Annotated in this window: 114 protein-coding genes, 4 tRNA genes and 2 pseudogenes (1 of these 120 running past the window's edge); 31 read left to right on the plus strand and 89 right to left on the minus strand. The window is 68.6% G+C overall.

What is annotated here, in order from left to right:
* Positions 1-105: 105 nt before the first annotated feature.
* From rpmJ to ACFVWD_RS00890, 29 genes are all read right to left on the minus strand, one after another.
* Complete coding sequence (rpmJ, locus tag ACFVWD_RS00750) at positions 106-219, minus strand: 50S ribosomal protein L36 (protein WP_003998809.1); 114 nt, start codon at positions 217-219, stop codon at positions 106-108.
* 70 nt (positions 220-289) lie between these two features.
* On the minus strand, positions 290-511 hold the full coding sequence (gene infA, locus ACFVWD_RS00755; protein WP_003948620.1) for a translation initiation factor IF-1: 222 nt from the start codon (positions 509-511) through the stop codon (positions 290-292).
* A 434-nt stretch (positions 512-945) separates the two neighbouring features.
* Complete coding sequence (locus ACFVWD_RS00760) at positions 946-1,119, minus strand: hypothetical protein (RefSeq protein WP_389593083.1); 174 nt, start codon at positions 1,117-1,119, stop codon at positions 946-948.
* A gap of 89 nt (positions 1,120-1,208) precedes the next feature.
* The gene (gene map / locus ACFVWD_RS00765; RefSeq protein ID WP_389593085.1) at positions 1,209-2,045 is read right to left on the minus strand and encodes a type I methionyl aminopeptidase; all 837 of its coding nucleotides are present in this window, start codon (positions 2,043-2,045) and stop codon (positions 1,209-1,211) included.
* 360 nt (positions 2,046-2,405) lie between these two features.
* On the minus strand, positions 2,406-3,056 hold the full coding sequence (locus tag ACFVWD_RS00770) for an adenylate kinase (protein WP_389593087.1): 651 nt from the start codon (positions 3,054-3,056) through the stop codon (positions 2,406-2,408).
* The gene (gene secY, locus ACFVWD_RS00775; protein ID WP_067367088.1) at positions 3,056-4,369 is read right to left on the minus strand and encodes a preprotein translocase subunit SecY; all 1,314 of its coding nucleotides are present in this window, start codon (positions 4,367-4,369) and stop codon (positions 3,056-3,058) included. The genes ACFVWD_RS00770 and secY overlap by 1 nt, the downstream gene beginning before the upstream one ends.
* 227 nt (positions 4,370-4,596) lie before the next feature.
* The gene (gene rplO / locus ACFVWD_RS00780; RefSeq protein ID WP_060901489.1) at positions 4,597-5,052 is read right to left on the minus strand and encodes a 50S ribosomal protein L15; all 456 of its coding nucleotides are present in this window, start codon (positions 5,050-5,052) and stop codon (positions 4,597-4,599) included.
* Between the two features lie 2 nt (positions 5,053-5,054).
* Positions 5,055-5,237 carry a 50S ribosomal protein L30 gene (rpmD, locus tag ACFVWD_RS00785; RefSeq protein WP_060901490.1) on the minus strand — a complete coding sequence of 61 codons (183 nt, stop codon included), beginning with the start codon at positions 5,235-5,237 and terminating at the stop codon, positions 5,055-5,057.
* A gap of 2 nt (positions 5,238-5,239) precedes the next feature.
* Positions 5,240-5,842 (minus strand): 30S ribosomal protein S5, encoded by a 603-nt coding sequence (gene rpsE, locus ACFVWD_RS00790; RefSeq protein ID WP_055513610.1) that lies wholly within the window; start codon positions 5,840-5,842, stop codon positions 5,240-5,242.
* Positions 5,843-5,883: 41 nt separating this feature from the next.
* Positions 5,884-6,267, minus strand: coding sequence for a 50S ribosomal protein L18 (rplR, locus tag ACFVWD_RS00795; protein ID WP_168510320.1), 384 nt, complete (start codon positions 6,265-6,267; stop codon positions 5,884-5,886).
* A 3-nt stretch (positions 6,268-6,270) separates the two neighbouring features.
* Positions 6,271-6,810 (minus strand): 50S ribosomal protein L6, encoded by a 540-nt coding sequence (gene rplF, locus ACFVWD_RS00800; RefSeq protein ID WP_067367096.1) that lies wholly within the window; start codon positions 6,808-6,810, stop codon positions 6,271-6,273.
* A gap of 24 nt (positions 6,811-6,834) precedes the next feature.
* Positions 6,835-7,233 (minus strand): 30S ribosomal protein S8, encoded by a 399-nt coding sequence (gene rpsH, locus ACFVWD_RS00805; RefSeq protein WP_055614920.1) that lies wholly within the window; start codon positions 7,231-7,233, stop codon positions 6,835-6,837.
* Positions 7,234-7,443: 210 nt separating this feature from the next.
* Positions 7,444-7,629, minus strand: a complete 186-nt coding sequence (locus ACFVWD_RS00810; RefSeq protein ID WP_003948630.1) for a type Z 30S ribosomal protein S14 — start codon at positions 7,627-7,629, stop codon at positions 7,444-7,446.
* A 5-nt stretch (positions 7,630-7,634) separates the two neighbouring features.
* Positions 7,635-8,192, minus strand: coding sequence for a 50S ribosomal protein L5 (rplE, locus tag ACFVWD_RS00815; RefSeq protein WP_075028517.1), 558 nt, complete (start codon positions 8,190-8,192; stop codon positions 7,635-7,637).
* On the minus strand, positions 8,192-8,515 hold the full coding sequence (gene rplX, locus ACFVWD_RS00820; RefSeq protein WP_067367101.1) for a 50S ribosomal protein L24: 324 nt from the start codon (positions 8,513-8,515) through the stop codon (positions 8,192-8,194). The genes rplE and rplX overlap by 1 nt, the downstream gene beginning before the upstream one ends.
* Positions 8,516-8,517: 2 nt before the next feature.
* Entirely contained in the window at positions 8,518-8,886 is a 369-nt protein-coding gene (gene rplN, locus ACFVWD_RS00825) for a 50S ribosomal protein L14 (protein WP_003998823.1), read from the minus strand.
* Between the two features lie 200 nt (positions 8,887-9,086).
* Complete coding sequence (gene rpsQ / locus ACFVWD_RS00830; protein WP_099921127.1) at positions 9,087-9,374, minus strand: 30S ribosomal protein S17; 288 nt, start codon at positions 9,372-9,374, stop codon at positions 9,087-9,089.
* A complete protein-coding gene (rpmC, locus tag ACFVWD_RS00835; protein WP_003998824.1) occupies positions 9,374-9,598 on the minus strand; it encodes a 50S ribosomal protein L29 in 225 nt (74 codons plus the stop codon). Before rpmC ends, rpsQ begins: the two co-directional genes overlap by 1 nt.
* A complete protein-coding gene (gene rplP / locus ACFVWD_RS00840) occupies positions 9,598-10,017 on the minus strand; it encodes a 50S ribosomal protein L16 (RefSeq protein WP_010986348.1) in 420 nt (139 codons plus the stop codon). Before rplP ends, rpmC begins: the two co-directional genes overlap by 1 nt.
* Positions 10,018-10,022: 5 nt before the next feature.
* Positions 10,023-10,859, minus strand: a complete 837-nt coding sequence (gene rpsC, locus ACFVWD_RS00845; RefSeq protein ID WP_067367107.1) for a 30S ribosomal protein S3 — start codon at positions 10,857-10,859, stop codon at positions 10,023-10,025.
* The gene (rplV, locus tag ACFVWD_RS00850) at positions 10,859-11,206 is read right to left on the minus strand and encodes a 50S ribosomal protein L22 (protein ID WP_003974262.1); all 348 of its coding nucleotides are present in this window, start codon (positions 11,204-11,206) and stop codon (positions 10,859-10,861) included. Before rplV ends, rpsC begins: the two co-directional genes overlap by 1 nt.
* A 41-nt stretch (positions 11,207-11,247) precedes the next feature.
* Positions 11,248-11,529, minus strand: coding sequence for a 30S ribosomal protein S19 (gene rpsS / locus ACFVWD_RS00855; protein ID WP_015035577.1), 282 nt, complete (start codon positions 11,527-11,529; stop codon positions 11,248-11,250).
* A 12-nt stretch (positions 11,530-11,541) separates the two neighbouring features.
* Complete coding sequence (gene rplB / locus ACFVWD_RS00860) at positions 11,542-12,378, minus strand: 50S ribosomal protein L2 (RefSeq protein WP_075028519.1); 837 nt, start codon at positions 12,376-12,378, stop codon at positions 11,542-11,544.
* Between the two features lie 38 nt (positions 12,379-12,416).
* Complete coding sequence (gene rplW / locus ACFVWD_RS00865; protein ID WP_101400120.1) at positions 12,417-12,833, minus strand: 50S ribosomal protein L23; 417 nt, start codon at positions 12,831-12,833, stop codon at positions 12,417-12,419.
* Positions 12,833-13,489: a 50S ribosomal protein L4 gene (gene rplD / locus ACFVWD_RS00870; RefSeq protein WP_037747970.1), complete on the minus strand. Its 657-nt coding sequence runs from the start codon at positions 13,487-13,489 to the stop codon at positions 12,833-12,835. The genes rplW and rplD overlap by 1 nt, the downstream gene beginning before the upstream one ends.
* 5 nt (positions 13,490-13,494) lie before the next feature.
* Positions 13,495-14,139: a 50S ribosomal protein L3 gene (gene rplC / locus ACFVWD_RS00875; RefSeq protein ID WP_101400119.1), complete on the minus strand. Its 645-nt coding sequence runs from the start codon at positions 14,137-14,139 to the stop codon at positions 13,495-13,497.
* Between the two features lie 17 nt (positions 14,140-14,156).
* A complete protein-coding gene (rpsJ, locus tag ACFVWD_RS00880) occupies positions 14,157-14,465 on the minus strand; it encodes a 30S ribosomal protein S10 (protein ID WP_003948644.1) in 309 nt (102 codons plus the stop codon).
* 588 nt (positions 14,466-15,053) lie between these two features.
* Positions 15,054-15,416 (minus strand): hypothetical protein, encoded by a 363-nt coding sequence (locus ACFVWD_RS00885; RefSeq protein WP_389593089.1) that lies wholly within the window; start codon positions 15,414-15,416, stop codon positions 15,054-15,056.
* A gap of 94 nt (positions 15,417-15,510) precedes the next feature.
* The gene (locus ACFVWD_RS00890; RefSeq protein ID WP_389593091.1) at positions 15,511-16,023 is read right to left on the minus strand and encodes a hypothetical protein; all 513 of its coding nucleotides are present in this window, start codon (positions 16,021-16,023) and stop codon (positions 15,511-15,513) included.
* A gap of 1,416 nt (positions 16,024-17,439) precedes the next feature.
* Here ACFVWD_RS00890 and ACFVWD_RS00895 point away from each other — a divergent pair.
* Positions 17,440-17,667 (plus strand): hypothetical protein, encoded by a 228-nt coding sequence (locus tag ACFVWD_RS00895; RefSeq protein WP_389593092.1) that lies wholly within the window; start codon positions 17,440-17,442, stop codon positions 17,665-17,667.
* Between the two features lie 230 nt (positions 17,668-17,897).
* Here the strand turns inward: ACFVWD_RS00895 and ACFVWD_RS00900 are convergent, their stop codons facing one another.
* The 9 genes from ACFVWD_RS00900 to ACFVWD_RS00940 all read right to left on the minus strand — a co-directional run bounded on the left by ACFVWD_RS00900 (position 17,898) and on the right by ACFVWD_RS00940 (position 26,902).
* Positions 17,898-18,557 carry a hypothetical protein gene (locus ACFVWD_RS00900; protein WP_389593094.1) on the minus strand — a complete coding sequence of 220 codons (660 nt, stop codon included), beginning with the start codon at positions 18,555-18,557 and terminating at the stop codon, positions 17,898-17,900.
* 115 nt (positions 18,558-18,672) lie between these two features.
* Positions 18,673-19,137: a hypothetical protein gene (locus ACFVWD_RS00905; RefSeq protein WP_389593096.1), complete on the minus strand. Its 465-nt coding sequence runs from the start codon at positions 19,135-19,137 to the stop codon at positions 18,673-18,675.
* A gap of 139 nt (positions 19,138-19,276) precedes the next feature.
* On the minus strand, positions 19,277-20,383 hold the full coding sequence (locus ACFVWD_RS00910) for a hypothetical protein (protein WP_389593098.1): 1,107 nt from the start codon (positions 20,381-20,383) through the stop codon (positions 19,277-19,279).
* A 36-nt stretch (positions 20,384-20,419) separates the two neighbouring features.
* Positions 20,420-21,472, minus strand: a complete 1,053-nt coding sequence (locus ACFVWD_RS00915) for a hypothetical protein (RefSeq protein ID WP_389593100.1) — start codon at positions 21,470-21,472, stop codon at positions 20,420-20,422.
* A gap of 627 nt (positions 21,473-22,099) precedes the next feature.
* Positions 22,100-23,197, minus strand: coding sequence for a type VII secretion-associated serine protease mycosin (gene mycP / locus ACFVWD_RS00920; RefSeq protein ID WP_389593101.1), 1,098 nt, complete (start codon positions 23,195-23,197; stop codon positions 22,100-22,102).
* Positions 23,198-23,371: 174 nt separating this feature from the next.
* Complete coding sequence (locus ACFVWD_RS00925; RefSeq protein ID WP_389593103.1) at positions 23,372-25,021, minus strand: translation initiation factor IF-2; 1,650 nt, start codon at positions 25,019-25,021, stop codon at positions 23,372-23,374.
* 22 nt (positions 25,022-25,043) lie between these two features.
* Positions 25,044-25,520 (minus strand): hypothetical protein, encoded by a 477-nt coding sequence (locus ACFVWD_RS00930; RefSeq protein WP_389593104.1) that lies wholly within the window; start codon positions 25,518-25,520, stop codon positions 25,044-25,046.
* A gap of 297 nt (positions 25,521-25,817) precedes the next feature.
* The gene (locus ACFVWD_RS00935; RefSeq protein WP_389593105.1) at positions 25,818-26,027 is read right to left on the minus strand and encodes a DUF397 domain-containing protein; all 210 of its coding nucleotides are present in this window, start codon (positions 26,025-26,027) and stop codon (positions 25,818-25,820) included.
* The gene (locus ACFVWD_RS00940) at positions 26,024-26,902 is read right to left on the minus strand and encodes a helix-turn-helix domain-containing protein (RefSeq protein ID WP_389593107.1); all 879 of its coding nucleotides are present in this window, start codon (positions 26,900-26,902) and stop codon (positions 26,024-26,026) included. Before ACFVWD_RS00940 ends, ACFVWD_RS00935 begins: the two co-directional genes overlap by 4 nt.
* A 156-nt stretch (positions 26,903-27,058) precedes the next feature.
* Here ACFVWD_RS00940 and ACFVWD_RS00945 point away from each other — a divergent pair, with 156 nt between their 5' ends.
* The 4 genes and pseudogenes from ACFVWD_RS00945 (at position 27,059) to ACFVWD_RS00960 (ending at position 30,659) form a co-directional block, all read left to right on the plus strand.
* Positions 27,059-27,601 carry an ATP-binding protein gene (locus ACFVWD_RS00945; RefSeq protein ID WP_389593108.1) on the plus strand — a complete coding sequence of 181 codons (543 nt, stop codon included), beginning with the start codon at positions 27,059-27,061 and terminating at the stop codon, positions 27,599-27,601.
* A gap of 175 nt (positions 27,602-27,776) precedes the next feature.
* Positions 27,777-28,643, plus strand: a pseudogene (locus tag ACFVWD_RS00950) (helix-turn-helix domain-containing protein).
* Between the two features lie 52 nt (positions 28,644-28,695).
* Complete coding sequence (locus tag ACFVWD_RS00955) at positions 28,696-29,292, plus strand: Uma2 family endonuclease (RefSeq protein WP_389593110.1); 597 nt, start codon at positions 28,696-28,698, stop codon at positions 29,290-29,292.
* A gap of 98 nt (positions 29,293-29,390) precedes the next feature.
* Positions 29,391-30,659, plus strand: a complete 1,269-nt coding sequence (locus tag ACFVWD_RS00960) for a cytochrome P450 (protein WP_389593112.1) — start codon at positions 29,391-29,393, stop codon at positions 30,657-30,659.
* A gap of 76 nt (positions 30,660-30,735) precedes the next feature.
* Here ACFVWD_RS00960 and ACFVWD_RS00965 read toward each other — a convergent pair.
* The 6 genes and pseudogenes from ACFVWD_RS00965 to rpsL all read right to left on the minus strand — a co-directional run.
* Positions 30,736-31,000: pseudogene (locus tag ACFVWD_RS00965) on the minus strand (hypothetical protein); the annotation flags it as partial.
* Between the two features lie 192 nt (positions 31,001-31,192).
* Positions 31,193-31,675, minus strand: a complete 483-nt coding sequence (locus ACFVWD_RS00970) for a DUF6193 family natural product biosynthesis protein (protein ID WP_389593113.1) — start codon at positions 31,673-31,675, stop codon at positions 31,193-31,195.
* 109 nt (positions 31,676-31,784) lie between these two features.
* A complete protein-coding gene (gene tuf / locus ACFVWD_RS00975; protein WP_067367134.1) occupies positions 31,785-32,978 on the minus strand; it encodes an elongation factor Tu in 1,194 nt (397 codons plus the stop codon).
* Positions 32,979-33,148: 170 nt separating this feature from the next.
* Positions 33,149-35,275: an elongation factor G gene (gene fusA / locus ACFVWD_RS00980; protein ID WP_168510278.1), complete on the minus strand. Its 2,127-nt coding sequence runs from the start codon at positions 35,273-35,275 to the stop codon at positions 33,149-33,151.
* A gap of 39 nt (positions 35,276-35,314) precedes the next feature.
* Positions 35,315-35,785 carry a 30S ribosomal protein S7 gene (gene rpsG, locus ACFVWD_RS00985; protein ID WP_003992340.1) on the minus strand — a complete coding sequence of 157 codons (471 nt, stop codon included), beginning with the start codon at positions 35,783-35,785 and terminating at the stop codon, positions 35,315-35,317.
* A gap of 2 nt (positions 35,786-35,787) precedes the next feature.
* Positions 35,788-36,159, minus strand: coding sequence for a 30S ribosomal protein S12 (gene rpsL / locus ACFVWD_RS00990; RefSeq protein ID WP_003948652.1), 372 nt, complete (start codon positions 36,157-36,159; stop codon positions 35,788-35,790).
* 620 nt (positions 36,160-36,779) lie between these two features.
* On the opposite strand from rpsL, the gene ACFVWD_RS00995 reads away from it, so the two are divergent.
* From ACFVWD_RS00995 to ACFVWD_RS01020, 6 genes are all read left to right on the plus strand, one after another.
* Complete coding sequence (locus tag ACFVWD_RS00995) at positions 36,780-37,436, plus strand: Crp/Fnr family transcriptional regulator (protein ID WP_249938426.1); 657 nt, start codon at positions 36,780-36,782, stop codon at positions 37,434-37,436.
* Between the two features lie 612 nt (positions 37,437-38,048).
* Entirely contained in the window at positions 38,049-38,909 is an 861-nt protein-coding gene (locus tag ACFVWD_RS01000; protein ID WP_389593115.1) for a hypothetical protein, read from the plus strand.
* On the plus strand, positions 38,906-41,062 hold the full coding sequence (locus ACFVWD_RS01005) for a hypothetical protein (RefSeq protein WP_389593117.1): 2,157 nt from the start codon (positions 38,906-38,908) through the stop codon (positions 41,060-41,062). The genes ACFVWD_RS01000 and ACFVWD_RS01005 overlap by 4 nt, the downstream gene beginning before the upstream one ends.
* Before the next feature lie 32 nt (positions 41,063-41,094).
* Complete coding sequence (locus ACFVWD_RS01010) at positions 41,095-42,471, plus strand: PE-PGRS family protein (RefSeq protein ID WP_389593119.1); 1,377 nt, start codon at positions 41,095-41,097, stop codon at positions 42,469-42,471.
* A complete protein-coding gene (locus tag ACFVWD_RS01015) occupies positions 42,468-42,971 on the plus strand; it encodes a Pycsar system effector family protein (RefSeq protein ID WP_389593121.1) in 504 nt (167 codons plus the stop codon). Before ACFVWD_RS01010 ends, ACFVWD_RS01015 begins: the two co-directional genes overlap by 4 nt.
* 26 nt (positions 42,972-42,997) lie before the next feature.
* Positions 42,998-44,443, plus strand: coding sequence for a M48 family metalloprotease (locus ACFVWD_RS01020; protein WP_389593123.1), 1,446 nt, complete (start codon positions 42,998-43,000; stop codon positions 44,441-44,443).
* Positions 44,444-44,517: 74 nt separating this feature from the next.
* Here the strand turns inward: ACFVWD_RS01020 and ACFVWD_RS01025 are convergent, their stop codons facing one another.
* The 11 genes from ACFVWD_RS01025 to ACFVWD_RS01075 all read right to left on the minus strand — a co-directional run bounded on the left by ACFVWD_RS01025 (position 44,518) and on the right by ACFVWD_RS01075 (position 58,993).
* The gene (locus tag ACFVWD_RS01025; protein ID WP_097285836.1) at positions 44,518-48,417 is read right to left on the minus strand and encodes a DNA-directed RNA polymerase subunit beta'; all 3,900 of its coding nucleotides are present in this window, start codon (positions 48,415-48,417) and stop codon (positions 44,518-44,520) included.
* 113 nt (positions 48,418-48,530) lie between these two features.
* Positions 48,531-52,016, minus strand: a complete 3,486-nt coding sequence (rpoB, locus tag ACFVWD_RS01030; RefSeq protein ID WP_385386278.1) for a DNA-directed RNA polymerase subunit beta — start codon at positions 52,014-52,016, stop codon at positions 48,531-48,533.
* A 638-nt stretch (positions 52,017-52,654) separates the two neighbouring features.
* On the minus strand, positions 52,655-53,038 hold the full coding sequence (gene rplL / locus ACFVWD_RS01035) for a 50S ribosomal protein L7/L12 (RefSeq protein WP_355487596.1): 384 nt from the start codon (positions 53,036-53,038) through the stop codon (positions 52,655-52,657).
* Between the two features lie 109 nt (positions 53,039-53,147).
* Positions 53,148-53,678: a 50S ribosomal protein L10 gene (gene rplJ / locus ACFVWD_RS01040; protein WP_097285833.1), complete on the minus strand. Its 531-nt coding sequence runs from the start codon at positions 53,676-53,678 to the stop codon at positions 53,148-53,150.
* 360 nt (positions 53,679-54,038) lie between these two features.
* Positions 54,039-54,890, minus strand: coding sequence for a DUF1396 domain-containing protein (locus ACFVWD_RS01045; protein WP_389593242.1), 852 nt, complete (start codon positions 54,888-54,890; stop codon positions 54,039-54,041).
* Between the two features lie 175 nt (positions 54,891-55,065).
* On the minus strand, positions 55,066-56,001 hold the full coding sequence (locus ACFVWD_RS01050) for a hypothetical protein (RefSeq protein WP_389593126.1): 936 nt from the start codon (positions 55,999-56,001) through the stop codon (positions 55,066-55,068).
* Positions 56,002-56,155: 154 nt separating this feature from the next.
* Positions 56,156-56,881 (minus strand): 50S ribosomal protein L1, encoded by a 726-nt coding sequence (rplA, locus tag ACFVWD_RS01055; RefSeq protein ID WP_384906998.1) that lies wholly within the window; start codon positions 56,879-56,881, stop codon positions 56,156-56,158.
* A gap of 94 nt (positions 56,882-56,975) precedes the next feature.
* Positions 56,976-57,410 carry a 50S ribosomal protein L11 gene (gene rplK, locus ACFVWD_RS01060; protein ID WP_030359033.1) on the minus strand — a complete coding sequence of 145 codons (435 nt, stop codon included), beginning with the start codon at positions 57,408-57,410 and terminating at the stop codon, positions 56,976-56,978.
* 168 nt (positions 57,411-57,578) lie between these two features.
* Positions 57,579-58,454, minus strand: coding sequence for a transcription termination/antitermination protein NusG (nusG, locus tag ACFVWD_RS01065; RefSeq protein WP_097225078.1), 876 nt, complete (start codon positions 58,452-58,454; stop codon positions 57,579-57,581).
* 77 nt (positions 58,455-58,531) lie between these two features.
* The gene (secE, locus tag ACFVWD_RS01070) at positions 58,532-58,813 is read right to left on the minus strand and encodes a preprotein translocase subunit SecE (protein WP_067367170.1); all 282 of its coding nucleotides are present in this window, start codon (positions 58,811-58,813) and stop codon (positions 58,532-58,534) included.
* Positions 58,814-58,920: 107 nt separating this feature from the next.
* A tRNA-Trp gene (locus ACFVWD_RS01075) sits at positions 58,921-58,993 on the minus strand.
* A gap of 247 nt (positions 58,994-59,240) precedes the next feature.
* On the opposite strand from ACFVWD_RS01075, the gene ACFVWD_RS01080 reads away from it, so the two are divergent.
* Positions 59,241-60,467 carry a pyridoxal phosphate-dependent aminotransferase gene (locus tag ACFVWD_RS01080; RefSeq protein ID WP_099921157.1) on the plus strand — a complete coding sequence of 409 codons (1,227 nt, stop codon included), beginning with the start codon at positions 59,241-59,243 and terminating at the stop codon, positions 60,465-60,467.
* Positions 60,468-60,596: 129 nt separating this feature from the next.
* On the plus strand, positions 60,597-61,637 hold the full coding sequence (locus tag ACFVWD_RS01085; protein WP_389593128.1) for an adenosine deaminase: 1,041 nt from the start codon (positions 60,597-60,599) through the stop codon (positions 61,635-61,637).
* Here ACFVWD_RS01085 and ACFVWD_RS01090 read toward each other — a convergent pair.
* Positions 61,582-62,301: a hypothetical protein gene (locus ACFVWD_RS01090; RefSeq protein ID WP_389593130.1), complete on the minus strand. Its 720-nt coding sequence runs from the start codon at positions 62,299-62,301 to the stop codon at positions 61,582-61,584. The genes ACFVWD_RS01085 and ACFVWD_RS01090 overlap by 56 nt on opposite strands.
* Before the next feature lie 51 nt (positions 62,302-62,352).
* Positions 62,353-62,964, minus strand: coding sequence for a TetR/AcrR family transcriptional regulator (locus tag ACFVWD_RS01095; protein WP_389593131.1), 612 nt, complete (start codon positions 62,962-62,964; stop codon positions 62,353-62,355).
* Positions 62,965-63,089: 125 nt separating this feature from the next.
* Between ACFVWD_RS01095 and ACFVWD_RS01100 the strand changes: the two genes are divergently transcribed.
* The gene (locus ACFVWD_RS01100; RefSeq protein WP_389593133.1) at positions 63,090-63,722 is read left to right on the plus strand and encodes an NAD(P)-dependent oxidoreductase; all 633 of its coding nucleotides are present in this window, start codon (positions 63,090-63,092) and stop codon (positions 63,720-63,722) included.
* 100 nt (positions 63,723-63,822) lie between these two features.
* On the opposite strand, the gene ACFVWD_RS01105 is transcribed toward ACFVWD_RS01100, so the two are convergent.
* From ACFVWD_RS01105 to ACFVWD_RS01140, 8 genes are all read right to left on the minus strand, one after another.
* On the minus strand, positions 63,823-64,878 hold the full coding sequence (locus ACFVWD_RS01105) for a UDP-N-acetylmuramate dehydrogenase (protein ID WP_389593135.1): 1,056 nt from the start codon (positions 64,876-64,878) through the stop codon (positions 63,823-63,825).
* Positions 64,879-65,025: 147 nt separating this feature from the next.
* Complete coding sequence (locus tag ACFVWD_RS01110; protein ID WP_389593137.1) at positions 65,026-66,489, minus strand: DHA2 family efflux MFS transporter permease subunit; 1,464 nt, start codon at positions 66,487-66,489, stop codon at positions 65,026-65,028.
* A gap of 111 nt (positions 66,490-66,600) precedes the next feature.
* A complete protein-coding gene (locus ACFVWD_RS01115) occupies positions 66,601-67,170 on the minus strand; it encodes a TetR/AcrR family transcriptional regulator (protein WP_389593139.1) in 570 nt (189 codons plus the stop codon).
* A 686-nt stretch (positions 67,171-67,856) separates the two neighbouring features.
* The gene (locus tag ACFVWD_RS01120; protein ID WP_389593141.1) at positions 67,857-68,285 is read right to left on the minus strand and encodes a MaoC family dehydratase; all 429 of its coding nucleotides are present in this window, start codon (positions 68,283-68,285) and stop codon (positions 67,857-67,859) included.
* Between the two features lie 2 nt (positions 68,286-68,287).
* Positions 68,288-68,740 (minus strand): MaoC family dehydratase N-terminal domain-containing protein, encoded by a 453-nt coding sequence (locus ACFVWD_RS01125; RefSeq protein WP_389593143.1) that lies wholly within the window; start codon positions 68,738-68,740, stop codon positions 68,288-68,290.
* Between the two features lie 165 nt (positions 68,741-68,905).
* Positions 68,906-69,070 (minus strand): 50S ribosomal protein L33, encoded by a 165-nt coding sequence (gene rpmG / locus ACFVWD_RS01130; protein ID WP_004571794.1) that lies wholly within the window; start codon positions 69,068-69,070, stop codon positions 68,906-68,908.
* An 87-nt stretch (positions 69,071-69,157) separates the two neighbouring features.
* Positions 69,158-69,230: transfer RNA gene (locus tag ACFVWD_RS01135), tRNA-Met, on the minus strand.
* A gap of 46 nt (positions 69,231-69,276) precedes the next feature.
* A tRNA-Thr gene (locus tag ACFVWD_RS01140) sits at positions 69,277-69,349 on the minus strand.
* A 502-nt stretch (positions 69,350-69,851) separates the two neighbouring features.
* Here ACFVWD_RS01140 and ACFVWD_RS01145 point away from each other — a divergent pair.
* Together ACFVWD_RS01145 and ACFVWD_RS01150 are read left to right on the plus strand one after the other, a co-directional pair.
* Positions 69,852-71,102, plus strand: coding sequence for a hydrolase (locus tag ACFVWD_RS01145; protein WP_389593145.1), 1,251 nt, complete (start codon positions 69,852-69,854; stop codon positions 71,100-71,102).
* Positions 71,103-71,298: 196 nt separating this feature from the next.
* On the plus strand, positions 71,299-71,955 hold the full coding sequence (locus ACFVWD_RS01150) for an SDR family oxidoreductase (RefSeq protein WP_389593147.1): 657 nt from the start codon (positions 71,299-71,301) through the stop codon (positions 71,953-71,955).
* Positions 71,956-72,036: 81 nt separating this feature from the next.
* On the opposite strand, the gene ACFVWD_RS01155 is transcribed toward ACFVWD_RS01150, so the two are convergent.
* The 3 genes from ACFVWD_RS01155 to ACFVWD_RS01165 form a co-directional block, all read right to left on the minus strand.
* A complete protein-coding gene (locus ACFVWD_RS01155; protein WP_168494586.1) occupies positions 72,037-72,249 on the minus strand; it encodes a hypothetical protein in 213 nt (70 codons plus the stop codon).
* A 168-nt stretch (positions 72,250-72,417) separates the two neighbouring features.
* Positions 72,418-73,272, minus strand: coding sequence for a polysaccharide lyase family 7 protein (locus ACFVWD_RS01160; protein WP_389593149.1), 855 nt, complete (start codon positions 73,270-73,272; stop codon positions 72,418-72,420).
* A gap of 459 nt (positions 73,273-73,731) precedes the next feature.
* On the minus strand, positions 73,732-74,907 hold the full coding sequence (locus ACFVWD_RS01165) for a glycoside hydrolase family 3 N-terminal domain-containing protein (RefSeq protein ID WP_389593151.1): 1,176 nt from the start codon (positions 74,905-74,907) through the stop codon (positions 73,732-73,734).
* 659 nt (positions 74,908-75,566) lie between these two features.
* Between ACFVWD_RS01165 and ACFVWD_RS01170 the strand changes: the two genes are divergently transcribed.
* Positions 75,567-75,899 carry a hypothetical protein gene (locus ACFVWD_RS01170; protein WP_168494580.1) on the plus strand — a complete coding sequence of 111 codons (333 nt, stop codon included), beginning with the start codon at positions 75,567-75,569 and terminating at the stop codon, positions 75,897-75,899.
* Between the two features lie 249 nt (positions 75,900-76,148).
* Positions 76,149-76,382 carry a hypothetical protein gene (locus ACFVWD_RS01175; protein WP_389593152.1) on the plus strand — a complete coding sequence of 78 codons (234 nt, stop codon included), beginning with the start codon at positions 76,149-76,151 and terminating at the stop codon, positions 76,380-76,382.
* Between the two features lie 180 nt (positions 76,383-76,562).
* On the opposite strand, the gene ACFVWD_RS01180 is transcribed toward ACFVWD_RS01175, so the two are convergent.
* Positions 76,563-76,644 (minus strand) — tRNA-Tyr (locus tag ACFVWD_RS01180).
* Between the two features lie 202 nt (positions 76,645-76,846).
* On the opposite strand from ACFVWD_RS01180, the gene ACFVWD_RS01185 reads away from it, so the two are divergent.
* Positions 76,847-77,335: a YajQ family cyclic di-GMP-binding protein gene (locus ACFVWD_RS01185; RefSeq protein ID WP_101403673.1), complete on the plus strand. Its 489-nt coding sequence runs from the start codon at positions 76,847-76,849 to the stop codon at positions 77,333-77,335.
* A 137-nt stretch (positions 77,336-77,472) separates the two neighbouring features.
* Here the strand turns inward: ACFVWD_RS01185 and ACFVWD_RS01190 are convergent, their stop codons facing one another.
* Positions 77,473-77,739 carry a GlsB/YeaQ/YmgE family stress response membrane protein gene (locus ACFVWD_RS01190; protein ID WP_054228314.1) on the minus strand — a complete coding sequence of 89 codons (267 nt, stop codon included), beginning with the start codon at positions 77,737-77,739 and terminating at the stop codon, positions 77,473-77,475.
* Between the two features lie 170 nt (positions 77,740-77,909).
* On the opposite strand from ACFVWD_RS01190, the gene ACFVWD_RS01195 reads away from it, so the two are divergent.
* Entirely contained in the window at positions 77,910-79,154 is a 1,245-nt protein-coding gene (locus ACFVWD_RS01195) for an APC family permease (protein ID WP_389593154.1), read from the plus strand.
* Positions 79,155-79,186: 32 nt separating this feature from the next.
* Here the strand turns inward: ACFVWD_RS01195 and ACFVWD_RS01200 are convergent, their stop codons facing one another.
* The 14 genes from ACFVWD_RS01200 to ACFVWD_RS01265 form a co-directional block, all read right to left on the minus strand.
* The gene (locus ACFVWD_RS01200; protein ID WP_389593156.1) at positions 79,187-79,753 is read right to left on the minus strand and encodes an SMI1/KNR4 family protein; all 567 of its coding nucleotides are present in this window, start codon (positions 79,751-79,753) and stop codon (positions 79,187-79,189) included.
* 52 nt (positions 79,754-79,805) lie between these two features.
* Positions 79,806-80,951 carry a barstar family protein gene (locus ACFVWD_RS01205; RefSeq protein ID WP_389593158.1) on the minus strand — a complete coding sequence of 382 codons (1,146 nt, stop codon included), beginning with the start codon at positions 80,949-80,951 and terminating at the stop codon, positions 79,806-79,808.
* A gap of 15 nt (positions 80,952-80,966) precedes the next feature.
* Entirely contained in the window at positions 80,967-81,359 is a 393-nt protein-coding gene (locus tag ACFVWD_RS01210; protein WP_054228318.1) for a YccF domain-containing protein, read from the minus strand.
* The gene (gene htpX / locus ACFVWD_RS01215; protein ID WP_060901518.1) at positions 81,356-82,219 is read right to left on the minus strand and encodes a zinc metalloprotease HtpX; all 864 of its coding nucleotides are present in this window, start codon (positions 82,217-82,219) and stop codon (positions 81,356-81,358) included. The genes ACFVWD_RS01210 and htpX overlap by 4 nt, the downstream gene beginning before the upstream one ends.
* Before the next feature lie 156 nt (positions 82,220-82,375).
* Complete coding sequence (locus tag ACFVWD_RS01220) at positions 82,376-83,875, minus strand: NADH-quinone oxidoreductase subunit N (RefSeq protein WP_389593160.1); 1,500 nt, start codon at positions 83,873-83,875, stop codon at positions 82,376-82,378.
* Positions 83,872-85,458 (minus strand): NADH-quinone oxidoreductase subunit M, encoded by a 1,587-nt coding sequence (locus ACFVWD_RS01225; RefSeq protein ID WP_389593162.1) that lies wholly within the window; start codon positions 85,456-85,458, stop codon positions 83,872-83,874. Before ACFVWD_RS01225 ends, ACFVWD_RS01220 begins: the two co-directional genes overlap by 4 nt.
* A 6-nt stretch (positions 85,459-85,464) precedes the next feature.
* Complete coding sequence (locus ACFVWD_RS01230; protein WP_389593163.1) at positions 85,465-87,456, minus strand: NADH-quinone oxidoreductase subunit L; 1,992 nt, start codon at positions 87,454-87,456, stop codon at positions 85,465-85,467.
* Positions 87,453-87,851, minus strand: coding sequence for an NADH-quinone oxidoreductase subunit NuoK (gene nuoK, locus ACFVWD_RS01235; protein ID WP_054228323.1), 399 nt, complete (start codon positions 87,849-87,851; stop codon positions 87,453-87,455). Before nuoK ends, ACFVWD_RS01230 begins: the two co-directional genes overlap by 4 nt.
* Positions 87,851-88,522 carry an NADH-quinone oxidoreductase subunit J gene (locus tag ACFVWD_RS01240; protein WP_389593164.1) on the minus strand — a complete coding sequence of 224 codons (672 nt, stop codon included), beginning with the start codon at positions 88,520-88,522 and terminating at the stop codon, positions 87,851-87,853. Before ACFVWD_RS01240 ends, nuoK begins: the two co-directional genes overlap by 1 nt.
* A complete protein-coding gene (locus tag ACFVWD_RS01245) occupies positions 88,519-89,280 on the minus strand; it encodes a NuoI/complex I 23 kDa subunit family protein (protein WP_389593166.1) in 762 nt (253 codons plus the stop codon). Before ACFVWD_RS01245 ends, ACFVWD_RS01240 begins: the two co-directional genes overlap by 4 nt.
* Positions 89,281-89,282: 2 nt before the next feature.
* Positions 89,283-90,251 carry a complex I subunit 1 family protein gene (locus ACFVWD_RS01250; protein ID WP_099942838.1) on the minus strand — a complete coding sequence of 323 codons (969 nt, stop codon included), beginning with the start codon at positions 90,249-90,251 and terminating at the stop codon, positions 89,283-89,285.
* Positions 90,248-91,561: an NADH-quinone oxidoreductase subunit C gene (locus ACFVWD_RS01255; protein ID WP_389593168.1), complete on the minus strand. Its 1,314-nt coding sequence runs from the start codon at positions 91,559-91,561 to the stop codon at positions 90,248-90,250. Before ACFVWD_RS01255 ends, ACFVWD_RS01250 begins: the two co-directional genes overlap by 4 nt.
* Positions 91,558-92,229, minus strand: a complete 672-nt coding sequence (locus tag ACFVWD_RS01260) for an NADH-quinone oxidoreductase subunit B (RefSeq protein ID WP_389593170.1) — start codon at positions 92,227-92,229, stop codon at positions 91,558-91,560. Before ACFVWD_RS01260 ends, ACFVWD_RS01255 begins: the two co-directional genes overlap by 4 nt.
* A complete protein-coding gene (locus ACFVWD_RS01265) occupies positions 92,220-92,633 on the minus strand; it encodes an NADH-quinone oxidoreductase subunit A (protein WP_075028564.1) in 414 nt (137 codons plus the stop codon). Before ACFVWD_RS01265 ends, ACFVWD_RS01260 begins: the two co-directional genes overlap by 10 nt.
* A gap of 382 nt (positions 92,634-93,015) precedes the next feature.
* Here ACFVWD_RS01265 and ACFVWD_RS01270 point away from each other — a divergent pair, with 382 nt between their 5' ends.
* The 5 genes from ACFVWD_RS01270 to ACFVWD_RS01290 all read left to right on the plus strand — a co-directional run bounded on the left by ACFVWD_RS01270 (position 93,016) and on the right by ACFVWD_RS01290 (position 100,271).
* On the plus strand, positions 93,016-94,281 hold the full coding sequence (locus ACFVWD_RS01270; RefSeq protein WP_389593171.1) for a sensor histidine kinase: 1,266 nt from the start codon (positions 93,016-93,018) through the stop codon (positions 94,279-94,281).
* Between the two features lie 234 nt (positions 94,282-94,515).
* Positions 94,516-95,871 carry a sensor histidine kinase gene (locus ACFVWD_RS01275; RefSeq protein WP_389593173.1) on the plus strand — a complete coding sequence of 452 codons (1,356 nt, stop codon included), beginning with the start codon at positions 94,516-94,518 and terminating at the stop codon, positions 95,869-95,871.
* A gap of 436 nt (positions 95,872-96,307) precedes the next feature.
* A complete protein-coding gene (locus tag ACFVWD_RS01280; protein WP_360263284.1) occupies positions 96,308-96,967 on the plus strand; it encodes a response regulator transcription factor in 660 nt (219 codons plus the stop codon).
* Positions 96,968-97,267: 300 nt separating this feature from the next.
* Entirely contained in the window at positions 97,268-99,199 is a 1,932-nt protein-coding gene (locus ACFVWD_RS01285; protein ID WP_389593175.1) for a 2-oxoacid:acceptor oxidoreductase subunit alpha, read from the plus strand.
* Positions 99,192-100,271, plus strand: a complete 1,080-nt coding sequence (locus tag ACFVWD_RS01290; RefSeq protein ID WP_389593177.1) for a 2-oxoacid:ferredoxin oxidoreductase subunit beta — start codon at positions 99,192-99,194, stop codon at positions 100,269-100,271. Before ACFVWD_RS01285 ends, ACFVWD_RS01290 begins: the two co-directional genes overlap by 8 nt.
* A 58-nt stretch (positions 100,272-100,329) precedes the next feature.
* On the opposite strand, the gene ACFVWD_RS01295 is transcribed toward ACFVWD_RS01290, so the two are convergent.
* Positions 100,330-100,749: a winged helix-turn-helix transcriptional regulator gene (locus tag ACFVWD_RS01295; RefSeq protein ID WP_389593179.1), complete on the minus strand. Its 420-nt coding sequence runs from the start codon at positions 100,747-100,749 to the stop codon at positions 100,330-100,332.
* A gap of 89 nt (positions 100,750-100,838) precedes the next feature.
* On the opposite strand from ACFVWD_RS01295, the gene ACFVWD_RS01300 reads away from it, so the two are divergent.
* The 4 genes from ACFVWD_RS01300 (at position 100,839) to ACFVWD_RS01315 (ending at position 104,562) form a co-directional block, all read left to right on the plus strand.
* Entirely contained in the window at positions 100,839-101,693 is an 855-nt protein-coding gene (locus ACFVWD_RS01300) for an SDR family oxidoreductase (protein WP_389593181.1), read from the plus strand.
* Between the two features lie 186 nt (positions 101,694-101,879).
* The gene (rarD, locus tag ACFVWD_RS01305; protein ID WP_389593244.1) at positions 101,880-102,881 is read left to right on the plus strand and encodes an EamA family transporter RarD; all 1,002 of its coding nucleotides are present in this window, start codon (positions 101,880-101,882) and stop codon (positions 102,879-102,881) included.
* 155 nt (positions 102,882-103,036) lie between these two features.
* Positions 103,037-103,495, plus strand: a complete 459-nt coding sequence (locus ACFVWD_RS01310; RefSeq protein WP_389593183.1) for a VOC family protein — start codon at positions 103,037-103,039, stop codon at positions 103,493-103,495.
* A 128-nt stretch (positions 103,496-103,623) separates the two neighbouring features.
* Positions 103,624-104,562 carry a M28 family metallopeptidase gene (locus ACFVWD_RS01315; RefSeq protein WP_389593185.1) on the plus strand — a complete coding sequence of 313 codons (939 nt, stop codon included), beginning with the start codon at positions 103,624-103,626 and terminating at the stop codon, positions 104,560-104,562.
* A gap of 78 nt (positions 104,563-104,640) precedes the next feature.
* On the opposite strand, the gene ACFVWD_RS01320 is transcribed toward ACFVWD_RS01315, so the two are convergent.
* Positions 104,641-105,876, minus strand: a complete 1,236-nt coding sequence (locus ACFVWD_RS01320; protein WP_389593187.1) for a tetratricopeptide repeat protein — start codon at positions 105,874-105,876, stop codon at positions 104,641-104,643.
* Between the two features lie 201 nt (positions 105,877-106,077).
* On the opposite strand from ACFVWD_RS01320, the gene ACFVWD_RS01325 reads away from it, so the two are divergent.
* Together ACFVWD_RS01325 and ACFVWD_RS01330 are read left to right on the plus strand one after the other, a co-directional pair.
* Positions 106,078-106,626 carry a DUF6668 family protein gene (locus ACFVWD_RS01325; protein ID WP_389593246.1) on the plus strand — a complete coding sequence of 183 codons (549 nt, stop codon included), beginning with the start codon at positions 106,078-106,080 and terminating at the stop codon, positions 106,624-106,626.
* Between the two features lie 175 nt (positions 106,627-106,801).
* The gene (locus tag ACFVWD_RS01330; protein WP_389593188.1) at positions 106,802-107,443 is read left to right on the plus strand and encodes a flavodoxin family protein; all 642 of its coding nucleotides are present in this window, start codon (positions 106,802-106,804) and stop codon (positions 107,441-107,443) included.
* Positions 107,444-107,446: 3 nt separating this feature from the next.
* On the opposite strand, the gene ACFVWD_RS01335 is transcribed toward ACFVWD_RS01330, so the two are convergent.
* The 3 genes from ACFVWD_RS01335 to ACFVWD_RS01345 all read right to left on the minus strand — a co-directional run.
* The gene (locus tag ACFVWD_RS01335) at positions 107,447-108,367 is read right to left on the minus strand and encodes an ABC transporter permease (protein ID WP_389593190.1); all 921 of its coding nucleotides are present in this window, start codon (positions 108,365-108,367) and stop codon (positions 107,447-107,449) included.
* The gene (locus ACFVWD_RS01340) at positions 108,354-109,349 is read right to left on the minus strand and encodes an ABC transporter ATP-binding protein (RefSeq protein ID WP_389593191.1); all 996 of its coding nucleotides are present in this window, start codon (positions 109,347-109,349) and stop codon (positions 108,354-108,356) included. Before ACFVWD_RS01340 ends, ACFVWD_RS01335 begins: the two co-directional genes overlap by 14 nt.
* Before the next feature lie 81 nt (positions 109,350-109,430).
* A protein-coding gene (locus tag ACFVWD_RS01345; protein ID WP_389593192.1) for an outer membrane lipoprotein carrier protein LolA crosses the window boundary here: on the minus strand, positions 109,431-110,248 show its 3' portion. The gene runs 415 nt beyond the window's last position; 818 of the gene's 1,233 nt are visible here — the last part of the coding sequence; its start codon lies off the right edge, out of view — the gene reads right to left on this strand; it ends in the stop codon at positions 109,431-109,433.

Below are 110,248 nucleotides of genomic sequence, written 5' to 3' on the forward strand. Positions count from 1 at the left end.
CCGGGGGTGTCAGGCCTGATGAGAGTCAGCCCTGGATTCTGCGTATGAACATGTACTGCTTGCGTCGCGCGAAGTATCTGCGGGTGCAGAAGGTGCGGTCGTGCGTCAGCCCTGGCGCTGCTTGTGGCGCGGGTTTTCGCAGATGACCATGACCCGACCGTGACGGCGGATCACCCTGCACTTGTCGCAGATCTTCTTGACGCTCGGCTTGACCTTCATTGGGTGAGGTTCTCCGGGTCAGTGCCACCCCCCGCGTCCCGGAACCGGGAACACGGAGTAAAGGCAAGATCTACTTGTAGCGGTAGACGATCCGGCCACGCGTGAGGTCGTACGGAGACAGCTCCACCACGACCCGGTCGTCAGGGAGGATGCGGATGTAGTGCATACGCATCTTGCCGCTGATGTGTGCCAGAACCTGGTGGCCGTTCTGGAGCTCAACCTTGAACATGGCGTTCGGAAGAGACTCGACGACAGTGCCCTCGATCTCGATGGCACCTTGCTTCTTGGCCACGCTTCGCCCTTCGAATCGACTACCTTGATCGACTTCGCACGAGCGCATGCAGACATGCGGGTGCACGAGAGCCGACGAGTCAGTCTACTTCAGGGCCCTCGGAAAGACGAATCGAGAAAGAATGCCCCGCTATGGAGATCTTTAAGCAACTGGGGTCGGCGGCGCGTGACCGCAGGCCGCCGCGCGGGCGTTCCGTACCGGAGTCGTGGGGACGTACGGCGACCACGTCGCCACCCGCCGTAGTCCTGCGCCGGCCACTCGGGTAGCCACGGCGCCCCGCGCTCCGGCGGCCGGGCAGAACCACAGGCATCGACCGGCAGCCCCGGCACGGGCCACCGCCCGGCCACACCGACAGATCCGGACGACGGGTCCGGCACGCGACCCCGCGCTCCGCCGACCTCGCCTGCCGCCGTCAGTCCAGCGGCCCGGCGCCGTCAAACCAGCGGATCCGGCGCCGCCGTGACCCCGTGCTCCGCCAACTTCGCCCTGCCGCCGTCCGGGGCCGTGAGGACCAGCGGACCCTGCTCCGTCAACGCCACCGAATGCTCCCAGTGCGAGGACCACGTGCCGTCCGTCGTGATGACGGTCCAGCCGACCAACCCCCCCACGCCCCTCTCGCGGGCTCGGCGCCGAGGCGCCTCACAAGCTTCGAGCGGCTGCGCCGGCCTCCGACCGACGGCCGTGGCGCAGACCACCGTCAAACCAGCGGATCCGGCGCCGCCGTGACCCCGTACTCCGCCAACTTCGCCCTGCCGCCGTCCAGGGCCGTGAGAACCAGCGGACCCTGCTCCGTCAACGCCACCGAATGCTCCCAGTGCGAGGACCACGTGCCGTCCGTCGTGATGACGGTCCAGTCGTCCTCCAGCACCTCGGTCCTCGGCGTGCCCAAGGACACCATCGGCTCGATGGCCAGGCAGAAGCCGGGGACCAGCTTCGGACCCTTGCCGCGCCGCTTCTCGACGTAGTTCAGCAGGTGCGGGTCCATGTGCATCTCGGTGCCGATGCCGTGGCCGCCGTAGTCCTCGATGATTCCGTACTTGCCGCCGCCGGGCTTCGGCTGGCGGCGGATGTACGTCTCGATGGCGCGGGAGACGTCGATCAGGCGGTTGCCGAGCTTCATGGCCGCGATGCCGGCCCACATCGACTCCTCGGTCACCCGGGAGAGCTCGACCAGCTCCGGAGCGTGCCCCGTGCCGACGAACGCGGTGAACGCGGCGTCGCCGTGCCAGCCGTCGATGATCGCGCCGGCGTCGATGGAGATGACGTCGCCGTCCTTGAGGACGACCTCGTCGGACGGGATGCCGTGGACCACGACCTCGTTCACCGAGGTGCAGATCGTCGCAGGGAATCCGCCGTAGCCGAGGAAGTTCGGCTTCGCGTCGTGCTCCGCGAGCACCTTGCGCGCGACCTCGTCCAGGTCCTTCGTCGTCGCACCCGGCACCGCCGCCTCACGCGTCGCCGCGTGGATGGCGGCGACGACCAGCCCCGCCTCACGCATCTTGGCGATCTGCTCGGGGGTCTTGATCTGCACCATCAGCTCTGCCTTCTCAAGGGTTTCTCACGGGTGCGAGCCCGGTTTTGTACACCACAACAGTACGGCCCCCGGCGGCGTGCCAACACGTGGTCCCGCCGGTCACGGCCGCACCCCGGTCAACGCCGGGTCAATACCGGGAACCAGCGGCTCTCGTCTTGCGGCTTCGCCGTCCGGAAGCCGGAAAGCGGTCTCTTTCCCCAACGAGGTTGCACATCACCGGTGTTGGCGGTGAGATTGCAGTGATCCGAACACTAGTTCACGCGAACAGAGCATGTCCACATCAAGTCATCACCCGACGATCACGACAAAGGCTGCTCCGGACCAGCCGGAGCAGCCTTGTCTTCGTCCTTACAACCCTGATCAGGGCCGCGGCAGCGCCCCCATGGCGCGTTCCGTGACCTCTTCCACCTTGCCGAGGGCCGAGATCGTGACCACCAAGCCCTGGGACTTGTAGTAGTCGATGATCGGCTCGGTCTGGGTGTGGTAGACCTCCAGGCGCTTGCGCACCGTGTCCTCGGAGTCGTCGTCACGCTGGTACAGCTCGCCGCCACAGACGTCGCAGACGCCTTCGCTCTTCGGCTGCTTGTACGTCACGTGGAAGACGTGCGACGAGTCGTTGCGGCAGATGCGGCGGCCCGCGATGCGCTTGACCACCTCGTCCTCGGGGACCTCCAGGTCCAGCACCGCGTCCAGCTTCATTTCCTCGGCCTCGAGCATCTCGTCGAGGGCCTCGGCCTGCGAGACGTTACGAGGGAAGCCGTCCAGCAGGAAGCCGTTCGCGGCGTCCGGCTGCTCCATGCGGTCCTTGGCCATCCCGATGGTGACCTCGTCCGGCACCAGGTTGCCGGCGTCCATGTACGCCTTGGCCTGCTTGCCCAGCTCCGTGCCCTGGCTGATGTTGGCGCGGAAGAGGTCGCCCGTGGAGATGTGCGGAATCCCCAGGTTCTTGGCGAGGAACGCGGCCTGCGTTCCCTTCCCGGCACCGGGCGGCCCGACGAGGACGATTCGCATCAGCGGAGGAACCCTTCGTAATTGCGCTGCTGAAGCTGGCTCTCGATCTGCTTCACCGTCTCGAGACCGACACCCACGATGATCAGGATGCTGGTACCACCGAACGGGAAGTTCTGGCTTGCCCCGAAGCCAACCAACGCCACCGTCGGTACGAGAGCGATCAGACCCAGATACAGCGAACCCGGCCAGGTGATCCTGTTGAGCACGTAACTGAGGTACTCAGCGGTCGGTCGGCCAGCCCGGATGCCCGGGATGAAGCCACCATACTTCTTCATGTTGTCGGCGACTTCTTCGGGGTTGAAGGAGATCGCCACATAGAAGAACGCGAAGAAGACGATCAGCAAAAAGTACATGGTGATGTAAATCGGGTGGTTACCCTTGGTCAGATTCTGCTCAACCCAGGTTTTCCAGCCGGAAGTGTCCTTGGAGAACTGAGCGATCAGCGCCGGGATGTAGAGCAGCGACGACGCGAAGATGACGGGAATCACACCCGCCTGATTCACCTTCAACGGGATGTAAGTGGACGTACCGCCGTAGGACCGGCGGCCGATCATGCGCTTCGCGTACTGGACCGGAACGCGGCGCTGGGCCTGCTCGACGAAGACGACCAGGCCGACCATGACCAGCCCGACCAGGATCACGGTGCCGAACTCGATCCAGCCGCCGGCCAGCGTGCCCTGAGTCTTGATCGCCCACAGCGCGGACGGGAAGGTGGCGGCGATCGAGATGAACATGAGGATCGACATGCCGTTGCCGATGCCGCGGTCGGTGATGAGCTCGCCGAGCCACATGACGACGCCGGTACCGGCGGTCATGGTGACGACCATCACGACGGTCTGGAAGATCGACTGGTCAGGAACGATCTGGTTGGCGACCTGGCAGCCACTGAACAGGGCGCCGCTGCGGGCGGTCGCGACAAGGCCGGTGCCCTGCAGGATCGCCAGCGCCACCGTCAGGTAACGGGTGTACTGCGTGATCTTCGCGGTGCCGGCCGAACCCTCCTTCTTGAGGGCTTCGAGGCGCGGGATCACCACCGTCAGCAGCTGCAGAATGATGCTCGCCGTGATGTACGGCATGATGCCGAGCGCGAAGATCGTGATCTGCAGCAGTGCGCCACCACTGAACATGTTGACCAGCCCGAACAGACCCTGGTTGCCCTTGGCCACGTCGATACAGGTCTGGACGTTCTTGTAGTCGACACCTGGGATCGGTACGTGGGTACCGACCCGGTAGACCACGATGATGGCGAGCGTGAAGAGCAGCTTCTTGCGCAGGTCGGGCGTCTTGAACGCCCGGGCGAACGCGGTGAGCACGGTGCCTCCTGCGACCCCCGCGCAACTGCGTCAGAGGTGACGGTCTTGAGGTTCGACGAATAGGTAGGTATCGGTCGACTGCCGCCCGATGGAACGCCGGACGAAAGTCGGCAGTGCAGGCCACCTTACCGGCGAGACTGCCCCCCTAGGAACGACCAACCGGGGATACCCCTTTTATAGGGCACCCCCGGTCGGGATCGCTCATGTCATCGAGACGCCTGAAAAGATCAGACGAGCTCGGTGACGGTACCGCCGGCGGCGGTGATCTTCTCCTTGGCGGAGCCGGAAACGGCGTCAACCGAAACCTGCAGCGCGACGGAGATCTCGCCCTGGCCGAGGACCTTGACGAGGCTGTTCTTGCGAACGGCACCCTTGGCGACGAGACCCTCGACGGTGACCTCGCCACCCTCCGGGTACAGCGCGGCCAGCTTGTCGAGGTTCACGACCTGGAACTCGGTCTTGAACGGGTTCTTGAAGCCCTTCAGCTTCGGGAGACGCATGTGGAGGGGCATCTGCCCGCCCTCGAAGCGCTCCGGAACCTGGTAGCGGGCCTTCGTGCCCTTGGTACCACGACCGGCCGTCTTACCCTTCGACGCCTCACCACGACCCACACGGGTCTTGGCGGTCTTGGCGCCCGGGGCGGGACGGAGGTTGTGGATCTTGAGCGGGTTGTTCTCCGCCATGATCAGTCGACCTCCTCAACCGTCACGAGGTGGCGGACGGTGTGCACCATTCCGCGGAACTCGGGGCGGTCCTCCTTGACGACCACGTCGTTCAGGCGCTTGAGCCCGAGCGAACGCAGGGTGTCGCGGTGGTTCTGCTTGCTGCCGATGTACGACTTCGTCTGCGTGATCCTGAGCTGAGCCATGATTACGCACCCGCTCCCGCACGTGCACGAAGCAGAGCCGCGGGGGCGACGTCCTCGAGGGGCAGACCGCGGCGGGCCGCGATCTCCTCGGGACGCTGCAGGCCCTTGAGGGCCGCCACGGTCGCGTGCACGATGTTGATCGCGTTGGACGAGCCGAGCGACTTCGACAGGATGTCGTGAACGCCGGCGCACTCGAGCACCGCACGCACCGGGCCACCGGCGATAACGCCGGTACCGGGGGAAGCAGGCTTGAGCAGGACGACGCCCGCAGCCTTCTCGCCCGTGATCGGGTGCGGGATGGTGCCCTGGATACGGGGGACCTTGAAGAAGTGCTTCTTGGCCTCCTCAACACCCTTGGCGATGGCGGCCGGCACCTCCTTGGCCTTGCCGTAACCAACACCGACGGTGCCGTCACCATCGCCCACCACGACCAGCGCGGTGAAGCTGAAGCGACGACCACCCTTCACAACCTTGGCGACGCGGTTGATCGCGACAACGCGCTCAACGTACGCGGTCTTCTCGGCAGCAGCGCCGCCGTCACGGCCCTTCCGGTCCCGCCGCTCGCCGCCACCGGCACCGCTTCCGCGGCGCTGGGGTCCAGCCATTGGAATTACCTCTCTCTGTTTCCGCTAGCTACGGAACCGACTCAGAACTTGAGTCCGGCTTCGCGGGCGGCGTCCGCCAGAGCGGCAATGCGCCCGGCGTACTGGTTTCCACCACGGTCGAATACGACAGCCTCGACACCGGCGGCCTTGGCGCGCTCGGCGACAAGGGCGCCGACCGACTTGGCCTGCGCGGACTTGTCGCCCTCGGCACCACGGACCGTGGTGTCCAGGGTCGACGCCGACGCGAGGGTGTGACCCTTAACGTCGTCGATGACCTGGGCCACGATGTGACGGTTGGAGCGCGTCACGACCAGGCGCGGACGCTCAGCCGTACCCGAGATGTGCTTACGGATCCGGATGTGGCGACGCTTGATGGCAGCACGCTTGTAAGCGTCGCCCTTAGCAATCTTGACACCGTATGCCATGGCTTACTTACCCGCCTTTCCGACCTTGCGGCGGATGACTTCGCCTTCGTACTTGACGCCCTTGGCCTTGTACGGGTCGGGCTTGCGCAGCTTGCGGATGTTGGCCGCAACCTCTCCGACCTTCTGCTTGTCGATGCCCTCGACCGAGAACCGCGTCGGGTTCTCGACCTTGAAGGTGATGCCTTCGGGGGCCTCGACGGTGATCGAGTGGCTGTAGCCGAGCGAGAACTCCAGGTTGGAACCCTTCGCCAGGACGCGGTAACCGACACCGCTGATCTCGAGCTTCTTCACGTAACCCGTGGTCACGCCGGTGATCATGTTCGCCACCAGCGTGCGGGACAGGCCGTGGAGGGCCTTGTTCTGACGCTCGTCGTTCGGGCGGGTGACATTGAGAATGCCGTCCTCACCCTTGGCGACCTCGATCGGCGCCGCGACGGTGTGGGAGAGGGTGCCCTTGGGGCCCTTCACCTGGACCGTACGGCCGTCGATGGTGACGTCCACGCCGGCGGGAACCGTGATGGGGAGCTTGCCAATACGCGACATAGCTGTTTCCTCCGTTCCCTTCCGTTACCAGACGTAGGCGAGAACTTCTCCGCCTACGCCCTTCTTGCCGGCCTGCTTGTCGGTGAGGAGACCGTGCGACGTGGAGATGATCGCCACGCCGAGGCCACCGAGCACCTTGGGCAGGGAGGTGGACTTCGCGTACACACGCAGACCCGGCTTCGAAATCCGCTTGATGCCCGCGATGGAGCGCTCACGGTTCGGGCCGAACTTCAGCTCGAGGACGAGCTTCTTGCCGACCTCGGCGTCCTCGACCTTCCAGCCGGTGATGAAGCCCTCCTGCTGGAGGATCTCCGCGATGTGCGACTTGATCTTGCTGTGCGGCATCGCGACATCGTCGTGGTACGCCGAGTTCGCGTTACGCAGACGAGTAAGCATGTCTGCGATGGGATCAGTCATGGTCATGAATTGGCCTTCGGCCTCTCTCGCCGGGGTTTCCTGTATGCGCCATCCCTCTCCCCACTCAGTGGCGGGACGGGTGCGGTGCGGGGACCTACGGCGTAGTAAGTCGTACGGGCGTCAGGCGCCCAACCCTCCTAGCCTAAGCCATGGAGGGCAGGGCACCTGACCGAACCCTTTACTTACCGAGAGCCCTGGAATCCCTTGTTGGGGGGACTACCAGGAGCTCTTGGTCACGCCCGGCAGCTCGCCACGGTGAGCCATCTCACGAAGGCAGACGCGGCACAGGCCGAACTTGCGGTACACGGAGTGCGGACGGCCGCAGCGCTGGCAGCGCGTGTAGCCACGTACGCCGAACTTGGGCTTACGAGCAGCCTTGGCAATCAGAGCCTTCTTCGCCATCTCGCTTACGCCTCCTTGAAGGGGAAGCCGAGGTGACGGAGAAGGGCACGGCCCTCAGCGTCGTTGGTCGCCGTGGTCACCACGGTGATGTCCATGCCCCGGGTACGGTCGATCTTGTCCTGGTCGATCTCGTGGAACATGACCTGCTCCGTGAGACCGAAGGTGTAGTTGCCACGGCCGTCGAACTGCTTGGGGGACAGACCACGGAAGTCGCGGATGCGCGGCAGCGCGAGCGACAGGGTGCGGTCCAGGAACTCCCACATGCGGTCGCCACGGAGCGTGACGTGGGCACCGATCGGCTGACCCTCACGCAGCTTGAACTGCGCGATGGACTTGCGGGCCTTGGTGACGGCCGGCTTCTGACCGGTGATCGTGGTCAGGTCACGGACGGCACCGTCCATGAGCTTCGAGTCACGGGCGGCGTCACCGACACCCATGTTGACCACAATCTTGACGAGGCCGGGAACCTGCATGACGTTCTCGTAGGAGAACTCCTCACGCAGCTTGCCCGCGATCTCCTCGCGGTACTTCGTCTTGAGACGCGGAGTCGTGGTGGTAGCCATCAGATGTCCTCACCCGTCCGCTTGGCAACGCGAACCTTGTTGCCCTCATCGTCGAAGCGGTAACCGACACGCGTGACGACCTTGTTGCCGTCCTTCTCCACGACGAGCTGAACGTTGCTCACGTGAATCGGGGCCTCGGTCGTGACGATGCCGCCGGCCTGGGAACCGCTGGCGGTCGGGCCGGCCTTGGTGTGCTTCTTGACCCGGTTGACACCCTCGACCAGGACGCGCTCGTCGCGCGGGTAAGCGGCAATGACCTTGCCCTGCTTGCCCTTGTCCTTGCCGGTGATGACCTGAACCGTGTCACCCTTCTTGATCTTCATGCTTACAGCACCTCCGGCGCGAGCGAGATGATCTTCATGAACTTCTTCTCGCGCAGCTCACGGCCGACGGGGCCGAAGATACGGGTGCCGCGAGGGTCGCCGTCGTTCTTCAGAATGACGGCGGCGTTCTCGTCGAAGCGGATGTACGAGCCGTCCGGACGGCGGCGCTCCTTGACGGTGCGAACGATGACCGCCTTGACGACGTCACCCTTCTTCACGTTGCCGCCGGGGATCGCGTCCTTGACGGTGGCGACGATGACGTCACCGATGCCCGCGTAGCGGCGACCGGAGCCACCGAGCACACGGATGCAAAGGATTTCCTTCGCCCCCGTGTTGTCGGCGACACGCAGTCGCGACTCCTGCTGGATCACGTCTATCTCCTGATTGTCTGCCGGTTCCCGCGGGGATCCCTTTCGGGTCGCCCCGCGAGCCTGGCGGAACCGTCCTGCGGGTAAGCCCCGCAGGAATTACTTGGCCTGTTGAGGGAGAAAACCTCCGCCGGCGGCCGGGCACCTGACGGTGCGGCAGGCCCCCGGCGGGGGGCAACGGGGGGACTGAGCCCCCCGTTTGATTACTTCGCCTTCTCGAGGATCTCCACGATGCGCCAGCGCTTCGTCGTGGACAGCGGACGCGTCTCCATGAGGAGGACGCGGTCGCCGATACCCGCGGCGTTCTGCTCGTCGTGGGCCTTCAGCTTGCTCGTACGGCGGATGACCTTGCCGTACAGGGCGTGCTTGACGCGGTCCTCGACGGCGACGACGACGGTCTTGTCCATCTTGTCGCTGACGACGAGACCCTCACGGGTCTTGCGGAATCCGCGCGCCTCAGTGGTGTTCTCGGTCACGTTGCTCTCGCTCATCAGGCGCTCTCCACCGTTTCGATGCCCAGCTCGCGCTCACGCATCAGGGTGTAGATCCGCGCGATGTCCTTGCGGACGGCCTTGAGCCGACCGTGGTTCTCGAGCTGACCGGTCGCCGCCTGGAAGCGGAGGTTGAACAGCTCTTCCTTGGCTTCGCGAAGCTTCGCGAGAAGCTCCTCGTCACCCAGTTCGCGCAGCTCGGACGCCTTGGTACCGGCCGACATCACGCTTCACCTGCCTCGCGCTTGACGATCCGGCACTTCATCGGCAGCTTGTGGGCTGCGCGAGTGAGGGCCTCACGGGCGATCTTCTCGTTGGGGTAGGACAGTTCGAACATGACCCGGCCCGGGTGCACGTTCGCGATCCACCACTCCGGCGAACCCTTACCGGAACCCATGCGGGTCTCGGCAGGCTTCTTCGTGAGCGGGCGGTCCGGGTAGATGTTGATCCAGACCTTGCCGCCACGCTTGATGTGGCGGGTCATCGCGATACGGGCGGCCTCGATCTGGCGGTTCGTCACGTACGCCGGCGTGAGGGCCTGAATGCCGTACTCGCCGAACGAAACCTGCGTACCGCCCTTGGCCTGACCACGGCGCTTGGGGTGGTGCTGCTTGCGGTGCTTGACCCTACGGGGGATCAGCATGTCGGTCAGGCCTCCGTTCCGGTGCTCTCAGCCGGAGCGGCAGCCGCCGGAGCCTCGGCCTTGGGGGCCTCGGCAGCGGGAGCCTGCTGCGGCTTGCGGCCGCGGCCGCCACGCTCGCCACCACGGCCACCACGGCCGGCCGGGCGGTCGTTGCCGCCACCACGGGCCGGACGGTTGCCGGCGCGGGCAGCGGCGTTCTCGGCGCGGACCTCGGCGATGTTCTTGACGTCGCCCTTGTAGATCCAGACCTTCACACCGATACGGCCGAAGGTCGTCTTGGCCTCGAAGAAGCCGTAGTCGACGTTCGCGCGGAGCGTGTGCAGGGGCACACGGCCCTCGCGGTAGAACTCCGAGCGGGACATCTCGGCGCCGCCGAGACGGCCACCACACTGGATCTTGATGCCCTTGGCGCCGGCCTTCATCGTGCCCTGCATGCTCTTACGCATGGCACGGCGGAAGGAGACGCGGGAGGACAGCTGCTCGGCAACGGCCTGAGCAACCAGCTGAGCGTCGGTCTCGGGGTTCTTGACCTCGAGGATGTTCAGCTGGACCTGCTTGCCCGTGAGCTTCTCGAGGTCACCGCGGATGCGGTCGGCCTCGGCGCCACGGCGGCCGATGACGATGCCGGGACGCGCGGTGTGGATGTCCACCCGCACGCGGTCACGGGTGCGCTCGATCTCAACCTTCGAGATGCCGGCGCGCTCCATGCCGGACGTCATCATCCGACGGATGGCGACGTCTTCCTTGACGTAGTCCTTGTACAGCTTGTCGGCGTACCAACGGGACTTGAAGTCCGTGGTGATGCCGAGCCGGAACCCATGCGGGTTAACCTTCTGGCCCATTACCGGGTTCCTTCCTTGCTGCTGACGACCACGGTGATGTGGCTGGTCCGCTTGCGGATCCGGTAGGCACGGCCCTGGGCGCGCGGACGGAACCGCTTCAGGGTCGGACCCTCGTCGACGTACGCCTCGGAGATGAAGAGGCTGTCGGCGTCGGTGTGGTCGTAGTTGTGCGCGGCGTTGGCAATGGCGCTGTCAAGCACCTTGCCGACCGGCACGCTCGCGGCCTGCGGGGCGAAACGCAGGACCGCCTGAGCCTCCGTGGCATCCATGCCACGGATAAGGTCCACCACGCGGCGGGCCTTCATGGGCGTAACGCGGATGTACCGCGCCTGGGCCCTGGCTTCCATGGTTGTCCTTCCAGTGTCTGTCATGGTCATTCCACCCCGCGTTAGCGGCGCTTCGACTTCCGGTCGTCCTTGACGTGACCCCGGAAGGTGCGCGTCGGCGAGAACTCGCCGAGCTTGTGGCCGACCATCGACTCGGTGACAAACACCGGAATGTGGGTCTTGCCGTTGTGCACCGCGATCGTGTGGCCGAGCATGGCCGGGATGATCATCGAGCGACGGGACCAGGTCTTGATGACGTTCTTGGTACCGGCTTCGTTCTGAGCGTCCACCTTCTTTACGAGGTGGCCGTCAACGAAGGGTCCCTTCTTGAGACTGCGCGGCATCTAAACCCGCTCCTAGCGCTTCTTGTTCGTCTTGCGGCGGCGGACGATGTACTTGTTCGAAGCCTTCTTCGGCGAACGAGTACGACCCTCCTTCTGACCCCACGGCGAGACCGGGTGACGACCACCGGAGGTCTTGCCCTCACCACCACCGTGCGGGTGGTCAACCGGGTTCATCGCCACACCGCGGACGGTCGGGCGAACGCCCAGCCAGCGCTTACGGCCGGCCTTACCCCAGTTGATGTTGCTCTGCTCGGCGTTGCCGACCTCGCCGACCGTGGCGCGGCAGCGCTGGTCGACCAGGCGGATCTCACCGGAAGGCATACGAAGGTGGGCCATCGTGCCCTCCTTCGCGAGCAGCTGCACCGAGGCACCGGCGGAGCGGGCGAACTTGGCACCGCCACCGGGACGGATCTCGATCGCGTGGATCGTGGTACCGACCGGGATGTTGCGGAGCGCCAGGTTGTTGCCCGGCTTGATGTCGGCCCCGGGACCGTTCTCGACGCGGTCACCCTGCTGCAGGTTGCGCGGGGCGAGGATGTAGCGCTTCTCGCCGTCCGCGTAGTGCAGCAGCGCGATGCGCGCGGTGCGGTTGGGGTCGTACTCGATGTGCGCGACCTTCGCCGGCACGCCGTCCTTGTCGTGACGACGGAAGTCGATCACTCGGAAGGCGCGCTTGTGTCCGCCACCCTGGTGGCGAACGGTCACACGACCGGAATTGTTACGGCCGCCCTTGCTGTGCAGCGGGCGGACCAGCGACTTCTCCGGCGTGGACCGCGTGACCTCGACGAAGTCGGCGACGCTGGAGCCACGACGGCCCGGCGTAGTCGGCTTGTACTTGCGGATTCCCATTTCTCAGTCCTCGTCCGATATCGGACCAGGGCGCTCCGTTAGGAGGCCTGGCCGAAGATGTCGATACGGTCGCCCTCAGCGAGGGTCACGATGGCGCGCTTGGTGTCAGCACGCTTACCGAAGCCACTCTTGGTCCGCTTGCGCTTGCCCTGGCGGTTGATCGTGTTGACCCCGGTGACCTTGACCGAGAAGACCGCCTGGACGGCCTGCTTGATCTGGGTCTTGTTGGCGCCCGGCGCCACGACGAAGGTGTACTTGCCCTCGTCGAGCAGCGCGTAGCTCTTCTCGGAGACGACCGGCTTGAGAAGGACGTCACGGGGGTCCGTGAAGCTCTTGCTCAGCGGCGTCTCGACGGTGTTCTTGCCCTCGGCCTCGTGACGCTTCGCCTTGGCGACGCGCGCGACCTTCTTGGCCTTGGCGGCCTTCGAGGCAATGCTCGGGTGACGCGTAGCCATCAGGCTTCGCTCCCTTCGGTGTCAGCGGCCTGGGGGCCAGACACGAAGGACTCGAAAGCGGCCTGGGTGAAGACCACGTCGTCCGAGACGAGAACGTCGTACGTGTTCAGCTGGCCCGGCTCCAGGATGTGGACCTGGGGCAGGTTGCGCGCGGAGAGCAGCGCGGCCTCGTCGGAGCGCTCGATGACCAGGAGCACGTTCTTGCGCTCGCTGACCTTGCCGAGGAAGCTCTTCGCGGCCTTGGTGGAGGGGGTCTCGCCCTCGATCACGCCGGTGATGACGTGGATGCGAGCGTTGCGGGCCCGGTCGGTGAGGGCGTGGCGCAGGGCCGCGGCCTTCATCTTCTTCGGGGTCCGCTGCGAGTAGTCACGCGGCGTGGGGCCGTGGACGACGCCACCGCCGGCGAACTGCGGCGCACGGGTCGAACCCTGGCGCGCGCGGCCGGTGCCCTTCTGGCGGTAAGGCTTCTTACCGCCACCGCGGACCTCGCCACGACGCTTGACCTTGTGCGTGCCCTGACGGGCGGCGGCCAGCTGTGCGACGACGACCTGGTGAAGCAGCGGAATGCTGATCTTCTCTACGTCGAAGATCTCGGCCGGGAGCTCAACGGTCCCGGCGGTGTCGCCGGAGGGCGACAGAATGTCAATGGTGCTCATAGTCCTCAGGCCCCCTTGGCCGCGGTGCGGACCAGGACGAGGCCGCCGTTCGGACCAGGAACCGCGCCCTTGATAAGGAGCAGGCCCTTCTCCGCGTCAACGGCGTGAACGGTCAGGTTCTGGGTGGTGACCCGCTCGTTGCCCATGCGACCCGCCATGCGGAGGCCCTTGAACACACGACCCGGGGTGGCGCAGCCGCCGATGGAGCCGGGGGAGCGGTGCTTGCGCTGGGTGCCGTGACCGGCGCCGAGGCCCTTGAAGTTGTGACGCTTCATGACACCGGCGAAGCCCTTGCCCTTGCTCTTGCCGGTGACGTCGACCTTCACGCCCGCCTCGAAGACCTCGGCGGAGATCTCCTGGCCGAGGGTGTACTCGGAGGCATCCGCGGTGCGGATCTCGACGAGGTGACGACGGGGGGTGACGTCGGCCTTGGCGAAGTGACCCTTGAGGGGCTTGTTCACCTTGCGCGGGTCGATCTCGCCGAAGGCGATCTGGACCGACTCGTAGCCGTCGATGTCGTTGGTACGCACCTGGGTGACGACGTTGGGGCCGGCCTTGACGACGGTGACCGGAACAACACGGTTGTTCTCGTCCCACACCTGCGTCATGCCGAGCTTCTCGCCCAGGATGCCCTTGATCTGCTTAGCCATTCTCAGATCACCGATCCCTAGAGCTTGATCTCGATGTCGACACCGGCCGGGAGGTCGAGTCGCATCAGAGAGTCAACGGTCTTGGGCGTCGGGTCGAGGATGTCGATCAGGCGCTTGTGCGTGCGCATCTCGAAGTGCTCGCGCGAGTCCTTGTACTTGTGCGGCGACTTGATGACGCAGTACACGTTCTTCTCAGTGGGCAGCGGCACCGGGCCTGCGACCGACGCACCAGTGCGGGTCACCGTCTCGACGATCTTCTTCGCCGAGCTGTCGATGACCTCGTGGTCGTAGGCCTTGAGCCGGATGCGGATCTTCTGTCCCGCCATGGCTACTCAGTAGTCCTTTGTCTCGTGAAACGCTCTGGAACCCGGGGGTTCGCGTCCCGTATCTCCGACCCACGCGGTCGGGTGTGTCGCGCTCCTGCCGCAGAAATATCCGTAACGGATTTCCCTACGAGGGACGCGGCCCGCCCGAAAGCAACCGCAGGACCGGAGGCTGGAACACCCACCGGGTGCCTGGCCCGCACCCCGCTGACACTTCCCGAAAGATTCCCGTACGTCCGCCCCAGCGCTGCCTTACGGCAGTTGAGGCGACGAGTACTGTGGGACTCGCTTCCGGTCCTCCCGACGGGAGGCGCGCAGCATCGGCACTCGACCGAGCAACCCCGTTAGTCTGCCATACGGGGCGGGGGCCTGGCCAATCGAGCCGAGGATCGTACCCCTTGAGTGACGCAGGTCAAACCCTTGCCGCCTGCGCGCTCCGGCGGAGGTCGCTCTGCTCGGCCTTGGGATGGTCGGCCGGACCGCACTGTGACGATGAGTGGAAGTCCGCGCACTGTACGTGACGCTCGCCGGCGCGGTGGGCGGCGACGGCGCAGCCGATGAACGAGGAGCCCGCGCGGAGCGGGCTCGGGGTCATCCGGCGACGGCACAGGTCCACAGGACGACGAACACGGGTACGGCACAGGCCAGGGGCCCGAGCAGGGCGAGCCGAGTCGTTCGGGCCAAGCGGCGAAAGCCCGGAGCGAAGTAGAGGCCGCCCAGTACGACAGCGGCCACTGCGAGCTGCGTGACCGGTGTCCGCAGGATCGGCCAGGGCGAACGCCATTCCTGCGAGTCCGCCGAGTTCAGAACACTCACGAGGAAGAAGAAGCCGGCCATGACGGCCGTCAGCAGAGCCGCGCACCCCCAGAAGAACCGGGCGAGCCCTGCGAAGACGGGCCAGCCGGCGAGATCGCGGGGCTTGACGACGCGTACGGGACCTTGTGTGACGCTCATGGCGACAGCCTGTCGCCGGACATGGGCGGCGGCATGAGCGTGCGTACTCAACCGGTACTCAAGGAAGTACCCCTGGCTCGGGGTCCCGCCGACCTCACAGTTTGCCGGTGATGACTCCGCGCCAGGTCCACCCCGCGCCCAGGACGGCGTCATGCAGGGGGTTCTTGAGCTCGGAGCTGTCGAAGCTGAACGTCTCGGTCGCTTCGAGGCCGCCGTCTTCGCCCCCGCCGAGCGTCCACTGCTTCGAGACCGTCCGCACCTGACCACGTCGGACCTCGGCCGAGACGGACAGCCTAGGGGCGTCGCCGACCCAGGTGACCTCGTACTGCTGGTCGAGGCAGCGGACCTCGTTCTTCTCCGGGACCAGGCGCATACGGACCTGGAACACCCGGCTCACCTGATTGCGGGCGAAGAAGGTCTGCCAGGCCGGCTCCAGCATCCGCCACTCCGCCACCAGCTCGGCGCCCTCCGCGCGGCCGTCCCGGATGACGTACGGGACGTCGGAGCGATTGAGGCCGAGCAGCGCCGCGCGGACCTCGGCGACGGATCGGGGGGCGACACCGTCGGACGGGCGCTTGGTGCCGGTCAGCTTGTCGAAGAGTCCCATGAAGTCAACCTACGAGGGGTCGGATCGTCGGTGCAAAGATCTGCCGCGGCCTCGGGGTGCGCTTCCACCGGACGCGCTACGAAGCCGCGCCGGTGTCCGCGCGGACTGTGCGCACGAAGTCCCGGAAGTCGCCCAGGACAGCGGGGTGTTGGGACACGGTGGCGGTGGGGGCCAGTCGGATCACCGGCGGCTTGCGCGGATGGGCGACGTCCAGTTGGTCGCGCCGGTGTCGGATCCGGCGCCACCCTCGGCCAGAGCGAGGTCGGCGCCGACGGGTGGGTCTCCGAAGGAGAGAGCGAGGCCTCCGGCCCCGGCGTCGGGACAGCGGTCCGGAGACCGTGGCGGGCGCCGAGTCAGGCCCCGTACGACAGGCTTCCCTGTGGTGAGCGGGCCTCTCAGCGCGGCGATACCCCCCCGACCGGCTGACGGGCGGGGCCGCCCTGGAGGTCGTTCGCTCGGCAAGCACTTCGCTGCTGACCTCCAGCTTCGCGGCCGCTGGAATGGAAATTACGGATGACGCACAAACCATGGATGCCCGTCTGATCGACCGTCACGTAGGCGGCTTCACAGGTTGGCGAACTGACCTGTGGAGGGAGTGCAGAGATCCGTGATCTCTACTTTGATTCGGGCCGGCGGATCTGATCGATTGATAGGTTGAGGGAGCAGTTCCGCCATGCCGGAGCACAAGAGATAACACGCAGGCCCCCGTTGAGGTGAGGCAGAGTCGGCATACGGGGAGGGGTCCGCCCGTGGCGTGGGACGAGTGGGAGCAGCTGAAGTCCGAGTCGGCGAAAAAGGCAGTCGGCACATATGGTCAGCCAAAGGGACCTCGCCTCGGTCGGCTCAGCGGCGCACGACCTGTTCGAGGATTTCGGGCGGTACAGCGATCACGCCCGTAACCAACGATCTCGTCCGCAACACCGTCAACGCAGGCTGGGACGCGAGTAGTGAGTACCTCAGCAACACGAAGGAGCGTCCCTAGTGGAGAAGTCACAGAGAAGCGGGACGTCGATAGCCTCTTGGCGGAACGGGAGAGTCGTCCTTCTGTTCCTCGTGGTTCTCGGGCTCTTCTGCGGCGCCGGATGGACTTTCCTGAACAAAGGTCTTTATCTGCTCCCCGGCAAAATGTGCGAAGGCACTCTCGAACGGAACACGGTCAAAAGCGTTCTGCCGTCGGCGCGATCGGCCGACAGTGGCTCCGACAGCCAGGGCGCGGGGGATGACCTTACTTTCTGGTGTCATGTCACCACCAGCAATGACTCGTCCATCTCCGGGGAAGCCCGGGTCCAGCCCACTTCGCGTGAGAAATGGCTCGCCTACTATCGGGGATCCGGGGGCCAGAATCGGATCATCCGCGTCTCCGTCGGCGAAATAGAAGCTCTGGCTCAGGTTGATCCCGGTGCGGACACTTCATCGGTGTACGTGCCCTGTGCTCCGCCAGGTGTCCCCTCCTACAACGCCTCCCAGCCCTATGCCGTCGTCGGAGAGGCCCGGATCGGACCTGCCAAGGCCACGGGTGTGCCACTGCGGCAGGCTCTGACGGACTTCGCCTACCAACTAGCCAAACACGCCTACAAACTGGCCGAGTGCAAGGATCCCCGCGGCTTTCCCGAGGAACTGCCCCGCTACGAGCACGACCGATGAAGGACGAGGAGATCCTCGCGTACTTCGATCGCCGCGGCCGGGTCGAGCTGCGCACCGGCCGCATCGGCGCGTCCCTGGCGCGTGCGCACCCCTCCGGAGGTCGTTCTCACCGACCTTGGGCTGATCGACCGGGATGCACACACGGTGAGTACGCATCCACACACCATGTGACGCCCGCTGAATCATCAACCGCGCGCTGACCACAGCGGCAGCGATCAGCGCGGATACGGTCAGCTCCGTAGCGGGGCCGGCGCCTGCTGAGCCGGGAGTTCCGGATCGCCCCACTCGGTCTTGGGCGTGCCCGACGGATATCGGGCGCAGTCGGAGTAGGCGACGACACCCAGACGGTCATAGGGGAAAGCCTCAACCCGGACGACGTCGCCGGTGCCCGGGGGCTGCACGCTCAGTACGGTCCAGTGGTCGCTGATCTCGTACCTGGTGACTTTCCATCCGCGCCGCGTCAGTTCCTTCCGCGCCCGTCGCAGCGCCGACACCGCCTGAGACGGGGTGACACCCTTCAACCCCCATTCGCTGCTCACCGCGACCACACCCGGCACACTGGGCGGTGAGTCGCTCACCTGCTTGGTCAGGTCCTTGAGCCCGGTGTAGTAGCACCCGGAGCCGTCGGCCTCCTGGCCGCCGCCGGGCCATCTGGGGTCCAGCGTGGCCTGCGGCACGTCGAGTGTGTCGTAGACCTGTTGTGTGAGGCCGTCGAGGCGCTGCGAGGTAACGGCTGGATCCGCGACGGGGTAGGGGTCGCCGTTCCAGAGCCGCCCGGCCCCGCGAGCGACCCACACCCCTCCGGCCGCCGTCACTGCCATGGCCAACGCAGCGGCCGTGGCGAGAAGGATTTTCCGGTGCGGTCCGAGAGAACGGTGTGGCTGTGTCATGCGGAGATCATGCGGCGGGGAGGGCGAGGGGGCATGAGCACGCGTACTCAACTGCCGTGTGTGGACCAGCGACCGCGGCCCCTCCGCCCAACCCCGCGTTTCACGGGCCGACCGGTCACAGCTTCACCAGCACTCCGTGCCAGGTCCAACCCGCGTCGAGGACCGCTTGCTGGAGGGGATTCGTCATCTCCCGTGTGTCGAAACGGAACGCCTCCACCTTGTGCTGGCGGCCATCGGGACCCTGCTTCATCTCCCACCGCCGGTACACCGCGGGCGCGTGCCCACGTCCGTACTGCGCATCGGCGTGGTCGGACGAACGGTTCTCCCACCGCTCGTCGAGGAAACGCACCTCGTGCTTCTCCGGAACAAGGCGCATCCGGGTCTTGAGGGTCACACCCACCCGCCGAATCCGGCACTCCGCCACCAGGTCGGCCTTCTCGGCAGGGAGAGCGTTGCGCACGCGGTACGGCACGTCCGGCCCGTTGAGCGCGAGCAGCGCGGCCCGGACCTCCGTGCCCGACAGCGGTACGACACCGCTGTCGGGGTACTTGGTGCCCGTCAGTTTGTCGAGAAGTCCCATCGGATCATCCTAAGAAGATCTGGCTTGGCGACATCGGATTCCCCACGCTTGGCGCCGTCCGCGCGGGGCTTGGCACGCTCGCCTGTGCTTGTTCATGAGGCACCGTTGCTCCCCGGCGCCCTGATCCGCCGGACAGGCCCTATAGCTGGGATGCCATCTGCACCTCGGTGCAGCCACGCTGTTTCGCCTCGTGATCGGCGAACGCCTTCACCGCGGATGCGGCGAATTGGGCGGAGTAGTGACGGACCGGGTAGGTGTCGGTGTCCCTGTCGTAGAGGCGGTACAGCACGAACACGGCAGGCTGCGCGGACTGGGGGCACTTCGCGGTGGCCCAGGAGTAGTCGTTGTGCTTGTGGGTGGGGCCGTATCCCTCCTTGAGATTGCGACCCTCACTCGCAAGGAAGTCCTTGGCGACGGCACCGTAGTAGGCGTACAGGCCGTATCCAGGCTTCTTGGCCGGTGTGACGAGGTAACAGTTCACCTGCGGGGCCTGAGTGTCCGTGGGATACTCCATGATCCAGGGCGTACCGCTCTCCGCCGCCGTGGAAGCCGGCTCTCGAAGCGCGGCGCAGGAGCCCTGCGCCTGCCCCAGTGGTTTGACCGTACGGGGCTTACCGAGCGTGGGGGCGGACACCTGAGTGAGCTGTTTCCCGGCCCTCGCCCGACACCCGTACTTGGCAGCTGCTTTCTGGGCACTCTCCGTGACTACCCGACCCAGCCCGGTGAGTGCGGGGCCGCTGCTCGACGCGTAAAGGTCTCCGTATGCGACGAGAGCCTTGCTCCTCTCGTTCTGGCAGTCGATCGCGACCATGACCTGCCAGGTGTCGTCATGCCTGACAATGCCAGGCCAGCCGTTACCAAGGGGTGCCGCCTGTCCCCGGACGCCTTCGTAGTCCTGGTTGTACCAAACGAGGCTGCCGGAGGGGGCTGTTGTGCCGCTCCAGCGCAGTCTGATCTGCAGGGCGCCGCCCCGCGCGCCGGACTTCGTGGTCTTCACGGAGCACTGGGCCAGGTAGTCACCGTCGGAGTCAAGTGATCCGACCCGCAGGTTCGAGGAGCCCAGGGCGGCGTCGAGTCCGCCTTGGGCCAACGTGCCGTCGCAGGCCTGGTCCAGTGAGCGGCCGTTGCGCCAGGAGTCGTATGCCCCGGTGCTGTACAGCACCTGGGCCACGACGCCTAGGACGAGGACGAATGCCCCCACGTACCAGCCTGCGTGTATGCGTCGGAGCCTGGAGTTGATCTGCATCGTGCTCATTCTGTCGAGGGCTGTTCCCTGCGGCGTTCAGCGGTCGCTACGAAGGGTGTTGAGCGTGTGATTGCGGCCGAAGTCGTACTGATCCTGACCCGCGTGGACAAAGAACTGCGCGTAGTCGCTGTCGATGCCGTGGCCGCGGCTGTTCGCCCACGCCCTGACCATGTGCTCCACATCGTGCTGGCCGGCATCGTAGGTCTCGGCGTTCTTCTGGGTGGCAGCGAGGTTCGCCTCGGCCACATGCTCCTTGTTGGACTCGTACGCCCACACATCGACGGTCTTCGTCGCAAGGTCTCCGACGGGGCTGAGATCGGAGACGGGATTGAACATCAGTGCCGTGCTCAGGGAGGTGCCCAGACCGTGGTTGAAGTCGGCGGCCCACTGCGTCTTCTTGAACCGCTCGTCGAAGATGACGTCGGACCGTACGCCGTCGTAGGCACCCATGGCGCGTGAGCTGTCGACGATGCGGTCGTGGATCGTCTTGTCACCGGCGTCCTGGGGGATACCGGCCAGGACATGGTGCGAGTACTGCTGCTCCGCCCCGTAGAGATGCCCGAAGGCCTCCGGATCGTCGGCGATGCCCCGCATGACGGCGGCGAGGCGTTGGTGCCCCACAGCGAGGTGCGCTCCGTCCTTGTCGTTCCAGACGGAACCCGAACTGTCCCAGTCGATGTCGTAGCGCGACGACGACTCTGCGTAGATGCCGTGCGTGTCGGGCGTGTACGACGTCAGGATGTGCGCCAAGGGCGTGGCGAGATTCTTCGGCAGTTCTTGTGCTTGATCCGCCGAGTACAGGGTGTTGATGGTGTGCTGCAGGATGCGGGCCTGGGGCAGGGTGTGCTCTCCGACCGCGTGATAGGCGCCCGGCGCGCCCCCGGTCGTAGCGGTCTCCAGAGCGGCGCCGAACCCCTTGCGGACGTCACCGTCCTCGACGACGACCGGCGGACCTGTCGTGGTGCCACCGGGCGGGGTCGCGTAGTGGTCGATAACGGTGTCCCAGTCCCGTCCGTGGAGCAGGTACTCCAGATTGTCGTTGTGCGCCGGATCCAGGTACTCGGTGCTGGTCGCCGGGTCATCGGACATGATGCCGAGGACACCGTCGAGCGGGTCGTTGGCGAACCAACCCCGATCCTTGCCAGTGAAGTTGTCCCGCAGGGCCCAGATGGACTCGGTGTGCCCCTTGGCCGTGTACGACTCCTCCGCGTGCCGGATGTCATCCCGAACCAGATCTCGACCTGGTTCAACTACGAGGACCCGACAAGGGTGAAACGGAAGTGAACGTGCGGGTTTTTCGCCAGCCAAGCTTTCACATCGATCCTTACGGAAGGGCCGTTACCTGGTACAGCCGAATTTCGCGCACGGCTCCGGACGTCAGCCACCCGTGCCCGTCCTTCGCCCCGAACGCCTTGACGACGGCGCCCGTCTCCTCGTCCGCCCACTCCCCCGCCGTACGGGTATCGCCCTACATGTGGTCCTGGATGGCCTTGGCCGCGGCCTGCTTCTCGGCGGGCGACGACGCCAGGTCCGGCCGACCGTGCGGGCGGTCCCGCCACCGACTATGTGCTGCTCTCCTGCCGACTCGGCCATGAATCCCTACCCCCGTGGGCTCAGTTGGCGTGCGCCTGCCACGCCAACAACCAGCCTAATACGTCGCGTTGACAGGCTTTGGGCCTTCACATTGGCCCAACAGCCACTCGTCAATACCGACGGCTACATGACAGAACGCCGACGCTTACTGGTGACGACGGCTACGACGGCTCCGCCGAGGAGCACGGCGGAGCCGATGCCCAGGGCGATCCACAGAGTGGTGTCGCCCTCCTTGGATGCGGAGGCTGTCACTGCCGAGTTGTCCTTCTTTACTGGAGGAGTCGTGCCCTTGGATGGGGAAGCGTTTGGAGACGTTTGTGCCGTGGCCGCCAGATCCGGGAGCGGGTAGACGTCGGCAGGGCCCGGGTCACCCGGGGTCTGCAAGGCGATGCGGGGGCGGACGATGCCGTAGCCGATGGAGTCGTTGCGCTTCGAGCCGTCTGTGGGCCCGCCAGCGGTGTTGAGCATGACCCGTAGGACCTGGTTGTTGGTCCACTTCGGGTGTTTGGACCAGATCAAGGCGGCGCTGGCTGAGGCCAGGGCGGTGGCGTCGCTGGTGCCGTGAGAGCGGCAGAGGCCCGTGCCGTTCGGGCATACGTGGTACATCTCGTCGCCGGGAGCGGCGATGTCCACCTGGGGGCCGTACTCGGATTCGGTGGTCTTGCGAAGGTTCTTGCCTACTGCACCCACGCCGACCACACCCGGAGTGGCGGCGGGGTACTCCACTGGGTTTCCTTTGTCTTCGCTGCCGCTGTTTCCGACGGCCGCAAAGATCAACGATCCCTTGTCCAGCGCGTACTTCACAGCGGCAGTGAGCTGCTCCGTTCCTTCGGGCACCCCCATCGAGATGTTGATCACCCGTGAACCAGAATCAACGGCGTAGCGAATCCCGCGACTCACGGTCTCGCTGAACTCCTTGATGTACCGGCCGCTGTCCAACCCTCTATCGGGTGTCCGCACGGGGAGGATCTTGACTCCTGGCGCGAGGCCGAAGGTGCCAGCGCCTCCGTTGGCTCTTCCAGTACCAGCAATCTGAACGGCCATCAGGGTGCCATGGCCGTTGGGATCCGTGCGTTCGTCACCGGGGGCGTCTGGTGCTTCGTCCTTGCCAGAGAGTACTTGCCCCTCCAGGTCGGTCAGCTTGGCGTTCACGCCCGAGTCGATGACGGCCACGGTAACGCCTTTGCCCGTGCTGGTCTGCCACATCTGCTCGGCCTTCATGGCCGTGAGGTGCCACTCCCTCTCACGGATGGACTCCGCGTGGGCGGGAGTGGCCGCGATACCGACCAACAGCAGGCCCACGGCTCCGGAGACAACGCTTCCGCAGCGGGCATTCCTCATCGTGGTCGCATCTGCTTCCTCTTGGTGTGTGCAGGTTCAGTCGATAGCTGGTGACTAGGTGGTCGAGCGGCCGTTCTGCTGCTCGGTCTCCTGCTCCTCGCTTCGCTCGCCGGCCCTTCTGCCCTGCTTGTTGTTCTGTCGCGAATTCGATGGCCGAGTGCCGTTCGGCGGCGCACCCGTACGTCCAGCTGCGCTTGATGCGGGCGTGCCGTCACCAGAGTCCTGATTCCGTACCAAGCCCGAGCCACCAGGGGTGAACGGCCGGGTTCCCGAACGTCTCTGCGGCTGCGGACGGCCGCCGACGACTCCACGGTCCGCGCCTGCGCCCGTGCCCATGGCCCGACGGCCGGCCGGTGTCGCACTCTGCCCGACGCCCGCTCGCCCTGTACTGGCGGGGGTCCTCTGAGTAGTCGAGCCACGACCACCAGCCGAGCTGTGCGTTTCACCGCCGACGACATTGCCTCGCGGCAATCCGCTGGCGGGCCGACCAGCGGGCGATCCAGCGGCCGATGACGTGGGGCGGCCACCGACGATGCCGGAGCTGCCGCCCGGCGCACGCCCGGGAGTTGCGCCCGTGATTCCTCGGCCCGGAGGCACTGCGGGGCGACCGCCGACCACTGGCCGCGCCGTGCCTGTCGAGCCCTCCGGCTCGGTCGTACGACCGATACCCGGCACACCTCTGGAGACCGGGCCTACCTGTCCGCGCCCGGGTTGGGCCGAAGGGCGGCCGCCGATCGCCGTGCGGCCCAGCCTCGGGGGATTCGCGGATGGGCTTGGTACGCCTCTTGCCATCGGCGGGATCGGCCCCGTGGGCAGTGCCCCGCCGCCGTCAACCTTGCCTCCGTTCGGCGGCCCGACCGGGCTTGTCGAAAGTGCCGACGGCGTTTGCGGGAGCACGCCCGTCCCGTCGACGTGGACGCCCACACGGTTTGAGGCGTCGGGCAACGGCCGTCTGGCTGGCCCGCGCGATTCGTATCCGCCGTCGGCTGCTCCGTTGCCCCCAGTCGCCTCGGCCGAGGCTCGATGCGATCCGTTGGAGGACGAGATTCCAGCCGCTCCGCTGCCAGATGATGGGCGAACGCCGCCATCCCCGGTAGACACGGCCTCGTTGTTGGTGAAATGGCCTGGTGTCGGCTGAATCGCCTCCGGCGGCGGCGGAAATTTAGGCCTCTCCAGCCCGTCCAACTGCGTAGCCGACAGCTGGTACGCCTGTCCCAGCTTTGTCATCTGGGCGGCGGCCTCCTGGCGGACCTTCTCCTTGTTCGCCGCCAGTGCCGCGAGCTCGGTCGTGGACTTGCTGCTCACCGCTGCCGCGTCGGGGTCGTTGTGGGCCGCTGTCGCCGCGTCCAGGTTCGCCTGGGCGGCGGCCTTGTCGCGGGGTATCGACGCCTGGGCCGTGGCGATCGCGTCGGAGGCGTGTCCCAGCCAGGTCGCTGAGTCGTCGCTGAAGTCGCCCAGGCGCAGGGTCGAGTTGGCGAGGTCGCCCGTCCAGGCGCGGAACGCGTCCGCTCCCTCGCCCTTCCATTCCACCCACTGCGGGCGGACCTTGAGCTCTTCGGCGATCTTGCGAATCTCCTTGGCCGCCGCGGTCAGCCGGGTGGCGGCGGCCTGCACCGTGCCGGCGTTCGCCTGGTCGAGCCACGCCAGCATCTGCTCGTGGCCCATGTCCTCGAAGGACGTGCTGCCGGTCCCCTTGCCGGACATCAGAACTCCTCCATCGGATCCATCAGATGCTGCCACCCGAGTCGCCGCCCACCGCCGCCTGGTCCGGCTTCGCGTCACTGCCGCCTTCGTGGCTCTTCTTCGGGAGGCCGGGGTCGTATTCCCCGCCGTAGTGCTTCGCGGTCTCCACACTGATCGCCTTCATGCGGTCGCGCACGTCCAGATCGATGTTCTGGTAGCCCTTGTGCGAGGCCAGCACCGCGATGTTCATGCCCTCCATGGAGTCGGACAGCAGCTTCGACAGGCTCTCCAGTTCCGTGATCACCGTCTCGTACGAGGTGAACAGTCCGGATGCCTCCGCCCACTCGCCCGCTCCGCCGCCGAACTGGTGGCGCGCCAGCTGTTCCTGCCCCACCTCGCCCGGTCCCGCCGCCGAACCCTTCAGGTCGCGGATCAAGTCGTCCACACGCTTCTGGAACTTCGTGAACGACGACAGTTCGGTGACCACATCACCGATCGCGTTCTGTGCCGCGTCGAACACGCTCGACGCCCACGACGACGGTCCAGGCGCCGCCCCACTATCGCTCGGCAACACAGTCTCTCCCCCGTACAGCCAAAACAGCCGAAGCTTCACCTGCAACTCTAGCTATCGGCTGTGACAGTCCACAGGCAGCCTCTGGCAGAGAATGACCGGAATCGGGCCATTCTGAGTAGCGACTCGGCCAGTCGCCGAGGCCGGTGAGGAAGAGCATGGCTCCACTCAACCCCGCTGCAGGAGACAGCACATGAGTGCCCGTACTCATATGAGGGAGCGGAAGTATCCAGGTGCCCCAGCGGTTCAGCCCTCGGAGGCGTACGGCACGAAGGCTGCCCATGCGTCCGGTGTGAGCGCGAGCCGGGGGCCGTCGATGTTCTTGGAGTCGCGGACGTGAATGGTGTCTGGAGTAGTGGCGATCTCTACGCAGGAGTTGCCGTCATTGCCGCTGCTGTAGCTGCTCTTGAACCACGCGAGGTCCGAGACGTCCCCGGCAGCAGACTTGCGAATCATGCTTCTCCCAGCAGTTGCTCGATGAGGGGCAGCGACTCCCGTGGAGAGAGAGCCTGCGCCCGGATGGTGCCATACCGCAGCTCAAGGATGCGGAGCTGTTTCGGATCCGACGTCGGGCGGCCGTTGAACGCGCCGTCGGAGCGCCCCACCGCCGTGCCGTCCGGGAACTTCAGCACCTCGATCCTTCCGTCCAAGCCGGAGTGGACCTCGCAGTTCAACGGCATCACCTGAAGCATGACGTTGTGCAGCCGCCCCACCTCCAGGAGGCGTTCGAGCTGCTGTCGCCACACCATTGTGCCTCCGATGGGACGCCGTAGGGCTGCCTCTTCCTGCACGAAGCTGAGCGCCGGAGCGGGCAACCGCTCGAAGACCGACTGCCTAGCCATGCGTGCGGCGACCATTCGCTCGACCTCATCCGGCGAGTACGGGGGTTGCCCTGCCCTGAACAGCGCCCTCGCATGATCCGGCGTCTGCAAGAGGCCGTTGATGCTGTGGCTCTCGTACACCCCGATCTCGACCGCCTGCGCCTCCAGCTTGGCCAGCTCCCGCACCTTCTTCGGATACCGGACCCTCTTCACGTCCTCCTTCATCGCCGAGATCAGCCCACCCGCACCCAACACCTCGTCCGACTTGTCCAGAAACTCGGGCCGAGGAATCCGCTTCCCACCCTCGATCTTGTAGACCATGTCCTCCCCGTACCCGACCAGCTCCCCGAACTCGGCGGCCCGCATCCCCACCGCCTCCCGCCGCAGCTTGAGCTGTCGCCCAACGGTCGCGACCACCGCCACACCCCAGTCGTCGTCCGGGTCCACCTCCCAACCCGGCTCGTCCGCCTCGCTCTTGAGCCGGCCCGCGTCACCGTCCGTGTCGTACATCCCGTGCTCCTCCGTCGTACCGCCGTGCCACAGCGCCCGCTACCCGTACGCCCCGCCCCGACAGCCCGGACACGACCGGACAAGCTCCGGACAGTGACCATGCGTATCGATGCAGTCACTGGTTCACGGTAGGCATCCGCCGCCACGCTGAGTGACATGAATCAAGAAACCGCCGCCCCCGCCGCCTTCACGGCCCAACTCGACTACCCCATCCGCAACTTCAGCGCGCTCCTGTCCCCCACGCCGCGCGGCGCTCGTCTCGCCCGGCTGCTCGCCACCGAGCAACTCCGCTCCTGGGGACTTCCGCTGAATCCGGCGGAGCACGTGGTGGCCGAGCCGGCGGCGAACGCGGCTACACATGGCCGGGTCCCGGGCCGTGACTTCCGGCTCGCGCTCTACGTGGTCGCCGACACCATCCGCATCGAGGTCACCGACGCATGCGGCGACCGCCAGCCCCGGCCCCAATCCCTCGCCCTTGACGCCGAGTCCGGCCGCGGTCTCGTCCTCGTCGACGCCCTGGCCGACCTCTGGGGTGTCGCATCAGGGCCGCCCCCGCGCAAGACCGTATGGGCCGAGATCGACCTCCTCCCACCGAAGCACAGCGGGCCATACTCCGGTGCGACCGGCGATCTTCCCCAAGAAACACGAGAGGGAAAGAACCCCACCAAGCCCCACCCCTCCCGCCCGCCGAAACGGTGACCGCCGCGCAAACTCACTCCCGCGAGTGAATATGCCCAACTCGGGTGGATTCGGGACCGGTTGCCTGCCTTACGCTCAGCGCGACACAGCTCAACCACAGACATGCGACGGCCCCCGCCGGGACGGCAATCCCAGTGCGAGGGCCTGACCACCGAGGAAGACGAGACCTTCCCGAATGGATACACAGAACCCTAGCGCGCCCTCGCGCGCCCAGTCCCGTATCGCGGGCAAAAGCCACACCCACCAGAACGCTCACGCCCGCCCCGGCGGCGTCATCCACGACAACACCCGCCACACCACCCGCTTCACGGTGATCGGCAACCACCTCGCCCAGCACCCGGAGCTCTCAGGACTCGCGATCGGGCTGGCCGTCTACATCCAGTCGCTCCCCACCGGCGCCCGCGTCGACATCAAGACCCTCGCCGCCCGCTTCCCCGAAGGCCCGACCCGTATCGCCGCCGCCCTGCGCGAGCTCGAAACCCACGGCTACCTCCGCCGCACCCGCGAACGCACCCCCGGCGGCCGCATCGTCACCCGCACCGTCTCCTGAAACCAGCACGGACACCACGGAACGGCAGCCGACACCCCCAGGCCCACCCGACGCCCGGCCCCGGCCGAACGCCCGCCCCGCAAGCTCCTCCCCACCGTGCCCCGGCCCGCGCACGCCTCCCCCACCCTCCTTCGGACCGCCACCGACCTCCTCGCCGGCCTCCGCCGCCGCGACCCCCGCCTGCTTCTCTCCGGCAGCGACGCGGAGCACCTCGCCCCCGGAGTCGCCGCCTGGCTGGAACGCGACCTCACCCCCACCGCCGTACAACGCGCGCTGACCGCGGACCTGCCACCGGAGGATCTACGCCGCCCAGCCGCCCTTCTCGCCCATCGACTCGCCGTGCAGCTGCCGCCTCCTCCGCCGCCGTTCCGCGTGCCCATGCCGCCCCCGGACGTACGGCATCCGCTCCAGAACTGCGAGGGCTGCGACCGCGCCTTCCGCTCCCCCGGCCGCTGCCGTGACTGCCGATCCGATCTCCCGGAGGCCGCCTAGCATGAACGTGACGATCCTTGCCCCCGGGCACGGCAGACGAGGAGCGAGCGCCATGACCATCGCCGCGGACGACGCGCAGCAGGGCGCCTCCCACCTGTACCGGGCCATGCGGGACTTCGTTCAGTCCATGGACGACACCCTTCCCGGCAAGTTCGAGATCACCAAGGAAGGGATCGTCCACGACATGATGTCGCCCGTGAAGCAGCACGAACTCACCGCGCTGCGTCTCCGGAAACGTCTCGAGAAGGTCATGCCGGAGAACCTCGTGGCCCACACTGGTACCCCGGACGTGGAAAACGAGCCCGAGGGCGTCATGCGCCACCCCGACGTCATGCTGATCGCCGAGGCGGACATGGAGGGAGACGGGTCCTTCGACCCTCGTACGATCATCGCCGCCATCGAGATCGTTTCCCGCTCGAACCCGGACAACGACTGGGTGAGCAAGGTGCGGGACTATCCGTTGCTGGGCATTCCGTTGTACGTGATCTTCGACCCGCGCGTGGGAGAAGGTGCCGTCCTCTCCGACATCCACCCCACCCCCAACGGCCCCCGCTACGCCACCCGCAAGGACTTCATCTACGGCGAGGACGTGACCATCGCCGAGTGGACGATCTCGACCGCGGACCTGCCCCGGTACCCGAACCAGTAAGCCGGACCGCGGCGACGAAGGCACGACGAAGGCATTCCGCTGCTCCGCCTGGAGCACTCCCACGCGACACCCCACCCCCGCCCGACGACGCTGAACGCATGGCAGAAGAGACCAGCACCCTCGCCGGGCGGCCCGAGCAGCCCCTTCCCCCTGTTCGGGACTGGCCCGCCGGTGAGCTGAACGCCATCGAGTTCGAGCCGGTGCTCGCGGAGCTGATGCGGGAGGGGCCGCTGACGCGGATCCGGCTTCCGTACGGGGAGGGCTGGGCGTGGCTGGCGACGCGCTACGACGACGTGAAGATGATCACGAACGATCCCCGGTTCAGCCGGCGGGAGGCCTCCGTCCGGCAGGTCACGCGACTGGCGCCGCACTTCGCGCCCCGGCCCGGGGCCCTGGCCTGGGCCGATCAGCCCGACCACAACCGGCTCCGGCGCGCCGTCTCGAACGCCTACACCGTGAGCGCCGTGAAGCGCCTGCGCCCCCGTGCCCAGGAGATGCTCGACGTGCTCGTGGACGGGATGGTGGCGGACGGCCCCCCGGCCGACCTGATCGAGCGGGTCCTCGAACCCTTCCCGATCAACGTCGTCTGCGAGGTCATGGGTGTACCCGTCGACGAGCGGCAGAAGTTGCACGACTGGACGCGGGAGATCATCTCCACGGCGGGCGGCGCCGAGGCCTCCGAGCGCGCCAAGAAGGGGCTCTTCGGGTGGATCGGGGAGGCCGTCCGCGAGCGCCGCGACAGCAAAGGCGACGGTGGCGGTGGCGGTGGCGGTGGCGGTGACAGCGAGGACGTGTTGTCCCTGCTCGGTGGTGCCGTGCGGCGGGGCGAGCTCGGCCTGGAGGAGGCGATCAGTGTCGCCGGGCCGCTCCAGATCGGCGGCGAGGCCATCACCAACAACAGCGGCCAGATGTTCTACCTCCTCCTCACCCGGCCCGACCTGCTGGAACGCTTCCACAACGACCCCGCCTCCCGCCCGGCGGCCATCGAGGAACTCCTGCGCTACATCCCGCACCGCGCCGCCGTCGGCCTGCCCCGCATCGCCACGGAGGACGTCGACATCCGCGGCACCCTAGTCAGGACCGGCGACGCCGTCTATGTCTCCTACCTGGCCGCCAACCGCGACCCGGACGTCTTCCCCGACCCCGACCGGATCGACCTCGACCGGGACGCGGGCGCCCATGTGTCGTTCGGCAACGGGCCGCACTTCTGCACGGGCGCCGTCTTCTCCCGTATGCAGATCGAGCTGCTGATCGACACCCTGCTCGAACGCCTGCCCGGGCTGCGTCTCGCCGTACCCGCCGATCAGGTCCCCTTCCGGCAGCGCACGATGATCCGCGGTCCGGTGGCCTTGCCGGTCACCTGGTGACGCCCAGGTCCACACGGTGGCTCTCCGGCGGGCCCAGGTACGTCGGCCTGAGCCCACCCGTGCCGATCACCAGCCGACCGGGCCGTACGTCCGTCACCCGTTCGAGGTCGTCACGGAGGTCGCCCGCCACCCGTACGACTCCGGAGTGGTCCTCCAGGGAGACCGACCGGCGCGCCCACCAGCGAGAACGCTCCGCCGGTGAAGGAGATGTACGCGCCGGGGTCGGTGGGCCGCGGCTGCCCACCGTCCGCCCACGCCACTCCCGACAGCCCCGGCCACGCCGCGAGCCCGGCACCGAGCCCGGCACCGAGAACGGTTCTGCGACTGACGTCTCCAGACATGCCTCACCCCTCGCCCCGACGGCGTACGAATTTGCTCAGCGGCATGACAAATAGTGGAGGGAGGGTCACGCGGGGGAATGGGTCGTCGGCGTCGAATACTTTCGGAGGCCGTCATCACGCTTACGGAGGCCGTCATCGGCCTACTGAGACCGTCATCGGCTTACGGAGACCGTCATCGGCTCACGAAGGCCGTCATCGGCGAAGATCGTCGGCGGTGCCGGCCACGGCCGGGCCGAGTCTCGCCGGAAGGTGGGCCACGACCAGGGCGACGGCCGCCTCCGCCGTGTCGGTCTCGCCGAGGAGGGGCCCGCCGCGTGCCACGAAGACCCGGAAGCTCCCGTCGTGCCGGGGCAGGACGCTCGGCACCCGCAGCGCGTACGGGTACCGGGTGCAGCTGCTCAGATGCAGGGCGAAGTGGCTGTTGTACGGATACAGCTGCCGCAGTGTCCGTTCCGCGTGGGCCACCTCGATGAGGTGCACGATGCCCGGGTAGCCCACCCCCGGCCGGAGGATCTCCTGCCGTTCGCGACGCCACTGCCACGCCAGCGCCAGCTGCCGCCACCGCGCCTCCACGACATCGGCCGGGCCACGCCGATGCGCCGCCGTCACGTCCGGAAGAACCGGCTTCGCCGGCAGCGGCCGACGTCCCACCGCGCCCAGGTCATTGGAATCCACGCACGCAGTGTGCGCGATGGGCACGGCAAAGGGGCCCGTACGACCGAAGTCGTACGGGCCCCTTCAAGGAGCTCGCGAGGAGCTACCAGGCTGTCAAGCCAACAAGGACTTACTTGTTGATCTTGATGACCTGGCCGGCGCCCACGGTCCGGCCACCCTCACGGATGGCGAACTTCAGGCCCTCCTCCATGGCGACGGGCTGGATGAGCGAAACGGTCATCTCAGTGTTGTCGCCCGGCATGACCATCTCGGTGCCCTCGGGGAGGGTCACAACGCCGGTCACGTCCGTCGTGCGGAAGTAGAACTGCGGACGGTAGTTGTTGAAGAACGGCGTGTGGCGGCCACCCTCGTCCTTGGACAGGATGTAGGCCTGGGCCTCGAACTCGGTGTGCGGCGTGACCGAACCGGGCTTGATGATGACCTGGCCGCGCTCGACGTCCTCGCGCTTGATGCCACGGAGGAGCAGACCGACGTTCTCACCGGCCTGGCCCTCGTCGAGCAGCTTGCGGAACATCTCGATGCCGGTGACCGTGGTGGTGGTCTTCTCCTGCTTGATGCCCACGATGTCGACGGTCTCGTTGACCTTGAGGACACCACGCTCGATACGACCGGTGACGACGGTGCCACGACCGGTGATCGTGAAGACGTCCTCGATCGGCATCAGGAACGGCTTGTCGACGTCACGCTCGGGCTGCGGGATGTTCTCGTCGACGGCCTTCATCAGGTCGAGGACGGTCTGGCCCCACTCCTTGTCGCCCTCAAGGGCCTTGAGCGCCGAGACCTTGACGACCGGAAGGTCGTCGCCCGGGAACTCGTACTCGGAGAGCAGCTCGCGAACCTCGAGCTCGACGAGCTCCAGGATCTCCTCGTCGTCCACCATGTCGGCCTTGTTCAGGGCGACGACGATGTACGGAACGCCGACCTGGCGGGCCAGGAGCACGTGCTCCTTGGTCTGCGGCATCGGGCCGTCCGTCGCGGCGACAACGAGGATGGCGCCGTCCATCTGCGCCGCACCCGTGATCATGTTCTTGATGTAGTCCGCGTGACCGGGGCAGTCAACGTGGGCGTAGTGACGGGTCTCCGTCTGGTACTCGACGTGCGCGATCGAGATCGTGATACCGCGCTGGCGCTCCTCAGGAGCCTTGTCGATCTGGTCGAAGGCCGAGGCCTCGTTCAGGTCCGGAAACGCGTCGTGCAGCACCTTGGTAATGGCGGCCGTGAGGGTCGTCTTACCGTGGTCGATGTGACCGATGGTGCCGATGTTGACGTGCGGCTTAGTCCGCTCGAACTTTGCCTTCGCCACTGGGTCCTCCTGCGGAGTGGTTCTGGTACGCCTTACTCATCGGCGCCAGGTGATCTTTGCTGGGATGCCGCCCGCCGGGGTTCTTCCCGGACCGGGACGATCTCTCGTCCCTGTGCCGGTTTGAGGCCCCGGCGGTCGGTGTCAAGCCTAAAGCGTGTAAACGGGGTGCGTTACTCGCCCTTGGCCTTCGCGATGATCTCCTCGGCGACGTTCCGGGGAACCTCGGCGTAGGAGTCGAACTGCATCGAGTAGCTTGCGCGACCCGAGGTCTTGCTGCGGAGGTCGCCGACGTAGCCGAACATCTCCGAGAGCGGCACCAGACCCTTGACGATCCGGGCACCCATCCGCTCCTCCATGGCCTGGATCTGGCCACGGCGGGAGTTGATGTCGCCGATGACCTCACCCATGTAGTCCTCGGGCGTGGTGACCTCGACGGCCATCATCGGCTCAAGGAGCACGGGGGAAGCCTTGCGCGCGGCCTCCTTGAAGGCCTGCGAACCGGCGATCTTGAACGCGAGCTCGGAGGAGTCGACCTCGTGGTAACCACCGTCGAGAAGAATGACGCGGACGCCCGTCATCTCGTAGCCGGCCAGGATGCCGAACTGCATGGCCTCCTGCGCACCCGCGTCGACCGAAGGGATGTACTCCTTCGGGATGCGGCCACCGGTGACCTTGTTCACGAACTCGTACGAGGCGTCGCCGCCCTCGATCGGCTCGATCGCGATCTGCACCTTGGCGAACTGACCGGTACCACCGGTCTGCTTCTTGTGCGTGTAGTCGTGACGCTCGACGGCCTTGCGGATCGTCTCACGGTACGCGACCTGCGGCTTGCCGACGTTGGCCTCGACCTTGAACTCACGGCGCATACGGTCGACCAGCACCTCAAGGTGCAGCTCGCCCATACCACCGATGATGGTCTGGCCGGTCTCCTCGTCCGAGTGAACCTGGAAGGAGGGGTCCTCCTCCGCGAGACGCTGGATGGCGACACCCAGCTTCTCCTGGTCACCCTTGGACTTGGGCTCGATGGCGACCTGAATGACCGGCGCCGGGAAGTCCATGGACTCCAGGATGACCGGGTTCTTGTCGTCGGACAGCGTCTCACCGGTGGTGGTCTGCTTCAGGCCCATGACGGCGACGATGTCGCCGGCGCCCACCGACTCGATCTCCTCACGCTTGTTCGCGTGCATACGGTAGATCTTGCCGATGCGCTCCTTCTTGCCCTTGACGGAGTTCAGCACGGCGCTGCCGGACTCCAGGCGGCCCGAGTACACCCGGACGAAGGTGAGCTTGCCCAGGTGCGGGTCGCTCATGATCTTGAACGCGAGGGCGGAGAGCGGCTCGTCGTCGGACGGCTTGCGCTTGACGACCAGCTCCGGGTCCTTCACGTCGTGGCCCTCGATGGCCTCGACGTCGATCGGAGTCGGCAGGTAGCGCACGACCGCGTCGAGCAGGGGCTGAACGCCCTTGTTCTTGAACGCGGTGCCACAGAACACCGGGGTGACCGTGACGTCGTTGGACTTGCCGGACGCGATGGTGATGCGACGGATCGCGGCGTACAGCTGCTCCTCGGTGGGCTCCTGGCCCTCCAGGAACAGCTCCATGATCTCGTCGTCGTGCTCCGCGACGGTCTCGACCAGCTTGCCGCGGTACTCCTCGGCAGCCTCGGCGTGCGTGGCCGGGATGTCGACGATGTCGTACATCTCGCCCTTGGCGGCCTCGGCGGACCACACGAGCGCCTTCATGCGGACCAGGTCCACAACGCCCTTGAAGTCCATCTCGGCACCGATCGGCAGCTGCATGATGATCGGAACGGCGCCAAGCCGGTCCTTGATCATGTCCACGCAGCGGTGGAACTCGGCGCCGGTGCGGTCAAGCTTGTTCACGAAGCAGATGCGCGGCACGCCGTAACGGTCGGCCTGACGCCACACCGTCTCGGACTGCGGCTCGACACCGGCGACACCGTCGAACACCGTGACGGCACCGTCGAGGACGCGGAGCGAACGCTCCACCTCGACCGTGAAGTCGACGTGCCCCGGGGTGTCGATGATGTTGATCGTGTAGTCGTTGTCCTCGAGCGGCCAGTGACAGGTGGTGGCAGCAGAGGTGATCGTGATGCCACGCTCCTGCTCCTGCTCCATCCAGTCCATGGTGGCAGCGCCGTCGTGGACCTCACCGATCTTGTAGCTGACGCCGGTGTAGAAGAGGATCCGCTCGGTGGTGGTCGTCTTGCCCGCGTCGATGTGGGCCATGATCCCGATGTTGCGGACCCTGGCCAGGTCAAGTGAAGTGGTAGCCATAAGGCTTCGGTCTTCTCTCGGTCTCGATGGGGGTAGCGACTACCAGCGGTAGTGCGCGAAGGCCTTGTTGGACTCGGCCATCTTGTGGGTGTCCTCGCGCTTCTTCACAGCGGCACCGAGGCCGTTGGAGGCGTCGAGAAGCTCGTTGAGCAGACGCTCGGTCATGGTCTTCTCGCGACGGGCGCGGGAGTAACCGACGAGCCAGCGCAGCGCGAGCGTGTTGGCACGACCGGGCTTGACCTCGATCGGAACCTGGTACGTCGCACCACCGACACGGCGGGACTTGACCTCGAGGGTCGGCTTGATGTTCTCCAGCGCGCGCTTCAGCGTGATGATCGGGTCGTTGCCCGTCTTCTCACGCAGACCCTCCATGGCGCCGTAGACGATGCGCTCGGCGGTGGAGCGCTTGCCGTTCAGCAGCACCTTGTTGATGAGGGAGGTCACCAGAGGGGAACCGTAGACCGGGTCGATGATGACCGGGCGCTTCGGGGCGGGGCCCTTACGAGGCATTTCTACTTCTCCTTCTTGGCGCCGTAGCGGCTGCGGGCCTGCTTGCGGTTCTTGACACCCTGGGTGTCGAGCGAACCACGGATGATCTTGTAGCGAACACCCGGCAGGTCCTTCACACGGCCGCCGCGCACGAGCACGATGGAGTGCTCCTGCAGGTTGTGTCCCTCACCCGGAATGTAAGCGGTGACCTCGATCCCGCTGGTCAGACGCACACGCGCGACCTTACGCAGGGCCGAGTTCGGCTTCTTCGGGGTGGTCGTGAACACACGCGTGCAGACGCCGCGACGCTGGGGCGAACCCTCGAGTGCGGGCGTCTTGTTCTTCTCGACCTTGTCCTGCCGGCCCTTCCGGACCAGCTGCTGGATCGTAGGCACTACTTCTCCGGTTTCTGTGTGCCGAATGGTGAAGCTAACCTGGAACATCTCCGACCCACGCGGTCGGGTGTGTCGAATGCTGCAGACTCCCGCCGCGAGGCGAAAAGGGCGCAGATTACGGTGGCCGGTTACGGCTCGCCTTGCGGTTTGAAGGCACGCACGCGAGCCAGGGCACACCCCAGGCACAAGGTCTGAGCGTACCTACCTCAAGGACTTCGGTCAAAACAAATGCTGTCCAGGGCGACACGCCGGACTTCTTGCCACGTCACCGCGGTGCTCCCGCAGGTCGGACGCGAGTGGGAGCGCGAGCGGGAGACGGTGCGGTCGGGGGGCGGCCACGGGACGGTCGCCGGGTCGGCCCTAGCGCATTCTCCGGGCCCTCGTCCCCAAAAGTTTCCGATCCTGGACGGTACCGCGCAATCTCTGTCCACCATCGCATGCCCTTCAGTACTTTGATCGGTCGGCTGCGGCGATCGGGGGGCAACATGACGGCAGCACACGCGCCGGACACATCCGGGTCATCGGGCTCGTCGGGCTCATCGGGCTCATCGGGCTCATCGGACTTACCGGATTCATGGGATTCGTCGGGCTTACCCGGCGACGGGGGGCTCGACGACCGGGTGCCGTTCCTGGCCCGGCTGGAGAGCGAGGACCGCTCGGCGCTGCTCGGTCTCGGGCACGAGCTCTCGTACGCGCCCCGGATGGTGCTCCTGCACCAGAGCGAGCCGTCCTCGCACGTCCTGTTCGTCACGCACGGCTGGACGAAGGTGACCGCGGCCGCCTCCAACGGCTACGAGGCGCTGCTCGCGCTGCGCGGCCCCGGCGACATCATCGGGGAGTCCGCGGCGCTCACCGGGCGCCCACGGTCGGCCACCGTGACGGCCCTGGAGCCGGTCCGTACGGTCGCCGTCGAACGCGGCCGCTTCACCGAGTTCCTCGCCCGCTCCCCCGCCGTCTCCTTCGCCCTCCTCGGCCTCACCTCTGATCGCACCCGGGCGGCCGATCGGCGCCGCCTGGAATTCGCCTCCCTCAGCGTGCGGGAGCGCTTCGCGATCCTGCTGCTGGACCTCGCCCGCACCCATGGGCGCCGCACCGACCAGGGCATCGAGCTCTCCGTCCCCCTGAGCAAACAGGAACTCGCCGGGTCGGTGGGGGCCTCCCGGGAAATGGTCCAACGCCTGCTGAAGGACCTGCGGGAACGGGGGGTCGTGATGACGGGGCGCCGGGCGCTGGTGATCGTGCGGCCGGATGTGCTGCGGCAGATTGCGCGGGGGTGAGGTGGGTCTGGGCGGGCGGGCCGCTGCGGGCGGGTGGGGGTCGGGTCCGGTGGATCACCGCGGGCCGGTGGGGGTCGGCTCCGGCGGATCACCGCGGGCCGGTGGGGGTCGGCTCCGGCGGATCACCGCGGGCCGGTGGAGGTCAGGTCCGGCGGATCACCGCGGACCGGTGGAGGTCGGCTCCGGCGGATCACCGCGGACCGGTGGAGGTCGGCTCCGGCGGATCACCGCGGGCCGGTGGGGTCGGCTCCGGCGGATCACCGCGGGCCGGTGGGGTCGGGTCCGGCGGATCACCGCGGGCCGGTGGGGGCTGGTCGCGCAGTTCCCCGCGCTCCTGGGGGGCGGGGCTGCGCCCCGGGTCCCCCGCCCGCCCGAAGTTCTCCGGCTGTGCCGGCCAGTGGGGGTCGGTCGCGCAGTTCCCCGCGCCCCTCAGGGCCGAATCGGGGTCGAAGGGGCGGAGCCCCTGGGGATGGGACGGGTAGGGGCGGCGGGGGCGAGGGACCGGCGGTTCTGTGTACGCCGTCACACTCCGACTGCGTCATCCGCCCTCACGCCACCACAACCCCGCCCGCCACTCTTCTGCCACTGCCGCACCACCTGCGAAAGGCGACCATGACCGACCCCGTGAGCCGGACGATCCTGTTGCTCGACATCGAGAAGTACAGCGACCGGGACGACATCGAGCAGGCGTACCTGCGGCGCATGCTGTACGACGTCGCCGACCGCACCCTGGAGCGCGCCGGCATCGACGAACGCCTGCGCCTGCGCGCCGACCGGGGCGACTCCGTGATGGAGCTGATCGACGCCAACGCCTCCGTCACCGCACTGCTGCGCGCTCTGCTCACCGAGGTCCCCGCCCAGCTGCACGCGGTCAACCGGATGGCATCCAGCTCGGCGCAGATCCGGCTGCGCGGCGTCGTCGCCACGGGCTACGTCGCCGTGGACGAGCACGACGGCTGGGTCGGCTCCGACCTCAACCACGCCTGCCGCCTCCTCGACGCCCAGCTGCTGCGCGCGGCTCTGCGGGAGCGGAGAGACGACTTCGCCCTGTGCGTCTCGGAGAGCGTGCACACGGGGATCGTGCGGCACGGTCACGCGGGCATCCCCGCGGAGGACTTCCACGCGGTGACCGTGGACAGCAAGAACGGCCCGCTGCGCGCCTGGCTGCACGGCCCGGTGCCGGGGGGCGGCGACGACCACAGTGAGAAGGGGGGAACCTCGGTGCCGGGCGCCAGCTCGGGGGAGCGTCCGGCACCGAGGCGGGACCAGCCAGGGGCCCAGGCGCCCGGGTCCCAGGCCCCCGAGGCCCGCGCGGCCCGGCCCTCCGCCCCTCCCGCGGGCGCCGTCTTCCACTTCGACGGAGGCGCCCCCACCTTCGGCGGCAGCCTCGTCGGCGGCGACCAGCACGGCGTGTCCGGTGGCCAGGTCACCGGAGACGTCCACCTCGGCGGGTCCGGAGGTGAGTCGGCGTGACGGTGCCTCCACCCACGGCGCCGGCCCCCGACGACGTACCCCCGAAGGACGTACACCAGGCCCCCGAACCGGACATCCGGCGCCAGGACGGAGAGGGGGAAGGAGAGGGGGAACAGGAGCGGACGCAGGAGGCGCGCGCGGCTCAGCGCGAGCTCTTCGCGCACACCCCGGGATTCATCCTCGGCTCGGCCGCGTCCTTCGGCGGGAGTCTGGTCGGCGGCGCCCAGCACGGCGTGTCCGGCGGCGAGGTCGCCGGTGACGTGTTCATGGGCGGCAAGACGGAGATCCACCACCACGGCCCGGCGGCTTCGGCTGCGTACGCCTCCGGAGAGATCCCGCGGCGCCACCTCGAAGGCCTGGACGCCGTCTTCGTCGAGAGCCCCGCCTTCGCCGCCGCCCTGGACCGGCTCCGCGAAGAGCGCGTCCTCGTCCTCGCCGGCGCCCACGCCACCGGCCGCCACGCCGCCGCGCTGATGCTCCTGCACCGTCTGGGCGTGCCCGCCGTGCACGCCCTCTCGCCGGAGACGAGCCCGGCGACCCTGAGCGCGCCGCTCACCGCGCCCGGCGGGCACGTCCTGCGCGATCTGCCGCTCAGCCGCAACCGGCCGCTGCGTGACACCCATCTCTACGCGGCCCGCGACCAGCTCAAGAAGGTCGACGGGTATCTGGTGGTGACCGTCGAGAACTCGCCCTTCCTGCTGGGCGTCACCGCCTCCGTCTGGCAGCCGCCGGAGGCGTCGGCGGTCGTCCGCGCCTATGTGAGCAAGCACCGCGCGCAGGACACCGAGGACCTCCTCGCCCTCGCCCCGGTGCGGGACTTCCTCGCCCGGGGACACCATCAGCCCGCCGAGGCGGCCGAGTTCGCGAAGGAGGTGGCGGGTTACGACGGTGGCGAGGCGGCTGCGGCCCGGCTCGCGGAGTTCGGGCAGGCGGCCGTGGAGCAGCAGTGCCGGGAGTGGCTGAGCGACCCCGAGTCCACGCTGCGCGACAAGGCCTTCCTCATCTCGCTCGCCGTCTTCGACCGGTCGCCGTACGTCCTCGCCGCGGAGCTCGCGGACAAGCTGTTCGTGCACTTCCAGCGCCTGCAGCACCCCGAAGAGCCGCCGGAGATCCCGGTGTTCGGGCTCGCCGCCGAGACCCGGCTCGCGCGGGCCCGCGCCGAGGGGGAAGTGCGGAACGAGGCGACCGAATGGGGCCCGGTGCCGCAGTTCACCGCGTTCTTCCGGAAGGAGAACACTCCGCGCGCCCTGCTCACGGAGGTGTGGACGGGCCATCCCTCGGCCCGGCCCGCGCTGATCGCCTGGCTGAAGGAGCTGGCCCGCGACGGGCGTCCCGTCGTACGGACCCGGGCCGCCGCGGCCACCGCCATGCTCGCGCTCGCCGATCTGCCCTCCGCGGTCGCGCTACTGATCGACGGCTGGGCGGTGTCGAAGACGTTCGGCCCCCGCGTCACCGCCGCGAACACCCTCACGCTCGCCCAGCTCCTCGACGCGCCCGTCGTCCTGCGCCTGCTCACCCAGTGGTGCACGGACGCCCACTGGGGCCGCCGCTGGACCGCGATCCGCGCCTTCGGACTGCTCACGCCGTTGCGGCCGGAACTCGTGGGCCCGGCTCTCAGCGCGCTCGCGGCCCGGGCCCGCGCCGACAACAGCAGCCCGGCCGAGGCGGCCAACCTGATCGAGTCCACGGCCCTGCTGCTCTCCGTGGGCCTCAGGCGCGGCGAGATGCTCTCCGAGCTGGTGCGGCTGCTCCACCACGACACCCCCGCGGTCCGCGCGCTGGCACTGGGCGCCTTCGTACTGGCATGCGACAACGCCGAGGAGGGCGCGCTCGTCGAGTGGTACGCCGACACCGGTATGTACGAGGCGGACTCGGCCCGTGACCTCGCCACACTCTGGCGCACCGCCCTCGGCGACCGCGCCCACACCCGAGGCGCCCTGAACGCCCTGCACACCTGGGTGTACGTGGCCGAGCGCCGCCCGGACGCGGCCCAGTCCCTGGAGCTGCTGCTGCCCGCACTGGTCGTCACGGCGGACGACCACAAACGCCTCAGCCACGAACTGCGCACCCTGCGCGGCCTGGAGGGCGGCCCGCGCCCGCCGCTCGCCGACCGCCTGCTCGCCGCGCTGCGTCCCACCGTCCCGACACCCTGACACCCTGACACAGAGTTATGAGGAGTTGACCCATGGCGGAATTCCGCCGCCCGCCGGAGTGGCAGCAACAGGCCGACCGGCACACCATGCTGATCGACCCGGTGCTCACCGTGCGGCCGATCTCCCGTTTCGACTACACGGCCCGGCGGCCGGTCTCCGCGATCGACCACGCGCTGGTGTTCGCCACCGTGGGCGGCGCCTACGACGCGTACATGCCCCCGCACCGGCCGAGCCGCACGGACGCCGCGACCCGCCGCTACACCTCGGTCTACGAGGTCGACATGGGCAGCCACCCGGTCCAGCTGGAACTCGAACTGCCCAGCGACGACGACGCGTTCTCGTTCAGCGCGACCGCCGATCTGACCTGGCGCGTCTCGGATCCGATCGCGTACGTGGCCGGCGGCGAACGCGATGTGCCCACGCGGCTGGCCCGTGAAATCCACCAGTTCGCGCGGCCGGTCAGCCGCCGGTTCTCCATCGAGGACAGCCGGGAGGCCGAGGCCGAGGTCCAGTACGCGATCGAGAGCGGCGTCTTCGCCGACGGCATCGGGCTCACGGTCACCTGCGCGGTGCGGCTGCGCCTGGACGACGACGCGATCGCGCACAGACGGCGCAAACGGGCGCTGCGCTACGAGGCCGACATGCTCGACCCCGAGCACGAGTACCGGCTGCGCCAGGCCCAGCAACTGCACGAGCTGGAGGTGCTGCGCCAGCACCAGTCCCAGGAGCTGATGGCCCAGAAGATCGCTTTCTACCAGTACCACCTGCAACACGGGGGCGTCGCCCAGTGGGCCTTCCACCTCGCCGCGCACCCCGAGGACACCCGGATGGTCATCAACGCCCTCCAGAAGGACCAGCTCTCCGCCATCGAGAGCCAGCTTGAGCTGATCGCCGGAGACACCCTGGAGGACTACCAGAAGGCCGAGTCGGCCCGCTCCACCCTGCGCGTCGTCAAGGAACTGAACAGCCGCCAGGAGCACCCGCCGCAGCCGCCGGTTCCCGGCCGACCGGCGCCGCCGCCCGGGGGCGTACCGCAGCCGCCGTACGATCCCTCGCAGCCGTACGCCGCCTCACAGCCGTACGACCCCTCACAGCCGTACGGGGCCGCCGCCCAGCCCTATGGCGGCGCTCCGGCCCCCGGAGGGTTACCGGGCGCCCCCTACACCCCGCCGGGGCCGCCCGTGTCCCACCAGCCGTACGTCCCGCCCGCGCCCGGAACCGTGCCGCCGGGGCCGTACCAGGCCGAGCCCTCGGCCCCGCCCGCGCCCGCCGCCGGCAGCCCGTACGACCAAGCCCCGCCGCCCCCGGCCGTGGCACCCACTCCCGTCATTCCGTCCGCGCCCTCCGCCTATCCGCCGCCCTCTCCCCAGTCCCCAGCTCCGGAGTCCCCCGGGGCGGGACCAGAGTGACCACCACCGCTCCCGGCACCAGAACCGCCGAACGGCTGCTGGAGGAGCTGCGGGGCGAGATCGCCCGGGCCGACAGCAAGGCGTCCGTGCTCGTGGCGGCGCTCGGGATGACGGCGGGGGTGTTCAGCGGGCTGCTGGCCGGACGGAACTGGTCACCGAGCTCGCTCTCCGCGCCCGGTACAGCCGTCTGGTGGACCGGCGCCCTGGCCCTCGCCTTCGCCCTGTTCGCGCTGCTGCTCGCGGTGCTCCCCCGGTACCGCGCCGGCTCATGGGCCCCGGGCCGGCCCCTCTGCTTCTTCGGCGACATCCAACAAGCCGTACGTGAAGGTCAGTTGGCGACCGCTCTCGCCGACACCGACCGCGACCCCGCCGCCGGACTCACCGCGGCGCTCACCGAGACCAGCCGTATCGCCGCCCGCAAGCACCAGTGGATCCGCACCGGCCTGATCGCCTTCTGCGCGGGCACGGTGCTGCTTCCCGCCGGGCTGCTCATCGGCTGACGTCCCCATCCTGAAGGAGCCCCACCTTGTCCTACCCACCAGACCCGGCCGCCCCCGAGCCCGGCCCCGTCTACCCGAACCCCCCGTACCCGGGCACACCCGCGCCCCCGCCGCCGTACCCCGGAGCCGCCTCGACTCCGCCGCCGTACCCCGGGGCGGCCACTCCCCCGCCCTCGTACCCCGGGACCGCCACTCCCCCGCCCCCGTACCCCGAGGCCGCCACTCCCCCACCCCCGTACCCCGGGACCGCCGCTCCGCCCCTGTACCCGGAGGCCCCCGCGCCCCCGTCCTATCCGGGCGGCGCACCCCAGTACCCGGGGGCCGGGGCCGCACCTTCGTACCCCGCGGCGCCGCCCGCCCATCCGGGGGCCACGCCCACGTACCCGAGCGGCCCGCAGCCCCCCGCCGCCACCGCACCGCCGTACATCCCGCCGCAGACGCCCCCCACGCAAACACCCCCCGCCGCCTCACCCGCGGCACCGCCGGTACCTCCAGCACCGCCGGAGGCCCCCGCACCCGACGACCTCGACTACCGGCACGCGGGCTCCCGCGTCCACGTGGCCGCGCACCAGCGCGGTACCGATGCCACCGCGATCGGGCAGCTGGCGGTCCAGGTGCCGGGCTTCCTGGTGAGCCTCGCCGTGGTCGCCTCGTTCGCCGTGGGAATCCTCGGCACGGCCATGGGCTGGCTGGTCATCCTCGCCTGGCTGGCCTCCGGGGCGCTCGTCTTCCACCGGCCCACCGAGCTGGCCTTCGCCCGGCACGTGATGAAGCTCAGGGTGCCGCTCGCCCAGGAGCGGGCCCGTCTGGAGCCGATCTGGCGCGAGGTCACCGCACGCGCGGGCGTCGGGGCACACACGTACGAGCTGATGGTGGAGAACAGCACGGACCTGAACGCCGTGGCGGCCGCCGGCCATGTCGTCGGCGTCACGACGTACGCGCTGAACGAGATCCCCAGCAGCAACCTCGCCGCCGTACTCGCCCATGAACTCGGGCACCACACCGGCGGTCACGCCTGGACGGGCCTGCTCGGCTACTGGTACTCGCTGCCCGGCCGGATCGCCTGGGCCTTCATGCGGGGCATCGCCCGGATCGCGATCCGGGTCGCGAGCGTCTTCTCACTCGCCGCGACCGGGATGGTCTACCTCTTCATCGGGATGTTCGTGATCGGCGGGTTCGTCGCCGCCTGGTACATCACCGTGCCGCTCGTCGTCGCCCCCTATCTGCTCGCCTACGTGGGTCGCCAGGGCGAGCTGCGTGCCGACCGGCAGGCGGCCGACCTCGGCTTCGCACCTCAGCTGGCGCAGGTCCTGTACCACTTCCAGGCCCAGGAGGACGCCGTGAAGGCGCAGGCCGCGGCGCAGGGCAGGCAGCTCAAGGAGCCGGGCGGCCTGGCCAAGCTGCTGACCACCCACCCGGACAACTACACCCGGCTCCAGGCCTTGGAGCCCTACCTCCACCTCAGCCGCTGACCCCTGACAACGCCGAAGGGCGGCCACCCCGTACGAAACGGAGTGGCCGCCCTTCAGTACTTCAGACGTACGCCTTACTGGTTGTACGGACCGTAGTCGTAGTCCTCCAGCGGAACGGCCTGGCCGGAGCCGGTGCCGAACGGCGAGTAGTCGATGTCGTCGTAGCCGACGGCCGAGTACATCGCGGCCTTGGCCTCTTCGGTCGGCTCGACCCGGATGTTGCGGTAGCGGGACAGACCCGTACCGGCCGGGATGAGCTTACCGATGATGACGTTCTCCTTGAGGCCGATCAGGGAGTCGGACTTGGCGTTGATCGCCGCGTCCGTCAGAACCCTGGTCGTCTCCTGGAAGGACGCCGCCGACAGCCACGACTCGGTCGCCAGCGAGGCCTTGGTGATACCCATCAGCTGCGGACGGCCGGAGGCCGGGTGGCCGCCTTCCTGGACCACACGACGGTTCTCGGTCTCGAACTTCGAGCGCTCGACCAGCTCGCCGGGCAGCAGCTCCGCGTCGCCCGACTCGATGATCGTCACCCGGCGCAGCATCTGCCGGATGATGATCTCGATGTGCTTGTCGTGGATCGACACACCCTGCGAGTTGTAGACCTTCTGGACCTCGCCGACCAGGTGGACCTGGACGGCACGCTGACCCAGGATGCGCAGTACGTCGTGCGGGTTGGTGGCACCCACGGTGAGCTTCTGGCCCACCTCGACGTGCTCGCCCTCGGACACCAGGAGCCGGGCACGCTTCGAGATCGGGAACGCCGTCTCGTCGCTGCCGTCGTCCGGGGTGACGACGAGCTTCTTGGTCTTCTCGGTCTCCTCGATCCGCACGCGGCCGGAGGCCTCGGAGATCGGGGCGACACCCTTCGGCGTACGAGCCTCGAAGAGCTCGACGACACGGGGCAGACCCTGGGTGATGTCGTCACCGGCCACACCACCGGTGTGGAAGGTACGCATCGTCAGCTGGGTACCGGGCTCACCGATGGACTGGGCGGCGATGATGCCGACCGCCTCACCGATGTCGACCAGCTTGCCGGTGGCCAGCGAACGGCCGTAGCACATGGCGCAGGTGCCGACGGCGGACTCGCAGGTCAGGACCGAACGGGTCTTGACCTCCTCGATGCCGTGCTTGACCAGCTCGTCGATGAGGACGTCGCCGAGGTCGGTGTTGGCCGGGGCCAGCACCCTGCCGTCGACGGTGATGTCCTCGGCCAGCGCACGTGCGTACACGCTGGTCTCGACGTTCTCCGCCTTGCGCAGGACACCGTCCGCGCCGCGCTCCGCGATGTGCAGCTTGAGGCCACGGTCGGTGCCGCAGTCCTCCTCGCGGATGATGACGTCCTGGGAGACGTCGACCAGACGACGGGTGAGGTAACCCGAGTCGGCGGTACGCAGAGCCGTGTCCGCCAGACCCTTACGAGCACCGTGCGTCGAGATGAAGTACTCCAGCACCGACAGGCCCTCACGGAAGGAGGCCTTGATCGGACGCGGGATCGTCTCGTTCTTGGCGTTCGACACCAGACCGCGCATACCGGCGATCTGACGCATCTGCATCATGTTTCCTCGGGCACCCGAGTCAACCATCATGAAGATGGGGTTCGTCTTCGGGAAGTTCGCGTTCATCGCCTCGGCAACCTCGTTGGTCGCCTTGGTCCAGATCGCGATGAGCTCCTGAGTGCGCTCTTCCTTGGTGATCAGACCGCGCTCGTACTGCTTCTGGACCTTCTCGTCCTGCGCCTCGTAGCCCTTGACGATCTCCTTCTTCGCCTCGGGAACGACGATGTCGGAGATGGCCACGGTGACGCCGGAGCGGGTGCCCCAGTAGAAGCCCGCCGCCTTCAGGTTGTCGAGCGTCGCCGCCACGATGACCTTGGGGTAGCGCTCGGCCAGGTCGTTGACGATCTCGCCGAGCTGCTTCTTGCCCACCGAGTAGTCGACGAACGGGTAGTCCTCGGGCAGCAGCTCGTTGAAGAGCGCACGGCCCAGGGTCGTACGGAGGCGGAAGGTGTCACCCTGCTGCCACTCGGGCTCGCCCTCCTCCTGCGCCGGCGGGGTCCAGCCGCGCGGCGGGATGGTGCCCACCGGGAAGCGGATGTCGACGGCCGACTGGAGCGCGAGCTCCCCGGCGTCGAACGCCATCGTCGCCTCGGCGGTCGAGCCGAAGGCACGACCCTCGCCCTTGACGTCGCGCAGCTCGCCGTCCGTGGTCAGGAAGAACAGACCGAGGACCATGTCCTGGGTCGGCATCGTGACCGGGCGGCCGTCGGCGGGCTTGAGGATGTTGTTCGAGGACAGCATCAGGATGCGGGCCTCGGCCTGCGCCTCCGCGGAGAGCGGCAGGTGGACGGCCATCTGGTCACCGTCGAAGTCCGCGTTGAACGCGGTGCAGACGAGCGGGTGGATCTGGATGGCCTTGCCCTCGACCAGCTGCGGCTCGAAGGCCTGGATGCCGAGGCGGTGCAGCGTGGGCGCACGGTTCAGCAGAACCGGGTGCTCCGCGATGACCTCTTCCAGGACGTCGTACACGACCGTGCGGCCGCGCTCGACCATCCGCTTGGCGCTCTTGATGTTCTGCGCGTGGTTCAGGTCGACCAGACGCTTCATCACGAACGGCTTGAAGAGCTCCAGCGCCATGGCCTTGGGCAGACCACACTGGTGCAGCTTCAGCTGCGGACCGACGACGATCACGGAACGCGCGGAGTAGTCCACACGCTTGCCGAGCAGGTTCTGACGGAATCGGCCCTGCTTGCCCTTGAGCATGTCGGACAGCGACTTCAGCGGACGGTTGCCGGGGCCCGTGACCGGGCGACCACGACGGCCGTTGTCGAAGAGCGCGTCGACGGCCTCCTGAAGCATGCGCTTCTCGTTGTTCACGATGATCTCGGGGGCACCGAGGTCAAGGAGTCGCTTCAGACGGTTGTTGCGGTTGATCACGCGGCGGTACAGGTCGTTCAGGTCGGAGGTCGCGAAGCGGCCACCGTCCAGCTGCACCATCGGACGCAGGTCCGGCGGGATGACCGGCACACAGTCGAGCACCATGCCCTTGGGGCTGTTGCTGGTCTGCAGGAACGCGGAGACGACCTTGAGGCGCTTGAGCGCACGGGTCTTCTTCTGGCCCTTGCCGGTACGGATGATCTCGCGAAGGCGCTCGGCCTCCTCGTCGAGGTCGAAGGACTCCAGGCGCTTCTGCAGCGCCGCGGCACCCATCGAACCGTCGAAGTACGTGCCGAAGCGGTCACGCAGCTCGCGGTAGAGGAGCTCGTCGCCCTCAAGGTCCTGGACCTTCAGGTTCTTGAAGCGGGTCCACACCTCGTCGAGACGGTCGATCTCGCGCTGCGAACGGTCACGCAGCTGCTTCATCTCACGCTCGGCACCCTCGCGCACCTTGCGGCGCACATCGGCCTTGGCACCCTCGGCCTCAAGCTCGGCCAGGTCGGTCTCGAGCTTCTTGGCGCGGGCCTCGAGGTCGGCATCGCGACGGTTCTCGATCTGCTGACGCTCGACGGAGACATGCGCCTCCAGCGAGGGCAGGTCGCGGGTGCGGCGCTCCTCGTCGACGAACGTGATCATGTACGCCGCGAAGTAGATGACCTTCTCGAGGTCCTTCGGGGCGAGGTCGAGCAGATAGCCCAGACGCGACGGAACGCCCTTGAAGTACCAGATGTGGGTGACAGGAGCGGCCAGCTCGATGTGGCCCATCCGCTCACGACGCACCTTGGCGCGAGTGACCTCGACGCCGCAGCGCTCACAGATGATGCCCTTGAAGCGGACACGCTTGTACTTACCGCAGTAGCACTCCCAGTCCCGGGTCGGACCGAAGATCTTCTCGCAGAAGAGTCCGTCCTTTTCGGGCTTGAGGGTGCGGTAGTTGATGGTCTCGGGCTTCTTGACCTCGCCGTGGCTCCACTGACGGATGTCGTCAGCGGTGGCCAGACCGATCCGGAGCTCATCGAAGAAGTTGACGTCGAGCACTATGCGTCAATCCCTCTCAGGGTTGTAAGTCTTGGGGTCTGAAACGGGGGTCCTGGGGCCGGCAGGCCTTTGTCACCTTTTCCACAGGTGGTCAAAGGCCCGCCGAACTCCCGTCAGACCTCTTCGACGCTGCTCGGCTCGCGCCGGGACAGGTCGATGCCGAGCTCCTCCGCCGCGCGGAAGACGTCCTCGTCGGTGTCACGCATTTCGATGGACATACCGTCGCTGGACAGCACCTCCACGTTGAGGCAGAGAGACTGCATCTCCTTGATGAGCACCTTGAAGGACTCGGGGATGCCGGGCTCGGGGATGTTCTCGCCCTTGACGATGGCCTCGTAGACCTTCACGCGGCCGGTCACGTCGTCGGACTTGATGGTCAGCAGCTCCTGGAGGGCGTAAGCGGCGCCGTACGCCTCCAGCGCCCACACCTCCATCTCACCGAAGCGCTGGCCACCGAACTGAGCCTTACCACCCAGCGGCTGCTGGGTGATCATCGAGTACGGACCGGTCGACCGGGCGTGCAGCTTGTCGTCGACCAGGTGGTGGAGCTTGAGGATGTACATGTAGCCGACCGAGATCGGCTCCGGGAACGGCTCGCCGGAGCGGCCGTCGAACAGCGGCGCCTTGCCGGTCGGGAGCACCATGCGCTCGCCGTCTCGGTTCGGGATCGTGTGCTGCAGCAGACCCGCGAGCTCGTCCTCACGCGCACCGTCGAAGACGGGGGTGGCGACGTTGGTGCCGGGGGCGACCACATCGGCCTCGATGGCCTGCAGACGCTGCGCCCAGTCGTCGGCGAGACCGGAGACGTCCCAGCCGCGGCTGGCGAGCCAGCCGAGGTGGATCTCCAGCACCTGTCCCGGGTTCATTCGGGACGGGACACCGAGCGGGTTGAGGATGATGTCGACCGGGGTGCCGTCCTCCAGGAACGGCATGTCCTCGATCGGCAGGATCTTGGAGATGACACCCTTGTTGCCGTGACGGCCGGCGAGCTTGTCACCGTCCGTGATCTTGCGCTTCTGCGCCACGTAGACACGAACCAGCTGGTTCACGCCCGGCGGCAGCTCGTCGCCCTCTTCACGGTCGAAGACGCGGACGCCGATGACCTTGCCGATCTCGCCGTGCGGCACCTTCAGCGAGGTGTCGCGCACCTCGCGCGCCTTCTCACCGAAGATCGCGCGCAGCAGGCGCTCCTCCGGGGTCAGCTCGGTCTCACCCTTGGGCGTGACCTTGCCGACCAGGATGTCGCCGGCGACGACCTCGGCACCGATGCGGATGATGCCGCGCTCGTCGAGGTCGGCGAGGACCTCCTCGGAGACGTTCGGGATGTCCCGGGTGATCTCCTCGGGGCCGAGCTTGGTGTCACGGGCGTCGACCTCGTGCTCCTCGATGTGGATCGAGGAGAGGACGTCGTCCTGCACGAGGCGCTGCGACAGGATGATCGCGTCCTCGTAGTTGTGACCCTCCCACGGCATGAACGCCACGAGCAGGTTCTTGCCGAGCGCCATCTCGCCGTTCTCGGTCGCCGGGCCGTCGGCCAGAACCTGACCGGCGACGACCCGGGCGCCCTCGTCCACGACAACCTTCTGGTTGACGGAGGTGCCCTGGTTCGAGCGGGAGAACTTGTGCAGGCGGTACGTGGTGTACGTGCCGTCGTCGTTGGCGGTGGTGACGTAGTCCGCGGAGACCTCCTGGACCACACCGTCCTTCTCCGACTTCAGTACGTCACCGGCGTCGACCGCACAGCGGTACTCCATGCCGGTGCCGACCAGCGGCGCCTCGGACTTGATGAGCGGCACGGCCTGACGCATCATGTTCGCGCCCATGAGGGCACGGTTGGCGTCGTCGTGCTCGAGGAACGGGATCATGGCGGTCGCGACCGACACCATCTGGCGCGGCGAGACGTCCATGTAGTCGACGTCCTCACCGGGGACGTAGTCGACCTCTCCGCCACGACGGCGGACCAGGACACGGGACTCCTCGAAGCGGAGCTCGTCCGTCAGCGGCGCGTTGGCCTGCGCGATGACGAATCGGTCCTCTTCGTCGGCCGTGAGGTAGTCGACCTCGTCGGTGACGACACCGCCGGTGACCTTGCGGTACGGCGTCTCGACGAAACCGAACGCGTTGACGCGGCCGTAGGAGGCGAGCGAGCCGATCAGACCGATGTTCGGGCCTTCAGGGGTCTCGATCGGGCACATGCGGCCGTAGTGCGAGGGGTGCACGTCACGGACCTCGAAGCCGGCCCGCTCACGGGAGAGACCACCCGGGCCAAGAGCCGACAGACGGCGCTTGTGGGTGAGACCCGACAGCGGGTTGTTCTGGTCCATGAACTGCGACAGCTGGCTGGTGCCGAAGAACTCCTTGATGGAGGCGACGACCGGCCGGATGTTGATCAGGGTCTGCGGCGTGATCGCCTCGACGTCCTGAGTCGTCATGCGCTCGCGGACGACGCGCTCCATACGAGCCAGACCCGTGCGGACCTGGTTCTGGATGAGCTCGCCGACGTTGCGCAGACGACGGTTGCCGAAGTGGTCGATGTCGTCGGTCTCGACGACGATCGAGGTGCCGTTGTTTCCAACGGTCTCGGTCTCACCGGCGTGCAGCTTCACCAGGTACTTGATCGACGAGAGAATGTCCTCGACGGTCAGGACCCCGGCGTCCAGCGGGGCCTCGCCGCCCAGCTTCTTGTTCACCTTGTAGCGGCCGACCTTCGCGAGGTCGTAGCGCTTCGAGTTGAAGTAGAGGTTCTCAAGAAGCGTCTGCGCGGCCTCGCGGGTCGGGGGCTCGCCCGGACGCAGCTTGCGGTAGATGTCGAGCAGCGCGTCGTCCTGGCCCTGGGTGTGGTCCTTCTCCAGGGTGGCGCGCATGGACTCGTACTCGCCGAACTCCTCGAGGATCTGCTCGGTCGTCCAACCGAGAGCCTTCAGGAGAACGGTGACGGACTGCTTGCGCTTGCGGTCGATGCGGACACCGACCATGTCGCGCTTGTCGATCTCCATCTCCAGCCAGGCACCCCGGGACGGGATGACCTTCGCGGAGAAGATGTCCTTGTCGGACGTCTTGTCGATCGAGGAGTCGAAGTAGACGCCCGGCGAGCGGACCAGCTGCGACACCACGACACGCTCGGTGCCGTTGATGACGAAGGTGCCCTTGTTGGTCATGAGCGGGAAGTCGCCCATGAAGACCGTCTGGGACTTGATCTCGCCGGTCTCGTTGTTGGTGAACTCGGCGGTAACGAAGAGCGGGGCCGCGTACGTGAAGTCGCGGTCCTTGCACTCGTCGATGGAATTCTTCGGAGGCTCGAAGCGGTGGTCCCGGAACGTCAGGGACATCGACCCGGAGAAGTCCTCGATCGGGGAGATCTCCTCGAAGATCTCCTCCAGACCGGACTTCGTGGGGACGTCCTGTCCGTTGTCCAGAGCCGCCTCGACACGAGCCTTCCACGCGTCGTTGCCGAGCAGCCAGTCGAAGCTCTCGGTTTGCAGCGCAAGAAGGTTCGGAACCTCGAGGGGCTCCTTGATCTTTGCAAAGGAGATGCGCAGCGGGGCGGTGCTGGCGCCGTTGTTCGTATTCGCGGTCGAGGCAGTGCGCGAGGCGGCCAAGAGGGGGTCCTTCCGAGGGCTCGGACTCACTACGCGCGTACCGGCCCCCCACTGTGGGCACAGAGACAGTCCGTTCCCGATTCAGCCAAAAGGCCAGGTCAGGGATGATCTAGTCATCGGTGCTCACGCGAGGGCATGCCCCTGGTGACGGGCAGGAGGCAGCTAACAGGCAGCGCAAAGGGTCAGTGTAGCCACAAGGCTCACTGATGTCCAGTCCCGGTTTTTTGAGACCATCGTTGTTCTCAACACCTGCGGCAAGCCACGCCCTCAATGCACATCGATACTGCCCTCTTCGCCACCGATCCATGCCTCGGATCCGGATCGTTGTGACGACGCGTCCTGAGAATTGCGCGCTGCGTGCGGTTCGTCAAGGCCCCCCATGCCCTAAGCAAGTGCCGCGATCGTCACGTGCAACCTGTCTTGCAGCCCGTCTTGCAGCCCGTCACGGGCTCGGCCGGAGGCAACAACGAAGATCACCATACTCGTCGCCACCGACAGTGCAAGGCAGCCGCCACCGGACCCCAGGAACCCCGAAGAGCGACCACCCAGTTGGGTGATCGCTCTTCGGTGCGTCAGCGTTACAGGCCCACTAGTGGCCCTGTATCAGCTCGCGAGGGGCCCTCAGCGGGCCCGTGGGACTACTTGACCTCGACGGAGGCGCCGGCGCCCTTGAGGGACTCGGCAGCCTTCTCGGCGGCCTCCTTGGCGACCTTCTCGAGAACGGGCTTCGGGGCGCCGTCCACGAGGTCCTTGGCCTCCTTCAGACCCAGGGAGGTCAGCTCACGCACGACCTTGATGACCTGGATCTTCTTCTCGCCGGCACCCGTGAGGATGACGTCGAACTCGTCCTGCTCCTCGACGGCCTCGGCGGCAGCGGCCGGGCCGGCGGGGGCGGCGGCAACCGCGGCGGCGGCGGTGACGTCGAACTTCTCCTCGAACGCCTTCACGAACTCGGAGAGCTCGATGAGGGTGAGGGACTCGAACTGCTCGAGCAGCTCTTCCTGGGACAGCTTCGTCGCCATGTGGGCGATCCTTCCACTAATTCGGCTGGTGCCGGATGTACATGTGAGGCGGGCGTACTTACGGCCCGCTGCGACCGCCGTCTAGGCGGCGGTCAATGCGCGAGCCGAGTTACTCGGCACCGCCCTGCTCGGCCTGCTTGGCACGAAGCGCCTCCGCGGTGCGGACGAACTTCGAGGGAAGCGCCTTGAAGAGCTGAGCAGTCTGGGTCTGCTTGCCCTTGAAGGCACCCGCCAGCTTGGCGAGCAGAACCTCGCGGGACTCAAGGTCCGCAAGCTTCTTGATCTCGTCGGCGGACAGCGCCTTGCCGTCAAGGACACCGCCCTTGATGACGAGGTTGGGGTTGTCCTTGGCGAAGTCACGAAGACCCTTCGCGGACACCACCGGGTCACCGGTGATGAACGCGACCGCCGTCGGACCGTTGAACAGGTCGTCGAGCGTGGAGATCCCGGCCTCGTTGGCCGCAATCTTGGTCAGCGTGTTCTTCACCACGGCGTACTGGGCGTCTTCACCGAGCGAACGACGCAGCGTCTTGAGCTGCGCCACGGTGAGACCCCGGTACTCGGTCAGCACAGCGGCGTTCGAGCTGCGGAACTGGTCCGCGAGCTCGGCTACCGCGGCAGCCTTGTCGGGCCTTGCCATAGAGCGTCGGCCTCCTTCCGGGTGATGAGGACCGCTCGGAAGGGGCTGGGCAAAACGAAACGCCCCGGCGCAGGCGCACGGGGCGTAGCTCGACCGGTACGTCCGCAAGCTGGGCAAGCGAACTCCGGGAGCACATCCACGGTCACCTACGCGGGTCGTCCGCAGTTTCAGCGGATCCTTCGGCCGCCCCGCCCTCTCGCGAGCGCAAGGCAACGACCAGCGGTCTTTGGCTTCTGGGGAACAGTACGTGACGCGGTTGCTGTCAAGCAAATCCGCTCGACAGCGCCTCGTCCCGGCACTCGACGGCGCCTCGGCTCAGCGCCCCACGACGCCTCGGCTCAGCGGCGGTTCGGTGCCGGATCAGCCCTTCTGGGCGTCCTTCATCAGCTGCGCGAGGTCGACGGTGTCCTTGGCGGGCGGGGCCTTCACCGTCACCGGCTTGTTGAAGTCGAGGAAGACCATGGTCATGTCGAGCGGACCCTTGTCGGAGGCGGCGCGCACCCGGACCTGCTTGGTGTGGTCGTCCGGCCCGACCCACATGTCCATCGTGAGCTTGTCGGCTCCCAGGTCCTCGTACTGCTTCAGGCTCTTCTCGCGCTTGTCCCGCGTCGCCTTGTCCTTCTTCTTGAGCTCGGCGCGGAGTTCGTCGAGGGTGACCGTGCCGTTGTAGTGGGTGGTCTGCACGCCGTCGATCTTCTCGGTGCCGACCTTCTTCACGTCCTTGGAGCCGGTCAGGTAGGTGGACGCCTGGGACGGGTCCTGGTCGGCCTGGTTGGAGAGCTTGCTCGCGTCGATGCCCGCGGAGCCGTCGGCGCCCTTGGCCATCCCGGAGATGTCGAACTTCATCCAGCTCTTGCCGTCCATCTCCTTGGCGGCGGCCGCGCCCCCGCCCAGGTACATCGCCCCGTCGACGACCCGGATCTCCATCTTGCCGTCGGCGCCCTGGTCGAGAGCGGTCATCTTCATGCTCATGGCCAGCGGCTTCATGCTCATCGACGCCTGGGCCTCGACGCGGCCCGTCTCCGGGACCTTGCCGGTCATCCGGTAGCTGAGCGAGGTGATGGCCTCGCTGTTCTTCGCCGCCTTGGCCACGGCCGCCGCGGGCGTCATCTTCGGCGATTCGTCGCCCTTCGCACAGGCGACGGCGCCCCCTCCGAGGACCAGGGCCGCGAGTGCGGCCCCCGCCGCTCCGTGCCGTACGGAGTCACGCACAGAAAACATCAGGATCCCCCCAGGGAACACATGAGCGATACACAGACTGCGCCAGCAGCGTAGCCCAGGGAGGTCCGAGCGTCTCCTGAATTCTTTTGAGTTTCTTGGTACTTGAGTCTCTTGGCATCTGGACCTCTGGGCACCTGGGCACCCGGACCTCCAGACGCCTGAAGCCTCAGCTCGTGGTGCCCGACCCGCTCGAAGTGTCGCCGCTGCCCGGCGTCAGGCCCTGCGTCTTCAGCAGGTCCTTGAAGTCGGCCGTGTCGCTCGCCGGGGGCTCCACGGCGGCGACCTTCACTCCGTAGTCGCTGTAGTACGTCGTGGAGGACATCGTGCCGCTCGACAACTGGCCCTTGGAGACCGCCTTGACGAGCAGGTCCTTGCCGTTGACCCAGATGTCGACGTCCTCCGTCGTGATGCCGGCCTGGGTGAACTGCTTCTTCAGGTCGGCGAGTTGGCTCGCGGTGAGGTGGGAGCTCTTGGCCGCGAAGTCCGTCACGTTCACCGTGCCCGCGTAGTGCGTGGTCTTCTCGCCGCGGACCGTCTCGTCGCCGACCTTCTTCACATCGCCGGAGGCCAGCAGGAGCTTCACCGACTGGTTCGGCGAGTTGTTCTGCATCTGGTCCTTCAGGAACGCGCCGGAGCCGCCCGCGAGCTTCGCCAGGTCGTCGTACGCGTACTTGATCCAGTGCTTGCCGCCCACCTGCTTGGCGAACGTCTCGCCCATCTTGGCGTAGTAAGCGTCCGACAGATAGCGGGCCTGCATGGAGGTGCTGCCCGTCTTGCGCATCGTCTCGGCCATCGTGCCGCCGGTGTACGTGATCGTCATGTCACCGGTGAGGCCGTTGCCCCAGCCCATGGAGCCGTCCGACTTCATGGACATCAGCGTGCCCAGGCTCGTCGTGGACTCGATCCTGGCGGAGTCGGCGCCGTCGGTGGACTTCTCGGCGGACTGGAGGGCCGCTATGGGGCTGACGTGAGTCGTGCCCTGGGCCGCCTTGTCGTCCTTGCCGGAGCCTCCGGAGGAGCCCGAGGAACAGGCGGCCACCCCCGCCAGCGCGCTCACCAGCGCGATCGAAAGGGTCACTCGGCGCACGCGCGTGCTCTTCATTCGTCCCACCCCTATGCGAATCCTGAGAGCTGCACGCTAACGCAGCCCACTGACACACGTATCCGAGAATGGGGACGGGCCCCGCACCTCGAAAGGTTGCGGGGCCCGTGCCAAGAACGCGTATGCGACGCGGTCACCGTGGTGAGCGGAAGGCTCAGACGGCGGCCGGGTCCTCCTCGACGAGGAGGTTGCGGGTGCGGTTCGGGTCGACCGGAACGCCGGGGCCGATCGTGGAGCTGATCGCGGCCTTCTTGATGTAGCGACCCTTGGCGGCCGACGGCTTCAGACGAAGGATCTCGTCGAGCGCGGCGCCGTAGTTCTCCACCAGCTTGGTGTCGTCGAAGGACACCTTGCCGATGATGAAGTGCAGGTTCGAGTGCTTGTCGACGCGGAACTCGATCTTGCCGCCCTTGATCTCGGTCACGGCCTTGGCCACGTCCGGGGTCACGGTGCCGGTCTTCGGGTTCGGCATCAGACCACGCGGGCCGAGGACACGGCCCAGACGGCCGACCTTGCCCATGAGGTCCGGGGTGGCGACGACGGCGTCGAAGTCCAGACGGCCCTTCGACACCTCGTCGATGAGCTCGTCGGAGCCGACGATGTCGGCGCCCGCGGCGAGTGCGGCCTCGGCACGGTCACCGGTCGCGAAGACCAGGACCCGGGCGGTCTTACCGGTGCCGTGCGGGAGGTTCACGGTGCCGCGGACCATCTGGTCGGCCTTGCGCGGGTCTACACCCAGGCGGAAGGCGACCTCGACGGTGCCGTCGTACTTGCTCGTGGAGGTCTCCTTGGCGAGACGGACGGCCTCGAGCGGGGCGTAGAGCTTCTCCCGGTCGATCTTGGCGTCCGCAGCGCGGAGAGACTTGCTGCGCTTGCTCACTACTGCTCCTGATGTGTTCTGAGGAGTCGTGGTACGGGCCGAGCAGGCCCTCCCACGTGCGGCTCACACCGCATGGTTCCTACGAAGGTGGGTGTCAGCCCTCGACCGTGATGCCCATGGAACGGGCGGTGCCGGCGATGATCTTCGACGCGGCGTCCAGGTCGTTGGCGTTGAGGTCGGGCATCTTCGTGGTGGCGATCTCGCGGACCTGCGCCTGGGTGATCTTGGCGACCTTGGTCTTGTGCGGCTCGCCGGAGCCCTTCTCGACACCCGCGGCCTTGAGGATCATCTTGGCGGCCGGCGGAGTCTTGGTGATGAAGGTGAAGGAGCGGTCTTCGTAGACCGTGATCTCCACCGGGATGACCCAACCGCGCTGCGACTCGGTCGCGGCGTTGTAGGCCTTGCAGAACTCCATGATGTTGACGCCGTGCTGGCCCAGCGCCGGGCCGACCGGCGGAGCCGGGTTGGCCGCGCCGGCCTGGATCTGGAGCTTGATAAGCCCCGTGACCTTCTTCTTCTTGGGAGGCATGTGCTCTCTCCGGGTCCTAGTGAGAGTTTTCAGCTTCCGCCCGGTTCATCCGGATGGAGGCATACCGCACAACGATAACGGGTATCCATGCGCGGCCAAAAACCGAGCAGGTCAGACGGGCTGCGTGAGCCCGTCTGACCTGTTCGGAAGACGTACGTCCAGAAGGTGTCAGTTCTTCTGGATCTGGTCGAACGAAAGCTCGACCGGGGTCTCGCGACCGAAGATCTCCACCAGGCCCTTGACCTTCTTGGAGTCGGCGTTGATCTCGTTGATGGTCGCCTGCAGCGTGGCGAACGGGCCGTCCGTGACGGTGACCGAGTCGCCGACCTCGAAGTCCAGCACCTGGACCTCGACCTTGCGCTGCGGAGCGGGCTTGCCCTCGGCCTCGGCGGCCTCACGGGCGGCCTTCTCCTCGGCCTCCGGGGCGAGCATCTTGACGATCTCGTCCAGCGTCAGCGGGTACGGGTCGTAGGCGTTGCCCACGAAGCCGGTGACACCGGGAGTGTTGCGGACGACACCCCAGGACTCGTTCGTCAGGTCCATGCGGACCAGGACGTAGCCCGGGAGCTTGTTCTGCTTGATCGTCTTGCGCTCGCCGTTCTTGATCTGCGCGACTTCTTCCTGCGGCACCTCGGCCTGGAAGATGAAGTCCTCGACGTTCAGCGAAACGGCGCGCTGCTCGAGGTTGGTCTTCACGCGGTTCTCGTAACCGGCGTATGTGTGGATGACGTACCACTCGCCCGGGAGCGTTCGCAGCTCCTCGCGCAGTGCGGTGACGGGGTCGACGGGCTCGGCCTCTTCTTCGGCCTCTTCCTCGTCGCCTTCCTCGGCGTCTTCAGCGAGGGCCTCGTCGGGAACGTCCTCGTCCTCGACGTCCTCACCGGACTCGTCCTCGACGTGCAGGGCCGCTTCCTCGGCGGGCTCGCCGGTGGCGGCATCGGCAGCCTCGAACTCGTCCACGACGTCCGCGCCCTCGACGATGTCGAGCTCGTCGTCAACGGACTCGACCGACTCGCTGGCATCGTTCAGGTTCGGGTCAGACACGGTGGCTGCTTCTTCCTGGATACATGGGGGTGGAACACGCGAAAGGGGCGCCGGTGACGGCGCCCTTCGCTCTCGGCTCAGCCGAAGACGTACTTGGCGGCGTGGTTGAGCCCATAGTCAATCACGGTCACCAGGCCAATCATGATGACGACGAAGACAATCACCACTGTGGTGTACGTCGTCAACTGATTGCGAGTCGGCCAGACGACCTTGCGGAGTTCCGCGACGATCTGGCGGTAGAAAGTGGCAAGGCGCTTCAGCGGGCCCTTCTTGGCACGCTTACCGCCCTTGCGGGCCTTCTTCTGAGACTCGGGCGCCTCGGCATCAGGCATGTCGATGGAGCCCACGGCGTCCGTCACTCGTCCTCACCTGATTCCGGGTCGTGGCCGTGCCGCGCCCGGTTGAGCCGCACGGCGGTGCATTGCGGTACGTACATGCGCACACATCCTGGCGAAGGTGTGTGTAGCAGGGCCGGAGGGACTTGAACCCCCAACCGCTGGTTTTGGAGACCAGTGCTCTACCAATTGAGCTACGACCCTTTGTTTCCCCCAACGTACCGCATCCACCCGGATGCTCGGTGTGCATCGGATGAGTGCGACCGCTGAAGGCCAACGAGGTGAGAGTGTACGTGGTCCGGGGCCGGTCGTCGAACAGAAAGTGTCCGTACGGGCTTTGTCCGCCGAAGATCGACCGGCGAGGGGTCGGGATACGGACGGTTGTTCTCTTGTTGTTCAGTCTGTGAAACCCGCGTGCCGGGGGAGTTTCCGGTCTGAAACGATGGGGGCCATGAGCCCTGCAACCCCTCCCACCGAGCGCCGGGTCTCCGCCCGAGTCGGCGCGATCTCCGAGTCCGCCACCCTCGCCGTGGATGCCAAGGCCAAGGCCCTGAAGGCCGCCGGGCGCCCGGTGATCGGCTTCGGCGCCGGTGAGCCCGACTTCCCGACCCCGGACTACATCGTCCAGGCCGCCATCGAGGCGTGCTCCAACCCGAAGTACCACCGCTACACGCCGGCCGGCGGCCTGCCCGAGCTGAAGGCCGCGATCGCCGCGAAGACCCTGCGCGACTCCGGCTACGAGGTGGAGGCCGCCCAGGTCCTGGTCACCAACGGTGGCAAGCAGGCCATCTACGAGGCCTTCGCCGCGATCCTCGACCCGGGCGACGAGGTCATCGTCCCGGCGCCCTACTGGACGACGTACCCGGAGTCGATCCGTCTCGCCGGCGGTGTCCCGGTCGAGGTCGTCGCCGACGAGACCACCGGCTACCGCGTCTCGGTCGAGCAGCTGGAGGCCGCCCGCACCGAGAACACCAAGGTGCTGCTCTTCGTCTCCCCGTCCAACCCGACGGGCGCGGTCTACAGCCGCGAGCAGATCGAGGAGATCGGCCGCTGGGCCGCCGAGAAGGGCCTGTGGGTCCTGACGGACGAGATCTACGAGCACCTGGTCTACGGGGACGCGGAATTCCACTCCCTCCCGGTGGTCGTCCCCGAGCTCGCCGACAAGTGCATCGTCGTGAACGGCGTCGCGAAGACGTACGCCATGACCGGCTGGCGCGTGGGCTGGGTCATCGGCCCGAAGGACGTCGTCAAGGCCGCGACCAACCTCCAGTCGCACGCCACCTCGAACGTGTCCAACGTCGCCCAGGTCGCCGCCCTCGCCGCCGTCTCCGGCGATCTGACGGCCGTCGCCGAGATGCGCGAGGCCTTCGACCGCCGCCGCAAGACCATCGTGCGGATGCTCAACGAGATCGACGGCGTGCTCTGCCCCGAGCCCGAGGGCGCCTTCTACGCGTACCCCTCGGTCAAGGCCCTCGTCGGCAAGGAGATCCGCGGCAAGCGCCCCCAGGACACGGTCGAGCTGGCCGCGCTCATCCTGGAGGAGGCCGAGGTCGCGGTCGTCCCGGGTGAGGCCTTCGGCACCCCTGGGTACCTGCGTCTGTCGTACGCCCTGGGTGACGAGGATCTCGTCGAGGGCGTCAGCCGGATCCAGAAGCTCCTGGCCGAGGCACGGGACTGACGTTTTCGCGCTCCACGCGTGTGTGCGGGCCGTTTCCCTCCGGGGAGGCGGCCCGCTTCTTCGTGCGAGCAAGACCACTAACGGGGAAAGCGCTACCGGCACGGCGGGAACGTACGGCAGGATCCTGGGATGGAGCGCGTACGTGATCTCTCTGAACTGCCGAAAGCCCATCTGCACCTGCACTTCACCGGTTCGATGCGGCCCACCACCGTGCTGGAGCTGGCCGACAAGTACGGCGTCCGGCTTCCCGAAGCCCTCACCGACGCCCTGACCAGCGGCGAACCGCCCAGGCTGCGGGCGACCGACGAGCGCGGCTGGTTCCGCTTCCAGCGGCTGTACGACGCGGCGCGATCCTGCCTCAGAGAGCCCGCGGACATCCAGCGCCTGGTGCGCGAGGCCGCCGAGGAGGACATCAAGGACGGCTCCGGCTGGCTGGAGATCCAGGTCGACCCGACCTCGTACGCGCCCCGGCTGGGCGGACTCATCCCGGCGCTGGAGATCATCCTGGACGCGGTGGACGCGGCCGTGCGGGAGACCGGGCTCGGGATGCGCGTCCTGGTGGCCGCGAACCGCATGAAGCACCCGCTGGACGCCCGCACCCTGGCCCGGCTCGCCGTGCGCTACGCGGACCGCGGCGTCGTCGGCTTCGGGCTCTCCAACGACGAGCGGCGGGGCATGGCGCGGGACTTCGACCGGGCCTTCGCGATCGCACGGGACGGCGGGCTGCTGTCCGCGCCGCACGGCGGCGAGCTGACCGGCCCGGCGTCGGTCCGCGACTGCCTGGACGACCTGCACGCCACCCGGATCGGGCACGGTGTGCGCGCCGCCGAGGACCCGCGGCTGCTGAAGCGGCTCGCGGACCGCGGCATCACCTGCGAGGTGTGCCCGGCGTCGAACGTCGCCCTGGGGGTCTACGAGAAGGCCGAGGACGTCCCCCTGCGCACCCTCTTCGAGGCCGGTGTCCCGATGGCCCTCGGCGCCGACGACCCCCTGCTGTTCGGCTCCCGGCTCGCCGCCCAGTACGAGCTGGCACGCCACCACCACGGCTTCACGGACGCGGAACTGGCCGAGCTGGCACGCCAGTCGGTGCGGGCCACGGCGGCCCCCAAAGACGTCAAGGAGAAGCTGCTGTCGGGCATCGACGAGTGGCTGGCCGCCCCGGTCTCCTGAAGTGGGTGTAGGGCGGATACGCCTGGAAGCCGATGTCCAGCTCGACATGACGGCCCCGGGACAGCGGCAGGTGCGGGGTGAGGGAGGCGACGAGCACGTCATGCCCTTCGGCGGCCCGCTTCCCCCGCGGCCCGAACCCGGCCGCCACCTCCAGGTGCGTGGCGGCCGAGGCGAAGGTGTCCCGGGCCCCGAGGAGGAAGAGAGTCCCCGCGTGCACGGCCGGATGGATCCGGTCCCGCGCGTCGAGGCGGTCCCAGCGCTGCTCCCAGCGCGCCTCCCAGGCGGCCGCGTGGGCGGCGGTGCGCTCCTCGTTCGTGCGCACGGTGAGCGGGGTGCCCTCCCGCAGCCGACGGCGCAGCCCGGGCCAGGCGGAGGCCCGCAGGCCCGGCGACCGGTGGGCGAGGACGAGGTCGACCAGCACCCCGGGCGCGTAGGCCCTGGGGATGCTCCGTCGCAGCGGGACGTACACGATCGTGTGCCGGGAGAACGCGGCGAACGAGAAGAGCGCGGCGAGCCGGGCGAGTCCGTCGTGGTCGCCCACGAGGTAGCCCCAGCCTTCGAAGGGGTCACTGAGCGTGGTGTGCCGCAGCGGCGGACGCGGCTGGACGACCCGGTAGGCACGCGGGCCGACGCGCGGCGTGAACTCCGTGACGCTCAGCCGCACGGGGAGTGCCGCACGACCGTGGGGGCTGGTCTCATCGGGCCAGGGTGACCGTCACGAGGGCTCGTCCGCAACGGAGATTCCGCCCAGCAGCGTGCGGGCGACAGACGAGGCGAACTCGTCCACGGGCGGCGGCTTGCCCTCCTCCGTGGAGTCGTAGGCGAAGGCGCGCTGGGCGCAGGCGCCCAGCAGGAGCGAGGCGGCCGCATAGGTGTCGACCCCGGCGCGGACCCGGCCCGCGTCCTGTTCGGCGCGGAGATAGGCGTCGAGGCCCCGGATGGGCATGTGAGGGCCCGATCCCATGGAGCGCATCGACTCCTCGTGCCGGCGCTTGAGTTGCGTTTCCGCGTACAAGGAGGCGGCGATCGGAAAACTCTGCTCATAGAAGAGGGCCGCCTGACGGGCGATCCCGGTGAGGTTCTCCAGGAGGGTGCCCCGGCCCGGCTCGGCCGCGAGGCCGGCCAGCAGCGGGGTCAGCTGGGGCAGGCGTTCCTTGAGCACCTTGACGAACAGTTCCTCCTTGCTCGGGAAGTACTTGTAGAGCGCCGCCTCCGAACAGCCCGCGGCCTTGGCGATCTCCTTGGTCGTGGCGCGGGCGAGGCCGATGGTGAGCATGAGCTCGTGCGCCGCGTCGAGGATGCGGATCCGGGCCGGTTTCTGCTGCATGAGCCCCAAGGATTCCATGGTCACCCCTGTTCGGCCTTGACGGGTGGGTGAGTGCTTACCCACTCTAGGGACAAGCAGTGGTGAGTGAATACTCACCCACCAGATCACCCAGGGGGGATCACGTCATGAAATTCACCGTCTTCGGTGCCACCGGCGGCATCGGCCAGGAGATCGTCCGGCAGGCGCTGGACTCCGGCCACCAGGTCACGGCCGTCGTACGGGATCCGACGCGGCTGACCGTCACGGGTGCGGGCCTGGAGGTGTTCCGCGCGGACCTCACGGACCCGGAGGCGCTGCGCCCCGCGGTCACGGGCCGGGACGCCGTCCTCTCCGGGCTCGGCGCCCGCACCCGCAAGGACGCCGGGATCGCCACCCGGCTGACCCGTACGGTGCTGGGCGCCATGGAGGCCGAGGGGGTGCGCCGGCTGCTGGTGGTGAGCGCGGGGCCGGTCGGTCCCGACCCCGAAGGCGCGGCGTTCGCCGACCGCGCCGCGCGGGGTCTGGTCTCGCTGATCCTGAAGGACGTCTACGCCGACCTGGCGGCCATGGAGGGCGAACTGGCCCGGAGTGCGACCGACTGGACGGTCGTACGCCCGCCTCGACTGCAGAACAAGCCGGTGACCAGCTCGTACCGGACCGTCGTCGGGGGCTTCCCGCTCAAGGGCCGGTTCATCGGGCGCGCCGACGTGGCGCACGCGATGCTGGCGATGATCGACGACCCGAGGACGGTGAAGCAGGGCGTCGGAGTCGCGTACTAGGACTCCGCCGAGTGACCCGGCTGTGCGCGCGAATCACCCTCCAGAGCCCCGCCTCGAACTCTGCCCTGACCTCTGCCCTGAGCTCTGCCCTGAGCTCTGTCTAGAGCTCCACGCCCACCGTCACAGGCTCGTTGACCAGGGTGATCCCGAAGGCGCCGCGGACGCCGGCGACGACCTCGCGGGCCAGCGCGAGGAGGTCCTCGGTGGTGGCCAGGCCGCGGTTGGTGAGGGCCAGGGTGTGCTTGGTGGAGATCCGGGCGGGTCCGGAGCCGTAGCCCTTGGTGAAGCCGGACTTGTCGATCAGCCAGGCCGCGGAGGTCTTGGTGTGGCCCTCGCCCGCCGGGTACGCGGGCGGCACGACCTCGGCGCCCAGCCGGTCCGCCACGCGCGCGTGGAACGCGGCGAACTCCTCGTCGGTGAGGATCGGGTTGGTGAAGAACGACCCGGCCGACCAGGTGTCGTGGTCCTCGGGGTCGAGCACCATGCCCTTGCCGGAGCGCAGTTTCAGGACGGTCTCGCGGGCGGTGGCGAGCGGCACCCGGTCGCCGGGCTCGACCCCGAGGGAGCGTGCCGTCTCGGCGTACTTGATCGGCGCCGACAGCCCGTCCGCGTCCTCCAGGTCGAACCTGACGCGCAGCACGACATACCGCTCGGAGTCGGCCTTGAAGCGACTGTGGCGGTACGAGAAGGCGCAGTCGGCGTTGGCCAGGGTGACCGTCTCACGCGTCCTACGGTCGTACGCGATCACTTCGGTGATGGTGGACGACACTTCCTGGCCGTACGCGCCCACGTTCTGGATCGGGGTCGCGCCTGCGGAGCCGGGGATCCCGGCGAGGCACTCGACGCCGGCGAGCCCGGCCTCGACGGTGCGGGCGACCGCGTCGGTCCACACCTCGCCCGCCGCCAGCTCCAGCCTCGTGCCTTCGAGGGCGAAGCCGGTGGTCGCGATGCGCAGGGCGGTCCCGGCGAAGCCCTTGTCGCCGATGACCAGGTTCGATCCGCCGCCGATGATCAGCAGCGGCGTACCGGTGTCGTCGGCCTCTCGGACGGCGGCGATCACCTCGGCATCGGTCGTGGCGGTGATCAGCCGCGTCGCGGGACCCCCAAGCCGGAAGGTGGTCAGCGGGGCGAGCGGGGCGTCGTGGAGTTCCTGCACGGGCTCAAGAGTACGAGAAGGGCCCCGCCGGTCGAGGCGGGGCCGCTTCTGTGTGTTCACAAGATGGACCAATCAAGGGTTTGGATCCTGGACCCTCCACCGGCAGGCGGTTTCCCTCCCACTCACCGCGAGGCGGATTCCATCCCCTCAGCGCGAGGCGGTCTCCAGAACCGGCACCTGGGCCAGATCCTGCCCCTGGGGCGACTCGGAGGCGACGACCCGGGCCTGGGCCGCACGCCGCGCCGTCGGGATGAGCAGCACCGCGACACCCGCCAGGGCGACCACCGCGGAGCCCACCACGAGCGCGGGCCGCAGGCCGTCCACGAAGGTCTGCGCGGTCCCGTAGCCGCCCTGCGCGGAGAAGATCGAGGACATCACCGCGATACCGAGCGCGCCGCCCACCTCACGCAGCGCGTTGTTGGCTCCGGAGGCGATGCCCTGCTCCTGCGGACGGACGCTGGACATGACCAGGTTGGAGGCCGGGGCGAAGTACAGGGACATTCCGATGCCGCTGACGATCAGGGCGGGCAGCTGCGCGGCGTACGAGGCGTGGGCGGCGACCACGGAGGCGTAGTACGCGAGCCCGGCGGCCTGCAGGAAGAGCCCGGTGGCGACCACGGGGCGCCCGCCGATGCGGTCGGAGAGGTACCCGGCGATCGGCGCGACGAGCATCGGCATCCCGGTCCAGGGCAGCATCCGCAGGCCGGCCTGGGTGGGCGAGTAGCCGAGGACGCCCTGCATGTACTGGCTGAGCAGGAAGATCGAGCCGAACATCCCGAGGAACATCAGCAGGCTCGCGGCGTTGATCCCGGCGAAGGCACGGGAGCGGAAGAGCCGCATCGGCAGCATCGGGTTCTTGGCGCGGATGCCGTGGAAGACGAAGCCGGTGAGCAGTGCGGCGCCCGCGAGCAGACCGGTCAGGACGATCGGGCTGGTCCAGCCCTCGGCGGGCCCGCGGACCAGGCCGTACACGATCCCGAAGAGACCGCCGCTGACGAGCAGGGTGCCGGTGATGTCGAGCGGGGCGCCGGTGCCGTGGGACTCGGCCAGCCGCAGTCGGGCGAGGGGCAGCAGGGCGAGGCCAAGCGGCACGTTCAGCCAGAAGATCCAGTGCCAGGACACGTGTTCGGTGAGGCTGCCGCCGATGAGGGGCCCGGAGGCGACCGCGAGTCCATTCACGGCGCCCCAGATCCCGTACGCCATGCCGCGCTTGGCGGCCGGCACCGCGGCCGTCAGCAGGGTGAGCGTGAGCGGCATCATGATCGCCGCGCCGACGCCCTGGACCGCGCGGGCGGCGATCAGCGAGTCGAGGCCGGGCGCCATGGCCGCGGCCGCCGAGGCGCCGGTGAAGACGGAGAGACCGACGAGGAAGAGCCGACGGCGGCCGAACCGGTCGCCGAGCGCCGCACCGAACATCAGCAGGACGGCGAAAGTGAGCGTGTAGGCGCTCACGGTCCATTCCAGGTCGTCCAGCGCTCCGCCGAGATCCCTGCGGATGGAGGGCAGTGCGGTGGTGACGACGAGATTGTCGAGAGCCGCCATGAATCCGGCGACGCTGGTGATGATGAGGGCCCAGGTGGCTCCCCCGCGACGTGCGGTCTGCTGTGACATCGCTCCCCCTAAGGGCGATCGTTCCCTATGATTAGTTATTACTGACTAACTTTCGGGCCCAGAAAAAGGCGCCGACATCCGCCTCCCCCACCCGCTTCCCGCTTTCCCTACCTACTTCTCCGGTCGACCCTTCGGCCGCGCCGACGGATAGACCGTTTCCCAGACCTTGTGCTCGGGCGGAAAGCCCATGGTCACCAGGCAGTTGATGAGCATTCCGTACGCCATGAAGCCCGTCGTCTCGTTCGGGTCGGCGCCGAGCGGCAGATGGGCCGCCTCCCACAGCCGCATCCAGTCGGCCCGTACGACCTCACCGAGCTCGCGATCACCGGCCTGCTCGGCGGCGGCGGTCGCGACGTACATCTGCATCTGCATCAGCAGTTGCTCCGGATGCTCCGCGATGCTCTTCATGTACGCGTTCGCCATGGAATGCAGGGCGTCTTCGCCCTCCAGCCCCTTGGCGGCCTCCTCGAAGGTGCGGTTGGTGTCCTCCATGCAGCGTTGCGCCGCCGCAAGGAAGATCGCCCGCTTGTCGGGGAAGAGCCGAAAGAGATACGGCTGCGAGACGCCGACACGCTTGGCGATCGCCTCGGTGGACGTGCCGTAGTACCCGCCCCGGGCGAACTCCTCGATCGCCGCGCGGATGACGCTCTCGCGCCTCTCGTCTGCGCTCATCCTGACCATGCGACTAAGTTAGTGCCCAATCACTAACTAAGTCAAGCGGTAGGCGAGGGCGGCTACGAGCGATGCACACGCCCCACGACCGGCAGCCGCGACGACCTGCGACCGCACACGCACGCGAGGAGCCGTGCCGGTACGTCGAGCGGTAGGCGGGAGCGGCTACGAGCGATGCACACGCCCCACGACCGGCAGCCGCGACGACCTGCGACCGCACACGCACGCGAGGAGCCGTGCCGGTACGTCAAGCGGTAGGCGGGAGCGGCTACGAATGACGCCCACGACCGGCAGCGCGCACGCACGGAAGGGGCCGTGCCGGTACGTCGCAAGCCCGTCGCTTACGCCCGGATCGAGCAGCGGCTCGCTTGCCCGGCCCACGTCTGATCCAGCGGCGACGGGCTCGACGTACCGGCACGGCCCCGACCCACCACACAGCCGGCCGGAGCGGAAGGACCGCGGACAGCCGGACCGCGAACGGACGAACCACGGGCGCCCACAGACAGCCGGTACAGCAGACAGACCACAGTCACCCGCAAACAACCGGACCGCGAACGGCCGAACCAGATACGGCCGGGTGCGGCCAGGCGCGGCCGGGCGCGGCCAGGCCACACGTAAGGCCAGGCCACACGTAAGGGGCGCCGACAATGACCGGCGCCCCTTACCCGCTTACCCATCGCTCCTCATGACGGCCTTCAGGCCAGTCGAACGACCGCTCGCGACATGCCCAGGACCTTCTGCCCCGCGCTCATCGCGGTGAGGTCGACGCGGACGGTGTTGTCGTCCAGCTTGGCCGCGACCTTGCCGCTGACCTCGATGGTCGCCCCCTTGTCGTCGTTGGGGACGACGACGGGCTTGGTGAAGCGGACGCCGTACTCGACGACCGAACCCGGATCACCGGCCCAGTCGGTGACGACGCGGATCGCCTCGGCCATGGTGAACATGCCGTGCGCGATGACGTCGGGGAGACCGACCTCGACCGCGAACTTCTCGTTCCAGTGAATGGGATTGAAGTCCCCGGAGGCGCCCGCGTACTGCACGAGTGTGGCGCGTGTCACGGGGAAGGTCTGGGCCGGCAGCTCGGCACCGACCTCGACGTCGTCATACGCGATCTTCGCCGTCATGGTCAGCCCTCCTCCGCCGCGCGAGCCACGAGCTTGGTGACGGCCGTCACCACGTGCTCGCCCGCCTCGTCATGGACCTCACCACGGATGTCCACGATGTCGTTGCCCGCCATGGACTTGATCGCCTCGATGGTCGAGGTGACCGTGAGCCGGTCGCCCGCCCGCACCGGACGGGTGTAGGCGAACTTCTGGTCACCATGCACCACGCGGTTGTAATCGAGCCCCAGTTGGGGGTCCTGGACGACCTGCCCCGCGGCCTTGAAGGTGATCGCGAACACAAAGGTCGGCGGGGCGATCACATCGGAGTACCCGAGCGCCTTGGCGGCCTCCGGGTCCGTGTACGCCGGGTTGGTGTCCCCCACGGCCTCCGCGAACTCGCGGATCTTCTCCCGACCGACCTCATAGGGGTCGGTGGGCGGGTAGGACCGCCCCACGAAGGACTGGTCGAGCGCCATGGGCTCGGTACCTCCTGGTTTTCAGCCGGTGCAGCGATTCTCGGACCGATGCCCGTACGAGGACTGTCGGCGACTGCTCGACGACCACTCGCACGTCGGCACTCCGCCGGTGAACGACGCGAGGCCGCCCCCGTTACTGGGGACGGCCTCGTGTACGAGCCTGATTTATCGCGTTTCGCGGTGCGCGGTGTGCGCGTTGCAACGCGGGCAGTGCTTCTTCATCTCCAGTCGGTCCGGGTCGTTACGCCGGTTCTTCTTGGTGATGTAGTTCCGCTCCTTGCACTCCACGCAGGCCAGCGTGATCTTCGGGCGGACGTCGGTGGCAGCCACAGGAGTGCTCCTTGACGAACGGATGGGACATTAACGCATAGAAGAGTAGCCGATCGAAGGACCGACCCCACAATCGGCTACTGTCTGTAGCGGTGACCGGACTTGAACCGGTGACACAGCGATTATGAGCCGCTTGCTCTACCGACTGAGCTACACCGCTGTGATGCGATTGGTCCCCGCCTTGCGACGGGAACCTCTCACACCAGAGCCCCAATACGGAATCGAACCGTAGACCTTCTCCTTACCATGGAGACGCTCTACCGACTGAGCTATTGGGGCGAGCGATGAAGACATTACACGCTCGCCCGCCGATCGCCCAAATCCGTTTCGCGGCACCCGCCCCGGCCCGTTCCCGGCCGTTCCCCGCCACTCTTCCGGCCCCTCACGAACGGTGCGTCACGGCCGCGACTCCGGCCTCTCCCGCCCCACGAATCACGGGCACACCGCCCGGCCAACAGCCCCCGACCCCAGCCTCACGGCCCGGCTGACCAGCGACTCCGTCCGGCCGCCCCGACTCGCGCGCCCGGCTCTCATCTCCCGCTTTCTGTCCGTGCACGGACCACACCGGTACGACTATTGCGCTCCTCCCGGACGAGAAGGGCTCGCCACCCTAGGCTCGACTCACGCTGCGTGATCTTGCCCCTCACTCCCCACGACGTCGCCCCCCCACCCCTCCACCCCTCCACCCCGTCACCTCCCGCCACCCCAGACCCCCCACCGCGAAAGCGCCCACCTCCCCAGTCGCCCCTCCCAGCAGCCGCCCCCGAGCCCCAGGAGCGCGATGCCCGACAGTCAGCCGCAGCCACCCCACTCCTCGTCGGGACAGACCGACACCGCCACCCTGTTGCTGCGCGGCGCGCGGCTCACCGACGGCCGGACTGTGGACGTGCGGCTGGGCGGCGGGCGCATCGAGGCGGTCGGCACCGCCGGGAGCCTGGCGACACCCGCCTCCGGCTCGCGCGCCGCGAAGGTGGACCTCGACGGCTACCTGCTCCTGCCGGCCCCCGCCGAGCCCCACGCACACGGCGACACGGCCCTGACGGCCGACGGCGACGGCCCCCTCTCGTACGACACCCAAGAGGTCCAGCGCCGGGCCACCGAGGCCGCGTTGCTGCAACTCGGGCACGGGGCGACGGCGTTGCGCTCGCACGTGCGCGTCGGCGACGTACAGGGCCTCGACGCCCTGGTGGCGGTGCTCCAGGCGCGGCGGGCGCTGCGCGGGCTGGCCGAGCTGACAGCGGTGGCGATGCCGCGGGTGCTCACCGGGGTCGCCGGTGCCGACGGGCTCGCGATACTGCGGGACGCCGTGAAAATGGGCGCTTCGGTGGTGGGCGGCTGCCCGGACGCCGACCCGGATCCGACGGGGTACGTGGAGGCAGTCCTGGAAATCGCCTCGGAACACGGCTGCCCGGTCGACCTGCACACGGACGCCTCCGATCCCGCCCGGCTCGCCCGGCTCGCGGCAATGGCGGGCGGACTGCGGTCCGGAGTGACGCTCGGCCCGTGCGGCGGCCTCGGCCGGCTGCCGTCCGAGGTGGCCTCCCGGGCGGCCGATCAACTCGCCGCGGCGGGCGTGACCGTGGTGTGCCTGCCGCAGGGCGGCTGCGGAGGCGTGGACCGGCGCGGAACGGCTCCGGTACGGATGCTGCGGGCGGCCGGGGTACGGATCGCCGCGGGCAGCGGCGCCCTCCGGGACGTATCGAACCCGGTGGGCCGCGGCGACCCCCTGGAGGCCGCGTACCTGCTGGCCTCACGGCACGGTCTGCGCCCCGAGGACGCTTACGACGCCGTGAGCTCCGGCGCGCGGGCTGCCCTCGGACTGCCCGAGGTACGCGTGGAAGCCGGTTTCCCGGCCGAGTTGCTCGCGGTGCGCGGGAACCGGCTGGCAGGGGCGCTGTCGCTCGCGTACAGCCGGATCGTGGTGCACCGGGGGCGCGTGGTGGCGCGGACCAGCGCGGTGCGGGAGTACTGCAACTCGGCGGCAACGGCGGGGCTGGACCTGCCCAGACAGGGACGCGGAGAGCCTTCCTAGCCACAACTACCGTCCACGACTCCACACGTTGTGCACGCACGGCCGCAACCACCCCCCGAGCGCCCCCTGTTCACCACGCGGGCCGAGTGCATGACGGCCTCCGCCGCCGCGCGCCCCTGTGGACGACTCAAGAGACCCCTGAGTTGTCCACAGGGTCGTGCGGCGAACGGGTCCATCCGGGCGTACGGTCGGAAACATGCGCATTGTCATCGCTGGAGGTCATGGTCAGATCGCGCTGCGGCTGGAGCGACTGCTCGCCGCGCGCGGTGACGAGGTCGCGGGGATCATCCGCCGCGCCGAGCAGGGCGACGATCTGCGGGCGGCCGGTGCCGAGCCGGTCCTCTGCGATCTGGAGTCGGCTTCGGTGGAGCAGGTCGCCGCCCATCTGCAGGGCGCGGACGCGGCCGTCTTCGCGGCGGGCGCGGGCCCGGGCAGCGGTCCGGCCCGCAAGGAGACGGTGGACAAGGGCGCCGCCATCCTGTTCGCCCACGCCGCGGAACGAGCAGGCGTACGGCGCCACGTCGTCGTGTCGTCCATGGGCGCGGACCCGGCGCACCCGGGCGACGACGTCTTCGACCTGTATCTGCGCGCCAAGGGCGAGGCCGACGAGTACGTACGCGGTCGTACGTCCCTGGACTGGACGATCCTGCGTCCCGGATCGCTGATCGACGACGCCGGTACCGGACTCGTACGCCTGGAGGCCTCGACCGGCCGCGGACCGATCCCACGGGACGACGTCGCCGCGGTCCTGGCGGAGCTGGTGGAGACTCCTGCGACGGCTGGGCTGACCCTGGAGTTGATCGGCGGCTCGACGCCGATTTCGGTGGCGGTCAAATCGGTCGCGGGGAACTAGACACCGACCGGGCCGGGCCGGGCCGGGCCGGGCCGGAGCGTGCCGGACCGGACCGGGCCATCCGTCGGCCTGCTCAGAACATCAGAACAACGGAAGCTGCCCGGGAAAGTCGGGCACGGAGTACCCGTCCAACGTCGGCTGGGCCGCCCCCAGCTGCGCCGGCCGACGCGACCCGGGACACGAGACCAGCTCCCCGCTCCCCCGCACACCAGGCGGATCATGCCGGGCGAACCGTCCCGCGACGATGGCGATCTCCCGACGGCACTCGGGGCAGTTCCTACGACGCGATGACATGAGATCAGTCTGCCCGGCGGGCGGCAGCCGCACCGACAGCACCCGACCCCGGCCTCGGCCCCGGCTGCAAAAGGCGGTGCGGCAGGTCCCGACGCCGCCCGAACCCATGGCCTCACGGCGATGGCGTGTCAGCATGATCTAGCCCCGTGACCTGCGGAAACGTTGCGCTCAACTGTGGGAGACGGTGAGGCCGTAGAAGGCGACCCGAGCGCCCTTGGTGGTGCTGTCGGAGGACGACTGGTTGTACGAGCCGGCCTTGAAGTACTGCTTGTAGGCGTCGAACGACGACGGGATGGCGTAGTGCGTGGTGCTCCCGTTGACCGTCAGGTCGATGGTGTGTCCGCCCGAGACTGCGATCGTGTAGTTCCATGTCTTGCCGACCGATATGTGGCCGACGGTGTGCAGTGTCTGACCTCCGGAAGGCGAGTTCTCCGTGCCGAGGACGATGTCACCGCTCGACCGGTAGTACAGCTCCAGCAGCGGTTTGGTGGACGAGCCTCCTGTGCCGAGGTGGATCTGTCCTACGCAGACGTTCGATGTGACGGACACGACCCGCAGCGTCGCCTTCATTTGGTGCGTGCCGCTGAGCGACCAGTCGGCGGCGGTGCCGTTGCGGTTCATCTCCCGCAGTTCGGAGCGGGCGTAGTTCGAGTTCGGTGTGGTGACGCCCTTCTCCGGCGCCCAGAAGGTCATCGCGCCGTCACGGGTGTCCGTGTAGAAGTACGAGTCCTGGAACCCGTTGGCCCCCTGAAGCCGGGAGGACGGGATCGTCGTCGGTGAGCCGGGGGAGCCCACCGGCTCCTGAAGCTGCCACACCGACAGGTCGAAATTCCCACCGGGTGCGACGGACGGGTCCGCCATGGGCGAGGAAACGACGTTGGTACCGCGCTGGCCGCTGGATGCGCCGGCCACGCCCGCGGCGGCGGAAAGTGCACTGGCCGGCGCGGCGGGAGCCACAAGGGCCAGGCCGCCGGTGACGGCGGTGGCGGTGGCCAGGGAGGTGAGCAGCGTACGCATGCGCATGGGGGGGTGCCTTCCTGTCGGCTCGGTGGGCTCGGTTGGCGGGCGCGCGTATTTCTCAGCAATGTTCACGTACATGAACTTCATATGTCAACATGAACACTTGGTGTCGCGACAGTAGGGCTGTGGCGCGATCACGTCAAGGCTGATGGCGGAGCAACGCATGCGTACCGGTGGCACTCGCTTCACCGGCCGCTGAACGCCGCGCCCGGGGCGAGGCACGCGCTCAGAGGCCGTGGCCGAGGCAGGCGCTCGGCGCCAATGACCGGCGGTACCCCATTGGGGCACGCCGGGCAGTGCCAGGATTCGAACCTGGGAAGGCTGAGCCGGCGGATTCGCAGACCGTGCGGGGCCGGCCCCTGACCTACGGGTGTTGAGAGGCGTGGCCGGCCCGACCGGGCAAGGGCTGCGTCCATTCGCACTCAGGAGCCCTGAATGGGCAAAGGCTGCATCCACTCGCGCTCAGGAGCAGAGATTCACGTGCCGGACGGCCAGAACGTGCCCTGCCGCGTCGATGAGGCGGCTGCGGGCGAGGTGTCCGCCGCCCACCGCATTGGTGATCGCCGAGGCGATCGAGGACGTCTGGGAGCTGACGTTGCCCCCCAGGTCGAACATGACCATGTCGGCACCAGAGCGCAGGGCCTGGACGGCGGCGGCGGGGATGCTGAAGCCGGCGGCGGAGATCGCCTTCGCGCTGAGCGAGTCGGTGACCACCAGCCCCTTGAATCCCAGCTTGCCCCGCAGCTCGGAGCTGATGGCGGTGGGTGACAGGCTCGCCGGATTGGTGCCCAGGCCCGGCACGATGTTGTTGGAGACCATGATGGCCGGGGCACCGGCCTTGATGGCCGCTGTGAACGGCGGGATGCCCACCTTTTGCAGGGTGGACCAGGGCAGGGTGCGGGCGGGGCCGAAGTCGGAGTTGTAGCTGGATCCGCCAAGGCCCGGGAAGTGCTTGACGACGGGTATCACGCCTCCGGCGCGCAACCCGTTCATGTACGCGACACCGGCCTTGGAGACCACCGAGGTGTTGCCGCTGAAGGACCGCCATCCGTCGGGGTTGGTCCGGCTGGGGGCCACGTTCCTGCCGTCGACGTCGACCACCGGCGCGAGGTCCATGTTCACCTGGGCGGCCGCCATCTTGGTGGCGACCTTGGTGACGTTCTGCTGGATCTGGGCCGGGGTCCAGTGCGCGCCCATGTACGCGGGCCAGGGCAGGGACCCGACCAGGTTCGACATGCGCTGGATGCCGCCGCCCTCCTCGTCGGTCATCACCAGCAGGCCCAGGTGCCCGGGTACGTGGGACTTCAGGGCGGTCAGCCGCGAGCCGAGGTCGGACGGCGCCTTGCTGCCGAACAGAAGCACACCGCCTGCACCCGCGCTCACCTCGGAGGTGACGCCGGACACCGAGGTCTCCGACACCGGGACGGCGATGGTCAGCATGGCCAGCCGGCGGTTCGACCACCCGGCCAGCTTCGTGCTGTTGGTGCACGCGGTGGCGGCGGTGGTGAGGGCCGGAGCGAGGGACGAAGAGGAGGGGGAACGCGTGACGGGCGGGGCGAGGGACACGTCGGGGCCACTGGAGTGCGGGGACGCCTTGGGGGTGTCCGTGCCACAGCCCGCCAGAAGCACCGCCGCCACAGCGGCAGCGGTGCTCAGTCTGCGTGCGGTCGTGGCCCGGCCGGGGAGCCGCGGTGGTGCTGTCGCACTTCTACGGTCACGGTACGAAGGGACATTCATCGCCCGGCCTCCTTCCGGAAGACGCGACGGGTACCCGTCGCGCTGATGGCCGTATGAGCCTGAGGTGGGCTTCACGAAGCGTGAGAGGCGCTCCAGCCCACATTTGTTCGAAGCTCCGCGGCCGGCGTATCACCAGAATCCCGCGTCTCGGAGTCGGCCGCTAACCCCAGCCGACGTTAGGGGCCCTTTCAACGAGCGACCGTCCGGCAAACACGGAAACGACTCTTGAGTTTCCTCCCCAGCCCCAGACGCTGCCGCCCCCTTCCGCGAGGCCCACTCGACGATCGCCGCGGCGGCGCGGATGACGGGCCGCCGCCCCTGAGACCCCGCCCGCATAACGCGTACCCATCGCCAACTACGTTTGCTGTCACGGGACCTGACCGAGCGAAGCAGGAGTCAGGCCGTTGACGATCTATCGAAGGATCGTCGACAACCTGTCGAAATCCGGCCTGCTCGCGGGGGTTTACTAGACAGTCGCGTCTGTCCACGCGGACAGCCGGACACAGTCGGCTGTGCCTGCTGTGGACAGTCGGCGCCGATAGTCGATAAGGAGCACGGCAATGCTGAAGAAATCACTGGTGGCGGTTCTGAGCGCTTCCGCCCTCGCGATAGGGGCGCTCGGCCTGAGCGCCGAGTCCGCGTCGGCGGCTTCCACTTGGAAGCTGAAGGCCACGTGCAGCTCGGTCAACATACGAGCGAACTCCAACACCAGCGCGAAGATCACTGGCGTCGCTTACAAGGGCGACCTCATGAACGGCACGAAGGTGGACTACAAGGGCTACAAGGACATCAAGGTGGACAAGGCCTGGATCTACGGCAAGGTGGTGCGCAAGGACCACAAGGTCATCTACGGCTGGGCCGCGCTCAAGTGCTTCAACCCTTACGAGCAGTAGGGGAATCCTGCTCGGACAACACCCCGGCCTCTGACTGTTTCACCCGGTCAGAGGCCGTCCACCTGACGGTGGGTGTGGGATCTGAACCCACGCCGACTCGTACCACGACGGGTCGCAAGAGCCGCCCCTGCCTGCCGGATTTACGTCCGCCGGTATGGGATGACTGACCTGCGGCCATTTCGGACCTGCCTCGGGGGCCCGCGGCAAGAAACCGGGTACGGAGAGGTCTGGGTAAAGGCTCGGGAAAAGGTGCTCACCGAGGCTGAGGCCGCCTCCCCGCTCGCACGGCGGCCCTACGACCTGCGTCACGCCGGGGTCTCCTTCTGGCCGAGCTCCGGCGTAAACCCGATGGAATGCGCCCGGCGGGCAGGTCACACGATCGCGGTGCTGTTCAGGGTCTACGCGAAGGTGCTCGCGCAGACCCAGGGGCAAGCCAACCGGCGTATAGAAGCTGCCCTGCGCGAGTGGAACGAGCCGGAGTGACCGTCAGCCCGTCCCCCGGGGGATGCCTGGGGGACGAACAGGCTGATCAGGAGTGGGATCCGGGCCAGACGGGGTGAGACAAGTCACCCCATTTCGATTCTGATCGAAAGATCGCGTTCGATAACGAAGAGACCCCCTCCGATCTACGTTTCCGCAGATCGGAGGGGGTCTACCTTCATGTGGCGGCGCCAGGATTCGAACCTGGGAAGGCTGAGCCGGCAGATTTACAGTCTGCTCCCTTTGGCCGCTCGGGCACACCGCCGGGGTTGCTGCCTTGAGGACCGCTTTTCGGCGGTGCTCCCTGGCAACGACGTAAACGATACCTGATGCTCGGGGGTGCTTCGCCACCCGATTGATCTGCGCTTGGAGGGGAGGGGGTGGCTAGGCTTATGCGGATGCGGCCGGGGACCTACGCCGGGTTCGACGGCCGCCCCTACGCACCCCGATACAAGGAGCCACAGGACATGGCCGACTCCAGTTTCGACATCGTCTCGAAGGTCGAGCGGCAGGAGGTCGACAACGCCCTCAACCAGGCCGCCAAGGAGATCTCGCAGCGCTACGACTTCAAGAACGTGGGCGCCTCCATCTCCTGGTCCGGCGAGAAGATCCTGATGGAGGCGAACTCCGAGGAGCGGGTCAAGGCCATCCTCGATGTGTTCGAGACCAAGCTGGTCAAGCGCGGTATCTCGCTGAAGGCGCTGGACGCGGGCGAGCCCCAGCTCTCCGGCAAGGAGTACAAGATCTTCGCGTCCATCGAGGAGGGCATCTCCCAGGAGAACGCGAAGAAGGTGGCAAAGATCATTCGCGACGAGGGCCCGAAGGGCGTGAAGGCGCAGGTGCAGGGCGACGAGCTGCGCGTCAGCTCCAAGAGCCGTGACGACCTGCAGGCCGTGCAGGCGCTGCTCAAGGGCAAGGACTTCGACTTCGCGCTGCAGTATGTGAACTACCGGTAGCCGTCGGCCGTCGGCCGTCAACCGGCTTCGGCTGGCGGTTCATTGCGCGTACGAGCGAAGTTGCGCGTACGCGGAAGGGTGGGCCCCCGGAGGTGCCCACCCTTCTCACCTGCTGGCTGCGGCCTCGGGGCGCGCACTCAACGGCGCGAGTCGCCGAACAGGATGCGGTAGAGGATGAGCAGGACGAGCGAGCCGCCGATCGCGGCGGCCCACGTGGCCCCGTCGTAGAACTGCTTGGCGATCGGGTGGTCCAGCCACCGCGCGGAGATCCAGCCGCCGATGAAGGCGCCCGCGATGCCGATGACGGTCGTGCCGATGAAGCCGCCCGGGTCACGGCCCGGCAGCAGGAATTTGGCGATGGCCCCGGCCAACAGTCCCAGAATGATCCAGCTGATGATGCCCATGCCCTGAACCTGCCTCTCCGCGCTGTCCCTGTGCTGTGATCCTGCTCCGGACCTGCTGTGTCATGCCTTCGAGTTCGAGCAGCCGGTGTCGTGCTGGTGTTCCTGGCGCGTCGTCGGCAAGGACGCCTCGTCGGCGGCGGTCGGTTGCAGCGATCAGTAGGGTGCCGCCCATGACACAGTCCGGATCCGAGTTGCGGCGCACCCTGGGCGTCGGGGACGCCGTGGTCATCGGGCTCGGGTCGATGGTGGGTGCCGGGATCTTCGCGGCGCTGGGCCCCGCGGCACGGGCGGCCGGGTCCGGTCTGCTCCTCGGGCTCGCGGTCGCGGCCGTGGTCGCTTACTGCAATGCGATGTCCTCCGCACGGCTGGCCGCTCTGTATCCCGCCTCCGGTGGCACATATGTGTACGGGCGTGAGCGTCTCGGCGCCTTCTGGGGGTATCTGGCGGGCTGGTCGTTCGTCGTCGGGAAGACGGCCTCCTGTGCGGCGATGGCGCTCACCGTGGGCGCGTACATCTGGCCGGGGCAGGCGCACGCTGTGGCGGTCGGTGCCGTGGTGGTGCTCACGGCGGTGAACTACGGCGGCATGCAGAAGTCCGCCTGGCTGACCCGGGTGATCGTTTCGGTGGTCCTCGCGGTCCTCGCTTCCGTGGTGGTCGTGTGTCTCGGTTCGGACGCCTCCGACGCCGGGCGGCTGAACGTCGGGGTCTCCGGTGGCGCGGGCGGGGTGCTCCAGGCGGCGGGGCTGCTGTTCTTCGCGTTCGCCGGGTACGCGCGGATCGCGACGCTCGGTGAGGAGGTACGGGATCCGGCGCGCACCATTCCCCGCGCGATCCCGACGGCTCTGGGTGTCGCGCTCGTCGTGTACGCGGCGGTCGCGGTGGCGGTCCTTTCGGTGCTGGGGCCGGACGGGCTCGGGCGCGCCTCGGCGCCACTGGCCGACGCGGTTCGGGCGGCCGGTGTGCCGGGGCTCGTGCCGGTGGTGCGGGTGGGTGCGACCGTGGCCGCGCTCGGCTCGCTCCTCGCCCTGATCCTGGGCGTCTCACGGACGACGCTGGCCATGGCCCGCGACGGTCATCTGCCGGGCGCCCTGGCCGCCGTACATCCGCGTTTCCAGGTGCCGCACCGGGCGGAGCTGGCCGTGGGCGCGGTGGTCGCCGCGCTGGCCGCGACGGTGGACGTGCGGGGCGCGATCGGGTTCTCCTCCTTCGGTGTACTGGCGTACTACGCCGTGGCCAACGCGTCGGCCTGGACGCTGAGTCCCGCTCCGGCGGCGCGGGTGGTGCCGGTGGTGGGACTCGTCGGATGTGTGACCCTGGCGTTCGCGCTGCCGGCGGATTCGGTGGTCGTGGGCGCGGCTGTGCTGGGTGTGGGGGCGGCGGCCTACGGCGTGAGGGTGTGGGCGGCCTCGCGGTAGCCATCGGCGGGGCCTCGGTGGTGGGCGGGTCGCTACGAGGTCTGTGCCGTCGCCGTGCGTATGCGGAAGTCGGGCCAGGGGGCCAAGTCCGTGTCGTCGTTGGACTCCTCGTACCAGCCGGAGCCCTCCAGCCAGGTGCCCAGCCACGCCTCCAGGTCGGGTGCGTCCACGTACCAGGCGTGGTCGGCCTCGTCGGCGTTCGGCTCGAAGAGCAGGACCGTGCCCCGGGGGCTGCGGCAGTCCACGCACGCGTACATCCCGCAGCCCCAGTGGGATATCGGCAGGACGCCCTCCGGCCAGGGCCAGTCGGGGTCCTGGCGGCCGCTCTCCCGGTGGGCGAGGTACTGCGGGACGGCGGCGGGCTCGCCTGACGGGGGACCGTCGAGCAGCGGCAACAGGCCGTACTCCGGACCGAAGCCGCCATCCCCTATCCGCAGGTAGAGCGCGGCGAGCAGTGGCGGCAGGGTGAACCCCAGGACGGCTTCGGCGCGGGCGATCGCCGCCGCGTCCACGGGCTCGGGGAGCGAAGGCCAGCCCCACGGGCGGGTGTTGCGGGCCTCCGTACCGACCCGTGCCAGCAACTGCTCGATTTCGGTCATGGGTTCATGATGCAGCGCGGCACTGACAATCGGGCGGCCTGTGGATAACCCATCAGGCGATACGTACGTCGACGCCGTTCTCGGTGAGGAAGGCGAGCAGTTCCTCGAATGTCGGGGGTCTGCGGTCTCGGCACGGTGTCACGCCGAGGCAGGTGCGGGCGACGTCGGCGTCGTGCCAGACGAGGGTGAAGGGCGGCTCGGCGCCGTAGCCGCCTCGCAGGCGGTCGGCGACGGTGCCCAGGTCGTGGCCGAAGTAACCGCCGGGGCCGTTCACCGCCTCGCCCAGCGCGCAGTGGAAGGCCGGCGCGTCGGTGACGTGGCGGCCGTCGAGGTGACGGATGGAGCCGGGCTCTGGGTCGGGCCCGTACGGGTTCGTTCTTTCCCGGGCTCGGTCGAGCCAGAACTCGCGCCCCTGTGGGCTGCATCGGACCCAGCTGTTCGGCTCGGACTGGCGTTCGTGCCACCACACGTCCCAGGCCTCCCGGGCCGCTGTGGGAAGCCGCCGCGACCAGGGGTCGAGGGTGAGATCGACCAGGCCCCGGCCGTGCGCGGAGGGGATCCACGCGACGATCTCGCCTTCGAGTACGGAGGCGACCGTCCGGCCGACCCGGTTGAGGCGCAGCACGCGAGCATGCCCCAGGTCCTCGTCGCCCGCTTCGAGCGCGTCGCGCAGGGATCCGCGCGGGGAGCAGCCGAGCAGGCGCACCGGCGGCTCGGCCGGTTCGATGAATTCGACGGGGACTTGGCCGAGGTCCCTGCAGTGGCCCCACGCTTCGCCGTCCGCGCCCAGGAGTCGGTGTCCCGTGGAAGGTAACGGCCGCTGGGGGTATTCGGCCTGGGTGTCCGGGACCGCCGACACTTCGACGGTGATGTCGCGCAGCGTCGGGTCGAGCGGGCACGGGCGGTCACCGAGGACCCTTGCGTACTCCAGTGGCCATTCCTCCCCGACCGGGGTGTGTGTGGCGTCGAGGGTCCGCACCACTAGGCAGCCCAACGGAGCGGAGCCCGTGATGCGGGCCCGCTCCATGGCCCCGGCCAGCTCGCCCCGGGGTGCGCAGCCGAGGAGTTCGTACCGGACGCGCGGCGGAGGGAGCGGATCGGCGTAGAGCTCGTCAGTGGCGTCCTTGCACAGGGCCCATATCGACTCGCCGACGCCCCTGTTGCTGTACGCCGCCACGGCGTACTTCGGATTCTGCACCCCCGCGCCGCCTCGTCAGCGCGTGGCGAACGGCTCGTCCGTGCGGACGATTTCGCGGCCCAGCGGGAGCAACGAGACCGGGATGAGCTTGAAGTTGGCGATGCCGAACGGGATGCCGATGATCGTGATGCACAGGAGGATGCCGGTCACGATGTGGGCGAGGGCGAGCCACCAGCCCGCGAGGACCAGCCACAGGACGTTGCCGACGCAGGAGGGTGCGCCCGCGTCGCGGCGCTCCACCGTCGTATAGCCGAAGGGCCACAGGGCGTAGACGCCGATACGGAAGGCCGCGATGCCAAAGGGGATGCCGATGATGGTGATGCACAGCAGCACGCCGGCGGCCAAGTAGCCGAGGAACAGCCAGAAGCCGCTCAGGACGAGCCAAATGACGTTCAGGATTGTCTTCATTGCTGGCGACCTGCCATCTGCTCGAGCCGGGCGATGCGCTCCGCCATCGGCGGGTGCGTGGAGAACATCTTCGACATTCCCTGGCCCGGGCGGAAGGGGTTGGCGATCATCATGTGGCTCGCGGTCTCGATGCGCGGCTCGGGGGGCAACGGCAGTTGTTTGGTGCCCGCGTCGAGCTTGCGCAGGGCACTGGCGAGGGCGAGGGGGTCGCCGGTGAGCTGGGCGCCGGACGCGTCCGCCTCGTACTCCCTGGAGCGGCTGATGGCCAGCTGGATGAGGGACGCGGCGAGCGGACCCAGGATCATGATCAGCAGCATGCCGAGGATGCCGGGACCCTCGTCGTCGTTCGAACGGCCAACTGGGATCAGCCAGGCGAAATTCACCAGGAACATGATCACGGAGGCGAGAGCGCCCGCGACCGACGAGATCAGGATGTCGCGGTTATAGACATGGCTGAGCTCGTGGCCGATGACGCCGCGCAGCTCGCGTTCGTCCAGGATGCGCAGGATTCCTTCGGTGCAGCACACCGCCGCGTTGCGCGGGTTGCGCCCCGTCGCGAACGCGTTCGGCGCTTCCGTCGGTGAGATGTACAGGCGCGGCATGGGCTGGCGGGCCTGGGTCGAGAGCTCCCGGACGATGCGGTACAGGGCCGGGGCCTCGAACTCGCTCACCGGGCGCGCGCGCATCGCGCGTAGAGCCAGTTTGTCGCTGTTCCAGTACGCGTACGCGTTCGTCCCGATCGCGATGAACAGCGCGACGACGAGGCCGGTACGCCCGAAGAAGCTGCCGATGACGATGATGAGTGCGGACAGTCCCCCGAGGAGTACGGCGGTCCTGAGCCCGTTGTGCCGGCGGTGCACGGTACGCCCTCCAAGTGGTGCGGCAGGGGAACCCTTTGCTTGCTGATGCCTTGCGTCCACTCTTCAGTGGACCCTCCCGTACTGGTCAACGCCAGGCGGGGAGCACTAGTTCCCTTGTGCGGGCGGTGGCGCGCGTAGGCCGTGCGGGTGACGGTGTCAGAACAGGCCGGTGGCCGAGAAGCGCAGGACGAGCTGGGGTGCTCCGGACAGAGCGATGCCCAGGACTGCCGTCAGTGCGATCGCGGCGGTCAGTGGGGCCGGAACGCGGTGTTTCTCGGGCTCGCCCTCGGGGGCACGGAAGAGCAGGGTCGTCCACTGGAGGTAGTAGAAGAGCGCGATCACGACGTTGACGGCCATGATCACGGCCAGCCAGCCGAGCCCTGCGTCGACGGCCGCCGAGAAGACGGTGACCTTCGCGAAGAGGCCGATGATGCCCGGCGGCAGCCCCGCGAGGCACAGCAGGAAGAAGCCGAGGAGGAGGGCCGAGAGGGGGCGCGACGCGTACAGCCCCCGGTAGTCGCTGATGCGGTTCAGGGGGCTCGTACGGGCGACCAGGGCGGCCACGGCGAAGGCGCCGAGGTTCACGGCCGCGTACATCAGGGCGTACGCGACGGTGGAGCCGACGGCCTTGTCGGCGTCCTTGGAGTAGCCGGCGGAGGCGATCGGGACCAGGAGGTAGCCGGCCTGGCCGACGGAGGACCAGGCGAGCAGGCGGACCGCGCTGTACGCGCGCGTGGCCTGCTGGCGCAGGGCGCCGACGTTGCCGACGGTCATGGTGAGGGCGGCCAGCGCGGCGAGCGCGGGGCCCCAGACGTCCGCGTACGACGGGAGGGCGACGACGGTGACGAGGATCAGGCCGGAGAAGCCGACCGCCTTGCCGACGACCGACAAGTAGGCGGCGATCGGCAAGGGCGCCCCTACGTAGGTGTCGGGCACCCAGAAGTGGAAAGGCACGGCGGCCGTCTTGAAGGCGAAGCCGACGAGGGTGAGGACGACGCCCGCCTGGGCGAGGGTGTGGAACTGTCCGTCGACGTGCTGGATCTTGTCCGCGATCTGGGTGAGGTAGAGGGTGCCGGTCGTCGCGTAGACGAAGCTGACGCCCATGAGGCTCACGGCGGTCGCGGTGACGGAGGACAGGAAGAACTTCAGGGCCGCCTCGGAGGACTTCTTGTCGCCGCGTTTGATGCCGACGAGTGCGAAGGCCGGCAGTGAGGCGACTTCGAGGGCGACGATGAGCGTGGCGAGGTCGCGGGAGGCAGGCAGCAGGGCGGCGCCCGCGGCCGAGGAGAGCAGCAGGAACCAGAACTCCCCTTCGGGGAGTTCCTTGTTGGCGTCCTTCAGGGCCGTGACCGACAGCAGTGCCGCCAGGAGCGCGCCGCCGAGAACCAGGAACTGGATGACGAGGGTGAAGCGATCCGCCGTGTAGCTACAGGCGTGCGCGTCGCCCGTCAGACAGAAGGTGGCGCGGTCGCCGTCCAGGAGGGGCAGCAGCATGAGCGCGGACGCGGCGAGCCCCGCCACCGACACCCAGCCGAGTACCGCCTTCTTCTCCTCTCCGATGAAGAGGTCGGCGACGAGCACGACGAGTCCGACGACTGCGGTGAGGGTGGGCGGCGCGATCGCGAGCCAGTCGACGGACTGGACCAGGGAGCTCATCGGGTGCCTCCTGCGAGGAGCTGCTGTACGGCCGGGTCGGTCAGGCCGAGGAGAGCCTTGGGCCAGAGGCCGGCGACGACGGTGAGGGCGACGAGCGGCGTCCAGGCCGCGAACTCGTAGCTCTGGACGTCGGCGAACTTCGGCGCCTCCTGCCGCGGGGTCTCGCCCATGCACACGCGGCGTACGACGGCGAGCATGTACGCGGCCGTGAGCAGCGTGCCGAAGGCGGCGATCGCCATGAACGTCAGATACGCGGGGCGGCTGAGGTCGGCGGCGGGTTTGAACGCGCCGAACAGGGCCAGCATCTCGCCCCAGAAGCCGGCGAGGCCCGGGAGCCCGAGCGAGGCGACGGCGGCGAAGGCGAGGAGGCCGCCGAGACGTGGAGCCTTGCCGTAGAGCGCGGCGCCGGTCTCCTCGGCGAGGGTGTCGAGGTCGGTGGTGCCTGTGCGGTCCTTCAGCGCCCCGACGAGGAAGAAGAGGAGCCCGGTGATGAGGCCGTGGGCGATGTTGGCGAACAGCGCGCCGTTCACGCCGGTCGGGGTCATCGTCGCGATGCCGAGCAGGACGAATCCCATGTGGCCGACGGACGAGTACGCGATGAGCCGCTTGAGATCGCCCTTCGCGCCCCGTTTCGCGAGGGCCAGGCAGGCCAGGGATCCGTAGATGATCCCGACCACGGCGAAGGCGGCGAGGTAGGGGGCGAAGGTGTGCATGCCGTCCGGCGCGATCGGCAACAGAATACGGACGAAACCGTACGTACCCATCTTCAGCAGCACACCGGCCAGCAGGACCGAGCCGACTGTGGGCGCGGCAGTGTGGGCGTCCGGCAGCCAGCTGTGCAGCGGCCACATCGGCGTCTTGACCGCGAGCCCGATTCCGATCGCCAAAACGGCGATGACCTGCACGGATGTGGTCAGCGACCGGCCGTTGTCAGTGGCGAGTGCCACCATGTCGAATGTGCCCGCCTTGATTCCGATCAGGAGCAGGCCCAGCAGCATGACGACCGAACCGAGCAGCGTGAAGAGGATGAACTTCCAGGCCGCGGCCTGGCGCTGCGCACCGCCCCACCGGGCGATGAGGAAGTACATCGGGATGAGCACCATCTCGAACGCGAGGAAGAACAGCAGCAGATCGAGGACGGCGAAGGTCGCGAGGGTGCCGGCCTCGAGGACGAGCAGCAGTGCGACGAAGGCCTTCGGGGTCGGCCCCGCGGGCATCTTGAAGTAGCTGTAGAGCGCGCAGAGGAAGGTCAGCAGCGCGGTCAGGACCAGAAGGGGGAGGGAAATGCCGTCGATGCCGAGGTGGATCCGCACGTCGAGTGCGGGGATCCAGCTGATGTCCGTCGTGGCCTGCATCTGCTGTGCCTTGGCCGGGGTGTCGTGGTCGAAGCCGAGCGCGAGGACGATCGCGGCGATGAGCACCACGCCGGTGACGATCACGCCGTGCCGCAGCACGGCCTGGTCCGGCGACTTTCCCTTCAGTCCGGGCGGCGCGGGCAGGAGAGCGGCGGCGGCCCCGATGAGCGGCCCGACGACGATCAACGCGAGAAGAATCTGCATCACGGATTCACTGATATCGATCACGCCTGCTCACGCTCCCGTGGCGACTAGGAGGGCGGCGACCACCAGGACGACGGTGCCGGCGAGCAGCGCGCTCACATAGGTCTGCACATTGCCGGTCTGCGCGCGCCGTACGGCGGCGCCGAGCAGGCGGGGTAGGGCGGCGGCACCGCGTACGTAGGTCTCGACGACCTCACGGTCGAGGAACCGGACGAGTGTGGCTCCGGCCTGGACGGGGCGGACGAACAGCACGTTGTACACGGCGTCGAGGTGGAAGCCGACGGCCGCGTGCCGGTGCAGCGGGCCGAGCAGCAGCCGTCCGGGGTCCGCCGGGTCGGGGGCGTAGGCCACGTCTCCGAACGTGGGTGCGTGGCTGGCGATCGCCTCCGCCTCGACCCGCGCGGGCTCGGCGTCGGGGTGGGCCACGACCGCGCCCATCGGCACGCGGGGAGCCAGCGCGGTGGTGTGCCGCCAGGCGCCGTAGGTGACGATCCCGCCGACCAGGGCGAGCCCCGTGCCGAGGACGGAGGTGGTGAGGACCGGTGTCAGGTCCCGGCCGTCGAACCAGTCGGGCAGCGCGCCGTACGCGAGCCCGAAGGCGAGGGACGGGACGGCGAGCACCCACAGCACGACCGTCATGCTGCGCGGTTCCTTGCCGTGGTCGCGGGCCTCGACGCCCCGGCCGTGGAAGGCCAGCAGCCACAGCCGGGTCGCGTACGCGGCGGTGAGTACGGCGGTGACCAGACCGGCGATGAGGACGATCCAGCCCGCGGAGCCGGGGGCGTGCTCGGTGTGGCCGGTGGCGACGTGCTCGGCCGCGCCGAGGACGGCCTCCTTGGAGAAGAAGCCGCTGAACGGCGGGATCGCGGCGAGCGCGAGCAGCGCGACGGTCATCGTCCAGTAGGCGTCGGGGACGCGGGATCGCAGGCCTGTCATGCGGGACATGACGGCCAGCGAGTTGGTGCCGGAGGCGTGGATGATCACGCCGGCGGCGAGGAACAGCAGCGCCTTGAAGGCGCCGTGGGACAGGAGGTGGAAGACGGCGGCACCGCGGTCGCCGACGGCGAGGGCGCCGGCCATGTAGCCGAGCTGGCCGATCGTCGAGTACGCGAGGACACGCTTGATGTCGTCCTGGGCGAGTGCGGCGAGTGCCGAGCCCGCCATCGTGACGGCGGCCATGACGGCGAGGACCACCATCGCGGCCGAGGAGGCCTGGAAGACGGGGAGGAGCCGGGCGACGAAGTAGATACCGGCGGCGACCATCGTCGCGGCGTGGATCAGGGCGGAGACGGGTGTCGGACCCGCCATCGCGTCGGGCAGCCAGGTGTGCAGCGGGAACAGCGCCGACTTACCCGCCACGCCGGCGAGGAGCAGCAGGGCGACCAGCGTCGGATGGTGCAGTCCGCCGCTCGCGACGGTGCCGAGGACCGTGGTGATGCGGAAGGACCCGGCGTCGGTGCCAAGGGCGAACAGACCGATGAGGAAAGGGACGTCGCCGAGTTTGGTGACCAGGAAGGCCTTGATCGAGGCGGCGCGGGCCTCGGGGGTCTCCCAGTAGTGGCCGACCAGGAAGTACGAGCAGATGCCCATGACCTCCCAGCCGACCAGGAGCACGATCAGGTCGCCGGAGTAGACGACGAGCAGCATCGCGGAGGTGAAGAGGGAGATGAGAGCGGCGTACGAGGGGCAGCGCGGGTCGTTGCGCAGGTAGCCCGTCGAGTAGATCTGCACGCAGGAGGCGACGACGCCGACGAGTACGGCGACGAGAGCGGCGAAGCCGTCGATGTGCAGGGAGAGTTCGATCGGGACCGAGCCGGTGGGCGTCAGTTCGGTGGCCGCGTTGATGGCCTGGCCGCCGTCCTGGCGCACGGCGACCAGTACGGCGAGGACGAGCGAGGTGAGGGACGGGAGTACCGCGAGGGGGCGGACGTAGCCGGGGGCCGTGCGGCCGAGGAGGAGTCCGGCCGCAGCGCCCAGGAACGGAAGGAGGGGGACGAGGACGGCGAGGGTGGTCGTGGTCACGCGGTGGCCTCAGCCTTCTCGTCTCCCGTGACGGGGGCTTCTTCGGTGCCGTCGCCGTGGGAGCCGTCCGGGGCGGGGCCCTCGGCGGTGTCGCGGAGTTTGTCGATGTCCGAGGTGCCGCGGCCCCGGTAGACGGCGAGGACGATCGCCAGGCCGATGCCGATCTCGGCGGCCGCGATGGCGATGGTGAACAGGGTCAGGGCCTGGCCGGAGTGGAGCGTGTCGCGGGCGGTCCTGGAGAGCCAGACGTCGAAGGCGACGAGGTTCAGGTTGACGGCGTTGAGCATGAGCTCGACGGACATCAGGACCAGGATCGCGTTGCGGCGCGCGAGGACTCCGTACAGGCCCGTGCAGAAGAGGAGGGCGGAGAGCACGGCGGGATAGGCGAGGTGCATCAGCGGGTCCCTTCCTTCTCGCTCCGGCGGCTCTGGGCACCCGCGGGGGTGGCGGTGCCCGCGGGGGTGGTCGCGTCCGCGGGGGTGGTCGCGTCCGCCTTCGCCTTGCGGGAGAGGACGATCGCGCCGACCAGGGCGGCGAGGAGGAGGACGGAGAGGGCTTCGAAGGGGAGGACCCAGTTCTGGAAGAGGCTCGCTCCGGTGACCTCGGTGGAGCCGGCGGCGGGGCCCTTCAGGTCGACCCAGGTGGTGCGGAAGGCGTCCACGACCACCCAGACAAGGGCTGCGGCCGCGGCGACGGCCACGGTGAGGGCGGCCCAGCGGTTGCCGGAGTCGGCGTCCGGGGAGCGGCCGATCGGCGCCTTGGTGAGCATCAGACCGAACAGAAGGAGGACGACGACGGAACCCACGTAGATGAGGACCTGCACCCAGGCGATGAACTCGGCCGTGAGCAGGAGGTACTCGACGGCGAGGCCGCCGAGCGTCATCACCAGCCACAGGGCGGCGTGCACCAGCTGCTTGGTGGTGACGGTGACGATCGCCGCGCCGAAGGTGACCAGGCCGACGAGGAGGAAGGCGATCTCGACGCCCGTCGGGGAGAGGAAGCCGTGGCTTTCGGCGGTGGTGGTCGTGGCCCGCGCCGCGGCGGCCGTGGCTGCTGCGAGGCTCACGACGCACCGTCCTGCGGGTCGGAGGGCTTGGAGGGCTCGGGCGTGCCCGTGGTCGGGTCCGTGGGCGTGCCTGTGGTCGGGTCCGTGGGCGGGTCCGTGGTCGTGCCCGTGGTCGTAGGCGTGTCCCTGGCCGGGGGTTCGGGCTGGACAGCCTGGTCGGCTGTCTGCGCCGCGAGTTCGGCCGCCTCGGCCGCCTCGGCTGCCGTGGCTGCCTCGGCGGCGAGCTTGTCGGCTGTTTTGCGGGCGGCGGCCAGTTCCTTCGGTTCCTCGGCGCCGGGGTCGAGGGCGGGTGGGGCCGGAACCGTCCACATCCACTCGCGGAGCTTGTCGCGCTCGTGGGTGAGTTCGTGGATATCGGTCTCCGCGTACTCGAACTCCGGAGACCAGAACAGCGCGTCGAAAGGACAGACCTCGATGCAGATACCGCAGTACATGCACAGGGAGAAGTCGATGGCGAAACGGTCGAGGACGTTGCGGCTGCGCTCGCGGCCACCGGGGGCTGCCGGCGGGACCGTCTCCTTGTGGGAGTCGATGTAGATGCACCAGTCAGGGCACTCGCGGGCGCACAGCATGCAGACCGTGCAGTTCTCCTCGAACAGGCCGATGACGCCGCGGGAGCGGGGCGGGAGTTCGGGCTGGGCGTCCGGGTACTGCGCGGTGACGGTCTTCTTCGTCATCGTGCGGAGGGTGACGGCCAGGCCCTTGGCGAGTCCGGAGCCAGGAATGCGGGGACGGGTGGGCGGGAGAGGCTCGGCCATGGTTACGAGATCACCACCTTGACGATGCCGGTGAGGGCGATCTGGGCGAGAGAGAGGGGAACGAGGAGGGTCCAGGAGAGTTTCTGGAGCTGGTCCTCGCGCAGGCGTGGGTAGGTGACGCGCAGCCAGATCACGACGAAGGCGAGGAGGGCCGTCTTCAGGAGGGTCCAGACCCAGCCGAGGCCGTCGGCACCCCACGGGCCGTGCCAGCCGCCCAGGAAGAGGACGGTGGTCAGACCGCACAGGACGACGATTCCGGCGTACTCGGCGAGGAGGAAGAGCGCGAAGCGCAGGCCGGTGTACTCGGTGTACGCGCCGAAGATGATCTCCGAGTCGGCGACGGGCATGTCGAAGGGCGGGCGCTGGAGTTCGGCGAGGCCCGCCACGAAGAAGACGATCGCGCCGACGATCTGCCAGGGCACCCACCACCACTCGAAGGCGGCGACGATGCCGGGCAGGGAGACCGTGCCGGCCGCCATCGCGACGGAGGCGGCGGTCAGCAGCATCGGGAGTTCGTACGCGAGGAGCTGGGCGGCGGTGCGCAGGCCGCCGAGAAGGGAGAACTTGTTGGCCGAGGCCCAGCCCGCCATGAGCGAGCCGAGGACGCCCACGCCCATCACGGCGAGAACGAAGAAGATGCCCGCGTCGACGACCTGGCCGACGGCGCCCTCGCCCGGGCCGATCGGGATGGCGAGGAGGACGAGAAGGTACGGGAGGAGGGCGACGGCGGGGGCGAGCTGGAAGATACGGCGGTCCGCACCCGCGGGAACGATGTCTTCCTTCTGGGCGAACTTCACGCCGTCCGCGACGAGTTGGGCCCAGCCGTGGAAGCCGCCGGCGTACATCGGGCCGAGGCGGCCCTGCATGTGGGCCATCACCTTGTGCTCGGTCTGACCGACGATCAGGGGGAACGTCAGGAACACCACGAAGACGACGAGGAGGCGTAGGGCGACGTCGAGAGCGTCGTTCACTGCGTGCCTCCGGTTGGGTTTCTGGGGGTGGAGTCTTCGGGGGTGGGGTCTTCGGGGGTGGGGGTGGAGCCGGGGTCCGAGTCGGAGTCCGAATCGGGGGATGCCGGGGGTTTCGCTGTGACCTCGGGGGCGGGACTCTGGGCGGCTGCGGGCTCCGGGGTGGCCCCCGGCTCCGACTCCGAACTGGACTCCTGCTTCGGCTTCGGTTCCTGCTCGCGCTTCGGCTCCTGCTCCTGCTTCGTTTCCTGCTCGCGCTTCGGCTCCTGCTCCTGATCGTCGAACGCAGGGCGGGCGTGGTGCCAAGGGGCATCGGAGCTGCGCGGCGCCGCGGGCCTTGCTGGTACGGCGGCAGCGGGCGGCTCGGTGGCCTGTGTCCTTTGTGTCGCCGAGCCCTGGCTCGCGCTGCGCGTACGGCGGGGGCCGGCGGGAGGCGTCGGCTCGGCGGTCTCTGGGGCGCCGGGGGCTGTTGTGGTCGCCTGCTGGTCGGCGGCCGGGGCCTCGGCCTGCTGGCTGGCCGAGCCCTGGCTGGCGCTGCGCGCCCGGCGAGGAGACGTCGGGGCCTGCGCACCGGCAGCGGCAGCAGTGGTTGCCGTGGTGGCACCGGCGGCGGGATCGGCCCCCGTGCCGCCGCCGGTGGTGGTGGCCTGGCTTGCCGAGCCCTCGCCCGCCGTGCGGGCCCGCCGCACCGGGCGGTCACCGGCGGCGCGCGCCGCTCCGCGCGCCGGGCGGGCCGGGGCCGGAGGGAGCTGGCCCTTCAGGGGACCCCATTCGTTGGGGTCGGGGACGCCGGGCGGAAGCATCTGGCGGCGCTTGGGGCCACCGTGATCGGACTCCCCCGGCTCCTTCGCCCCGGGCCAGGCCTTGGCGACGCGGGCGGCGAGGACGAAGTCCTTGCGGAGGGGGTGGCCTTCGAAGCCCTCGGGGAGAAGAAGGGGGTCGAGGCCCGGGTGGCCCTCGAAGGTGACGCCGAACATCTCGTGGGTCTCGCGCTCGTGCCAGCCGGCGCCGGCGTACACGGAGACCGCCGTCGCCAGGACGGGTGCCGAGTGCGGGACGGTCGTACGGACGAGGAGGCGGCGCACGGGAGACAGGGCCACCACGTGCGCGGCGACGCGGAAGCCCGTGCCGGGTTCGTCGACGGCGCTCAGCCAGTCGAAGTAGGTGCAGCCCAGCGAGTCGCGCGCGGTCTCCAGGGCGGGGAGCCAGGCAGTCGGCGGTACGTCGACCGTCAGGACCTCGTACGACTCCTCGGCCGTGGCATCCGGGCCGAAGAGTTCCTCGACGGGGGCGGGGAGCCAGCCGACGGTCATCGGTCCTCCCCCACGGCGGGCGGACGCACCAGGTCGCTCTGGAGGGCGGCGGCCGACGGACGGGGCGAGGAGCTGTAGCGCTCCCCCAGCGACTCCCGGGCGATCTTCTCCTGGAGCTTGAGGATGCCCTGGAGCAGCGCCTCGGGGCGGGGCGGGCACCCGGGGACGTAGACGTCCACCGGGATGATCTGGTCGACGCCCTTGGTGACGGAGTAGGAGTCCCAGTAGGGGCCGCCGCAGTTGGAGCATGCGCCGAAGGAGATGACGTACTTCGGCTCGGGCATCTGCTCGTAGAGGCGCTTGACGGCCGGGGCCATCTTGTCCGTGACCGTGCCGGAGACGACCATCAGGTCGGCCTGGCGCGGACCCGGTGCGAACGGGATCACGCCGAGCCGGATGAAGTCGTGCCGAGCCATCGAGGCGGCGATGAACTCGATCGCGCAGCAGGCGAGGCCGAAGTTGAAGACCCAGAGCGAGTAGCGGCGGCCCCAGTTCAGGACCACCTTCATCGGCTCCGGAGCCAGCCGGGAGAGCACGCCGAGACGCTTCGGCTCGGGAATCAGCACCGGCTCGGGAAGCAGCACGGGCTCGGGAAGCAGCACAGGCTCGGGCAGCGGCGCCTGCTCGGAGGTCGTCGAGGGGGTCACGTCCGAGGGGGTCACGTCCATGTCAGGACGCCCTTCTTGTATGCGTACAGCAGGCCCACGGCCAGGAAGCCGAGGAAGATGAACATCTCCACGAGGGTGGCCGCGCCGTAGCCGGGCGCGGCGAAGACGGTCGCCCAGGGGAAGAGGAAGATCGAGTCGACGGCGAAGATGACGTAGAGGAAGGCGTAGACGTAGTAGCGGACCTGGGTGTGGGCCCAGCCCTCGCCGACGGGGTCGACGCCGCACTCGTACGTCAGGAGTTTCTCGGGGGTCGGGACCACCGGCCGCAGCAGTCGGCCCGCTCCGAAGGCGACGGCGACGAAGAGCACGCCGACGACGACGAGCAGTCCGACGACCGAGTACGACTGGAAGTAGCCCGCCGCGACGACGGCCCCGGTTGCCGTGACAACGGTCGGTTCCGGCACGTCAGCCCCTCACTCCCTGACCTCGTTGCGCCCGGCGCGCGCCCCGTCGCGCACGCTGTGATGCGCCCCGTTCGACGATCTGTACGGACGGGAGTCTAGGGCCTGCTAAAGAGACGGTAAGCAGCCCGTCACGCATTGGCTATCGGGGACATGTCACGGACTCGTCCGCCTTGCCCGTCGCCGGGTTCCCGCACTCGCCCGGCTCACATGTCACCGGGTTCCCGTCCGCACCTCGCGGTCACTACCCATTTCACCTCGCGAGCACATCCAGGTACACAGCGCGGCGGCGTTCGCTTTCACCTCAAGGGGTGGGGTTTTCCCCAGTGGATCGTGGCGGTCGGCCTCATGGCGCGGCGGCTCACCGCCGGGCAGGCTAGCGAATATGACCGAACGCATCATCCCTGTCGGCCCCCTCGGCCCGTCGGACACGCCGCAAGCCTCGGATATACCGGGTCTACTGGATGCATCAGACATACCGGACGGGTCGGCCGGCAGTGACCGGCTGCCTCCCCCACGCTTCGCCCTCGGCCGGCAGACGTGGAAGGAGATCGCGCACCTCCTCGCCAATCTGCCGGTCTCGATCTTCGGCTTCGTCTACGTCGTGACGCTCGTCTCCACGGGCGCGGGGCTGGCCGTCACGGTGATCGGGCTGCCGCTGCTCGCGGGCGGGCTGCGGGGCACACGACTGCTGGGCCGGATGGAGCGGGCACGGGCGCGCAAGCTGCTCGGCGTACGGATCGACGAGCCGAGCCCGATGCCGGTGCGCGGGACGGGCTTCTTCCCCTGGTTGTGGTCGAGCCTGCGGGACCCGGTGGCCTGGCGGACGGTGCTGTACGACTTCATCCGGCTGCCGTGGGGCATCGTCACCTTCACGGTCACGCTGACGTCGCTGTTCCTGCTGTGGCCGGTGCTGCCGTTCCTCGCACGGGGGCTGACGAACGTGGACCGGGCCATGGTGCGCGGGCTGCTGTCTCCCTCGGACGAGTTGGAGCGGCGCATCGCCGAGCTGGAGTCGGACCGGGGGGTCGTGGTCGACACGGCAGCGGCGGACCTGCGGCGCATCGAACGGGACCTGCACGACGGGGCGCAGGCGCGGCTCGTCAATCTCGCGATGGGGCTCGGTCTGGCCAAGGAGAAGCTCCTCGAGGGCCAGGCCGACGAGACCGTCGCGGCCATGGTCGACGAGGCGCACGGCGAGGTGAAGCTGGCCCTGCAGGAGCTGCGCGATCTGGCCCGCGGCATCCATCCCGCGGTCCTCACCGACCGGGGCCTCGACGCGGCGCTGTCGTCGGTCGCCTCGCGCTGCACCGTGCCGGTGAAGGTGACGGCCGACCTCCCGACGAGACCGGCCGCCGCCATCGAGGGCATCGCCTACTTCACCGTGTCCGAGCTGTTGCAGAACGTCAGCAAGCACAGCGGGGCGCGCTCCGCGTCCGTCGACGTGTGGCGGTCGGACGAGCGGCTGCTCATACAGGTCCAGGACGACGGCCGCGGCGGGGCCGCCCTCGACGGCGGTACGGGGATGGCGGGGCTCGCGGACCGGCTGGGCGCGGTGGACGGGCTGTTCGTCGTCGACTCACCGCCGGGCGGCCCGACCATCATCACGGCGGAGCTGCCTTGGCGGGACCGGGGGGATGGGCGGGGCTGACGGGGCGAGTGGGACGGGCGGGACCGGTGGACGGGCTTTGGCGGGCGCGGCCCCTGCGTTCTGCGGGCGGGCTTCGGGCTCCGGGGTCGCGTCGGGCTCCGGGGTCGCGTCGGGCTCCGGGGTAGGGAAAACCCCCGCCCCAAGACGCCGACCCGCTCCATGGTCGGGAAGAGCCGGGGACAGCAGGGTGGGAGTACGAGCCGACGAGCAGGACGAGTAGAACGGACGACACCGATGGCGACGGAGTACGGACAGGGGTACGGGTACCCGAGCGGGCCCGGATTCCACGAGGCGGGTGCCGAGGAGCGGCGGCACCGTCTCCCGGCACCGCTGCGGGCGCCGATCGAGGCGCGCAGCTGGCGCGAGTTCGGTTATGTGATGTCGGGTCTGCCGGTCGGCATCCTCATGTTCACGTTCGCCGTCACGATGTTCTCGCTCGGCATGGGGCTGCTGGTCACCTTCCTGGGGATCCCGGTGCTCGCCGCGGCCCTCGCCGGCGTCCTCGGGTTCGGCGCGCTGGAGCGGGCGCGGGCGCGCGGGTTGCTCGGGATCGAGGTGGCCGCGCCGGAGCCCCTGCGGGTGCGCAAGCACGGGGCGATGGCGTGGATGGGGGCGATCCTCAAGAACGGTTCGGCGTGGCGGCATCTGCTGTACTCGGTGGTGCAGTTCCCGTGGTCGGTTTTCTCGTTCGTGGTGACCCTGAGTTTCTGGGCGTACGGCTGGGCGATGCTGACGTATCCGCTGTGGTTCTGGCTGTTCCCCGTGTACGGCGGGCAGGGTGGCCTCCAGCTCTACGGTGACGACACACACCGCATCTACCTGGACAACCCCTTCGAGATCACCGTCACCGCGCTGCTGGGGCTGCTGATCACGATGGCCACGCCGTGGATCGTGCGGGCGCTGACCACGGTGGACCGGGTGATGGTGGCGGGGCTGCTCGGGCCGTCGCGGCTGGCGAGCCGGGTGGTCGAGCTGGAGTCGGACCGGGGGGTCGTGGTCGACACGGCCGCGGCGGACCTGCGGCGCATCGAGCGGGATCTGCACGACGGGGCGCAGGCGCGGCTCGTCAATCTCGCGATGGGGCTCGGTCTGGCCAAGGAGAAGCTCACCGAGGATCCGCGGGCGGCGGCGCGGATGGTGGACGAGGCGCACGGTGAGGTGAAGACGGCGTTGCAGGAGCTGCGGGATCTGGCGCGTGGGATTCATCCGGCCGTGCTGACCGATCGTGGGCTGGATGCGGCGCTGTCTTCCGTGGCCTCGCGGTGCACCGTGCCGGTGCAGGTGGATGTGGATCTTCCCGCTCGGCCGGCGCCGGCGATCGAGGGGATCGCGTACTTCACCGTCTCCGAGCTGCTGCAGAACATCAGTAAGCATGCGCGGGCGACGCGGGCCATGGTCGATGTGTGGCGGGTCGAGAACCGGTTGATGCTTCAGGTTGTCGACGATGGTGTGGGCGGGGCCGATGTTTCCGGTGGGTCCGGGCTTGCGGGGCTGGCGGAGCGGCTCGATGCGGTGGACGGGGTTCTGGTGGTGGACTCTCCTGTGGGTGGGCCCACTCGGATTACTGCGGAGTTGCCCTGGCGGGGGTGAGCGGGGCACGGGGTGAGGCGTTTCTCGCCCCCGCCGCCCCTACCCGCCCCATCCCCGGGGCTCCGCCCCAACCCCGGCGGGGCTCCGCCCCTGCACCCCACCAAGAACCCTTACAAGGCGGCGCGGCCCCCAGGGGCTCCGACCCGGCCCCCGCCCCCGCCAAGACCCCCTCCCCCCCCGACGGGCCCCGCCCCCTACTCCTCACTCCCCCACCAGCTCGAAATCCCCGCCGCCCAAAGCCCCACCCGGAGCCAAAAGTGCGCCCCCTGTATTCCCCCTTCCTCGTCCCCCTGATTCCCGTTGATTCCCCTTGATTCCCCTTGTCCTGGCGCAGGGTGGTCCGAATGCTGGGATGCTGTGGGCTGATGTATGAGCGGGGACGCTGCCGGCGTGGGTCGGGGAATGGTGTGGGGGGCCGAGAATCGTGGAGGACAGGGTGCGGGTGGTCATCGCCGAGGATTCAGTGCTGCTCAGGGAGGGCCTGACCCGGTTGTTGACCGACCGTGGGCACGACGTCGTGGCCGGTGTCGGAGACGGCGACGCGCTGATCAAGACGATCACCGACCTGGCGGCCCAGGACTCGCTGCCGGACGTCGTGGTCGCGGACGTACGGATGCCGCCGACACACACCGACGAGGGCGTGAAGGCGGCCGTGCAGCTGCGCAAGCAGCACCCGGGGGTGGGGGTGCTGGTGCTGTCGCAGTACGTGGAGGAGCGCTACGCCACCGAACTGCTGGCCGGTTCGACCCGTGGCGTCGGCTACCTGCTCAAGGACCGCGTCGCGGAGGTGCGCGAGTTCGTGGACGCGGTGGTGCGGGTGGCCCAGGGGGGTACCGCGCTGGACCCGGAAGTGGTCGCGCAGCTGCTCGGGCGCAGTCGTAAGCAGGACGTACTGGCCGGGCTCACCCCGCGGGAGCGGGAGGTCCTAGGACTTATGGCCGAGGGACGCACCAACTCGGCGATCGCGCGGCAGCTCGTGGTGAGTGACGGGGCGGTCGAGAAGCACGTCAGCAATATCTTCCTGAAACTCGGGCTTTCCCCGAGCGACGGCGATCACCGGCGTGTTCTCGCGGTCCTCACCTATCTGAACTCCTGAGGGGCTGACACTGGGTCAGCCGAACGGAATCGCCCTCGAAGGACCCTCGAAGGGGGCGCCCGACACCGCACCAGAGCGGCGCGAGACCGGCACGAGAACCAAAGGATGAGGTAGAAGCGTCTTCCAGAGGAGCGTCGGGGGCGAGTAAGTCATGACAAGTCAGGGCGTCGAACCGTCTCAAAATGGTGTCCATCATGCGAACGGCCGAGGGAAGGCGACCCTTACAGACGTAGGGTTGGTCCTGGGAAGGCCTGCGGGAAGGCCGTTCCCAGACAGCCGCCTCGAAGGAGGTCCAGTTAAGTGACCAGCCAGGTCAGTAGCCCAGCGGAGCAGGCCGACGAAGCCGTCGTAGGAGAACAGCGCAAACCGGCGGGGGCAAAGGAAACACGCCGGCTCGACCGGGTGATCATCCGGTTCGCGGGTGACTCCGGTGATGGAATGCAACTCACCGGCGACCGCTTCACCTCCGAGACGGCGTCCTTCGGCAACGATCTTTCGACGCTGCCGAACTTCCCCGCCGAAATCCGAGCGCCCGCAGGCACACTGCCGGGCGTTTCTTCATTTCAGCTGCATTTCGCGGACCATGACATCCTCACGCCCGGTGACGCGCCGAATGTGCTGGTGGCCATGAATCCGGCGGCGCTCAAGGCGAACATCGGTGATGTGCCGCGCGGCGCGGAGATCATCGTCAACACGGACGAGTTCACTAAGCGGGCGATGGCGAAGGTCGGTTACGCGGCCAGCCCGCTGGAGGACGGTTCGCTGGACGCGTACGCCGTCCATCCGGTCCCGCTGACGACGATGACGGTCGAGGCGCTCAAGGAGTTCGAGCTGTCCCGCAAGGAGGCCGAGCGCAGCAAGAACATGTTCGCGCTGGGCCTGCTGTCCTGGATGTACCACCGGCCCACCGAGGGCACCGAGAAGTTCCTGCGGACCAAGTTCGCGAAGAAGCCCGAGATCGCCGCCGCCAACATCGCCGCGTTCCGGGCGGGCTGGAACTTCGGCGAGACGACCGAGGATTTCGCGGTCTCCTACGAGGTCGCCCCGGCCACCAAGACCTTCCCGACCGGCACCTACCGCAACATCTCCGGGAACCTGGCCCTGTCGTACGGCCTGATCGCCGCCTCCAAACAGGCGGACCTGCCCCTCTACCTGGGCTCCTACCCGATCACCCCGGCCTCCGACATCCTGCACGAGCTGAGCCGGCACAAGAACTTCGGCGTGCGCACCTTCCAGGCCGAGGACGAGATCGCGGGCATCGGCGCCGCCCTGGGCGCGGCCTTCGGCGGCTCCCTCGCCGTCACCACCACCTCCGGGCCGGGCGTGGCGCTGAAGTCGGAGACCATCGGGCTCGCGGTCTCCCTCGAACTGCCGCTCCTGGTCATCGACATCCAGCGCGGCGGGCCCTCCACGGGTCTGCCGACGAAGACGGAGCAGGCGGACCTGCTCCAGGCGATGTACGGGCGCAACGGAGAGGCCCCGGTCCCGGTGGTCGCCCCGTGCACACCGGCCGACTGCTTCGACGCCGCCCTGGAGGCGGCCCGGATCGCCCTCATCTACCGCACCCCCGTCCTCCTCCTCTCCGACGGCTACCTGGCCAACGGCTCCGAGCCGTGGCGGATCCCGGAGGTCGACGGGCTCCCGGACCTGCGGGTGCAGTTCGCACAGGGTCCGAACCACACCCTGGACGACGGCACCGAGGTGTTCTGGCCGTACAAGCGCGACCCCGGGACCCTGGCCCGCCCCTGGGCGATCCCGGGCACACCGGGTCTCGAACACCGCATCGGCGGCATCGAGAAGCAGGACGGCACGGGCAACATCTCCTACGACCCCGCCAACCACGACTTCATGGTCCGCACCCGCCAGGCGAAGATCGACGGCATCGACGTCCCGGACATCGAGGTCGACGACCCGTCCGGCGAGGCCAACACCCTCGTTCTGGGCTGGGGTTCGACGTACGGACCCATCACCGCGGCGGTACGGCGGCTGCGGGCGGCCGGGGAGAACATCGCGCAGGCCCATCTGCGCCACCTCAACCCGTTCCCCCGGAATCTCGGCGCGGTGCTGAGGCGTTACGAGAAGGTGGTGATCCCCGAGATGAACCTCGGCCAGCTCGCCACACTCGTCCGGGCGAAGTACCTGGTCGACGCGCACTCCTACAACCAGGTCAACGGCATGCCGTTCAAGGCCGAACAGCTCGCCACGGCGCTCAAGGAGGCCATCGATGGCTGAGACGACCACAGGAAGCGCGGACACGATCGAGGCGCTCACTCTGGTGCCCAAGGCCGAGGCCAGGCAGTCCATGAAGGACTTCAAGTCCGATCAGGAAGTGCGCTGGTGCCCCGGTTGCGGTGACTACGCGGTCCTGGCCGCCGTGCAGGGCTTCATGCCCGAGCTCGGCCTCGCCAAGGAGAACATCGTCTTCGTGTCGGGCATCGGCTGCTCGTCCCGCTTCCCGTACTACATGAATACGTACGGCATGCACTCCATCCACGGCCGCGCGCCCGCCATCGCGACGGGGCTCGCCTCCAGCAGGCGGGACCTGAGCGTGTGGGTGGTGACCGGTGACGGGGACGCCCTCTCCATCGGCGGCAACCATCTGATCCACGCGCTGCGCCGCAACGTGAACCTGAAGATCCTGCTGTTCAACAACCGGATCTACGGCCTCACCAAGGGGCAGTACTCGCCGACCTCCGAGGTCGGCAAGATCACCAAGTCGACGCCGATGGGCTCGCTGGACGCGCCCTTCAACCCGGTGTCCCTGGCCATCGGCGCGGAGGCGTCCTTCGTGGCCCGGACCGTGGACTCCGACCGCAAGCACCTCACCGACGTACTGCGGCAGGCCGCCGCCCACCCGGGCACGGCGCTGGTGGAGATCTACCAGAACTGCAACATCTTCAACGACGGTGCTTTCGAGGTCCTCAAGGACAAGCAGCAGGCCGAGGAGGCGGTGATCCGCCTCGAACACGGGCAGCAGATCCGCTTCGGCGCGGACCGCGGCAAGGGTGTCGTACGGGATCAGCTGACCGGTGACCTGAAGGTCGTCGCCGTCACCCCGGAGAACGAGGCACAGATCCTGGTCCACGACGCCCACTCCGCGTCCCCGACCACGGCCTTCGCGCTCTCCCGGCTGGCCGACCCGGACACCCTGCACCACACCCCGATCGGCGTCCTGCGCTCCGTGGAGCGGCCGGTCTACGACACCCAGATGGCCGACCAGCTCGACACGGCCATCGAACAGAACGGCAAGGGCGACCTCGCGACGCTCCTCGCGGGCGGGGACACCTGGACGGTCGTCGGCTGAGCCAGCCGGCCGTTAGAGGCGTTCTTGGAGACGTTCTTCGAGGCGTTCTTCGAGGCGTTCAAGAAGTTCCAGGGGCCCGGGCGGCTGACGCCCGGGCCTCGTCGTACGCGTGGCGGGACTTCTCGACGTCGTCCATCCGGTCCTTGGTCCAGACGGCCAGCGCGCGCACCTGCTCGGCGGCCTCGCGGCCCAGTTCGGTGAGCGAGTAGTCGACGCGGGGCGGGATCACGGGCTTCGCGTCACGGTGGACGAGACCGTCGCGCTCCAAAGTCTGGAGAGTCTGGGTGAGCATCTTCTCGCTGACCCGGCCGATCGCCCGGCGCAGCTCACTGAAGCGGTAGGAGCGGTCGAGGAGCTCGATCAGTACGAGGACGCCCCAGCGGCTGGTGACGTGCTCCAGGACGAGGCGGTACGGGCACATCGCCTCGCCGGTGTCGTACCTGGAGACGGCCGCGGACGCTTTTGCACTTACTCCCATGCCAGTACCTTACTTCAAAGTGGGTACTTTCGCAGAGTTAGCGCACCTCCTAGGGTTAGTGACAGACCCACCCCACAAGGAGCTAAGTCATGAGCATCGTCGTCACCGGAGCCACCGGACACCTCGGCCGCCACGTCATCGAGGGGCTGCTGGAGAAGGTTCCGGCCGACCAGATCACCGCCGTCGTCCGCGACGCGGAGAAGGCCGCCGGCTTCGCGGCCCGCGGTGTGAAGATCGCGGTCGCCAACTACAACGAGCCCGAGACCTTCGGGACCCTCTTCGCCGCCGGTGACAAGGTGCTGCTCATCTCCGGCAACGAGTTCGACAAGGGCCGCGTGGCCCAGCACCAGGTCGTCCTGGACGCCGCCAAGGCCGCCGGGGTCGCGCTCTTCGCGTACACCAGCGCCCCGGGCACCCTCACCGCCGCCCTCGCCGACGACCACAAGGGCACCGAGAAGGCGATCCTGGAGTCGGGTGTGCCCTACGCCCTGCTGCGCAACGGCTGGTACAACGAGAACTACACCGAGAACCTCGCCCCGGTCCTCGAGTACAGCGCCGTCACCCAGGCCGCTGGCGACGGCAAGGTCGCCTCCGCCGCCCGCGCCGACTACGCGGCCGCCGCCGTGGCCGTACTGACCGGCGAAGGCCACGAGAACAAGACGTACGAGCTGAGCGGCGACACCGCGTGGAGCTTCGCCGAGTACGCCGCCCTGGTGGCCGAGCAGTCCGGCAAGGAGATCGCCTACAACAGCGTCTCCGTCGAGGCGCTCACCGGCATCCTGACCGGCGCCGGACTGCCCGGTCCCCTCGCCGCGATCCTGGCGGGCGTCGACGCGTCCATCGAGAAGGGCCAGCTCGCGGGCACCAGCGGTGACCTGTCCCGGCTGACCGGCCGCCCGACCACGCCGGTCGCCGAGTCGATCGCGGCGGCGCTGAAGGGCTGACTCCCCCTCGGGCCCCGGCACCGTCGCCACCCGCACCCCCGCCTGTCATGACCGTATAGCGATACGGGCATGACAGGCGGGGGTGCTCGGCGCTACCTTCTTGGAGGCTGCACGGGAGCAGCTGTGCGAGAGGGAGGGCCGGTGGCCGTGCAGCAGGCGAAGAATTCGATGGGTGCGACCGGCTCCATGAGTTCCAGTGGCCCGGTCGGCCCGACAGGGCCCCAGATATCCAAGGCCGAGCAGCGCATCGGGCTGTTGAACGGCTTCGCCGCGTACGGCATGTGGGGGCTCGTTCCCCTCTTCTGGCCGCTGTTGAAGCCGGCCGGGGCCCTGGAGATCCTCGCCCACCGGATGGTGTGGTCCCTCGCCGTGGTCGGCGTCGCCCTGCTGGTGATGCGGCGCTGGGCCTGGCTCGGCGAGTTGCTGCGACAGCCGCGCAAGCTGGCGCTGATCAGCGTCGCGGCGGCCGTGATCACGATCAACTGGGGCGTCTACATCTGGGCCGTGAACAGCGAGCACGTCGTCGAGGCGTCCCTCGGCTACTTCATCAACCCGCTCGTCACCATCGCCATGGGCGTCCTGCTGCTGAAGGAACGGCTGCGCCCCGTGCAGTGGGCGGCGGTCGGTGTCGGCTTCTCCGCGGTGCTCGTCCTCACCATCGGGTACGGCCGGCCGCCGTGGATCTCCCTCACCCTCGCCTTCTCCTTCGCCACGTACGGGCTGGTGAAGAAGAAGGTCAACCTCGGCGGGATCGAGTCGCTCGCCGCCGAGACGGCGATCCAGTTCCTGCCCGCGCTCGCCTATCTGCTGTGGCTGGGTTCGAGCGGGGGCGCGACCTTCGGCACGGAGGGTGCGGGGCATGCGGCGTTGCTCGCGGCGACGGGCGTGGTGACCGCGCTTCCGCTGGTCTGTTTCGGCGCGGCCGCGATACGGGTGCCGTTGTCCACGCTGGGGCTGTTGCAGTACCTCGCCCCGGTGTTCCAGTTCCTGCTCGGCATCCTCTACTTCCACGAGGCCATGCCGCTGGAGCGGTGGGCCGGGTTCGCGCTGGTCTGGCTCGCGCTGTCGCTGCTCACCTTCGACGCGCTGCGGACCGCGCGGCGGGCGGCTCGGGCGCTCAAGGCCGGGGCCGGCAAGGGTGCCGTTGCCGGCGTGCGGAGTGCCGCCGCCGTGGACACCAAGTCGTAGAGGGTTTCGCCCCCGCCGTCCCTGCCCCGCGCCCCTGGAAGCCTCGGGGTGTCCGGCGTCCACTGTCCGGGGTCCGGGGTCCGGGGTCCGGTGTTCGAGGGGCACCTGAGCGAATCCGTTGCACGCTCGGTCACGCAACCACTATGAGTGGCTGCATGACGCCTACGCCCGTGCACTGGAAGCTGGTCATCGACGCCACCGACCCGCACGCCCAAGCCGACTTCTGGGCCGCCGCCCTCGGTTACGAGGTCGAGGACAACAGCGCGCTCGTCGAACGGCTGCTGGGCCTCGGTGCCCTGCCGGCCGAGGCCGCCGTCGACTTCCACGGCCGCCCGGCCTTCCGGGACCTGATCGCCGTACGGCATCCGGACGACCCGTACGACAAGGAGCGCGGCATCGGGCTCGGGCGGCGCCTGCTCTTCCAGCGCGTCCCTGAGCCGAAGACCGTCAAGAACCGGCTCCATCTCGACCTGCACCCGGGCGAGGGCCGACGCGCGGAGGAGGTCGCCCGGCTGGAGGGGCTGGGCGCGGACGTGCTGCGGCACGTGAAGGAACCGGCCGGCGAGTGGGTGGTGATGGCCGACCCGGAGGGGAACGAGTTCTGCGTGCAGTGAGCGTCGCTCACCCCGGCGGCCGGGTCCGCTATGCGAACCACCCTGACCGGATTGCGCTCTTGACGGAACGTCAGCCTCAGAAACACCATCAGGCACCTCTTTCCCACAAGGAATCCGGAGCCCCCCACATGAAGCTCTCCGTTCCCGGGCGTGCCACCGGCGCCGTCGTCGTCGCGGCCGTCACCCTCCTCACCACCGGCGCGATAACCGGTGCGGCGCCCGCCCCCACCGCCGCGCCCGACATCCCCGTGGCCAACGTCAAGGCCCATCTCGCACAACTGCAGTCCATCGCCACCGCCAACGGCGGCAACCGCGCACACGGCCGCACCGGTTACAAGGCTTCCATCGACTACGTGAAGGCGAAGCTGGACGCGGCCGGATTCACCACGACCCTCCAGCAGTTCACGTCCTCCGGCCGCACCGGGTACAACCTGATCGCCGACTGGCCCGGCGGCGACGCCAACCAGGTCGTCATGGCGGGCTCCCACCTCGACAGCGTGACCGCGGGGCCCGGCATCAACGACAACGGATCCGGGTCCGCCGCGATCCTGGAGACCGCGCTCGCCGTCTCCCGGGCCCAGTACCAGCCCACCAAGCACCTGCGCTTCGCCTGGTGGGGCGCGGAGGAGCTGGGGATGGTCGGCTCGAAGTACTACGTGAACAGCCTGTCCTCCGCGAACCGGGCGAAGATCAGCGACTATCTGAACTTCGACATGATCGGCTCGCCGAACCCCGGGTACTTCGTCTACGACGACGACCCCACGATCGAGAAGACCTTCAAGGACTACTTCGCGGGCGTCGGCATCGCCACGGAGCCCGAGACCGAGGGCGACGGCCGCTCGGACCATTCCCCCTTCAAGAACGTGGGCATACCGGTCGGCGGCCTCTTCAGCGGCGCCGACTACATCAAGACGGCTGCCCAGGCCGCCAAGTGGGGCGGCACCTCCGGCCAGGCCTTCGACCGCTGCTACCACGCCTCCTGCGACACGGCGTCCAACATCGACGACACGGCGCTGAACCGGAACGCGGACGCGCTGGCGCACGCCGTGTGGACGCTGTCCTCCTAAGGGCTCCAGGGCTCCGTGGGGGCTCTCAGGGGGCTCCCACGGAGCCTTGCCCGCGGGGCACTCGTCCTCCCAGCCCTCCTAGGGTGTGTACGGGTTGTCCGCCAGGGAGCGGGCCCGGGCCCGGTCCGCGAGGCGGGTCATACGGGTGCGGGCCGAGTCGAGCTGTTCGAGGTCGTCGGCGGCGGGGCCGCCGTCGGCCACGAGTTCGGTCCACAGCGTGATCAGGTCCTGCCCCAGGTTCAGTCCCTGCACGGGGTCGCGGACGGCGCGCCAGGCCGCGGCGGCGCTCTGTACGTTGCCGTACGCGGCGTCGGGGTCCTGGTGCCGCCTGCGGACCCGGGCGAGGTCGAGGGAGAGGTGGAACGCCCGGAGCGGGTCACCGGCCAAGTAGGCGATGTACGAGGTCAGCTCACGCAGCCGCAGCACCTCCGGGTGCTCGGGGCCCAGCGACCGCGCCGCGTCCGCGCCGACCCGCTCCGCCATCCCCGTGGCCTCTTCGATCCGGCCCGTCTTCACGGCCTCGTTGATCCGCGCCACGGGCTCCACGAGGAACGCCGCGCCCTCCGTCTCCTGAACCGGTGCCAGCACCGACTCGGCGACGGCGTCGAAGCCGCGCGCGGGAGTGGGCTTCGGTTCCGACTCCGGCTCGGGGTCCATAAGGGACATGGCCTCCATCGCGGGAGCCGGACGCTCAGGAGTCAGCCCCACGGGCGGCGGGCCGAACTCGCCCGTCGGAGCCACCGCGACGCCGGGCGTGGCGTCCCGCGTCGACTCCGGCAGCGCCCGCAGCACATGCGTCGCCGCGGCCCCGGGCAGGGGCTGAGGCTCCGACACCGGCATCGGTCGCGGCACCGGCTGCGGCTCCTCCACGGCCCGCACCACGTGCGTCGCGCTGTCCCGCGGCGGAACCGGAGGTACCGGCGGCGGCGCGGGTGGAGCCGTGGGCATCGCGGGAGGGGATTCCTGCACCCTGGGCACCTCGGCCGGCGGCCCCACCCGTACCGGCTCGCCCGTGTACCGGCTCGACCCGTCCCCGTACACCTCCAGCGGTACGACGAAGCCGATCCGTTCGTCGTGAACGGTGGCGAGGACGGAGTGACCGACGGCGAGGGCGAGTCCGTGGAGGTGGTTCAGAACGGCGGCCTGGACGGTCTCGCCGGGCACGACGACGACCGGCACACCGCCGACCGTGGCGGCGCCCCCGCTTTCCCCCGCAGGCACGGGGACCCACACCTCCAGCGGGCCGGCACCGGGGCCGACCATCGAGCGCTGCCGCTTGGATTCCCGCTTCTGTTCGCGGCTGAGTCGAGCCATCGATTCCCTCACTCGGGTCGTACTTCCATGCGTCGACCTTGCCTCAAGATCCGGTCAGGTACATACAGTCAAGTCTCTCGGCTCACCACCGCTGCATGCGTCACTACGACGTCACAGGCTCGTAAGAGTGGCCGACAACAAGGATGACGGTCGGTGACGACCGATGACTGGCGATGGACGGCCGAGGAGAGTGGTCAGGTGATGCAGGGGAGCACGCGGCAGGGGACGGATGGGCCTGAAATCTGGCTCCGCGGGCCGGTCGCCGACACGGTGGAACCCACTCGGTGGCCCGAACCCGCCGGGAACGAACCGGGCCACCTCGCCGTCGGCCCACGACGGTTCGCCTGGGTCGCGACGCACGGCGGAGCCGGCACCACCACACTCGCCGCGGTCTTCGGCGGCCATGACGCCGGGCGGAACTGGCCCCGGCCCGACCAGGGAGAACCGGGGTCGGTGCTCCTCGTCGGACGTACGCACGCGGCGGGACTGGACGCCGTCTCGCACACCCTGGACACCTTCCGCCGGGGCGAGGCGCCCCCGGGGCTCGACCTCGACGCCGTGGTGCTGGTCGCGGACGCGCCCGGACGGCTGCCCCGCCCACTCGCCCAGCGCGTCAAGGTGATCGATTCGATGATCGACGTGTATCAGGTGCCGTGGATCCCGGCGTGGCGCATCGGTGACCTCGCCTCGCCGCCGCCCCGCGAAACGGCCGCGCTGGCCCGCCTGACGGGCGCCGCGCGTCTGCTCTGACCCCCGACAAGACCCCCGGCAGCCCGCAGCCGGCGGCAGGCGGCCAGCGGCGGGCGGAGGCGGAGGCGGCCCCGTGTCGCACCATGGACGTCTCATGCGCATGCATATATTGTGTACGCATGCAGTCGTGGCCGTGGTGTTCCACGACCCGTCGCACACGCACCCTGGGGGACCCATGAGCCGTCATTTCCTGTTCCTGCTGGGCAGCAGCCGCCCCGACGGCAACACCGAGCTGCTCGCCCGCCGGGCCGCCGAACAGTTGCCCGCGGATGTCGAGCAGCGCTGGCTGAGCCTCGCCGAGCACCCGCTGCCCGACTTCGTGGACCTGCGGCGCGACAGCGACCACGTACACCCGGCCGCCGGAACCACCCCGGCGCTGCTGCTCGACGCCACCCTGGCGGCCACCGACATCGTGATCGCCTCGCCGCTGTACTGGTACTCGGTCTCCGGCCTCACCAAGCGCTACCTGGACTACTGGTCGGGCTGGCTGCGTACCCCCGGCGTCGACTTCAAGGCCAGGATGGCGGGGCGCACCCTCTGGGGCGTCACCGCGCTGGCTCACGAGGAGGAAGAGGTCGCCGACCCGCTGATCGGCACTCTCGACCACTCGGCCGCTTACCTGGGCATGCGTTTCGGCGGGGTCCTGCTCGGCAACGGCAGCAAGCCCGGTGACGTACTGAAGGACACGGCCGCGCTGGCGCGTGCGAAGACGTTCTTCGCACGGGAGGCACCGCTCGCCCGCTACCCCTACGAAACGCACGACACCGACGACAGGCGCGAAAGGCGCGAAACGCAGGGCATGGCAGCCGCGCGCTAGCGGCTACGCGGTGATGTCCTTCGCCGTGAACCGCGCCCACGCCGCCGAGCCGAACACCGCCGCGTACAGGCCCTGGAGTCCGAGATTGCGGACCAGGTCGTCCCAGTACACCGGGTCGCGCATGAGGTCGGCGAAAGACAGCCAGTAGTGGGAGAAGAAGTACGGCTGGAGGGCGTGGAGCTGGGGGATCTGGTCCAGGATCTGGATGGTGATGAGAAGGCCGACCGTCGTCGCCATCGCCGCGATGCCGCTGTTGGTCAGCGTCGAGACGAACAGGCCGAGGGCCGCTACGCCGATCAGTGACGCGGCGACGACCAGCGCGATGAGGAACGCCCGCCCCAGCCCCTCGGTGAAGCTGATCCGGGTCCCGGAGATCGTCGTCAGCTCGCCCAGGGGAAAGAGCAGCGCGCCGACCGTGAGCGCCGAGAGCGCCACCACCAGGGTCGCGACCAGGCAGAACGTCATGGTGGTCGCGTACTTGGTGAGCAGCAGGCGGGTGCGTCCGGCGGGCGCGACCAGCAGGTAGCGCAGCGTCCCCGCGTTCGCCTCGCCCGCGATCGCGTCGCCCGCGATGACGCCGATGGCCATCGGCAGGAAGAAGGGGAGGGTCGCGGCGAGCGCCGTGAACACCAGGAACAGGCCGTTGTTGGTGATCTGCGAGATGAACGCCGGTCCTTCGCCGCCACCGCCGCCCCCCGTGGAGCCGTCGCGGGTCTCGATCTTGATCGCGATGCCGATGAGGATCGGCACGGCCGCGAGCACGGCGAGCAGCGCGATGGTCCGCCAGCGCCGGAAGGTGGTGAGGAGCTCGCTGCGGAAGAGTCCGAAGGTCCACAGGGGGCTCGGTTTCCGTACCGCCGTGTCCTGGACGCGTATCGCCTCGGCCTCGACTTCAGCCTCGCCCTCGGTCTCAGCCCGCGACATCGAACCCCTCCCCCGTCAGCGCCACGAACGCGTCCTCCAGTGAGGCCCGTTCGACGCCGAAGCCACGGACGCGGACGCCCGCCGTGACCAACGCGGCGTTCAGTTCGGCGAGTTCGCGGTCCGGAGGTTCGGCGGTCACGCCCGTCTCCGTCACGACGAGATCCGCTAGTCCCTGTTCCTTCAGTACGCGCGCCGCGTCCCCGGGGTCCGGGGTGGTCACGACCAGCCGCCCTCGCGCCCCCGCCGCGAGCTCCGCCACCGGGCCCTGGGTGATCAGCCGCCCCTGTGCCATCACGGCGGCGTGCGTGCACACCTGCTCGATCTCGTCGAGCAGGTGTGAGGAGAGGAAGACGGTCGTGCCGTCCGAGGCCAGCTCCCGCACGAGGGAACGGATCTCGCGCATGCCCTGCGGGTCGAGGCCGTTGGTCGGCTCGTCCAGGACGAGCAGGCGGCGGGGCTGGAGCAGTGCGGCCGCGAGCCCGAGCCGCTGCTTCATGCCGAGCGAGTACGCCTTCGCCTTCTTGCCCGCGGCCGCGGTGAGTCCGACCCGGTCGAGGGCGGCCGCGACGCGGGTACGCCGGGTGCGCGGGTCGGCGGTCGGGTCGGCGGCGTCGTACCGGAGGAGGTTGTCACGGCCGGAGAGGAAGCCGTACAGCGCGGGGCCCTCGATGAGGGCGCCCACGTGCGGGAGCACGGCGCGGGTGGCGCGGGGCATGGGCTGCCCCAGCACACGCGCCGTGCCCGAGGTCGGCTCGATCAGGCCCATCAGCATGCGGATGGTGGTGGTCTTGCCCGAGCCGTTGGGTCCGAGGAAGCCGAAGACGCTGCCCGCCGGGACGGTCAGATCGAGGCCGTCCACGGCGAGCTGTCCGCCGCGGAAGCGCTTGGTGAGCGCGCGGGTGGCGATCACCGTGCCCTCGGCGGACGCGGTGGCGGTGCCCGCCACAGGCGGGTCCGTACCCTCGTCGGACCGCTCCTCCATGGGCTCCCTCGTTTCGGCTTCGTCCGTACCCTGGTCGGTTCCGTCCGTCGGTTCCGTCCGTCGGTTCCGTCCGTACGGTGCTCAGTGGGCCGCGTTGGCCGCCTTCACCAGCGCGTCCTTGGTGACCGCACCGGCGTACACCTTGCCGTCGTCCGTGATCAGTGCGTTGACCAGGCGGGTCGAGAAGACCGTGCCCGAGCCGAACTTGCCCTTGACGTGATCACCGAGGGAGTTCAGGAACCCGGAGAGGTTGCCGCCCTCGGACGACGAGCCGGAGGGCATGCCCTGGCCGCCCGTGTCGAACTCCGCGATGGTGCTCCAGCCCTTGCCGATGGTCTTCAGACCGTCGAGCCCCTTGCCGAGGTCACCGCGGGTCGGAGCGGACTCCGGGGCCTTGGTGTCCTTGGTGTCCTTGGTGTCCTTGCCCTCGGTGACCTTCGCACCCTTCGGCGGGGTGAAGTCGAAGGTCGAGGCGGCCGGCTTGGCGAAGGCGACCTGGGTGAAACCGGCGTCCACTACGGCCGCGCCGCCGCTCTTCGGGACCAGCGTGAACTTCAGCGGCACCCCGGTCTTCGCGTCCACCGCGACGGTGATCGCTCCGACCGTGGAGCCGGACTGCTTCGGCTTGATGAGCAGCTTGTAGGCGTCACGGCCCGCGACCTGCGCCGTGCCGTCGACCGTCACGGAGGTCGTGTCGTCGACCGACTTCAGGGCCTCGTCGGCGAGCTCCTTGGGCGTCGTCGGGACGTCCTTCGGCGCCTTCTCCCGGCCCTTCTCGGCTGCGGGGGCCGTCGAGTGGTACACCTCGTTCGACTTGCTGTCGTACGCCCATACGTCGCTGCCGTTGTGGATGACGCTGTACTCGGCGGCGTTCTCCAGGACGGAGACCTTGGCCTTGT

Origin of the sequence: Streptomyces sp. NPDC058086 (genome assembly GCF_042885015.1) — a bacterium.
Lineage (GTDB): Bacteria > Actinomycetota > Actinomycetes > Streptomycetales > Streptomycetaceae > Streptomyces.

Excerpts from the sequence above, each read along its gene's own strand:
- ACFVWD_RS01270 (WP_389593171.1), top strand. The coding sequence starts at position 93,016 with ATGACCGAACGCATCATCCCTGTCGGCCCCCTCGGCCCGTCGGACACG.
- ACFVWD_RS01290 (WP_389593177.1), top strand. The coding sequence starts at position 99,192 with ATGGCTGAGACGACCACAGGAAGCGCGGACACGATCGAGGCGCTCACT.
- rpsE (WP_055513610.1), bottom strand. The coding sequence starts at position 5,842 with ATGGCTGGACCCCAGCGCCGCGGAAGCGGTGCCGGTGGCGGCGAGCGG.
- ACFVWD_RS00810 (WP_003948630.1), bottom strand. The coding sequence starts at position 7,629 with ATGGCGAAGAAGGCTCTGATTGCCAAGGCTGCTCGTAAGCCCAAGTTC.
- ACFVWD_RS01335 (WP_389593190.1), bottom strand. The coding sequence starts at position 108,367 with ATGTCGCGGGCTGAGACCGAGGGCGAGGCTGAAGTCGAGGCCGAGGCG.
- rplJ (WP_097285833.1), bottom strand. The coding sequence starts at position 53,678 with ATGGCAAGGCCCGACAAGGCTGCCGCGGTAGCCGAGCTCGCGGACCAG.
- nuoK (WP_054228323.1), bottom strand. The coding sequence starts at position 87,851 with ATGCACCTCGCCTATCCCGCCGTGCTCTCCGCCCTCCTCTTCTGCACG.
- rpmD (WP_060901490.1), bottom strand. The coding sequence starts at position 5,237 with ATGGCTCAGCTCAGGATCACGCAGACGAAGTCGTACATCGGCAGCAAG.
- rplO (WP_060901489.1), bottom strand. The coding sequence starts at position 5,052 with ATGGCGGAGAACAACCCGCTCAAGATCCACAACCTCCGTCCCGCCCCG.
- ACFVWD_RS01200 (WP_389593156.1), bottom strand. The coding sequence starts at position 79,753 with ATGACCGAAATCGAGCAGTTGCTGGCACGGGTCGGTACGGAGGCCCGC.
- rplD (WP_037747970.1), bottom strand. The coding sequence starts at position 13,489 with ATGAGCACCATTGACATTCTGTCGCCCTCCGGCGACACCGCCGGGACC.
- ACFVWD_RS00935 (WP_389593105.1), bottom strand. The coding sequence starts at position 26,027 with ATGATTCGCAAGTCTGCTGCCGGGGACGTCTCGGACCTCGCGTGGTTC.
- ACFVWD_RS01260 (WP_389593170.1), bottom strand. The coding sequence starts at position 92,229 with ATGGACGTGACCCCCTCGGACGTGACCCCCTCGACGACCTCCGAGCAG.
- ACFVWD_RS01195 (WP_389593154.1), top strand. The coding sequence starts at position 77,910 with ATGACACAGTCCGGATCCGAGTTGCGGCGCACCCTGGGCGTCGGGGAC.
- ACFVWD_RS01295 (WP_389593179.1), bottom strand. The coding sequence starts at position 100,749 with ATGGGAGTAAGTGCAAAAGCGTCCGCGGCCGTCTCCAGGTACGACACC.
- ACFVWD_RS01155 (WP_168494586.1), bottom strand. The coding sequence starts at position 72,249 with ATGTCATCGCGTCGTAGGAACTGCCCCGAGTGCCGTCGGGAGATCGCC.
- ACFVWD_RS01220 (WP_389593160.1), bottom strand. The coding sequence starts at position 83,875 with ATGAGCTCCCTGGTCCAGTCCGTCGACTGGCTCGCGATCGCGCCGCCC.
- ACFVWD_RS01300 (WP_389593181.1), top strand. The coding sequence starts at position 100,839 with ATGAGCATCGTCGTCACCGGAGCCACCGGACACCTCGGCCGCCACGTC.
- rplV (WP_003974262.1), bottom strand. The coding sequence starts at position 11,206 with ATGGAAGCCAGGGCCCAGGCGCGGTACATCCGCGTTACGCCCATGAAG.
- ACFVWD_RS01010 (WP_389593119.1), top strand. The coding sequence starts at position 41,095 with ATGGCGGAATTCCGCCGCCCGCCGGAGTGGCAGCAACAGGCCGACCGG.
- ACFVWD_RS00955 (WP_389593110.1), top strand. The coding sequence starts at position 28,696 with ATGACCATCGCCGCGGACGACGCGCAGCAGGGCGCCTCCCACCTGTAC.
- ACFVWD_RS01185 (WP_101403673.1), top strand. The coding sequence starts at position 76,847 with ATGGCCGACTCCAGTTTCGACATCGTCTCGAAGGTCGAGCGGCAGGAG.
- rplP (WP_010986348.1), bottom strand. The coding sequence starts at position 10,017 with ATGCTGATCCCCCGTAGGGTCAAGCACCGCAAGCAGCACCACCCCAAG.
- ACFVWD_RS00945 (WP_389593108.1), top strand. The coding sequence starts at position 27,059 with ATGAATCAAGAAACCGCCGCCCCCGCCGCCTTCACGGCCCAACTCGAC.
- ACFVWD_RS00900 (WP_389593094.1), bottom strand. The coding sequence starts at position 18,557 with ATGACACAGCCACACCGTTCTCTCGGACCGCACCGGAAAATCCTTCTC.
- rplW (WP_101400120.1), bottom strand. The coding sequence starts at position 12,833 with ATGGCTACGCGTCACCCGAGCATTGCCTCGAAGGCCGCCAAGGCCAAG.
- ACFVWD_RS01115 (WP_389593139.1), bottom strand. The coding sequence starts at position 67,170 with ATGGTCAGGATGAGCGCAGACGAGAGGCGCGAGAGCGTCATCCGCGCG.
- ACFVWD_RS01080 (WP_099921157.1), top strand. The coding sequence starts at position 59,241 with ATGAGCCCTGCAACCCCTCCCACCGAGCGCCGGGTCTCCGCCCGAGTC.
- rpsH (WP_055614920.1), bottom strand. The coding sequence starts at position 7,233 with ATGACCATGACTGATCCCATCGCAGACATGCTTACTCGTCTGCGTAAC.
- ACFVWD_RS01120 (WP_389593141.1), bottom strand. The coding sequence starts at position 68,285 with ATGACGGCGAAGATCGCGTATGACGACGTCGAGGTCGGTGCCGAGCTG.
- rpsC (WP_067367107.1), bottom strand. The coding sequence starts at position 10,859 with ATGGGCCAGAAGGTTAACCCGCATGGGTTCCGGCTCGGCATCACCACG.
- rplC (WP_101400119.1), bottom strand. The coding sequence starts at position 14,139 with ATGGCTAAGCAGATCAAGGGCATCCTGGGCGAGAAGCTCGGCATGACG.
- ACFVWD_RS00960 (WP_389593112.1), top strand. The coding sequence starts at position 29,391 with ATGGCAGAAGAGACCAGCACCCTCGCCGGGCGGCCCGAGCAGCCCCTT.
- rarD (WP_389593244.1), top strand. The coding sequence starts at position 101,880 with ATGAGTTCCAGTGGCCCGGTCGGCCCGACAGGGCCCCAGATATCCAAG.
- ACFVWD_RS00890 (WP_389593091.1), bottom strand. The coding sequence starts at position 16,023 with ATGGGACTCTTCGACAAGCTGACCGGCACCAAGCGCCCGTCCGACGGT.
- ACFVWD_RS01160 (WP_389593149.1), bottom strand. The coding sequence starts at position 73,272 with ATGCGCATGCGTACGCTGCTCACCTCCCTGGCCACCGCCACCGCCGTC.
- ACFVWD_RS00910 (WP_389593098.1), bottom strand. The coding sequence starts at position 20,383 with ATGCAGATCAACTCCAGGCTCCGACGCATACACGCAGGCTGGTACGTG.
- ACFVWD_RS01150 (WP_389593147.1), top strand. The coding sequence starts at position 71,299 with ATGCGCATTGTCATCGCTGGAGGTCATGGTCAGATCGCGCTGCGGCTG.
- mycP (WP_389593101.1), bottom strand. The coding sequence starts at position 23,197 with ATGAAGGCCGAGCAGATGTGGCAGACCAGCACGGGCAAAGGCGTTACC.
- map (WP_389593085.1), bottom strand. The coding sequence starts at position 2,045 with ATGGTGCAGATCAAGACCCCCGAGCAGATCGCCAAGATGCGTGAGGCG.
- ACFVWD_RS01125 (WP_389593143.1), bottom strand. The coding sequence starts at position 68,740 with ATGGCGCTCGACCAGTCCTTCGTGGGGCGGTCCTACCCGCCCACCGAC.
- ACFVWD_RS01100 (WP_389593133.1), top strand. The coding sequence starts at position 63,090 with ATGAAATTCACCGTCTTCGGTGCCACCGGCGGCATCGGCCAGGAGATC.
- rplK (WP_030359033.1), bottom strand. The coding sequence starts at position 57,410 with ATGCCTCCCAAGAAGAAGAAGGTCACGGGGCTTATCAAGCTCCAGATC.
- ACFVWD_RS01095 (WP_389593131.1), bottom strand. The coding sequence starts at position 62,964 with ATGCAGCAGAAACCGGCCCGGATCCGCATCCTCGACGCGGCGCACGAG.
- ACFVWD_RS00940 (WP_389593107.1), bottom strand. The coding sequence starts at position 26,902 with ATGTACGACACGGACGGTGACGCGGGCCGGCTCAAGAGCGAGGCGGAC.
- ACFVWD_RS01000 (WP_389593115.1), top strand. The coding sequence starts at position 38,049 with ATGACCGACCCCGTGAGCCGGACGATCCTGTTGCTCGACATCGAGAAG.
- ACFVWD_RS01330 (WP_389593188.1), top strand. The coding sequence starts at position 106,802 with ATGAGCCGTCATTTCCTGTTCCTGCTGGGCAGCAGCCGCCCCGACGGC.
- ACFVWD_RS01340 (WP_389593191.1), bottom strand. The coding sequence starts at position 109,349 with ATGGAGGAGCGGTCCGACGAGGGTACGGACCCGCCTGTGGCGGGCACC.
- rplL (WP_355487596.1), bottom strand. The coding sequence starts at position 53,038 with ATGGCGACGAAGCTGTCCCAGGAAGAGCTGCTCGAGCAGTTCGAGTCC.
- ACFVWD_RS01050 (WP_389593126.1), bottom strand. The coding sequence starts at position 56,001 with ATGAAGAGCACGCGCGTGCGCCGAGTGACCCTTTCGATCGCGCTGGTG.
- rplR (WP_168510320.1), bottom strand. The coding sequence starts at position 6,267 with ATGGCATACGGTGTCAAGATTGCTAAGGGCGACGCTTACAAGCGTGCT.
- rplB (WP_075028519.1), bottom strand. The coding sequence starts at position 12,378 with ATGGGAATCCGCAAGTACAAGCCGACTACGCCGGGCCGTCGTGGCTCC.
- ACFVWD_RS01315 (WP_389593185.1), top strand. The coding sequence starts at position 103,624 with ATGAAGCTCTCCGTTCCCGGGCGTGCCACCGGCGCCGTCGTCGTCGCG.
- ACFVWD_RS01170 (WP_168494580.1), top strand. The coding sequence starts at position 75,567 with ATGCTGAAGAAATCACTGGTGGCGGTTCTGAGCGCTTCCGCCCTCGCG.
- rpsQ (WP_099921127.1), bottom strand. The coding sequence starts at position 9,374 with ATGAGCGAGAGCAACGTGACCGAGAACACCACTGAGGCGCGCGGATTC.
- fusA (WP_168510278.1), bottom strand. The coding sequence starts at position 35,275 with ATGGCTACCACTTCACTTGACCTGGCCAGGGTCCGCAACATCGGGATC.
- rplE (WP_075028517.1), bottom strand. The coding sequence starts at position 8,192 with ATGGCTACCACCACGACTCCGCGTCTCAAGACGAAGTACCGCGAGGAG.
- ACFVWD_RS00925 (WP_389593103.1), bottom strand. The coding sequence starts at position 25,021 with ATGTCCGGCAAGGGGACCGGCAGCACGTCCTTCGAGGACATGGGCCAC.
- rpmC (WP_003998824.1), bottom strand. The coding sequence starts at position 9,598 with ATGTCGGCCGGTACCAAGGCGTCCGAGCTGCGCGAACTGGGTGACGAG.
- ACFVWD_RS01145 (WP_389593145.1), top strand. The coding sequence starts at position 69,852 with ATGCCCGACAGTCAGCCGCAGCCACCCCACTCCTCGTCGGGACAGACC.
- ACFVWD_RS01275 (WP_389593173.1), top strand. The coding sequence starts at position 94,516 with ATGGCGACGGAGTACGGACAGGGGTACGGGTACCCGAGCGGGCCCGGA.
- ACFVWD_RS01190 (WP_054228314.1), bottom strand. The coding sequence starts at position 77,739 with ATGGGCATCATCAGCTGGATCATTCTGGGACTGTTGGCCGGGGCCATC.
- ACFVWD_RS00770 (WP_389593087.1), bottom strand. The coding sequence starts at position 3,056 with ATGCGAATCGTCCTCGTCGGGCCGCCCGGTGCCGGGAAGGGAACGCAG.
- ACFVWD_RS00885 (WP_389593089.1), bottom strand. The coding sequence starts at position 15,416 with ATGAGCGTCACACAAGGTCCCGTACGCGTCGTCAAGCCCCGCGATCTC.
- ACFVWD_RS01085 (WP_389593128.1), top strand. The coding sequence starts at position 60,597 with ATGGAGCGCGTACGTGATCTCTCTGAACTGCCGAAAGCCCATCTGCAC.
- ACFVWD_RS01255 (WP_389593168.1), bottom strand. The coding sequence starts at position 91,561 with ATGACCGTCGGCTGGCTCCCCGCCCCCGTCGAGGAACTCTTCGGCCCG.
- rplX (WP_067367101.1), bottom strand. The coding sequence starts at position 8,515 with ATGAAGATCAAGAAGGGTGACACGGTTCAGGTCATCACCGGCAAGGAC.
- ACFVWD_RS01110 (WP_389593137.1), bottom strand. The coding sequence starts at position 66,489 with ATGTCACAGCAGACCGCACGTCGCGGGGGAGCCACCTGGGCCCTCATC.
- rpsG (WP_003992340.1), bottom strand. The coding sequence starts at position 35,785 with ATGCCTCGTAAGGGCCCCGCCCCGAAGCGCCCGGTCATCATCGACCCG.
- ACFVWD_RS00915 (WP_389593100.1), bottom strand. The coding sequence starts at position 21,472 with ATGTCCGATGACCCGGCGACCAGCACCGAGTACCTGGATCCGGCGCAC.
- rpmJ (WP_003998809.1), bottom strand. The coding sequence starts at position 219 with ATGAAGGTCAAGCCGAGCGTCAAGAAGATCTGCGACAAGTGCAGGGTG.
- rpsJ (WP_003948644.1), bottom strand. The coding sequence starts at position 14,465 with ATGGCGGGACAGAAGATCCGCATCCGGCTCAAGGCCTACGACCACGAG.
- rplF (WP_067367096.1), bottom strand. The coding sequence starts at position 6,810 with ATGTCGCGTATTGGCAAGCTCCCCATCACGGTTCCCGCCGGCGTGGAC.
- rpsS (WP_015035577.1), bottom strand. The coding sequence starts at position 11,529 with ATGCCGCGCAGTCTCAAGAAGGGACCCTTCGTTGACGGCCACCTCGTA.
- ACFVWD_RS01210 (WP_054228318.1), bottom strand. The coding sequence starts at position 81,359 with ATGAAGACAATCCTGAACGTCATTTGGCTCGTCCTGAGCGGCTTCTGG.
- ACFVWD_RS01310 (WP_389593183.1), top strand. The coding sequence starts at position 103,037 with ATGACGCCTACGCCCGTGCACTGGAAGCTGGTCATCGACGCCACCGAC.
- ACFVWD_RS01245 (WP_389593166.1), bottom strand. The coding sequence starts at position 89,280 with ATGGCCGAGCCTCTCCCGCCCACCCGTCCCCGCATTCCTGGCTCCGGA.
- ACFVWD_RS01320 (WP_389593187.1), bottom strand. The coding sequence starts at position 105,876 with ATGGCTCGACTCAGCCGCGAACAGAAGCGGGAATCCAAGCGGCAGCGC.
- ACFVWD_RS00905 (WP_389593096.1), bottom strand. The coding sequence starts at position 19,137 with ATGGGACTTCTCGACAAACTGACGGGCACCAAGTACCCCGACAGCGGT.
- ACFVWD_RS01325 (WP_389593246.1), top strand. The coding sequence starts at position 106,078 with ATGCAGGGGAGCACGCGGCAGGGGACGGATGGGCCTGAAATCTGGCTC.